The 115,343-nt window shown below is 55.9% G+C and carries 91 protein-coding genes, 3 tRNA genes and 1 pseudogene (1 of these 95 only partly in view); 71 read left to right on the forward strand and 24 right to left on the reverse strand.

What is annotated here, in order from left to right; translation table 11 throughout:
* Positions 1-68: 68 nt before the first annotated feature.
* Positions 69-692: a serine protease gene (locus tag ACMGGR_RS03220; RefSeq protein WP_246760079.1), complete on the reverse strand. Its 624-nt coding sequence runs from the start codon at positions 690-692 to the stop codon at positions 69-71.
* 468 nt (positions 693-1,160) lie between these two features.
* Here ACMGGR_RS03220 and ACMGGR_RS03225 point away from each other — a divergent pair, with 468 nt between their 5' ends.
* Positions 1,161-2,324 (forward strand): MFS transporter, encoded by a 1,164-nt coding sequence (locus ACMGGR_RS03225; protein WP_414148147.1) that lies wholly within the window; start codon positions 1,161-1,163, stop codon positions 2,322-2,324.
* A gap of 4 nt (positions 2,325-2,328) precedes the next feature.
* On the opposite strand, the gene ACMGGR_RS03230 is transcribed toward ACMGGR_RS03225, so the two are convergent.
* Positions 2,329-3,246 carry a LysR family transcriptional regulator gene (locus tag ACMGGR_RS03230; protein WP_246760081.1) on the reverse strand — a complete coding sequence of 306 codons (918 nt, stop codon included), beginning with the start codon at positions 3,244-3,246 and terminating at the stop codon, positions 2,329-2,331.
* 159 nt (positions 3,247-3,405) lie between these two features.
* Here ACMGGR_RS03230 and lysA point away from each other — a divergent pair, with 159 nt between their 5' ends.
* A complete protein-coding gene (gene lysA / locus ACMGGR_RS03235; RefSeq protein WP_414148148.1) occupies positions 3,406-4,656 on the forward strand; it encodes a diaminopimelate decarboxylase in 1,251 nt (416 codons plus the stop codon).
* Here the strand turns inward: lysA and galR are convergent.
* Positions 4,653-5,654, reverse strand: a complete 1,002-nt coding sequence (gene galR, locus ACMGGR_RS03240) for an HTH-type transcriptional regulator GalR (RefSeq protein WP_414148149.1) — start codon at positions 5,652-5,654, stop codon at positions 4,653-4,655. The genes lysA and galR overlap by 4 nt on opposite strands.
* 202 nt (positions 5,655-5,856) lie before the next feature.
* Between galR and ACMGGR_RS03245 the strand changes: the two genes are divergently transcribed.
* From ACMGGR_RS03245 to lplT, 14 genes are all read left to right on the forward strand, one after another.
* Complete coding sequence (locus ACMGGR_RS03245) at positions 5,857-8,139, forward strand: molybdopterin guanine dinucleotide-containing S/N-oxide reductase (protein WP_246760084.1); 2,283 nt, start codon at positions 5,857-5,859, stop codon at positions 8,137-8,139.
* 491 nt (positions 8,140-8,630) lie between these two features.
* Entirely contained in the window at positions 8,631-10,355 is a 1,725-nt protein-coding gene (locus tag ACMGGR_RS03250) for a penicillin-binding transpeptidase domain-containing protein (RefSeq protein ID WP_246760085.1), read from the forward strand.
* Between the two features lie 617 nt (positions 10,356-10,972).
* Complete coding sequence (locus tag ACMGGR_RS03255; protein WP_414148150.1) at positions 10,973-13,867, forward strand: autotransporter domain-containing protein; 2,895 nt, start codon at positions 10,973-10,975, stop codon at positions 13,865-13,867.
* A gap of 234 nt (positions 13,868-14,101) precedes the next feature.
* Complete coding sequence (locus tag ACMGGR_RS03260; RefSeq protein WP_246760087.1) at positions 14,102-14,290, forward strand: toxin-antitoxin system HicB family antitoxin; 189 nt, start codon at positions 14,102-14,104, stop codon at positions 14,288-14,290.
* Positions 14,291-14,506: 216 nt separating this feature from the next.
* A complete protein-coding gene (locus ACMGGR_RS03265; RefSeq protein ID WP_414148151.1) occupies positions 14,507-15,634 on the forward strand; it encodes an efflux RND transporter periplasmic adaptor subunit in 1,128 nt (375 codons plus the stop codon).
* 10 nt (positions 15,635-15,644) lie between these two features.
* Positions 15,645-18,764, forward strand: coding sequence for an efflux RND transporter permease subunit (locus ACMGGR_RS03270; protein WP_414148152.1), 3,120 nt, complete (start codon positions 15,645-15,647; stop codon positions 18,762-18,764).
* Positions 18,764-20,173, forward strand: a complete 1,410-nt coding sequence (locus tag ACMGGR_RS03275; RefSeq protein ID WP_246760090.1) for an efflux transporter outer membrane subunit — start codon at positions 18,764-18,766, stop codon at positions 20,171-20,173. The genes ACMGGR_RS03270 and ACMGGR_RS03275 overlap by 1 nt, the downstream gene beginning before the upstream one ends.
* Positions 20,174-20,339: 166 nt before the next feature.
* Positions 20,340-21,569 carry an MdtA/MuxA family multidrug efflux RND transporter periplasmic adaptor subunit gene (locus ACMGGR_RS03280; protein ID WP_246760091.1) on the forward strand — a complete coding sequence of 410 codons (1,230 nt, stop codon included), beginning with the start codon at positions 20,340-20,342 and terminating at the stop codon, positions 21,567-21,569.
* Positions 21,566-24,787: an efflux RND transporter permease subunit gene (locus ACMGGR_RS03285; RefSeq protein ID WP_414148153.1), complete on the forward strand. Its 3,222-nt coding sequence runs from the start codon at positions 21,566-21,568 to the stop codon at positions 24,785-24,787. Before ACMGGR_RS03280 ends, ACMGGR_RS03285 begins: the two co-directional genes overlap by 4 nt.
* Positions 24,784-27,876 (forward strand): multidrug efflux RND transporter permease subunit, encoded by a 3,093-nt coding sequence (locus ACMGGR_RS03290; protein ID WP_414148154.1) that lies wholly within the window; start codon positions 24,784-24,786, stop codon positions 27,874-27,876. The genes ACMGGR_RS03285 and ACMGGR_RS03290 overlap by 4 nt, the downstream gene beginning before the upstream one ends.
* Positions 27,877-27,900: 24 nt before the next feature.
* Positions 27,901-29,337: an efflux transporter outer membrane subunit gene (locus ACMGGR_RS03295; protein WP_246760130.1), complete on the forward strand. Its 1,437-nt coding sequence runs from the start codon at positions 27,901-27,903 to the stop codon at positions 29,335-29,337.
* A gap of 65 nt (positions 29,338-29,402) precedes the next feature.
* On the forward strand, positions 29,403-29,663 hold the full coding sequence (locus ACMGGR_RS03300) for a hypothetical protein (protein ID WP_414148155.1): 261 nt from the start codon (positions 29,403-29,405) through the stop codon (positions 29,661-29,663).
* A 76-nt stretch (positions 29,664-29,739) separates the two neighbouring features.
* Entirely contained in the window at positions 29,740-31,905 is a 2,166-nt protein-coding gene (gene aas / locus ACMGGR_RS03305; RefSeq protein ID WP_246760094.1) for a bifunctional acyl-ACP--phospholipid O-acyltransferase/long-chain-fatty-acid--ACP ligase, read from the forward strand.
* A complete protein-coding gene (gene lplT / locus ACMGGR_RS03310) occupies positions 31,898-33,109 on the forward strand; it encodes a lysophospholipid transporter LplT (RefSeq protein ID WP_414148156.1) in 1,212 nt (403 codons plus the stop codon). Before aas ends, lplT begins: the two co-directional genes overlap by 8 nt.
* A 130-nt stretch (positions 33,110-33,239) precedes the next feature.
* On the opposite strand, the gene ACMGGR_RS03315 is transcribed toward lplT, so the two are convergent.
* The 4 genes from ACMGGR_RS03315 to mutH form a co-directional block, all read right to left on the reverse strand.
* Positions 33,240-34,280: an NADP(H)-dependent aldo-keto reductase gene (locus ACMGGR_RS03315; RefSeq protein WP_246760096.1), complete on the reverse strand. Its 1,041-nt coding sequence runs from the start codon at positions 34,278-34,280 to the stop codon at positions 33,240-33,242.
* 171 nt (positions 34,281-34,451) lie between these two features.
* On the reverse strand, positions 34,452-34,667 hold the full coding sequence (locus ACMGGR_RS03320; RefSeq protein ID WP_281434582.1) for a YgdI/YgdR family lipoprotein: 216 nt from the start codon (positions 34,665-34,667) through the stop codon (positions 34,452-34,454).
* A gap of 164 nt (positions 34,668-34,831) precedes the next feature.
* Positions 34,832-35,542, reverse strand: coding sequence for a TerC family protein (locus ACMGGR_RS03325; RefSeq protein WP_246760097.1), 711 nt, complete (start codon positions 35,540-35,542; stop codon positions 34,832-34,834).
* A 69-nt stretch (positions 35,543-35,611) separates the two neighbouring features.
* Positions 35,612-36,298, reverse strand: coding sequence for a DNA mismatch repair endonuclease MutH (gene mutH, locus ACMGGR_RS03330; RefSeq protein WP_414148157.1), 687 nt, complete (start codon positions 36,296-36,298; stop codon positions 35,612-35,614).
* 684 nt (positions 36,299-36,982) lie between these two features.
* On the opposite strand from mutH, the gene rppH reads away from it, so the two are divergent.
* The 14 genes from rppH (at position 36,983) to ACMGGR_RS03400 (ending at position 56,662) form a co-directional block, all read left to right on the forward strand.
* Entirely contained in the window at positions 36,983-37,507 is a 525-nt protein-coding gene (gene rppH / locus ACMGGR_RS03335; RefSeq protein WP_246760099.1) for an RNA pyrophosphohydrolase, read from the forward strand.
* 12 nt (positions 37,508-37,519) lie between these two features.
* Positions 37,520-39,766, forward strand: coding sequence for a phosphoenolpyruvate--protein phosphotransferase (gene ptsP / locus ACMGGR_RS03340; RefSeq protein ID WP_246760100.1), 2,247 nt, complete (start codon positions 37,520-37,522; stop codon positions 39,764-39,766).
* Positions 39,767-39,901: 135 nt separating this feature from the next.
* Positions 39,902-40,783 carry a prolipoprotein diacylglyceryl transferase gene (gene lgt / locus ACMGGR_RS03345; RefSeq protein WP_246760101.1) on the forward strand — a complete coding sequence of 294 codons (882 nt, stop codon included), beginning with the start codon at positions 39,902-39,904 and terminating at the stop codon, positions 40,781-40,783.
* Positions 40,780-41,574, forward strand: coding sequence for a thymidylate synthase (gene thyA / locus ACMGGR_RS03350; protein WP_246760102.1), 795 nt, complete (start codon positions 40,780-40,782; stop codon positions 41,572-41,574). The genes lgt and thyA overlap by 4 nt, the downstream gene beginning before the upstream one ends.
* 358 nt (positions 41,575-41,932) lie before the next feature.
* On the forward strand, positions 41,933-42,508 hold the full coding sequence (locus tag ACMGGR_RS03355; RefSeq protein ID WP_414148158.1) for a prepilin-type N-terminal cleavage/methylation domain-containing protein: 576 nt from the start codon (positions 41,933-41,935) through the stop codon (positions 42,506-42,508).
* Positions 42,505-43,062, forward strand: coding sequence for a prepilin peptidase-dependent protein (locus ACMGGR_RS03360; RefSeq protein ID WP_414148159.1), 558 nt, complete (start codon positions 42,505-42,507; stop codon positions 43,060-43,062). The genes ACMGGR_RS03355 and ACMGGR_RS03360 overlap by 4 nt, the downstream gene beginning before the upstream one ends.
* Positions 43,059-43,496, forward strand: coding sequence for a DUF2509 family protein (locus ACMGGR_RS03365; protein ID WP_414148160.1), 438 nt, complete (start codon positions 43,059-43,061; stop codon positions 43,494-43,496). The genes ACMGGR_RS03360 and ACMGGR_RS03365 overlap by 4 nt, the downstream gene beginning before the upstream one ends.
* Positions 43,453-43,782: a prepilin-type N-terminal cleavage/methylation domain-containing protein gene (locus ACMGGR_RS03370; protein WP_414148161.1), complete on the forward strand. Its 330-nt coding sequence runs from the start codon at positions 43,453-43,455 to the stop codon at positions 43,780-43,782. Before ACMGGR_RS03365 ends, ACMGGR_RS03370 begins: the two co-directional genes overlap by 44 nt.
* A gap of 75 nt (positions 43,783-43,857) precedes the next feature.
* Positions 43,858-47,226, forward strand: coding sequence for an exodeoxyribonuclease V subunit gamma (gene recC / locus ACMGGR_RS03375; RefSeq protein WP_414148162.1), 3,369 nt, complete (start codon positions 43,858-43,860; stop codon positions 47,224-47,226).
* Positions 47,227-47,372: 146 nt separating this feature from the next.
* The gene (ptrA, locus tag ACMGGR_RS03380; RefSeq protein ID WP_414148163.1) at positions 47,373-50,258 is read left to right on the forward strand and encodes a pitrilysin; all 2,886 of its coding nucleotides are present in this window, start codon (positions 47,373-47,375) and stop codon (positions 50,256-50,258) included.
* On the forward strand, positions 50,255-53,791 hold the full coding sequence (gene recB, locus ACMGGR_RS03385) for an exodeoxyribonuclease V subunit beta (RefSeq protein WP_414148164.1): 3,537 nt from the start codon (positions 50,255-50,257) through the stop codon (positions 53,789-53,791). The genes ptrA and recB overlap by 4 nt, the downstream gene beginning before the upstream one ends.
* A complete protein-coding gene (gene recD / locus ACMGGR_RS03390) occupies positions 53,782-55,614 on the forward strand; it encodes an exodeoxyribonuclease V subunit alpha (RefSeq protein ID WP_414148165.1) in 1,833 nt (610 codons plus the stop codon). The genes recB and recD overlap by 10 nt, the downstream gene beginning before the upstream one ends.
* 210 nt (positions 55,615-55,824) lie before the next feature.
* Positions 55,825-56,157, forward strand: a complete 333-nt coding sequence (locus ACMGGR_RS03395) for a type II toxin-antitoxin system PrlF family antitoxin (RefSeq protein WP_414148166.1) — start codon at positions 55,825-55,827, stop codon at positions 56,155-56,157.
* Positions 56,158-56,170: 13 nt separating this feature from the next.
* Positions 56,171-56,662, forward strand: a complete 492-nt coding sequence (locus tag ACMGGR_RS03400; protein WP_414148167.1) for a type II toxin-antitoxin system YhaV family toxin — start codon at positions 56,171-56,173, stop codon at positions 56,660-56,662.
* Positions 56,663-56,753: 91 nt separating this feature from the next.
* Here the strand turns inward: ACMGGR_RS03400 and argA are convergent, their stop codons facing one another.
* Complete coding sequence (gene argA, locus ACMGGR_RS03405) at positions 56,754-58,097, reverse strand: amino-acid N-acetyltransferase (protein ID WP_246760113.1); 1,344 nt, start codon at positions 58,095-58,097, stop codon at positions 56,754-56,756.
* 331 nt (positions 58,098-58,428) lie between these two features.
* Between argA and amiC the strand changes: the two genes are divergently transcribed.
* Complete coding sequence (gene amiC, locus ACMGGR_RS03410) at positions 58,429-59,679, forward strand: N-acetylmuramoyl-L-alanine amidase AmiC (protein ID WP_414148168.1); 1,251 nt, start codon at positions 58,429-58,431, stop codon at positions 59,677-59,679.
* Between the two features lie 325 nt (positions 59,680-60,004).
* Here the strand turns inward: amiC and ACMGGR_RS03415 are convergent.
* The 3 genes from ACMGGR_RS03415 to ACMGGR_RS03425 all read right to left on the reverse strand — a co-directional run bounded on the left by ACMGGR_RS03415 (position 60,005) and on the right by ACMGGR_RS03425 (position 60,347).
* Positions 60,005-60,081 (reverse strand) — tRNA-Met (locus ACMGGR_RS03415).
* A 55-nt stretch (positions 60,082-60,136) separates the two neighbouring features.
* Positions 60,137-60,213: transfer RNA gene (locus ACMGGR_RS03420), tRNA-Met, on the reverse strand.
* 57 nt (positions 60,214-60,270) lie between these two features.
* A tRNA-Met gene (locus ACMGGR_RS03425) sits at positions 60,271-60,347 on the reverse strand.
* Between the two features lie 204 nt (positions 60,348-60,551).
* On the opposite strand from ACMGGR_RS03425, the gene mltA reads away from it, so the two are divergent.
* The gene (mltA, locus tag ACMGGR_RS03430; RefSeq protein ID WP_246761722.1) at positions 60,552-61,694 is read left to right on the forward strand and encodes a murein transglycosylase A; all 1,143 of its coding nucleotides are present in this window, start codon (positions 60,552-60,554) and stop codon (positions 61,692-61,694) included.
* A gap of 52 nt (positions 61,695-61,746) precedes the next feature.
* Complete coding sequence (tcdA, locus tag ACMGGR_RS03435) at positions 61,747-62,547, forward strand: tRNA cyclic N6-threonylcarbamoyladenosine(37) synthase TcdA (protein ID WP_414148169.1); 801 nt, start codon at positions 61,747-61,749, stop codon at positions 62,545-62,547.
* A gap of 74 nt (positions 62,548-62,621) precedes the next feature.
* On the opposite strand, the gene csdE is transcribed toward tcdA, so the two are convergent.
* Together csdE and csdA are read right to left on the reverse strand one after the other, a co-directional pair.
* On the reverse strand, positions 62,622-63,074 hold the full coding sequence (csdE, locus tag ACMGGR_RS03440) for a cysteine desulfurase sulfur acceptor subunit CsdE (protein WP_281434690.1): 453 nt from the start codon (positions 63,072-63,074) through the stop codon (positions 62,622-62,624).
* Between the two features lie 2 nt (positions 63,075-63,076).
* Positions 63,077-64,282, reverse strand: a complete 1,206-nt coding sequence (gene csdA, locus ACMGGR_RS03445; RefSeq protein ID WP_246761726.1) for a cysteine desulfurase CsdA — start codon at positions 64,280-64,282, stop codon at positions 63,077-63,079.
* Positions 64,283-64,508: 226 nt separating this feature from the next.
* On the opposite strand from csdA, the gene ACMGGR_RS03450 reads away from it, so the two are divergent.
* The 4 genes from ACMGGR_RS03450 (at position 64,509) to rlmM (ending at position 67,530) form a co-directional block, all read left to right on the forward strand.
* Positions 64,509-64,733 (forward strand): YgdI/YgdR family lipoprotein, encoded by a 225-nt coding sequence (locus ACMGGR_RS03450; RefSeq protein ID WP_246761727.1) that lies wholly within the window; start codon positions 64,509-64,511, stop codon positions 64,731-64,733.
* Positions 64,734-65,068: 335 nt separating this feature from the next.
* Positions 65,069-65,983 carry a transcriptional regulator GcvA gene (locus ACMGGR_RS03455; RefSeq protein WP_246761729.1) on the forward strand — a complete coding sequence of 305 codons (915 nt, stop codon included), beginning with the start codon at positions 65,069-65,071 and terminating at the stop codon, positions 65,981-65,983.
* A gap of 58 nt (positions 65,984-66,041) precedes the next feature.
* Positions 66,042-66,437, forward strand: a complete 396-nt coding sequence (locus tag ACMGGR_RS03460) for a DUF423 domain-containing protein (RefSeq protein ID WP_246761730.1) — start codon at positions 66,042-66,044, stop codon at positions 66,435-66,437.
* Positions 66,430-67,530: a 23S rRNA (cytidine(2498)-2'-O)-methyltransferase RlmM gene (gene rlmM, locus ACMGGR_RS03465; protein WP_246761732.1), complete on the forward strand. Its 1,101-nt coding sequence runs from the start codon at positions 66,430-66,432 to the stop codon at positions 67,528-67,530. The genes ACMGGR_RS03460 and rlmM overlap by 8 nt, the downstream gene beginning before the upstream one ends.
* 75 nt (positions 67,531-67,605) lie before the next feature.
* On the opposite strand, the gene xni is transcribed toward rlmM, so the two are convergent.
* The 3 genes from xni to queF all read right to left on the reverse strand — a co-directional run bounded on the left by xni (position 67,606) and on the right by queF (position 70,787).
* Positions 67,606-68,358, reverse strand: a complete 753-nt coding sequence (xni, locus tag ACMGGR_RS03470) for a flap endonuclease Xni (RefSeq protein ID WP_414148170.1) — start codon at positions 68,356-68,358, stop codon at positions 67,606-67,608.
* 41 nt (positions 68,359-68,399) lie between these two features.
* On the reverse strand, positions 68,400-69,764 hold the full coding sequence (gene ppnN / locus ACMGGR_RS03475) for a nucleotide 5'-monophosphate nucleosidase PpnN (RefSeq protein ID WP_246761736.1): 1,365 nt from the start codon (positions 69,762-69,764) through the stop codon (positions 68,400-68,402).
* 180 nt (positions 69,765-69,944) lie between these two features.
* Entirely contained in the window at positions 69,945-70,787 is an 843-nt protein-coding gene (queF, locus tag ACMGGR_RS03480) for an NADPH-dependent 7-cyano-7-deazaguanine reductase QueF (protein ID WP_414148171.1), read from the reverse strand.
* Between the two features lie 120 nt (positions 70,788-70,907).
* On the opposite strand from queF, the gene syd reads away from it, so the two are divergent.
* From syd to ACMGGR_RS03500, 4 genes are all read left to right on the forward strand, one after another.
* Positions 70,908-71,462 carry a SecY-interacting protein gene (gene syd, locus ACMGGR_RS03485; RefSeq protein WP_414148172.1) on the forward strand — a complete coding sequence of 185 codons (555 nt, stop codon included), beginning with the start codon at positions 70,908-70,910 and terminating at the stop codon, positions 71,460-71,462.
* Positions 71,463-72,021: 559 nt separating this feature from the next.
* Complete coding sequence (locus ACMGGR_RS03490; RefSeq protein ID WP_246761741.1) at positions 72,022-72,348, forward strand: YqcC family protein; 327 nt, start codon at positions 72,022-72,024, stop codon at positions 72,346-72,348.
* Entirely contained in the window at positions 72,348-73,127 is a 780-nt protein-coding gene (truC, locus tag ACMGGR_RS03495; RefSeq protein ID WP_414148173.1) for a tRNA pseudouridine(65) synthase TruC, read from the forward strand. Before ACMGGR_RS03490 ends, truC begins: the two co-directional genes overlap by 1 nt.
* A 17-nt stretch (positions 73,128-73,144) precedes the next feature.
* The gene (locus ACMGGR_RS03500) at positions 73,145-73,594 is read left to right on the forward strand and encodes a flavodoxin (protein WP_414148174.1); all 450 of its coding nucleotides are present in this window, start codon (positions 73,145-73,147) and stop codon (positions 73,592-73,594) included.
* 40 nt (positions 73,595-73,634) lie between these two features.
* Here ACMGGR_RS03500 and garD read toward each other — a convergent pair whose 3' ends face one another.
* The gene (gene garD, locus ACMGGR_RS03505) at positions 73,635-75,194 is read right to left on the reverse strand and encodes a galactarate dehydratase (protein WP_246761746.1); all 1,560 of its coding nucleotides are present in this window, start codon (positions 75,192-75,194) and stop codon (positions 73,635-73,637) included.
* 488 nt (positions 75,195-75,682) lie between these two features.
* Between garD and ACMGGR_RS03510 the strand changes: the two genes are divergently transcribed.
* From ACMGGR_RS03510 to ACMGGR_RS03535, 6 genes are all read left to right on the forward strand, one after another.
* A complete protein-coding gene (locus tag ACMGGR_RS03510; RefSeq protein WP_246761748.1) occupies positions 75,683-77,026 on the forward strand; it encodes an MFS transporter in 1,344 nt (447 codons plus the stop codon).
* A 9-nt stretch (positions 77,027-77,035) separates the two neighbouring features.
* Positions 77,036-78,373, forward strand: coding sequence for an enolase C-terminal domain-like protein (locus ACMGGR_RS03515; RefSeq protein WP_414148175.1), 1,338 nt, complete (start codon positions 77,036-77,038; stop codon positions 78,371-78,373).
* A gap of 24 nt (positions 78,374-78,397) precedes the next feature.
* Positions 78,398-79,732, forward strand: coding sequence for a glucarate dehydratase (gene gudD, locus ACMGGR_RS03520; RefSeq protein ID WP_414148176.1), 1,335 nt, complete (start codon positions 78,398-78,400; stop codon positions 79,730-79,732).
* 19 nt (positions 79,733-79,751) lie between these two features.
* On the forward strand, positions 79,752-80,522 hold the full coding sequence (gene garL, locus ACMGGR_RS03525) for a 2-dehydro-3-deoxyglucarate aldolase (RefSeq protein WP_246761752.1): 771 nt from the start codon (positions 79,752-79,754) through the stop codon (positions 80,520-80,522).
* 21 nt (positions 80,523-80,543) lie between these two features.
* Positions 80,544-81,425, forward strand: coding sequence for a 2-hydroxy-3-oxopropionate reductase (gene garR, locus ACMGGR_RS03530; RefSeq protein WP_414148177.1), 882 nt, complete (start codon positions 80,544-80,546; stop codon positions 81,423-81,425).
* Between the two features lie 65 nt (positions 81,426-81,490).
* On the forward strand, positions 81,491-82,636 hold the full coding sequence (locus ACMGGR_RS03535) for a glycerate kinase (protein WP_414148178.1): 1,146 nt from the start codon (positions 81,491-81,493) through the stop codon (positions 82,634-82,636).
* A 54-nt stretch (positions 82,637-82,690) separates the two neighbouring features.
* On the opposite strand, the gene barA is transcribed toward ACMGGR_RS03535, so the two are convergent.
* The gene (gene barA, locus ACMGGR_RS03540; RefSeq protein ID WP_414148179.1) at positions 82,691-85,423 is read right to left on the reverse strand and encodes a two-component sensor histidine kinase BarA; all 2,733 of its coding nucleotides are present in this window, start codon (positions 85,421-85,423) and stop codon (positions 82,691-82,693) included.
* A 90-nt stretch (positions 85,424-85,513) separates the two neighbouring features.
* Between barA and rlmD the strand changes: the two genes are divergently transcribed.
* The 3 genes from rlmD (at position 85,514) to mazG (ending at position 90,056) form a co-directional block, all read left to right on the forward strand.
* Positions 85,514-86,830: a 23S rRNA (uracil(1939)-C(5))-methyltransferase RlmD gene (gene rlmD, locus ACMGGR_RS03545; RefSeq protein WP_246761760.1), complete on the forward strand. Its 1,317-nt coding sequence runs from the start codon at positions 85,514-85,516 to the stop codon at positions 86,828-86,830.
* A 34-nt stretch (positions 86,831-86,864) separates the two neighbouring features.
* Positions 86,865-89,093, forward strand: coding sequence for a GTP diphosphokinase (relA, locus tag ACMGGR_RS03550; RefSeq protein ID WP_246761761.1), 2,229 nt, complete (start codon positions 86,865-86,867; stop codon positions 89,091-89,093).
* Between the two features lie 180 nt (positions 89,094-89,273).
* Entirely contained in the window at positions 89,274-90,056 is a 783-nt protein-coding gene (gene mazG / locus ACMGGR_RS03555; RefSeq protein ID WP_246761763.1) for a nucleoside triphosphate pyrophosphohydrolase, read from the forward strand.
* 53 nt (positions 90,057-90,109) lie between these two features.
* Here the strand turns inward: mazG and ACMGGR_RS03560 are convergent, their stop codons facing one another.
* A complete protein-coding gene (locus ACMGGR_RS03560; protein ID WP_414148180.1) occupies positions 90,110-90,769 on the reverse strand; it encodes an O-methyltransferase in 660 nt (219 codons plus the stop codon).
* Positions 90,770-90,895: 126 nt separating this feature from the next.
* On the opposite strand from ACMGGR_RS03560, the gene ACMGGR_RS03565 reads away from it, so the two are divergent.
* The 3 genes from ACMGGR_RS03565 (at position 90,896) to eno (ending at position 94,885) form a co-directional block, all read left to right on the forward strand.
* On the forward strand, positions 90,896-91,552 hold the full coding sequence (locus ACMGGR_RS03565) for a TetR/AcrR family transcriptional regulator (RefSeq protein WP_414148181.1): 657 nt from the start codon (positions 90,896-90,898) through the stop codon (positions 91,550-91,552).
* A 195-nt stretch (positions 91,553-91,747) separates the two neighbouring features.
* Positions 91,748-93,385, forward strand: a complete 1,638-nt coding sequence (gene pyrG, locus ACMGGR_RS03570) for a glutamine hydrolyzing CTP synthase (protein ID WP_246761769.1) — start codon at positions 91,748-91,750, stop codon at positions 93,383-93,385.
* Between the two features lie 204 nt (positions 93,386-93,589).
* Positions 93,590-94,885, forward strand: a complete 1,296-nt coding sequence (eno, locus tag ACMGGR_RS03575; RefSeq protein ID WP_414148182.1) for a phosphopyruvate hydratase — start codon at positions 93,590-93,592, stop codon at positions 94,883-94,885.
* A gap of 117 nt (positions 94,886-95,002) precedes the next feature.
* Here eno and ACMGGR_RS03580 read toward each other — a convergent pair whose 3' ends face one another.
* Positions 95,003-96,712, reverse strand: a complete 1,710-nt coding sequence (locus ACMGGR_RS03580; protein WP_414148183.1) for a metallophosphoesterase — start codon at positions 96,710-96,712, stop codon at positions 95,003-95,005.
* Positions 96,713-96,899: 187 nt separating this feature from the next.
* On the opposite strand from ACMGGR_RS03580, the gene ACMGGR_RS03585 reads away from it, so the two are divergent.
* Entirely contained in the window at positions 96,900-97,076 is a 177-nt protein-coding gene (locus ACMGGR_RS03585) for a hypothetical protein (protein WP_246761773.1), read from the forward strand.
* Between the two features lie 7 nt (positions 97,077-97,083).
* The gene (gene queE / locus ACMGGR_RS03590; RefSeq protein ID WP_246761775.1) at positions 97,084-97,755 is read left to right on the forward strand and encodes a 7-carboxy-7-deazaguanine synthase QueE; all 672 of its coding nucleotides are present in this window, start codon (positions 97,084-97,086) and stop codon (positions 97,753-97,755) included.
* 83 nt (positions 97,756-97,838) lie between these two features.
* On the opposite strand, the gene queD is transcribed toward queE, so the two are convergent.
* Positions 97,839-98,198 (reverse strand): 6-carboxytetrahydropterin synthase QueD, encoded by a 360-nt coding sequence (gene queD, locus ACMGGR_RS03595; RefSeq protein ID WP_246761777.1) that lies wholly within the window; start codon positions 98,196-98,198, stop codon positions 97,839-97,841.
* Between the two features lie 305 nt (positions 98,199-98,503).
* Here queD and cysJ point away from each other — a divergent pair, with 305 nt between their 5' ends.
* From cysJ to cysH, 3 genes are all read left to right on the forward strand, one after another.
* On the forward strand, positions 98,504-100,309 hold the full coding sequence (gene cysJ, locus ACMGGR_RS03600) for an NADPH-dependent assimilatory sulfite reductase flavoprotein subunit (RefSeq protein WP_414148184.1): 1,806 nt from the start codon (positions 98,504-98,506) through the stop codon (positions 100,307-100,309).
* An 82-nt stretch (positions 100,310-100,391) separates the two neighbouring features.
* Positions 100,392-102,107 (forward strand): assimilatory sulfite reductase (NADPH) hemoprotein subunit, encoded by a 1,716-nt coding sequence (gene cysI / locus ACMGGR_RS03605; RefSeq protein WP_246761781.1) that lies wholly within the window; start codon positions 100,392-100,394, stop codon positions 102,105-102,107.
* A 13-nt stretch (positions 102,108-102,120) separates the two neighbouring features.
* Positions 102,121-102,852, forward strand: coding sequence for a phosphoadenosine phosphosulfate reductase (cysH, locus tag ACMGGR_RS03610; protein WP_414148185.1), 732 nt, complete (start codon positions 102,121-102,123; stop codon positions 102,850-102,852).
* Between the two features lie 588 nt (positions 102,853-103,440).
* Here the strand turns inward: cysH and ACMGGR_RS03615 are convergent.
* Positions 103,441-103,902, reverse strand: coding sequence for a hypothetical protein (locus ACMGGR_RS03615; RefSeq protein WP_414148186.1), 462 nt, complete (start codon positions 103,900-103,902; stop codon positions 103,441-103,443).
* 619 nt (positions 103,903-104,521) lie between these two features.
* Here ACMGGR_RS03615 and ACMGGR_RS03620 point away from each other — a divergent pair.
* Both ACMGGR_RS03620 and ACMGGR_RS03625 read left to right on the forward strand, forming a co-directional pair.
* A complete protein-coding gene (locus tag ACMGGR_RS03620; RefSeq protein ID WP_414148187.1) occupies positions 104,522-104,842 on the forward strand; it encodes a hypothetical protein in 321 nt (106 codons plus the stop codon).
* Positions 104,843-104,998: 156 nt separating this feature from the next.
* The gene (locus tag ACMGGR_RS03625) at positions 104,999-105,361 is read left to right on the forward strand and encodes a hypothetical protein (protein WP_414148188.1); all 363 of its coding nucleotides are present in this window, start codon (positions 104,999-105,001) and stop codon (positions 105,359-105,361) included.
* 88 nt (positions 105,362-105,449) lie between these two features.
* On the opposite strand, the gene ACMGGR_RS03630 is transcribed toward ACMGGR_RS03625, so the two are convergent.
* Together ACMGGR_RS03630 and ACMGGR_RS03635 are read right to left on the reverse strand one after the other, a co-directional pair.
* Entirely contained in the window at positions 105,450-105,734 is a 285-nt protein-coding gene (locus ACMGGR_RS03630; protein WP_246761793.1) for a YciI family protein, read from the reverse strand.
* Positions 105,735-105,743: 9 nt separating this feature from the next.
* Positions 105,744-106,750: pseudogene (locus tag ACMGGR_RS03635) on the reverse strand (aminopeptidase).
* A 252-nt stretch (positions 106,751-107,002) separates the two neighbouring features.
* Here ACMGGR_RS03635 and cysG point away from each other — a divergent pair.
* The 11 genes from cysG to ACMGGR_RS03690 all read left to right on the forward strand — a co-directional run.
* Positions 107,003-108,418, forward strand: a complete 1,416-nt coding sequence (gene cysG / locus ACMGGR_RS03640; protein ID WP_414148189.1) for a siroheme synthase CysG — start codon at positions 107,003-107,005, stop codon at positions 108,416-108,418.
* A 9-nt stretch (positions 108,419-108,427) separates the two neighbouring features.
* Positions 108,428-109,336 (forward strand): sulfate adenylyltransferase subunit CysD, encoded by a 909-nt coding sequence (cysD, locus tag ACMGGR_RS03645; protein WP_246761798.1) that lies wholly within the window; start codon positions 108,428-108,430, stop codon positions 109,334-109,336.
* A gap of 9 nt (positions 109,337-109,345) precedes the next feature.
* Positions 109,346-110,773 carry a sulfate adenylyltransferase subunit CysN gene (gene cysN / locus ACMGGR_RS03650; RefSeq protein WP_414148190.1) on the forward strand — a complete coding sequence of 476 codons (1,428 nt, stop codon included), beginning with the start codon at positions 109,346-109,348 and terminating at the stop codon, positions 110,771-110,773.
* Positions 110,773-111,378 (forward strand): adenylyl-sulfate kinase, encoded by a 606-nt coding sequence (gene cysC / locus ACMGGR_RS03655; RefSeq protein ID WP_246761802.1) that lies wholly within the window; start codon positions 110,773-110,775, stop codon positions 111,376-111,378. Before cysN ends, cysC begins: the two co-directional genes overlap by 1 nt.
* A 55-nt stretch (positions 111,379-111,433) precedes the next feature.
* Complete coding sequence (locus ACMGGR_RS03660; RefSeq protein ID WP_246761804.1) at positions 111,434-111,751, forward strand: DUF3561 family protein; 318 nt, start codon at positions 111,434-111,436, stop codon at positions 111,749-111,751.
* Positions 111,752-111,954: 203 nt separating this feature from the next.
* Positions 111,955-112,260 carry a cell division protein FtsB gene (gene ftsB / locus ACMGGR_RS03665; protein WP_246761806.1) on the forward strand — a complete coding sequence of 102 codons (306 nt, stop codon included), beginning with the start codon at positions 111,955-111,957 and terminating at the stop codon, positions 112,258-112,260.
* A 3-nt stretch (positions 112,261-112,263) separates the two neighbouring features.
* Positions 112,264-112,974 carry a 2-C-methyl-D-erythritol 4-phosphate cytidylyltransferase gene (ispD, locus tag ACMGGR_RS03670; protein ID WP_246761807.1) on the forward strand — a complete coding sequence of 237 codons (711 nt, stop codon included), beginning with the start codon at positions 112,264-112,266 and terminating at the stop codon, positions 112,972-112,974.
* On the forward strand, positions 112,974-113,453 hold the full coding sequence (gene ispF, locus ACMGGR_RS03675) for a 2-C-methyl-D-erythritol 2,4-cyclodiphosphate synthase (RefSeq protein ID WP_246761913.1): 480 nt from the start codon (positions 112,974-112,976) through the stop codon (positions 113,451-113,453). The genes ispD and ispF overlap by 1 nt, the downstream gene beginning before the upstream one ends.
* Positions 113,450-114,487, forward strand: coding sequence for a tRNA pseudouridine(13) synthase TruD (gene truD / locus ACMGGR_RS03680; RefSeq protein ID WP_414148191.1), 1,038 nt, complete (start codon positions 113,450-113,452; stop codon positions 114,485-114,487). The genes ispF and truD overlap by 4 nt, the downstream gene beginning before the upstream one ends.
* An 86-nt stretch (positions 114,488-114,573) precedes the next feature.
* On the forward strand, positions 114,574-115,335 hold the full coding sequence (surE, locus tag ACMGGR_RS03685; RefSeq protein WP_246761811.1) for a 5'/3'-nucleotidase SurE: 762 nt from the start codon (positions 114,574-114,576) through the stop codon (positions 115,333-115,335).
* Positions 115,329-115,343, forward strand: partial view of a protein-L-isoaspartate(D-aspartate) O-methyltransferase gene (locus tag ACMGGR_RS03690; RefSeq protein ID WP_246761813.1) — the beginning only. Its footprint extends 612 nt past the window's final position; 15 of the gene's 627 nt are visible here — the first part of the coding sequence; its start codon is at positions 115,329-115,331; its stop codon lies beyond the right edge, outside the window. Before surE ends, ACMGGR_RS03690 begins: the two co-directional genes overlap by 7 nt.

A 115,343-nucleotide genomic window follows, 5' to 3' on the forward strand; every position in this document is an offset into this window, starting at 1 on the left:
CCGCGACGAACGATGCTGGCGCGACAACGAACAGTAACGTTGCGCTAAAGCTTCTCAGGCTGCCGTCATCAGGATTTAATGGCCTCATTTAGCCAGTCCTTAAAGCGGGCATAGGGCACATATAAAGAGACGTTTTTATAGAGCGTTTTACCCGTTTTCAGGTCGTTAATCCTGTCGGAATACCCCACGATCACGCCTGCAATAGAATCATCGGAAGCGTTATAAACCGCGCCGCCTGACATTCCCTGCACAACGCCGGCATTGGAGGCCACAACTACGCAGCTCAGCTTGTTCCAGTCATTTTTCAGCCCGGTATTAACCAGATTGGTGCCGGTAGAGGCCACCGGCATGGCTGAAATAAAGCTATAGCCGTAGAGATTGATTTTGTCGCCCATAAAGCCATTGCGGAAATGCGGGGCGGGAACATTGCCGTTTTTGTGGTAAACCACCGCCAGATCGCATTCTGGATGGCGCGACTTAACGCGATACAGTGAATATTTCGCCACGTGTGCCGCCGTCAGGCTGTAATCGGCCGTCAGGGGAATAGTGGTGCCCAGCGTGCCGACGCCGAGAATGGTGGGAATGCCGGTAACGGTCATGTCCACGCGTTTTTCCGCTTCGCTGCTGTACTCATACTTTCCTACCGAGCACCCGGTCATCAACAACACCAGCAGACAGATAGCCAGTCGCATCTTTACTCCCCGAGAATGAATCGATCAAGCACAGCTCAATAAACGCCCGTTGCATCCATCATCGAGGTATCGGCCAACACTCAGAAAACTTTACCTATTTAACCTCAGTTAGCGCCAAAAGATTATCAAATAATTGATAATTTTTCGTAATGGATAACCCCGTTGTTTCTCTGTTACCTGACCGTAATTAGTAAAAAAAGCGCAACATAACGAAAAGTATAGCCAGGCGTACGCACGAAAAATCGGCAGAAAAAGGGTAAAAAAGCGGCCGTATTGCAACGTTTGACGTTTATTATTGCCTTTCAGGCAACATATTGTTGCCTGAAAGAGGGTATAAGTCCCTGACAAGCTGTGCTTTACTTCTTTCTGTGACGTAAATCAAAATTCATGTTTTGTAATATTTTTTTTAACTGAATCTGACGGCCGCTGCTGTACAGGCAGTGAGTGTCCCGTTCTGGAGAGAATAAAATGCCCGTTTCATTACTGGCGCTGGCGCTCAGCGCTTTCGCTATCGGCACCACGGAGTTTGTCATTATGGGGCTGTTGCCGGAAGTGGCTGGTGATTTAAGCGTCACCATTCCTTCCGCAGGCTGGCTGATCAGCGGCTATGCACTTGGCGTGGCGATAGGTGCACCAATTATGGCGCTGCTGACCGCCAGCCTGCCGCGTAAGCGCACGTTAATTTTGCTAATGTCGATTTTTATCGTTGGCAACGTGCTCTGCGCGCTGGCTTATAGCTATAACCTGCTGATGGCAGCGCGCGTGATCACGGCGCTTTGTCACGGGGCTTTCTTTGGCATTGGCTCAGTAGTGGCTGCGAGTCTGGTTGCGCCAGGCAAACAGGCGTCTGCAGTAGCGCTGATGTTCACCGGACTGACGCTGGCTAACGTGCTGGGCGTGCCGTTGGGCACCTGGTTTGGGCAGCTGTTTGGCTGGCGCGCTACCTTTTGGGGCGTGGCGGTCATCGGTATCCTGGCCTTTATCGCGCTGATTGTCAGTTTGCCGACCAACCGCGATGAGAAACCTGTGCATCTGGCCAGCGAAATCGGCGCGTTAGCCAACGGCAAGCTGTGGCTGTCGCTGCTGATGACGGTTTGCTTTGCCGCCGCAATGTTTGCCCTGTTCAGCTATATTGCACCGCTGCTGCTCCAGGTGACCGGCCTGAGCAATAAGGGCGTTAGCTGGACGCTGTTCCTGATTGGCGGCGGGCTGACCGTCGGTAATATCCTGGGCGGTAAGCTGGCAGACTGGAAGGTCTCTTTCAGTTTGATCTTTAGCTTTTCGCTGATTGCGCTGTTCTCGCTGGCGTTCAGCTGGACCAGCCATGCTCCCTGGCTGGCGGAAGTCACGCTGTTCCTGTGGGCGATGGCGACCTTTGCAACCGTGCCTGGCCTGCAAATTAACGTCGTACGCCACGGTAAAGATGCGCCTAATTTGGTTTCTACGCTGAATATTTCGGCTTTTAACCTGGGGAACGCATTTGGTGCCTGGGCGGGCGGCGCGGTGATCGATGGCGGCTACGGCCTGACCTCTGTGCCGGTAGCGGCAGCCGTGCTGGCCGTGATTGGTCTGCTTATTTGTCTGCTGACTTTCCGCCGCAGCAAAGCACAGCGGCAGCCTGCCTGCGCCTGATTTTTTAATCCAGTCCCCGCGCGCGCTGGTTGAACAGGCCGATATGCTGCTGCAAATGCAGAATAAAAGCGTCAACCAGCGCCGAAGAAGGGCGGTGCCGTGGTCGGATCAGGCTGACGGTGAAAGGTACCTCAATGCTGAAGCGCCTGATTGCTACGCCGCTGTCGGCGTAATCCAGCGCGGTTAGCGGATTGACTATCGACACGCCGACGCCTGCTCTGACCATCGCGCAAACCGATGCCGCGCTATGCGTCTCCATCACCATCCTGCGCTGTACGTTCTGTTCATGAAACAGGTGATCCAACAGCTGGCGATAACTGTCGGTTTGCGACAGGCTGATGTAGTTCTGACCAGCAAAATCCTGCGGCGTCAAACAGGCTTTACTCGCAAGCGGATGCCCGACGGGCAAAACGCACACCTCATTACCGGTGAAAATTTCACAGCGTTCCGTTCCGGCAGGCGTCTGGCTGGTTTCGGTTAGGCCCAAATCATAGCGCTGCGCCGAGAGCCACTCCTCCAGCAGCGGTGACTCCTGCGGAATGATATTCATACTGACGTCGGGATAGCGCTGCAAAAACGGCTGGCAGAGCGTGGGCAGCAGCGACTGGGAAAAAACCGGCAGGCAGGCGATAGACAGCTCGCCCTGGCGAAACTGGCGTAGTCCCTCGGCGGCGTTAAGAATTCTGTCCAGACCGTACCAGGAGCGCTGCACCTCTTCAAACAGCCGCAGCCCCTGAGCGGTCGGCTGCAGGCGGCCCCGTATCCGGTCAAACAGCTGCAGTCCGATCAGCTTTTCCAGCCTTGCCAGTTCGCGGCTAACCGTCGGCTGTGAAGTGTGCAGCATTGCCGCGGCTTCGGTCAAATTGCCGCTGGTGATCACCGCATGAAAAATTTCGATATGCCGTAAGGTTACGCCAGCCATATAAACGTCCTGAAAAAGCAAAGCTATATCATGGATGAATAGAGTGCGCTAAAACAGATATTTTTCATTCAGCTCCTGCCGTGGCGTAATCATCTCAGCCAAACTTAAAGCGCTCTGCTGAGAGTTTTATTATAAGAACGCGTTCCAGGAGATAGCCCGATGCCACGCTTGCTTAACAACACCGAAACCGCATTGACTCAGGACAACCTGCTGCCGCTGGTACGTCAGTATGGCGGCCCCGTCTGGGCCTATGATGCTGCGGTGATCCAACAGCGCATCGCGCAGCTAAAGCAGTTTGACGTGGTGCGATTTGCGCAAAAAGCCTGCTCAAATATTCATATTTTGCGTCTGATGAAGGCGGCGGGCGTGCGCGTAGATTCTGTTTCGCTGGGTGAAATTGAGCGCGCGCTGGCGGCGGGTTTCCAGCCAGGCGGTGAAGATATCGTCTTTACCGCTGATGTTATTGATGAGCCGACGCTGGCTCGCCTCGCGGAACTACGTGTCCCGGTCAACGCCGGCTCTGTTGATATGCTGCACCAGCTGGGCGCGGTATCGCCGGGCCATCCGGTCTGGCTGCGCGTCAATCCCGGCTTTGGTCATGGTCACAGCCAGAAAACCAATACCGGCGGTGAAAACAGCAAGCACGGTATCTGGCACGGCGATCTGTCGCTGGCGCTGGCTGCGGTAGAGCAGCATCAATTGCAGCTGGTCGGCATTCACATGCATATTGGTTCCGGCGTTGATTATGGTCATCTGGAGCAGGTATGCGATGCGATGGTCAAGCTGGTTGTCGATTGTGGTCAGGATGTACAGGCTATTTCCGCAGGCGGCGGGCTTTCTATTCCCTACCGTTTTGGTGAAGAGGCGATCGATACCGCACACTATTTTGGCCTGTGGGATGCGGCTCGCCAGCGCGTAGCGCAACATCTGGGCCATGCGGTCAAGCTTGAAATCGAACCGGGCCGTTTTCTGGTTGCCGAGTCTGGCGTGCTGGTCTCCCAGGTTCGGGCCGTTAAGCAGATGGGTAGCCGCCATTTTGTGCTGGTAGATGCGGGCTTTAACGATCTGATGCGGCCCGCCATGTACGGTAGCTATCACCACATTTCCGCAATGGCCGGTGACGGACGTGAGCTGGGAGAGGAGACTATCGAAAGCGTGGTGGCCGGACCGCTGTGTGAATCGGGCGATGTCTTTACCCAGCTGGAAGGCGGCAACGTTGAGACCCGCGCCCTGCCGGCCGTGAAGCCCGGCGACTATCTGGTTTTCCACGATACCGGCGCTTACGGGGCTTCTATGTCGTCCAACTACAATAGCCGTCCGCTGCTGCCGGAAGTGCTGTTTGAAAACGGCCAGCCGCGTCAGATCCGTCGTGCGCAAACCGTGCAGGAACTGCTGGCGCTGGAAATTTAGTCCGGCGAGCCCACCGAATGACGGCGCACCAGCGTCGGGCTAAACATATTGGTCACCTCAGGCAGCGGCTGGTTATTCGCCAGCGCTAACGCCAGCTCCGCTGCCTGCTGCGCCATGGTGACGATAGGGTAACGCACCGTCGTCAGCCTTGGACGCACGTAGCGCGACACCAGCACATCATCAAAACCAATCAGCGACATCTCTTCCGGCACGCGCACGCCGTTATCGCTCAGCACCGCCAGCGATCCTGCCGCCATTGAGTCGTTATAGCAGGCTACGGCAGTGAAAGGCTTGCCGCGTCCCAGCAGTTCCGTCATCGCCTGTTCGCCGCCGGTTTCATCCGGTTCGCCAAAGGCCACCAGCCGATCGTTGCAGGGCAGGCCGTGCTCTCTCAGCGCATCGTAATAGCCTTGCAGACGATCTTCCGCGTCGGAAATGGAATGGGTTGAGCAGATAAAAGCGATATTGTGATGACCTTGCTGAATCAGATGACGGGTCGCCAGCCAGGCACCATAACGATCATCCAGCGCAATACAGCGTTTCCCAAAGCCGGGCAGCGTGCGGTTGATCAGCACCATACCGGGGATTTGCTCCATTAGCGGAATCAGATCGGCATCGGGAATTTTTTTAGTATGGACCACCAGCGCGCCGCAGCGATGGCGAATAAGCTGCTCAATGGCCTGACGTTCTTTTTGCTCGTTGTGATAACCGTTGCCGATCAGTAAAAAGTTGCCGGTGCGGTAGGCGACCTGCTCCACGGCTTTAACCAGCGCGCCAAAAAAGGGATCGGAAACGTCGCCCACCACCAGCCCCATGGTTTCCGTGGACTGCTGCGCCAGCGCGCGCGCATTGGCATTGGGATGATACTGCAGCTCAGCCATCGCGCTGTTGACGGCAAGTCGGGAAGCCTCGCTCGCCTTGGGCGAATGATTAATCACGCGGGAAACCGTGGCAACGGAAACGCCCGCAAGCCTGGCAACATCCTTAATGGTGGCCATAGTTCCAAAACCTTCCAGGGTAAACGTTTACATTGCGCTAAGTGTTGCGGAAATTTCCTGTTACTTCAAGCACACAGAATGTAGCCGCCGTCGCAAAGCCGTTAATTGATTGGCGATCCAGCCACCAGGACGGGGATTCAACGGCGCGCGAAAAAAATGGTAATCTGGTTGCCAGAAAAGATAACACCAGCCGGAATCATTCATGACCATTAAAAAAGTGCCGCACCTTGCCCACTGGGGCGCCTTCACCGCCGTGGTAGAAAACGGCAGGCTGCTGCGCTGCGAGCCTTTCTTTGCCGACCGCGATCCTTCACCCATGCTGAATACCATCCCGGAACTGGTTTATTCCGACAAGCGCATTCGCCAGCCGATGGTGCGCCGTTCCTGGCTTAAATCGCGTGAAAAAAGCGATCGCACGCTGCGCGGAAGAGAAGACTTTGTCGCCGTCGACTGGGAAACCGCGCTGGATCTGGTGGCGGAAGAGAACCGCCGCGTGCGCGATCGCTACGGCGCTTCCGGCATTTTTAATGGCTCTTATGGCTGGTCATCGGCAGGACGCGTCAACCATGCGCGAACGCTCGTCCGCCGTTTTTACTTCACCGGCGGCGGCGGCGTGGATCAGTTGGGTAACTACAGCTGGGGAGCGGCGCAGTTTTTTCTGCCTTATATCATCGGCACCTATATGCCGCTGACCGGACGCGTCACCGACTGGCCCGACGTGGTCAAACACTGCGAGATCTTCCTGGCCTTTGGCGGCCTGGCGCTAAAAAATGGTCAGGTAGCTTCCGGCGGCGCTGGCGAGCACAGCCTGAAACCCGCGCTGCTGGAGCTGGCAGCGAAGGGCACGCCGATCATCAATATCAGCCCGATGCGGGATGACTGTCCGGAGTTTGTTAACGCCGAGTGGATTCCGATTCGGCCCAACACCGACGTGGCGCTGATGCTGGCGCTGGGCTTCGAGACAGAGCGACTGGACGCAGCCGATCGGGATTTCCTTGCTTCACACTGCGTCGGCTATCCGCAGCTGCGCAGCTATCTGCTGGGTGAAAGCGACGGTATAGCGAAGACGCCGCGCTGGGCCAGCGATATCACCGGCATCCCGGCCCAGCGTATTGAGCAGCTGGCTAAACAGCTGATCGGCAAGCGGAGTTTTATCACCAGCTCCTATTCTGTTCAGCGCGCGCACCGTGGCGAGCAGCCTTACTGGATGATGATTGCACTTTCGTCCATGCTGGGGCAGCCGGGCCTGCCGGGCGCCGGTTTCTCTTTTGGACACGGTTCGATGAACAGCGTTGGCAATCCGCGTATTGAAGGGCCAGCGCCGCTAATGTCGACCGGGGTAAATCCGATTGCCGATCGCGCTATCCCGGTCGCGCGCATCAGCGATATGCTGTTGAATCCCGGCCAGCCTTACGCTTTCCAGGGCGAAACGCATACCTATCCCGATATCCATCTTATTCACTGGGCTGGCGGCAATCCTTTTCATCATCACCAGCAGCTTAATCGCCTGGTCGAAGGCTGGCAGAAGCCCGATACCGTTGTCGTACAGGACATCGTCTGGACGCCAGCCGCGCAGATGGCCGATATTGTGCTGCCGGTCACCACCACGCTGGAACGCAACGACATTGGCGGCTCTTCCCGTGACCGCTTTGTGCTGGCTATGCATCAGGCCATCAGGCCGCAGCATCAGGCCCGTAACGACTTTGATATTTTTGCCGATCTGGCCGATCGGCTGGGCTACCGCGAGGCCTTCACTGAAAATCGCAACGAGATGCAGTGGATCGAGCATCTTTATCAGCAGTGTGCGGTTGCGCATCAGCGTAAGGGCATTGACTGGCCAGAGTTCCAGACCTTCTGGGAACAAGGTTACGCAGAAGTACCGGAAGGCGGAAAACCGTTTATTTTTATGGAGGATTTTCGCCAGGATCCGCTGAAGAATCCGATCCAGACCGCCAGCGGCAAAATTGAACTGTTTAGCGAAACCATCGGCGGTTTTGGGCTGGAAGATTTTGCGCCGCATCCCGAGTGGCAGCCGCCGCAAGAGTGGCTGGGCGCGGAACTAAGCCAGCGCTTCCCGCTGCATATGATCTCTATTCAGCCTGGCGACAGGTTGCATAGCCAGATGGACGCTACGCCCTCCGTGCAGGCCAGCAAAACCGCCGGACGTGAAACCTTGTGGATGCATCCGGACGATGCTAGCCCGCGAGGCATTGCCGATGGCGATGTTATTGAGGTCAGCAACGAGCGTGGCCGCATGCTGGCGGGCGTTCGGCTTACGGACGGCGTTAGCCGCCGCGTGGTCCTGATTGCTACCGGAGCGTGGTTCGATCCGGGCTTCGGTAAGGCCTGGCAACCGTTCGATCGCGCGGGCAATCCTAACGTGCTGACGCTGGATATCGGCACCTCATCGCTGACGCAAGGACCAAACGCCATGAGCTGCCTGGTGGAAATCCATAAGGCCGCCGTTGATGACGCGAAAGCATAATATTGGTAACGCATGCTGAATGATATGCCGCGGGTAAAACCCAAAAACGGCGTGGAAAATCCGTTCTGAGCTCGCCGCAACAGCGCGGCACACGTCCTGTTTAAGCAGCGCTTGCCGTGGGTAAAACTTGCCGAGGCCTCTTAGCGGCGAGCTTTAAATGTGCAAAAGTGCATAAGAATCACATGGCTGGTTACATTTTGCGGGTAACTGTTGCGAATGCAGGCTGGCGGGTCGGCTGGTGCGGTTGCTACAGTTTACGTCCCAGAGGTATTGATGGGTGAACATCAAAAGCTTTTACTTTGTTTCACCGACCTGCGCAGATGCGCAGGTTTTTTTTACCTGAAGCCTGCCGCAGGCGGCACAACTCCACCTGTTTATACGCTAAACCCGGGCGCAACAATCACGATCTGAAACACAGTTTTCCTGTCATCATCCCCGCATTTTTTGTATAACTCCCGGTCAGTTATTCGCTATCCGCTAACAGAAGAGCTATGCCCCGCTTAAAGAAATTACTGGCTAAAGACCAGGCAAAAACGCCTTTTCATCCCTTTCGCTTTCGTCTGATTTGCCTTGGCGTGTTTGCCTCTATGCTTCTGCTGCTGGTATGGGTAGGGGATCTCCAGCTGATTAACCATCCTATGCTGGAAAAGCAGGCGGATGAGCGCTCGCTGCGTACGGTGACTATTCCAACCAATCGCGGCACGCTGCTGGACAGAAACGGCGAAGCGCTGGCGCTAAGCGTGCCGTCGCGCGATATCATTGCCGATCCGCAGCGCGTGCTGGAAGCAAATCCCGATTTTACCAGCGCGAAATGGGAATATCTGGCTAACGCGCTCGATCAGCGTCCCGAAGAAATTGCCCGGCAAATCAAGGCTAACCCCAACCGGCGCTTCTTGTACCTGGGGCATAAGATTGAGCTGGGTATTGCGAAAGACATCGCCAAACTGCATCTGACCGGGATCTCAACCGTTTATGATGACAGCCGTTTTTATCCGATGAGCGAAGCAACCGCGCCGCTAATCGGCATCGTTGGCGCTGACAATACCGGCCTGAACGGGCTGGAAAAAGGCTACGATAAGGTACTGCAAGGCACGCCGGGCGAGGAGAAGTATCGCCAGGATGCCCACGGCAATATCATTGCAATGATCAACTATGAGCCGCCAAAACAGCCGCCGACGGTGCAGCTCAGCATCGATAAGTTCGATCAGTACACTATGTACACCAAACTGCGCGACGGCGTGTTGGTGAATAAAGCGGACTCGGGCGCGGCGGTACTGGTGAAAATCGACACCGGCGAAATTTTGGGGATGGCTTCTTATCCTTCTTATAATCCCAATAATTTTGTTGATGTGTCACCAAACCAGATGCGTAACGCGGCAATTAACGACAGCTATGAGCCTGGTTCCACGGTAAAACCGCTGGTGGTTATGGAAGGCCTTGCGCGCAAGCTGGTGCGTCCGGACTCCGTGCTGGATACCACACCTTACCGCGTAAACGGCCACCTGATCCGCGATGTTGGCCACTGGCCTCGCCTGACTATGACCGGCATTTTGCAAAAATCGAGCGATATTGGCGTATCGCATATTGCGCTGGCGATGCCTGCCGAAGTCCTGGTCAATACCTATCACTCTTTTGGGCTGGGTAGACCAACCGGGCTGGGGTTGACTGGCGAAAGCGTGGGTTACTTTCCGCTGCATCGTGAACGCTGGGCGGATATCGAAAGGGCTACCTTCTCCTTTGGCTATGGCCTGCGCGTTACGCCGTTACAGATTGCACGTGAATATGCCACGTTAGGCTCTTTTGGCGTATATCGTCCGCTTTCAATCACTAAGGTTACGCCACCGGTTATCGGCACGCGCGTAGCCAATGAGGACATTGTGCGTTCGGTCGTGCATATGATGGAGAGCGATGCGTTGCCGGGCGGCAGTGGCGTGCGCGCAGCCGTGCCGGGCTATCGTCTGGCAATCAAGACCGGTACGGCAGAAAAGATGGGCGCGAGCGGTAAATACGATGGCGGTTATATCAACTATACCGCTGGCGTAGCGCCAGCCAGCAATCCGCAGGTGGCGCTGGTGGTGATGATTAACCATCCTACCGCTGGCGATCACTTTGGTGGCTCGGTTGCGGCACCGGTGTTCGGCAATATTATCGGGCCGGTACTGAAGCATCTGAACGTGGCACCGGACGCGCTTTACTCTACCCACAACGGCTCATAGCTCTTTTCGGGGATGGTTAGCCACCCAACCGCTTAGCGGCGGCAAGGGCTGGCCGGACAAGCAGATAGTTTACGCGCAGGGAAGCGCGAAACGAGCCGGGATGGCCGTATTAAAGAGGTTTCCCGTGCGGTCACCCCTTAATGCCTTATGCCCGATCCCATAGCGACTTCCAAAGTAACCTGCCTCTTAACGCCTTATTTTCGAGCCCGTGGCAGCTTTCCAGGCAATCTGATCCCTAACGCCTTATGCCCAATCCGGCAGCGACTTCCAAAGTAACCTGCCTCTTAACGCCTTATTTCCGGGCCCGTGGCAGCTTCTAAAGCAACCTGATCCTTAACGCATTACGTCGCCCCCTGGCTTTTTTCAAAATAATCCAGCCATTGCCGCATCAGGCCACTCCCTGGCAACCTCCACAATCCGCCTGTTTTTCCTCGCCTTTGTGTCACAGTTCAACTTTAACGACTAAATATCCTCGCAAACCGGCAGTTGTTCCAACGATTGAGAATGCTCCGATCTATTAAATTAAATTTATCTACTATTCCATGTATTGATCTCTAAACTTTATGTATTCCGGCATGGATAGCTCTGTCTCCGCGACGTGATTTAAGAGGATTTCCGTGCAAATTACCCGAACAGCATCTGTACTCCCGATTCCTTCCCCACTGTCATTACTGGCCGTTTTGATCGGCTCGCTTTTGCTCAGCGGCTGTGGTGGTGGTGGCGGCGGCGGTAGCAGCAACAATGAAACCGTAAACACTACGCCAACACCTACAACGCCAACGACGCCGACACCAACACCAACGACGCCGACGCCTACGCCGACAACGACGACTACAACCACTACTCCAACGCCGGTATCGACGACCCCGGTGACAACCTACGGCCCGGTGAAAGTAGGGATAGTGGACTCGGGGCTGGCGGCTGGCCGTTCAGACATCAACTACGCCAACGTCCATTTTACCTCTTATCTGTCCGGGGCCAGCCAAACCCTGAACGATAACAACGGCACGGCAGGGCACGGAACGGTAGTCGCATTGACCATTGCCGGTCTTGCCAGCGGCGCCTTTTCCGGCGGCGTGGCACCAGACAGCGATCTGTGGATAGCTCAGGCGTCCAGTAACAATCTTTTTTATTACAGCGACACTCAGCGAGCAATCAGCGGGCTGCTAAATAACGGCGTGAAAATTATCAACATGTCTTATGCTTCCGGCGAGCGTTTGACAACGACTGCTGAACTGGAAAGCGCGCGGGTCAGCGGCCGTTACGATCTGCTGCGTGACAGCCTGAGCAGCATTGTCAGCGCCAACGCGTTGGGCGTGGTGGTGACGGGTAATAACGGCACCTCAACGCCATCGCCTAATGCTCAGATCCCGCTGATTTATAACGACGCCAGCCTGGAGAAAGGGCTGATCGCCGTCACCGGTTACCTGCCGGGCTATACCGTGGCGCAGGGCAGTCGCCCACCTGAGCTATATGTATTTGACGCCTGTGGCGATGCAGCGGCCTGGTGTCTTGCCGCGCCAGGCTACGCCGATTATTTGCAGGATGACGGCACGCTTGCGCGTAAATATGGCACCTCTTTTGCGGCGCCTCGCGTTGCTGGCGCTGCCTCAAGAGTCTCGGCACAGTTTCCCTGGATGACGGGCTACAACCTTCAACAAACCTTGTTAACCACGGCGGACTATCATACCGATGCCGTCCAGGGCGTCAGTCAGGATACCGCCAATGGCCGTCCTTATAACGATACCTTTGGCTGGGGCAATGTCGATGTCGATAAGGCCCTGAAAGGGCCGGGCATGTTTTATAACGCGGACTTTACCGCCGCGCTGACCTACGGCAGCTACGTTTTTTCTAACGACATTAGCGGCAATGGCGGGTTAATTGTGACGGGAGCCAGCGACGCGGGTGGCATACTGACGCTGACCGGCAATAACACCTATACGGGCGCAACCCAGGTCGAAAGTAACACATTGTATATAGATGGCAGCGTCGCCAGCGACGTACGGGTAACCGGCAGCGGTTTGCTGGCTGGCTCGGGCAACATCAGCGGCAACCTGAGCAATCAGGGGACGGTTGTCACTACGTCTGGTGGAGCGCTACATGTTGCGGGTAGCTATCAACAGAGCGCCGACGGCACCTTGCGCATCACGCTTTCCGAACCGCTGACGGTGGCGGGGCCGGCAACGCTGAACGGCGCATTGCAGGTTACCTTGCCTTCCGACACCTATGTTGTGCAAACCAACGAATCGTTGTTGCAAAGCGGGCAGGGGATTAGCGGCCAGTTTTCCAGCGTCGATACCGGGGTATTCCTGCAGGGGACGGTTGCCTATAGCAGTAACAGCGTCGACGGGCATTTTCAGCGCGTCAATACCGTGCAGGCGGCGGAAGCGGCTGGGCTTACCGGTACGGCGACACTGAAAAGCGCCGCAAACGTAGAACAGGCGATGCAGGTTGCCGATAGCCTTTCCACACAGTCTGGCTTATCTGCGCAGCAAACCTCGCTGTTACAGGCCGCCGCCGCATTTGAGCAGATCGGCAGCAGTGCAGAGGCTGCGGCAGCGCTGGACTCGCTTTCCGGGCAGGCGCACGCCAGCGGCAACGCCATCCTTTTCAACAGCCTGGACTACCAGAACCAGCTGCTGAACAACCGTCTCGATCCTGAGCAACGCAAAAATAACGGGGTATGGGCGGAAACCGGTACGCTGCACGGCGATCTGCAACAGGATGGCTATCTGGGCAGCCACTATCGTACCAATACGACGGCAATCGGTATCGACAGCGATTTTGACGTTACGGGCCTGCGGCTGGGCGCGGCGGTGACCGACAGCGAGATCAAAGCCAGCTATGACGGCAGCGGCGGCAACAGCAGTAACAGCCTGCAGGGCGTCATGTTTTACGGGCAGTATGCCGTGACGCCGGAATGGATTTGGCAAGGAAACCTGAGCTATCAGCACGGCAATACCGAACTCGATCGGGCTGTGTTAATTGATGGCGTGCAGGCGACCTCATCAGATACGAGCAATGACAGCTGGCAAGCGTTGGTAAAAACGGGCTACCGCTGGTCGCTGGACGATTACCTGACGCTGCAACCTTATGTCGGAATGAAGCTAAGTCAGCTCTATACCGGCGACTTTAAAGATAAAGGCAGCGCGCTGGGTCTGCAGGGCGACAGCGCGCGCTACAGCCGCACCGTTGGGCTGACCGGGCTTAACCTGAGCGCACCGCTGTTTGACGTGGACGAATGGTGGTCGCTGCTGTCGGTTTACGGCGAATATCAGCATGCCTTTAGCAATCCGTCGCTGGACGTCAACGCCAGGTGGACAGGGGCTGGTTCAGAAGGTGAAAGCTTCCAGATCCCCGGCATGCGGCTCGATCAGGATTCTCAATGGTATGGCGTAAGGGTTGACGTGGCGAAAGCTAAAGATGCGCGGCTGTTCCTGCGAGCGGATAAGCATATTGCGGATAAAGGCGACGAGTCGGTATTCCGTGGCGGCGTCGATATCGCGTTTTAACCTTCCTCCACCTTTGCCTGACGGTTCGTGCCGTTGGGCAAAGGTTCCTCTGATTGCAGCAAAAGATCACACAACTCTTAACTGTTTTTTTGCATCAGCACTACAACTACTTTGCGCCATTCGGAGTAGGGTGGTGCCATCACGATTTAACACCGCATTCCGTTAGGTCGTGCAGCCCCTTGCCGTGTTGGTAGCGCTGTGAGGGGCGATTTTTTCTCACCGGACGGGAAGCCTATGGCCAAGATCAAAGACAGAACGCCGAAACGAGGGGGACGCTCGGCTGCTTTCCAACTGCGCATTCATCCTGAACTTCATAAGCAGCTAAAAACGCTGACCGATAACGAAAACGTTACGCTTTCCTGCTGGCTAAAAGAGCTGGCGCGGCGTGAACTACGTCGACGCGGCATTGAGCCGGAAGGGTAGATCGTCAGGGGAGAAGCCAGCTCGTCGGGTAACATCAGTTCAATAAGAAATACAATCAGGCACGATGGGTAGCACAAAATGCTTATTCGTAGCTTTTGAACATCTAATTTATCAGAAACTTAACACTGTCAGCCGACGTCCCCTTCTATAATCAACCTCTTTTATGAGAATAGTCACTCTCATTACTATTTTATTCTACTCTATTGAGAACAGACCATGCGCTTAAAGATCCTTTCAGCGAGCCTGATTTTTCTGCTGGCCGCCTGTGACCAGCAGACTTCTACTGAGGCCAGTAACCAGCCTGTATCCGTCGGCGTAGCCACACTGCATAGTGAACCGGTAACCCTGTTCACGCAGCTGCCAGGGCGTACTACTGCCGTGCGTACGGCCGAGGTGCGTCCGCAGGTTAGCGGCATCATCATGAAACGCCTGTTTACGGAAGGCGGTGAAGTGAAAGCAGGCGATCCGCTGTACCAGATCGATCCCGCCAGCTATCAGGCGGCCTACGATAAAGCCGAAGCGACGCTGCTGAACGCCAATAAGCTGGCGCAACGCTATAAGCCGCTGGCTGCCGCGCATGCCATTAGCGGGCAATCCTATGATGATGCCGTCGCTGCCGCCAGAGAAGCAACGGCAGATCTGGAAACCGCACGCGTCAATCTCAATTACACCAAAGTTCGTGCGCCAATCTCCGGCCATATCGGGCGCTCGCTTTCCACGGAAGGCGCGCTGGTTACCAACGGCCAGACCAGCTATCTCACCACCATCCAGCAGCTCGATCCTATCTATGTCGACGTCAGCGAATCGTCGCAGGATCTGCTGCGTCAGCGTCGCGCGCTGGCGGAAGGCAAGCTGAAAGCCGTGGGCGACAATGCCGCAGCGGTAAAGCTAACGCTGGAAGACGGCTCAACCTATCAGCAGGAAGGCAAGCTGGAGTTCTCTGAGGTGACGGTGGATCAGGGTACCGGCAGCGTCACCATGCGTGCTTCTTTCCCGAATCCGAAACGCATTCTGCTGCCGGGCATGTTTGTTCACGCCAGCTTCCCGGAAGGCGTTGCCGACCAGGGCATTCTGGCCCCGCAAGAAGCGATCATGCATGACACTAAAGGTAAGCCCTATGTCTTTATCGTGAAAGCGGACAACACCGTAGCGCAGCAAAGCATTACTACAGGCGAAATGATCGGCAACAAGTGGCTGGTAACGTCCGGTTTGCAGGCCAACGATCGCGTAGTGGTAGAAGGTCTGCAGGATGTGCGTTCGGGTAGCAAGGTACAGCCAAAGGAAGCACAGGCAAAAACCGCGCCGCAGGCCAACCTGACGACCACCGATCCTTCAGCGCAGTAGAGGAAAACTGATGTCTAAATTCTTTATTGAGCGTCCGATTTTCGCCTGGGTAGTGGCGATCATCGTGATGCTGGTAGGCGGTCTGTCGATCCTCAAATTGCCGATCAACCAGTACCCCAATATTGCGCCGCCAGCCATCTCTGTTCAGGTGACCTACCCGGGTGCCAGCGCCGAAACCACGCAGAACACCGTGGTACAGGTTATTGAACAGCAGCTGAACGGCATCGATAATCTGCGCTATATCGAATCGCAAAGTAACAGCGACGGTAGCGCCACCATTATCGTTACCTTTAACCAGGGCACCGATCCGGATACTGCCCAGGTTCAGGTACAGAACAAGGTTTCGCTGGCGGAGTCGCAGCTGCCGACGGAAGTAACCGAGCAGGGCATCAACGTTCGTAAATATCAGGCCAACTTTATGCTGGTGGTCAGCCTGATTTCGACCAACGGCAAAATGAGTAACGGTGACCTGGCCGATCTGCTGGTATCCAAACTGGAAGATCAGGTTGCGCGTACCAAAGGGGTGGGCGATTTCCTGGTGATGGGGTCCGAATACGGCATGCGTATCTGGCTCGATCCGGCCAGGCTCTACAAATATCAGCTGATCCCCAGTGACGTTTCTACCGCCATTACCCAGCAGAACGTGCAGATCTCCAGCGGTAAGCTGGCCGGCCTGCCAACCGTGCAGGGCGCGAAATTCAGCGCCACAATCGTGGGCAAAACGCGTCTGCAATCCGTTGCTCAGTTTGAAAATATTCTGCTGAAAGTCAACACGGACGGCTCGCAGGTTCGTCTTAAAGACGTGGCGAAAGTCGATCTTGGCCCGCAGGATTACAGTATTTCTGCGACCTACAACGGCAAACCTTCCGCCGGGATGGCGCTGCGTCTCGCCAGTGGCGCAAACGTGCTGGATGCGATTAACGCGGTGCGTACTACGGTAGATAACTTGAAATCTTCGCTGCCGGACGGCGTGGAAGTGAAGTTCCCTTACGACACTTCGCCTGTGGTCAGCGCGTCGATTGAGGAAGTTGTCAAAACGCTGTTTGAAGCGATTGGACTGGTGTTCCTGGTGATGCTGGTGTTCCTGCAAAACCTGCGCGCAACGCTGATCACTACCATGGTGGTGCCGGTCGTGCTGCTGGGCACTTTCGGCATTTTGTCCGCCTGTGGCTACACCATCAACACGCTAACGATGTTCGGTATGGTGCTGGCAATAGGGCTACTGGTGGATGATGCCATCGTGGTGGTGGAAAACGTCGAGCGTGTAATGCACGACGAAGGGCTGGATCCCAAAGCCGCCACGATCAAATCGATGGAGCAGATTCAGGGCGCGCTGTTTGGTATTGCGCTGGTGCTCTCCGCCGTGCTGCTGCCGATGGCGTTCTTTAGCGGGTCTACCGGCGTAATCTATCGCCAGTTCTCTATTACCATTGTTTCCGCAATGGCGCTTTCGGTGCTGATGGCGCTGATCTTCACGCCCGCACTCTGCGCCACGCTGCTTAAGCCAGGTTCGGCAGATCATAAAACCACCGGTATGGCAGGCTGGTTTAACCGCAAGTTTGACGCGGGCACGCTGCACTACACTAACAGCGTTGGTGCGGTGATCTCTAAACGTAATCTGTTTTTGGTTATCTATCTGCTGGTGGTGGTCGCGACCGGGTATCTGTTTACGCGGGTGCCAACCTCGTTCCTGCCGGATGAAGATCAGGGCGTGATGATGATGCAGACCACGCTGCCCGCCAACGCCTCGGCGGAACGCACCCAGCAGGTTCTGGACGAAATTCAGGCGTGGCTGCTGAAAAACGAGCCGGAAGTCAGCTCGGTGTTCTCGCCAAACGGCTTTAGCTTCTCCGGACGCGGCGAAAACACGGCGATGTCGTTTGTGCTGCTGAAACCCTGGGCTCAACGTAACAGCGATCAAACCGTGCAAAAGCTGGCAGCTCGCACGATGGCGCACTTTGCCACGCTAAAAGACGCGAAGGTGTTTGCGCTGGTGCCGCCTGCCGTGATGGAGCTGGGTAACGCCACCGGTTTTGACTTTTATTTGCAGGATACCAATAACCAGGGCCACGCGGCGCTGATGGCGGCGCGTAACCAGTTCCTTGGCATGGCCGCGCAGGACAAACGCCTGACCGCAACGCGACCAAACGGCATGGATGACGAGCCGCAGTATCATTTGATTATTGATGATGAACGCGCCCGCGCGCTGGGCCTGAGCCTGGAGGATATCAACGATACGCTTTCCACCGCCTGGGGTTCCAGCTATGTGAACCAGTTTATCTACAACGGTCGAGTGAAAAAGGTCTATCTGCAGGGCAACGCGGGTTCGCGCGTGACGCCATCTGACCTGAACAAATGGTACTTCCGCAACAGCAGCGGCAACATGGTGCCGTTTTCCGCCTTTGGCAGCGGCGAATGGCAGTATGGCTCGCCGCGCTATGAGCGTTTTAACGGCGTCTCGGCGGTCGAAATCATGGGTTCTCCGGCCAGCGGCTACAGCTCTGGCGACGCGGTAAAAGCGGTTAATGACATTGCGGCCAAACTGCCGAAAGGGTTCAAAGTGCAGTGGCACGGCCTGTCATACGAAGAGCAAACCTCCGGCTCGCAGACCACGGCGCTTTACGCCATCTCTCTTCTGGTGGTGTTCCTCTGCCTGGCCGCGCTGTATGAAAGCTGGTCGATTCCGTTCTCGGTGATCATGGTGGTGCCGCTGGGTATCCTCGGGACTATCCTGGCAGTGCTGATGCGCGGACTGGAAAACGACGTCTTCTTCCAGGTCGGGCTATTGACCACCGTCGGCCTGGCAGCGAAAAACGCCATCCTGATTGTCGAGTTCGCCAAAGACCTGCATGAAAAAGAGGGTAAAGGGCTGGTCGAAGCGGCAATGGAAGCGGCCAAACTGCGTATCCGTCCCATTATTATGACGTCAATGGCCTTCGTTCTGGGCGTGTTGCCGCTGACCATTTCCAGCGGCGCGGGCGCGGGCAGCCAGCACTCAATCGGTACAGCCGTAGTGGGCGGCATGATCACCGCCACTTTCCTGGCGATCTTCTTTGTGCCGATGTTTTATGTCGTGGTCGCACAGCGTTTCTCTGGCAAGAAAAAAACCAAAACTGAGGTAAAAGAATAATGCACTCCCGGACTTTTTCACTGGCAACGCTGCCGCTGGCAGTGGTGCTGGTACTGAGCGGCTGTACGATGGAACCGAAATATCAACGTCCTGCGCTGCCGGTAGCGGCGCACTACGACCAGCAGGGAAAGGCAACGGCTAACGGCGCGGATATCAGCTGGCAAAATTTCTTCACCGATCCGGTGATGCACAAGCTGATTGCCATGTCGCTGGCGAATAACCGTGACCTGCGCGTTGCGGCGCTAAACGTCGAAGTGGCGGGTTCGCAGGTGCAGATTGACAGGGCAGCGCTGCTGCCTTCCATCAGCGCCAGCGCTTCGCAAACCGCTGCGCATCTGCCCGGTAACCTTTATAACACCGCGTCAACCGGCCCGGTCACCTACCATGAGTTCAACACCAGCCTGGGCGTTAGCGCCTGGGAGCTGGACTTCTTTGGCCGTCTGCGCAGCCTGCGCGACGCCGCACTGGAAAGTTATCTGGCGACGGCGGCCACGCAGCGCGCCACGCAGATCAGCCTGATTTCACAGGTGGCGTCGGCTTATCTTTCACTCTGTGCCGATAACGAGCTGCTGAAGCTGGCGCAGGACACGGTGAAAAGCCAGCAGGATTCTTACAACCTGACCAAACGCAGCGTGGAAGGCGGCGTCAGCAGCGAGCAGGATCTGGTACAGGCGGAAACCTCCGTGCGTACCGCGCAGGCTGATGTAGCGACCTATACGCGCCAGGTACGTCAGGACGTTAATGCGTTGGCGCTGCTGGTTGGCACGGATCTCCCGCCGGATATGCTGCAAAATGCGCATCTGAATAAGAACTGGGATTTCCCGGCGACACCGGCAGGCCTGCCTTCCGATCTGTTAACGCGTCGTCCGGATATTATCTCGGCCGAACATACGCTGAAGGCGGCCAACGCCAATATCGGCGCGGCTCGTGCGGCGTTCTTCCCAAGCATCAGCCTGACGGCATCCGGCGGCTCCACCTCCAGCAGCCTGGGGCATCTGCTGGAAGGCGGCACGGCGGCCTGGTCGTTCGGGCCGAGCATCAATCTGCCTATTTTTGACGGCGGCGTAAACTCGGCTAATCTTGATATCGCCCATTTGCAGAAACGCATTGAAATTGCTGACTATGAGAAAGCGATCCAGACCGCGTTTAAAGAGGTGGGCGACGCGCTGGCAGGGCAGGACACCTATAAAGATGAACTGACCGCGCGCGAACAGGATGAGCAGGCCAACCAGCGCAACTATGATTTTGCCCATATCCGCTATCAGCAAGGCGTGGACAACTATCTGAACGTACTGGTGGCGCAGCGCTCGCTTTATGCGGCGCAGCAATCGCTGATAACCACGCGTTTAGGGCAGCTGAATCAGCAGATTACGCTGTATAAGGCGCTGGGCGGCGGCTGGAAATCATAACGGTTTTCAGCTGGCTTTACGTGATTACGTAATCCTTACGTAACAAGGATGGAATTTAATCAGCGCTCTCACCCATAATATTGCCGGGTCACAGACTGACCTGGCTTTTTTCAGGCGGTAGCGTCATGCTGCCGTTTCTTTGTTTTACTTGATCTTACAGAGCCTCATGACCCCAACGACTGCGAAAACCTCATCCTCACGCCGTAAAAAAATTATTTTACTGATCCTGGTCATCCTGCTTGCGCTGCTGGCGTGGCGCTTCTGGCCGAGTTCTGGCGCGCGCAATGCTGGCGGCCCTCCAGGCGCGGGCGGCCCACATGGCGGCCCCGGCATGATGATGTCCGGCCCCGTTGCGGTGCATGCGGGCAACGTGACCACGGCCGATGTGCCGGTCTATCTGACCGCGCTGGGCACGGTCATTCCCAACGCGACCGTTACCGTCACCAGCCGCGTTGATGGCCAGCTGATGAAGGTTTACTTCACCGAAGGGCAGAAGGTGAAAGCGGGCCAGCTGCTGGCGCAAATCGATCCACGTAGCTATGAGGCCACGCTGGCGCAGTACCAGGGCGAACTCAACCAGAATCAGGCGCTGCTGCAAAGTGCGGAACTGACGCTGGCACGCTACCGCAAGCTTTATGCGCAGGACTCGCTTGCCCGTCAGGATCTTGATACGCAGACCGCCACCGTTGGGCAGTACCGCGGTGCCGTTAAGGCCGACCAGGCGCAAATTGCCGCGGCGAAGCTGAATATCGAGTTTGCACGCATTACCGCGCCGGTTTCCGGCCGCGTTGGCCTGCGTCTGGTGGACGAAGGCAATATGGTGCAAACCAGCGACTCTACCGGCATTGTCACCATTACCCAAATGCAGCCCGCTGCCGTGACCTTCAGCGTGCCGCAAAGCAATATTCCCGTGCTGATTAAGGCCTTGCACAACGATCAAGCACTGCCTGCTACCGCCTTCGATCAGGAAGGCAAGACCGCGCTGGCTACCGGCAGCGTGAAGTTTATCAGTAACCAGATCGACACCAGCACCGGCACGGTAGAACTGAAAGCCCTGTTCGATAACAACGACGAAGCGCTCTTTCCTAACCAGTTCGTCAATATGCGGCTGCAAACCGGCACGCTGAAACAGGCGACGGTGATCCCTGCGCAGGCGCTTCAGTTAAGCAGCGACGGCAGTTTTGTTTACGTCATTAACAGCGACAAAACGGTAACGCGCCGCGCGGTGAAAACCGGGCCAGCGCTGGGCGACACGCAGCAGGCTATTTTGTCCGGCGTGAAGGCAGGCGAGCAGGTGGTGACCGTCGGCATCGACCGTCTCAGCAACGGCAGTAAAGTCTCTGTGGTTACTGCAGACGAAACCAAAGCTGCCAGCGGCAAAGCGAAAGCGCAATGAATCCGTCCCGTATCTTTATAGAGCGGCCGGTCGCCACCATTTTGCTGATGGTCGGCGTATTGATTTCCGGCATTTTCGCTTACAAATTCCTCTCTACCTCGGCGCTGCCGCAGGTGGATTATCCGACTATCCAGGTCACTACGCTCTATCCCGGTGCCAGCCCGGACGTGATCGCTTCTGGCGTTACCGCGCCGCTGGAGCGACAGCTTGGCCAGATGGCCGGTCTCAGCCAGATGGCTTCCAGCAGCTCGGGCGGCTCCTCGGTTATTACGCTGAAGTTCTCGCTGGATCTGTCACTGGACGTGGCCGAACAGGAAGTGCAGGCGGCCATCAACGCCGCCGACAGCCTGCTGCCGTCCGATCTGCCTAATCCGCCAACCTATAAAAAGGTTAACCCGGCAGATACGGCGGTGATTACGCTGGCGGCCAGTTCCGATACGCTACCGCTGATTAAGGTGCAGGATCTGGTTAATACGCGTATTGCGTTGAAGCTGTCGCAGATTTCCGGCGTCGGTATGGTGACGCTGGCGGGCGGTCATCAGCCAGCCATTCGCGTGCAGATGGATCCGAAAGCGCTGGCGGCGCACGGCCTGACGCTGGAAGACGTTAACACGCTTATCAGCAACAGCAACGTTAACGGCTCAAAGGGCGGCTTTGACGGCAAATATCACTCCATTACTATCGACGCCAACGATCAGCTGCGCACGGCCAAAGAGTACGGCAACCTGATCCTGACTTACCAGAACGGCGCGGCGCTGCGGCTGCACGATATTGCACACATTGAAGAGGCGTCGGAAAACACTTATCAGTCCGCGTGGGCCAATAACAGCCCGGCGATTATTATCAGCGTGCAGCGCCAGCCGGGCGCTAACGTTATTTCCGTGGTCGACAATATCAAGGCACAGCTGCCGACCCTGCAGGCCGCGCTGCCGGATGGCGTAAAAGTGCAGATCTTGTCTGACCGCACCCAGACCATTCGCTCCTCTATCAGCGACGTGCAGTTTGAACTGATGCTGTCGATTGCGCTGGTGGTGATGGTAACGTTCCTGTTCCTGCGCAACGTGGCGGCGACGCTGATCCCCAGCGTGGCGGTGCCGCTGTCGCTGGTGGGGACCTTTGGCGTGATGTATCTGGCGGGCTTCAGCCTTAACAACCTGTCGCTGATGGCACTGACTATCGCCACCGGGTTTGTTATCGACGACGCCATCGTGGTAGTGGAAAACATCTCAAGACGACTGGAGCAGGGCGAAACGCCGATGGAAGCGGCGCTGAAAGGCTCGGCGCAAATCGGCTTTACTATTATCTCGCTGACCTTCTCGCTGATTGCGGTTTTGATCCCGCTGCTGTTTATGGGCGACGTGGTCGGCAGGCTGTTCCGCGAGTTCGCCATCACGCTGGCGGTATCGATTCTGGTTTCCATGCTGGTCTCGCTCACGCTCACCCCCATGCTTTGCGCTTATCTGCTGCGCCACATTCCGGAAGAGAAGCAGAGCCGTTTTTATCGCAAGGGAGGTCAATTCTTTGACAAGCTGGTAGCCGGTTACGATCGCCTGCTGACCATTGTGCTGAACCATCAGCGGCTGACGCTGCTGGTCGCGCTGGCGACGCTGGTCTTTACCGCGCTGCTGTATGTGGTCATTCCCAAAGGCTTTTTCCCGTCGCAGGATACCGGGCTGATTCAGGGCGTGACCGTAGCATCACAGGACGTCTCCTTTAACGAGATGGCAAAGCGGCAGCAGCAGCTGGCGGAGATCGTACTGAAAAACCCGGCGGTAGAAAGCCTCTCTTCCACTATCGGTATTGACGGCACTAATACCAGCCTCAACAGCGGACGACTGCAAATTAACCTGAAGTCGTTCGACGAGCGCGACGAGCGCGCCGACAAGATCATCAGCGAGCTACAGCAGGCGACCAAAAACGTGCCGGGTATTCAGCTGTATCTACAGGCCTCGCAGGATTTAACGGTTAACGATCAGGTGACGCCAAACCAGTATCAGTTCTCGCTGGACGATGCGGACAGCGAAAACCTGGTCAGCTGGTCACCGAAGCTGGTCAGCGCGCTGGAGAAACGGCCTGAATTCCGTTCCGTGGTGAGCAATCTTCAGGATCAAGGGCAGGTTGCTTACGTCGAGCTGAATCGCGACGCCGCGGCCCGCTATGGCATTACCGCTTCTGACGTGGATACCGCGCTGTATAATGCGTTTGGTCAGCGGCTGGTTTCCACTATTTTTACCCAGTCAAACCAGTATCGCGTGGTGCTGGAAGTGGCGCCGCAGTACCAGCAGTCGCCCGCGTCGTTTAACGATATCTGGCTGGCGGCCTCGTCGTCGTCAACGTCAACGTCGGACAGCAGCGGCTCGTCATCTACTTCAACAACCGGCTCCTCCTCCAGCAGCAGCTCGTCCGGCAGCAGCTCGTCCGGCAGCAGCAGCTCGACCAGCAGCAGTTCGACCAGCACCACCAGCATGGTCAGGCTGACCTCGATTGCTACTATCCATCAGCGCATTGGTTCGCTGGTACATATGCGGCTGAACCAGTTCCCGGCGGTGACGCTCTCGTTCAATCTCAATGACGGCTACTCGCTGGAGGATGCGCAAAAGGCGATTGCCGAAACGCAGCAAAGCCTGCATATGCCGTCCAGTATTACGCTGCGCTACCAGGGCGAAACCGAGGCGTTTTTAAATGCCAACAGCAACACGCTATGGCTGATTCTGGCAGCGCTAATGACCATGTATGTGGTGTTGGGTATTCTGTACGAAAGCTTTATTCACCCTGTCACCATTCTTTCCACGCTGCCTTCGGCGGCGGTAGGCGCGCTGTTGACGCTGCTGCTGGCGAATACCGAATTCAGCCTGATTGCGCTGATAGGGGTGATCTTGCTGATCGGTATCGTGAAAAAGAATGCGATTATGATGATCGACTTTGCGCTGGACGCAGAGAAAAAACAGCACCTTAGCCCGCGTGACGCCATTCACCAGGCCTGTCTGCTACGTTTCAGGCCGATTTTGATGACCACGATGGCGGCGCTGTTGGGCGCTCTGCCGCTGATGCTGGCATCGGGTTCCGGTGCCGAACTGCGCCAGCCGCTGGGGATAGTGATTGTGGGCGGTTTGATCTTCAGCCAGGTACTGACGCTGTTTTCTACGCCGGTTATCTATCTGTGGTTCGATCGCCTGGCCGAGCGCCTGCGTCGTAGACTGCGCAGGGCGGAAAGATGAACATCACGCGCTTCTTTATTTTCCGGCCGGTAACCACGCTGCTGTTAATGCTGGCGCTGCTGCTGCTGGGCGCGTTGGGCTATCGCCTGCTGCCTGTGGCGCCGCTGCCGCAGGTCGATTTCCCGACCATTATGGTTTCCGCCAGCCTGCCGGGCGCCAGCCCGGAAACGATGGCGGCCACGGTGGCCACGCCGCTGGAGCGCGCGCTGGGGCAGATTGCCGGTATCACCGAGATGACCTCCAGCAGCTCGCAGGGATCGACCAACGTCATTTTGCAGTTTGAGCTGAGCCGCGATATCAACGGCGCGGCGCGTGACGTGCAGGCGGCGATCAACGCTTCGCGCAGTCTGTTGCCGAGCAGCATGCCTTCGCTGCCTACCTACCGCAAAGCTAACCCGTCAGATGCGCCCATTGTCATGCTGGCGCTAACCTCGACCACGCGTTCCAAAGGTGAGCTATACGATCTGGCCGACAGCGAAATCGACCAGAAAATTGCCCAGGTTAAGGGCGTGGGCGACGTTTCGCTGATGGGCAGCGCCTTGCCCGCCGTGCGCATTGATTTGCAGCCGCAGATGCTGACCCATTTCGGCGTGTCGCTGGATACGGTCAGCACGGCGATTGCCAACAGCACCACCAATTTGCCGAAAGGAATGCTGCAGGGCGAAAAACAGTCTTGGGTGATCGACAGCAACGGCCAGCTTGAACAGGCAAAGCAGTACCGTAATCTGATCGTCAGCTACCAGAATGGCCGCGCCATCCATCTTAGCGATGTCGCCACCGTTTACGATTCGGTAGAAGATCAGTACAACGTCGGCTACTACAACGGTTCGCCGTCGGTAATGATCGGCGTCACGCGGCAGGCCGGTGCCAACATGCTGGAAACCATTGATGCGATCAAAGCCCAGCTTCCGGCGTTAGAAAAAAACCTGCCGGCTGACGTGGCGTTGAAAATCGTCGTTGACCGTTCACCCAACGTTCGCGATTCGCTTTATGACACGGAAGAAACGCTGCTGATTGCCATGATGCTGGTTATCGGCGTGGTGTTTGTCTTTTTACGCAACTTACAGGCGGTGGCGATCCCCGCGCTGGCGCTGCCGGTTTCGCTTATCGGCACCTGTGCGGTGATGTATCTGCTGGGCTACAGCCTGGATAACCTGTCGCTGATGGCGCTGATTATCGCCACCGGATTTGTGGTGGACGACGCAATAGTCGTGCTGGAAAACATTACCCGCTATATCGAAGAGGGGCTAAGTCCGGTACGCGCGGCGCTCAAGGGGGCTAACGAAGTTAGCTTTACCGTGCTGTCGATGACGCTGTCGCTGGTAGCGGTGTTTATCCCCATCCTGTTGATGGGCAGCATTGTTGGCCGTCTGTTCCGCGAGTTTGCGGTTACGCTGACCGTTTCGCTGGTGATCTCCATGCTGGTATCGCTGAGCCTGACGCCGATGCTCTGTTCACGCCTGCTGAAGCGCAAGCCGAAGGTTACCGTACGGCCACATCCTGTTTATCAGTGGATTGAAAACGGCCTCAACCGGCTGCTGGCTGCCTATGCCAGCGCGCTGAACTGGGTAATGCGCCACCAGCGGCTGACGCTGTTTAGCCTGATACTCACCGTTATCCTTAACCTGTTCCTTTATTCCGTGGTGCAAAAAGGCTTCTTCCCCAATCAGGATACTGGCCTGCTGATGGGGATGCTGCGCGCCGATCAGAACATCTCTTTTCAGGCGATGAAGCCAAAAGTGGAAGCGTTCGCCAAAATGATTCAGCAGGACCCGGCAGTAGATGGCGTAATGTCATCAATGGGCAGCGGCGCGTTCGGCTCGCGCAATACCGCCAACTTCTTCGTCCATCTTAAGGACTTCAAAAAGCGCGACGCGACCGCGGCAGAAGTGGCTAACCGACTGAGCGGCAAAACGCGCAACGTGCCTGGCGTAGAGCTGTTTTTGATGGCCGCGCAGGATTTGCATATCGGCGGCCGTAGCGCCAACGCCAGCTATCAGTACAGCCTGCAGGCGGACGATCTGGATACATTGCGTATCTGGACGCCTAAGGTTAAGGCGGCGCTGGAAGCCATTCCGCAGCTGAACAGCGTGGACTCCGATTCCCAGACCGGCGGCCAGGAAGTGATGATCAATATCGATCGCGACCGCGCCAAAAGGCTGGGCGTCGACGTCAATATGATCGATACGATGCTGAACAACTCCTTTGCGCAGCGTCAGGTCGCCACGCTTTATAAGACGTTGAATCAATATCATATAGTGATGTCGCTACAGGACGCCTATACGCGCGATCCGGACATGCTGAACAAGCTTTACGTCGTTAACGATTCCGGCGCTCAGATCCCGCTTTCCGCTTTTGCCAGCTTCAGCGGAGCCAACGCGCCGCTGTCGGTAGCGCATCAGGGGCAGTCGGCGACCAGCACCATTGCCTTTAACCTGGCGGACGGCGTCTCGCTGGAGCAGGCGTCGGCGCTGATTAAAACCGCGATGGCAAAAATCGGGCTGCCGAGCGATGTTCAGGCCGGATTCCAGGGAACGGCGAAGGCTTTTGCCGATCTGTCGGCTTCAATGCCGTGGCTGATTCTGGCCGCGCTGGCCGCCGTTTATATCGTGCTGGGCATGCTGTACGAAAGCTATATCCATCCGCTGACCATTCTTTCCACGCTGCCGTCCGCGGGCGTCGGGGCGCTGCTCTTACTGCTGCTGACCAACACGCAGCTGACGGTTATTGCGCTAATCGGCATTTTGCTGTTGATCGGTATCGTGAAAAAGAACGCCATTATGATGATCGACTTTGCGCTGGCCGCCGAGCGTAACCAGGGCATGACGCCGCAGCAGGCGATTACCCAGGCCTGTCTGATGCGCTTTCGACCCATTATGATGACCACGCTGGCCGCCTTTTTTGGTGCGTTGCCGCTGGCGCTGGGCAGCGGCGGCGATGCCGATCTGCGCAGCCCGCTGGGCCTGGCGATTGCCGGTGGCCTGGCGCTGAGCCAGCTGTTAACGCTGTTTACCACGCCGGTGGTTTACCTCTATCTCGATCGCGCCAGTCGCGCTACCAAACGCCAGTGGGCACGCCTCAGAGCTTAAATGATGAAAATAATGACTTTACCCATGCTAAACGGACGCTGGCACCTGCCTGCGCCATCGACCCGTGCCTGCCGGAAACTTACGCCCGTTTTGCTGGCGCTGCTGCTGGGCGGCTGCGCCGTCGGCCCCGACTATCATCGCCCGACGGTAAACGTACCGACACACTATAAAGAAGCAAAAGGCTGGCGCGAAGCGACGCCGCAGGATGCGCAAAGCAAAGGCGAATGGTGGTCGGTCTACCATGACAACACGCTGAGCGGCCTGCTGCGTCAGGTTTCTATCTCCAACCAGAACGTAGCGCAGTATGAGGCACAGTATCGCCAGGCGAAGGCGCTGGTGGCCGAGTCCCGCTCCGACCTTTTTCCCAGCGCCACCTATACCGGCTCTTCAACGCGGAGCGGCAGCACCACATCCGGCCAGCGGACGACCAGTAACAGCCAGTCTTTACAGGCCAGCGCCAGCTGGGAACTGGATATCTGGGGCAAGCTGAGACGCACGCTGGAAGAGAATAAAGCGAGCGCGCAGGCAAGCGAAGCCGAGCTGGCGAATATCACGCTTAGCGCCCAGTCCGAGCTGGCGCAGGACTATTTTCAGCTGCGCATCATGGATCGGCAGATTGCGCTGTATCAGGAAAGCGTCGCGGCGTATCAGCGCTACCTGACCGTCATTAATAATAAATATCAGGCCGGCAGCGAGTCTCGCGGCACGCTGGCACAGGCTCAGGCGCAGCTGGAAAGCGCTCGCGCTTCCGCGCTGGATCTTAGCTGGCAGCGTGCGCAGACCGAACACGCCATTGCTCTTCTTATCGGTAAAACGCCAGCCGAATTCAGCCTGCCAGCCACGACAGAAATGACGGCAACGCTGCCGCCTCTTCCACAGGCAGTGCCGTCAACGCTGTTGCAGCGTCGTCCGGATATCGCCTATGCCGAACGCACCGTTGCCGCGGCCAATGCCGCCGTGGGCGTAGCCATTGCGGGTTACTATCCCGATCTGACGCTAAGTGCCAGCGGCGGTTTCAGCAGCTCTGCGCTGCATAACCTGCTGTCGTTGCCTAATCGCGTCTGGTCGCTGGGGCCATCGCTTAGCGGCACGCTACTGGACTTTGGCGCCACGTCTTCCAAAGTGGAACAGGCCCGCGCGGCCTATGATGCAGACGTCGCCAGCTATCGCCAGGCGGTGCTGACCGGTTTCCAGGAGGTAGAAAACTATCTGGTGGAGCTGAACACATTGCAGGATGAAATGGCCGCGCAGCAGCGCGCGACGCAGGCAGCGCAGGAGTCGGCTCGCGTGACCCGCAACCAGTATGAAGCCGGGATGATCGACTATCTTGACGTCGCCACCACGGAAAACACCAGCCTGAGCCAGCAGCAAAGCCTGCTGTCGCTGCAAAGCACGCAGTGGGTTGCCAGCGTGGAGCTGATTGCGGCGCTGGGCGGCGGCTGGACGGCACCCTCGCACTGATGCGCAGGGAAGAGTTCAAATCATTGATTTAATCCAATAAGATGCTCCCGTAGCCAGCAGCGGCTATGGGAGTATTATTAGAATTCACGCTTCACGACAACTTAACCGCTATATCTGATATTGCATACGTCATCATTCGCCATGGCGGATGCCAAAAAGACATTTTCCTTATTATCTTTGTTCCCGAACGTAAATTTAATGATGAGATTCCCGGGTGGTGGGCTGTTTCGCTGTCGGCCATCACCGGAACAACGTTTGTCGAGCCGCACCGCAAAACTTTCTGCAACACTGTAGATTTCGGTATTAATCGCCCTCAACGCTCGTAAATTTCACCGTTTACCATTGTCTTGCTCAGCCATATCCTGCATCGTTACAGGCAAATTTACTGGCTAAGGAGATGCCATGCTGCTTTCTTTTTTTCGTCTGCTTTTTCGTCTGCTGTATCGCACTCGTCTGGCTGGCGATATTTCCGCGCTGCATCAGCCAAAGGTGCTGATTGTTCCTAATCACATGTCGTTTCTGGACGGCATGCTGCTGGCGCTGTTTTTGCCGGTTAAACCCGTGTTCGCCGTCTACTCCTCCGTCAGCGAGCAGTGGTATATGCGTTGGGTGCGCTCGCTGGTCGATTTTGTGCCGCTCGATCCCACTAAACCGCTGTCGATCAAGCACCTGGTGAAAACGATCGGGCAAGGCCGCCCGGTGGTGATCTTTCCGGAAGGGCGGATTACCGTTACCGGCTCGCTGATGAAAATTTATGATGGTGCCGGTTTTGTGGCGGCAAAATCGCAGGCGGCCGTGGTGCCAATAAGAATTGAAGGCGCGGAATATACGCCGTTTGGCCGTCTGGCTGGCGTCTTCAAGCGTCGTCTTTTTCCACGTATCAGCCTGACCGTGCTGCCCGCCACCACCATCCCCATGCCGGAAGCAAAAACCGCGCGGGAACGCCGCAAGCTGGCGGGTGAACATCTGCATCATATTATGATGGAGGCGCGCATGGCGGTGCGTCCGCGCGAGACGCTTTATCAGGCTTTCCTGTCTGCCCGCACGCGCTACGGTTTTTTTAAGTCCTGCATTGAAGACGTTAATTTTACGCCTGACAGCTATACGGGGCTGTTGAAAAAATCGCTGGGCGTGGGTCGTATTCTGGAGCGCTATACGTCGCCAGGTGAATATATTGGTTTGCTGTTACCAAACGCAACGGTTACGGCAGCAGCCATCCTGGGGGCGTCAATGCGTGGCCGTATTCCGGCAATGCTTAACTACACCGCAGGGGTAAAAGGCGTAGGCAGCGCGCTGCAGGCGGCAGAAGTGAAAACGGTTTTTACCTCTCGCCAGTTCCTGGATAAGGGCAAGCTATGGCATCTTCCCGAGCAGCTTACCGGGGTGAAATGGGTTTTTCTGGAAGATTTAAAAGAGACCGTCACGGCTCAGGATAAACTCTGGATCCTTAGCCATCTTCTTTTTCCACGGCTTGCCGAGGTGTCGCAGCAGCCGGAAGACGCGGCGATGGTGCTGTTTACTTCAGGTTCCGAAGGCAATCCTAAAGGCGTAGTGCATTCGCATAAGAGCCTGCTGGCAAACGTTGAACAGATCCGGACCGTGGCCGATTTTACGCCGCGCGATCGCTTTATGTCGGCGCTGCCTTTGTTCCATGCCTTTGGCCTGACGGTGGGCTTGTTTACGCCACTGATGACCGGCGCAGAAGTCTTTCTTTATCCAAGCCCGTTACACTATCGCATCGTTCCCGAACTGGTCTATGACCGTAACTGTACCGTACTGTTCGGCACCTCTACCTTCCTGGGTAACTATGCGCGCTTTGCCAATCCTTACGACTTTGCCCGGTTGCGCTATGTGGTCGCCGGTGCGGAAAAACTACAGGAAAACACGCGTCAGGCGTGGATGGATAAATTCGGTATTCGCATTCTGGAAGGCTACGGCGTGACCGAATGCGCGCCGGTTGTCGCGATTAACGTGCCGATGGCCGCCAAAAATCACACCGTTGGGCGGATTTTACCCGCGATGGACTCGCGGCTTATTTCCGTTCCCGGCATTGAGCAGGGCGGTCTGCTACAGCTGCGCGGCCCGAACATCATGAAAGGCTACCTCAGAGTCGAAAAACCGGGCGTGCTGGAAGCGCCGCAGGCGGATAACGGCGAGGGGCAAATGGAAGCGGGCTGGTACGATACCGGCGACATTGTCAGCTTTGACGAGCACGGTTTCTGCCAGATTCAGGGCCGCGCCAAACGCTTTGCGAAAATCGCGGGTGAAATGGTCTCGCTGGAAACCGTAGAGCAGCTTGCGTTAAAAGCGTCGCCAGAAAAACAGCACGCTGCCTCAATCAAGCCGGACGGCAACCGTGGCGAAGCGCTGGTGCTGTTTACCACCGACGGCGAGCTTAACCGCGAGCAGCTACAGCGTGCGGCCCGTGAAATGGGCGCGCCGGAGCTGGCCGTGCCGCGCGATATTCGTTTCCTTAAGCAGCTGCCGCAGCTGGGCAGCGGTAAACCCGATTTCGTCACGCTGAAAAGCATGGCGGAACAGCCGGAAAACAGGACGGAAAATGCGTAACTCATCTGGCGGCGAAAAGCTGCTGTCGCGCGGTATGATAGCGGTTATTGTCGCGCAGTTTTTGTCCGCTTTTGGCGACAACGCGCTGTTATTCGCCACGCTGGCGGTGCTTAAGCAACAGCTCTGGCCGGACTGGAGCCAGCCGATACTGCAAATGGTTTTCGTCGCGACCTACATTATCCTGGCGCCTTTTGTCGGGCAGTTTGCCGACAGCTTTGCCAAAGGGCGCGTGATGATGTTTGCTAACGGCCTCAAGCTGCTGGGCGCGCTGGCGATCTGCTTTGGCCTGAATCCTTTTATCGGCTATGGCCTGGTCGGCATTGGCGCAGCGGCCTATTCCCCGGCTAAATACGGCATCCTTGGCGAAATCACTGACGGAGAAGCGTTGGTTAAGGCAAACGGCCTGATGGAGTCTTCTACCATTCTGGCAATCCTGCTGGGTTCGCTGGCGGGCGGTATGCTGGCCGACTGGAACCTGACCGGCGCACTGATTGCCTGCGTGCTGGCCTATGCGCTGGCCGTGGCGGCAAACACGCTTATTCCAAAACTGGTGGCCGCCCGCGTCGGGCAAAGCTGGCATCCGCTGCGCATGTCGGCCAGCTTTTTCCAGGCCTGTCGCATTTTATGGCGAGATGGCGAAACGCGCTTTTCACTGTTGGGCACCAGTCTGTTTTGGGGAGCAGGCGTAACGCTGCGCCTCCTGCTGGTATTGTGGGTACCGGTTGCGTTAGGCATTACGGATAACAAAACGCCGACGCTGCTAAACGCTATGGTTGCTATCGGCATTGTGTTTGGCGCAGGAGCCGCAGCGAAGCTGGTGACGTTGAAAACGGTTGGCAGATGTATGCCGGCAGGCGTGCTGATCGGCGTAGCGGTGACCTGTTTTGCTTTACAGCATACTGCAACAGGCGCTTATGGACTGCTGATAGTCATTGGCATGCTGGGCGGCTTTTTTGTGGTGCCGCTGAACGCGCTGCTGCAAATGCGCGGCAAGGCAAGCGTCGGTGCCGGTAACGCCATCGCCGTACAAAACCTGGGCGAAAACAGCGCGATGCTGCTGATGCTGGGGCTTTATACCGTGGCTATTAAGCTCGGTACGCCGCCAGTCGCCACTGGCGTAGGATTTGGTGCGCTGTTTGCTCTGGCTATTGCCGTACTGTGGGGATGGCAGCTGGCGCAAAAGCGGGGGCGCAGTGTGCAGTAAGGGCGATCTGAATGCGGCACCAGCTGTTACGGAGGGTGCCGGTGTCGTGCTTCGGACAGCCTATGCCGGACGTCAGTACGGTATAAACAACCTCAGGGGCGGATATTCTCCGCCCCCTGTGACGGAGGGTTTACGGCGCAGGGAAAGTATAACGGCGATGAATCGCCTCAAGACCCTGCATCACCTCTTCATCCAGCGTCAGATTGTAGCTGTCGATATTGGTTTTTAACTGCTCCAGCGTGGTAGCGCCCAGCAGCGTGCTGGCAACAAAAGGCTGCTGACGGACAAATGCCAGCGCCATCTGTGACGGATCGAGATGGTGCTTTTTCGCCAGCGCGACATACTCAGCTATTGCCAGCTCAGCCTGTTCGCCGCTGTAGCGCGTAAAGCGGCTAAACAGCGTGTTACGTGCGCCTGCAGGTTGCGCACCGTTCAGGTATTTTCCGCTCAGCGTACCAAAAGCCAGGCAGGAGTAGGCCAGCAGCTCCACGCCTTCGTGCTGGCTGATTTCCGCCAGGCCAACTTCAAAGCTACGATTCAGCAGGCTGTAAGGATTCTGGATAGAAACAATGCGCGGTAGCTCGTGCTTTTCGGCCAGCTGCAGATAGCGCATCACGCCCCAGGGGGTTTCATTGGAAACGCCGATATAACGGATTTTCCCGGCGCGCACCTGCTCGTTCAGCGCTTCCAGCGTTTCCAGCAGCGTTACCGTTGCGGTACTGTCTGCGTATTCGTAGTTCAGTCTTCCAAAATAGTTGGTTTGACGCTGCGGCCAGTGCAGCTGGTAAAGATCAATATAATCGGTATTAAGCCGTTTCAGGCTGGCATCCAGCGCGGCGCGAATATTTTTACGATCCAGCGCCTGACCCGGACGAATTGAGGCGTCGGCACCGCGTACCGGGCCAGCGACTTTTGACGCCAGAATAATTTTTTCGCGATTGCCGCGTGCTTTCAGCCAGCTGCCGATATAGGTTTCGGTTAATCCCTGCGTTTCCGGACGCGGCGGTACCGGATACATTTCGGCGGTATCAATCAGATTAATGCCGGAACGCAGCGCTAAATCGAGCTGGGCATGCGCATCGGCTTCGCTGTTCTGCTCGCCAAAGGTCATGGTGCCTAATCCCAGGCTGCTGACTTCCAGCGTACTGTGGGGAATACGATGATAATGCATTTGCCGGCTTCCTTTTTCATTATTAAGAACCGGCCCGGCGCCACAATGGCAGGTTACCAGCGCCAGATCCGGCTTTTGACTATAACCGTCGGGCACAGCAGGGGGAAGAGCAGATTTATCGGGAAGTGCGGTAAGCCACCTGGTTGACACGCTCAGGTGGCGAGATAGGGTTTAACGTTCGACAATCGAGGAAACCTCGTCGCCGTTAATCTGGAGTTCATGGCCGGAGCGGTCAGTATATTTAACCAGGCCGGTATCCGCGTCGATTTCCGGTTTACCCTGGGTCATAATCATTTTCCCATCTTTGGTCGCCATAACATAATCGCTGCTGCAACCGCCCAATAGCGTAGCCAGCATCAATACGGCTGCGCCTGACATCAACTTCATAATTCGCTCCCTTAGCCTGAAAATATCTCCCGATAGTAATAGCTTATTTTAGAGAAAGCGTTAACCGCAGAACTCCGAAAAGCGTGGTGTAGCACGACAAACTATTGACTTTGATCGTGAAATCGTCAGGAAAGAGACCGACCGGCGATGCCGGTCAGCTCAGATCAGGCGTGGTTTTTTTTGCTGCGCAGCAGATTGAGGCACTCTACGGCCATAGAGAAAAACATGGCGAAATAGATATAACCTTTTGGCACGTGGATATTGAAACTTTCCAGAATAAGGGTAAAACCTACCAGGATCAGAAAAGAGAGCGCCAGCATTTTGACCGAAGGATGACGCTCAACAAATTCGCCAATAACGCGGGCGGCAAACATCATCACGCCAACCGCAATCACTACGGCCGCCATCATAATAATCAAATGATCGGAAAGTCCTACAGCGGTGATAACGGAATCCAGGCTAAAAATAATGTCGAGCAGCATAATCTGCACGATGGCCCCGATAAAAGAGTGCACGTTAGTCTTGTGCTCCTCTTCGTTGCCTTCAATCGTTTCGTGGATCTCCTGACTTGATTTCCATAACAGGAAAAGCCCGCCAAACAGCAAAATCAAATCCCGTGCGGAAAAATCGTGATCCATCAGGGTAAACAGCGGGGTTGTCAGGCGAATAACCCAGGCGATAGAAGCCAGCAGGCCCAGACGCATCAGCATGGCGCCCGCAAGGCCCACACGGCGCGCGGCATTCTGTTGCTGCTTAGGGAGCTTAGCTACCACCAGAGAAAGAAAGATAATGTTATCAATACCCAGGACGATTTCCAGAATCGTCAGCGTACCCAGTGCCAGCCAGGCGTTGGGATCGGCAATCCAGTCAAACATACAAACGTCGCATCCTAAACGAAAGTTAAACGAAGAGTATACTCATCCGAATGCCAGTCAGCTAAAGCTTTACAGTAAAAAATGGCGGGCAAGAAGCGGGGCGGTAAAGGTCTTCTTCAGATAGAAGCCTCTCGGCAGCGTCATTATCGGCTGGCCATTTTCACCAATGCCTTCCGTCAGCGCTTTGCTGTTGGCCGCTTTAGGACGGATTTGCAGTACTTCACCGTGGCGCGCGGTGATACGCTCTACCTGACCCAGCACGATCATATCCATCAGCTCTTCCCAGTCACGCCGCAGCAAGGTTTCCTCTTCCTGATTCGGGCTCCAGAGAAGCGGCGCGCCGACGCGGCGTTCTGCCAGCGGGATCGCTCTGTCGCCTTCAACCGGCATCCATAATACTCTGGCCAGCTTATGGCGCACGTGGCTGGTTTCCCAGACCAGGCCGCTGTTGCCGGTCAATGGGGCAACACAGACAAAGGTTGTTTCCAGCGGGCGGCCCTGTACATCAATCGGGATGGTTTTCAGTTCCACGCCAATATCCGCAAAGTCCTGCTCGGGCTTGCTGCCTGCGCTTGCACCCAGATAGCGCTCCAGCAGCATGCCAACCCACCCTTTGTCCCGACGTAAATCAGCCGGAATAGCCAGGCCGGCATTCAGTGCCAGCTCACCCAGCGTAAAGCCTGCCAGCTGGCGTGCACGCGCAAGCAAAATGGCTTCACTTTCAGGCGGCGGCACGGAAAAAAACGTTGCTGACATAAAGGCTTCTCTGTTGCTCAAAAAATAGACAGTGTTTTTTCCCGCTAAAAAACGCTGAACGGGAAGTGGGGGAAAGCGGAATAATAGCATGATTAATCATGCCTTTTTATTTCCATCCGCCTCTGTTTTGTCCGCGTGCGAAAAGGTTATGCCTGACTGCGCACCGACAATGAACAGGATCTTACACGTAGTTATCCACAGAAAAATGGGATAAGTCGACTTTTATCACAGTACTGTTTCGATTTACAGGCTTGACTCGACCACTTTATCCATTTTTCCCCTTTTTTTGCTTATCATAGCGGCATAACCTGTGGATAAAAAAGGCGATGCTCGATCTTTCGCCAGTGCCTTAGCAGCCCGGTATGACACTAAGATTAAAGCGTTAAAACCCGCCGCCGACGTCAGGTAAATTCCAATGCTTATAATCAGTTAACCACTATACTGATAGCGCGTGTATCGGCCGTCTGGAAAGTTTTCCCCAAACGTTAAGAGAGTTCTGCACAAAGATATCCACAGAAAAGGTGAATAAAATCGGGTAAAAAAGGCGGATTCTGTTTATAACTCGGGAAATGTTCGTAAGTTATCCCGCGAATGCCGCCCCACAGGGGGAAAAAGCAGTGGTTTACCGCCTGTAAGGAGTATGAAACAATCAGAACATCCGAGTTTTAAGTTTGAGGTAGTCCAGTGATCGATGATGATGGCTACCGCCCGAATGTTGGTATCGTAATTTGTAACAGGCAGGGACAAGTGTTGTGGGCCAGACGCTATGGCCAACACTCCTGGCAGTTTCCCCAGGGAGGGATAAATCCTGGAGAAACGGCAGAACAGGCGATGTATCGAGAACTCTTTGAGGAAGTTGGTTTACACCGCAAAGATGTGCGCATCCTTGCCTCTACCCGAAACTGGTTACGCTATAAGTTGCCAAAACGTTTGGTGCGTTGGGACACAAAGCCGGTTTGTATCGGCCAGAAACAGAAGTGGTTTCTTCTGCAATTATTGTGCAATGACGCGGATATCAATATGCAAACCAGCAGCACGCCAGAGTTCGACGGCTGGCGCTGGGTAAGCTTCTGGTATCCTGTACGCCAGGTGGTCTCTTTTAAACGCGACGTCTATCGGCGAGTGATGAAAGAGTTTGCTGGCGTGGTAATGCCGCTGCAGGAGAACGCCGTACCGCGAACTACGCCTTATCGACGGAAGAGAGGGTAAGCCACTTAAAATATGCTTACACAGCTGCGCGAGATAGTTGAAAAAGTGGCAGGAGCGCCCCGGCTGACCGAGGCGCTCGATATTCTGGTCAGCGAAATTTGCCTGGCAATGGATACCGAAGTCTGTTCGGTTTATCTGGCCGACCACGACCGCCGCTGCTATTACCTGATGGCAACGCGTGGGCTAAAAAAACCGCGTGGCCGCACCGTTGCGCTGGCCTTTGACGAAGGGATCGTCGGGCTGGTCGGTCGGCTGGCCGAGCCTATCAACCTGGCGGATGCGCAGAGTCATCCCAGCTTTAAATATATTCCTTCCGTAAAAGAAGAGCGTTTCCGCTCTTTCCTCGGCGTGCCGATTATCAGCCGTCGCCAGCTGTTGGGCGTGCTGGTGGTGCAGCAGCGCGAACATCGCCAGTTCGATGAAAGCGAAGAGTCTTTCCTCGTTACGCTGGCTACGCAGATGGCCACCATTCTTTCCCAGTCGCAGCTGAATGCGCTGTTTGGACAATATCGACAGACCCGCGTGCGTGCGCTGGCTGCCGCGCCGGGCGTGGCGGTGGCAAAGGGCTGGGTAGAAAGCAATCAGCCTTCGCTGGAAAACGTCTCGGCGGCCTCCACGCTGGACGCGGTGCGCGAGCGGGAAAGGCTGTCGGTGGCAATGGATGAAGCCTCTGGCGAGTTTCGGCGCTACAGCAAACGCTTTACCTCCAGCGTGCATAAAGAAAGTGCGGCCATCTTCGACCTCTATTCGCACCTGCTGAGCGACAACCGCCTGAAGAAAGACCTTTATGCGGAGATCGATAATGGCTCGGTCGCAGAGTGGGCGGTTAAAAAGGTTATTGAGAAGTTCGCCGCGCAGTTCGCCAGCTTACAGGATAGCTATCTGCGCGAGCGGGCCGGTGATTTGCGCGCGCTGGGCCAGCGTCTGCTGTTCCATCTTGACGATACGATGCAGGGCACTAACACGTGGCCCGCGCGCTTTGTGCTGGTTGCCGATGAGCTAAGCGCGACCACGCTTGCCGAGCTGCCGCACGAGCGGCTAGCTGGCGTAGTGGTCAGAGACGGTGCGGCCAACTCGCACGCGGCCATTATGGTGCGCGCAATGGGCATCCCAACGGTGATGGGTGCCGATATCCAGCCGGAAGTGCTGAACGGTAGACTGCTGATTGTCGATGGCTATCGCGGCGAGCTGCTGGTCGATCCCGAACCGGTGCTGGTGCAGGAGTACCAGCGGCTTATCACCGAGGAAAATGAGCTAAGCAAGCTGGCGGAGGACGTGGTTGAGCGACCGGCGGCGCTGAAGTCTGGCGAGCCGATAAAGGTCATGCTCAACGCCGGTCTTAGCGCAGAGCACGAGCAGGCGCTGGGTAGCCGCGTGGATGGCGTCGGGCTTTACCGCACGGAAATTCCGTTTATGTTACAAAACGGTTTCCCCTCGGAAGAAGAGCAGGTGGCGCAATATCAGGGCATGCTACAGCTGTTTCTGGAAAAGCCGGTAACGCTGCGTACGCTGGATGTCGGTGCGGACAAGCAGCTGCCTTATATGCCCATCAGCGAAGAAAACCCTTGCCTGGGCTGGCGCGGGATCCGCCTGACGCTGGATCAGCCGGAAATTTTTCTGGTACAAGTTCGTGCAATGCTGCGCGCCAACGTCGCCAGCGATAACCTCAGCATCCTGCTGCCAATGATCACCAGCATCGATGAAATTGATGAAGCGCTCAAACTGATCGAGCGTGCCGGAAAAGAAGTAGAGGAGATGCTGGGTTACGGCATCCCGAAACCGCGTATCGGCGTCATGATTGAAGTGCCTTCAATGATTTTTATGATCGGCCATCTGGCGAAGCGGGTCGACTTTGTCTCGGTTGGCACCAACGATCTGACGCAGTATCTGCTGGCTGTCGATCGTAATAACACGCGTGTCGCTAACCTGTACGACAGTCTGCATCCCGCTATGCTGCGGGCGCTAAAAACCATTGCAGAAGAGGCGAAGCAGGCCGGAATTGAGCTGTGCCTGTGCGGCGAAATGGCAGGCGATTCCAGCTGCGTCGCGCTGTTGATAGGGCTTGGCTATCATCACCTGAGCATGAACGGCCGTAACGTCGCGCGGGTCAAGTATCTGCTGCACCACATTGATTACGAAGAAGCGCAAAAGCTGGCGGAAGCGGGCTTGCAGGCGCAGCAGGCAACCGAGGTGCGCCATCTGGTCGCCACGTTTATGGAAAGACGCGGCCTGGGCGGGCTGATCCGTGGCGGACGCTAGCCATTAAAGTTTACAGTTACCCGGGCCGCCTTTTATGCGGCCTGTGCTATGATGCGCGCCTCTGTACGGCGCCACGCGCGCTCTGGTTTATTCATTCCGTCACCTGAAATCAGGGACTTTACATAATGGTGAAAGATGACTAACGGCTATCTGGCTTTCCCCCAATTTGATCCGGTAATTTTCTCCGTCGGGCCGCTCGCTCTGCACTGGTATGGACTGATGTACCTCGTTGGTTTCATTTTCGCCATGTGGCTGGCAGTGCGTCGTGCCAACAAGCCCGGCAGCGGCTGGACAAAAGATGAGGTTGAAAACCTGCTGTACGCCGGTTTTCTGGGCGTCTTCCTCGGTGGCCGTATCGGCTATGTGCTGTTTTATAACCTGCCGCTGTTTCTGGATAATCCGCTTTATCTGTTTAAGGTCTGGGACGGCGGTATGTCGTTCCACGGTGGCCTGATTGGGGTTATCTGCGTGATGCTGTGGTTTGCGCATCGCACTAAACGCAACTTCTTCCAGGTTTCCGATTTTATTGCGCCGTTAATCCCGTTTGGGCTGGGCGCAGGCCGTCTGGGCAACTTTATCAATGGTGAACTGTGGGGACGCGTCGCGCCGGATTTGTCGTGGGCCATGCTGTTTCCTGGCTCCCGTAGCGAAGACGTTGCGCTGGTAGCAACCCATCCGGAATGGCAATCTTTGCTGGCTACCTACGGCGTGCTGCCGCGTCATCCTTCCCAGCTCTATGAGCTGCTGCTGGAAGGCGTAGTGCTGTTTATTATCTTAAATCTCTATATTCGTAAAAAACGCCCGATGGGCGCGGTCTCAGGGCTGTTCCTGCTTGGCTACGGCGCATTTCGCTTTATTGTCGAATACTTCCGTCAGCCGGACGCTCAGCTGGGCCTGTTTGACAACATTATCAGCATGGGACAAATCCTCTCGACGCCAATGATTATCGCTGGTGCCATTATGATGATTTGGGCCTATCGCCGCCGTGCTGCGCAGCAACTTCGTGAGGAAAAATGAAACAGTATCTGGAATTAATGCAAAAAGTGCTCGACGAGGGCACGCCGAAAAATGACCGTACCGGTACCGGGACACTGTCGATTTTTGGTCATCAGATGCGTTTCAACCTGCAGGAAGGTTTTCCGCTGGTCACCACGAAAAAATGCCATTTGCGTTCGATCATCCACGAGCTGCTGTGGTTTTTGAACGGCGATACCAACACGGCTTATCTGAAAGAAAACAAGGTTACTATCTGGGACGAGTGGGCCGATGAAAATGGCGACCTTGGCCCGGTTTACGGTAAGCAGTGGCGCAGCTGGGGCGCGGCTAACGGCCAGCAGATTGACCAGCTGGCGAAGGTGATGCAGCAGCTGAAAAGCGATCCCGATTCCCGCCGCATTATTGTTTCCGCCTGGAACGTGGGCGAACTTGATGAGATGGCGCTGGCGCCGTGTCACGCTTTCTTCCAGTTTTATGTGGCGAACGGCAAGCTTTCCTGCCAGCTTTACCAGCGTTCCTGCGATGTGTTCCTCGGCCTGCCGTTTAATATCGCCAGCTATGCGTTGCTGGTGCACATGGTGGCGCAGCAGTGCGATCTGGAACCGGGTGATTTTGTCTGGACGGGCGGCGATACGCACCTTTACAGCAATCATCTGGAACAGGCCAATTTGCAGTTGACGCGCGAGCCGCGTCCATTGCCGAAACTGGTGATCAAGCGTAAACCGGCTTCGCTGTTTGATTATCGTTTTGAAGATTTTGAGATTGAAGGTTACGATCCCCATCCCGCTATCAAAGCGCCGGTGGCTATCTGACGGATTAAGGGAGCGGGTTAACGCTCCCTTTGTTCTTCCCGCTTAGTGCATTTATTTTTCTCTACCAGCCTCTGTTTCGGCTCCCATCCCCTGGTCCCGGCTCCCGTTCTTCTGTTATTGCGGGCACATACCTGGCTTTTAATATCCCGGCTTCCGTTCTTCTGTCATTGCGGGCACATACCTGGCTTTTAATATCTCGGCTCCCGTTCCTCTGTTATTGCGGGTCTATACCCGGCTTTTAATATCCCGGCTCCCGTTCTTCTGTTATTGCGGGCACATACCTGGCTTTTAACATCCCGGCTCCCGTTCCCCTGTCATTGCGGGCCCATACCCGGCTTTTAACATCCCGAATATCGTGTTGTTTTGCGACACATCTTCTAAAAAAATGTTGCTGAAAGTGGGTGCAGATGAATGGCCGGAAGACGTCTCGCAATTCGCTACTTTCCCGCTGGTATCGCTAGCCGACACGGGCACAATAGCCGTTATGAACAGAAACGGTTTTACCTTGCTGGAGCTGCTGGTGGTGATGATTATCGCCAGTATATTGACGACGGCTGCCGCAGGCAGCTGGCAACAGTGGCGGCAGACGCAGCGGCTCAACGCCAGCGCACGACAAATTCAGCATTTCTTGCTGCGCTTACGCAATGATGCCAACTGGCACAATCGACAGGCGCTGTTATGGCGCACGAGCGGCGTTCCGTGGTGTCTGGGTAGCGGCCCGCGCCAGCAGCATTGTGCGGGCAGGCAGCGCTGGCTGCTGCTCGCGCCGTGGCGGGAGATCAAACTCTTATCGTTAACGGAGGGGATGGGATTTTATGGTCGCCGCAACGTCGCAAAACCTGGCCGGATCGTTATTGCCAGCGCGGCAGGCGAGCGGCATATCATCCTGTCCTCACGCGCCAGAGTGCGTATCTGCCGGGATGCCTGTCCATGAGATGCCTTTCCATAAAAAGCGCGGGCTTTACGCTGCTGGAAATGATGATTGCGCTGGCGATCGGTGGCGTACTCATGCTGGGTGCCGCAAGGTTTTTACCGCTGCTGCAAATGAATAATCTGCGCATGCTGATGACTTTTCAGCTGCGAGAAGAGCTACAGCTGATGATGGCCACGCTGGCGAAAAACGTCCGCCGGGCAGGTTACTGCCATGGAGAATGCCAGGGCAAGGCCCTGATAACCAGCAGTAACGGCCAGTGCCTGCTGCTGCGCTGGGATGAAAACAGCAACGGTAAATGGGAAAATGCCGACAGCGAAACCAGCGATTACTATGGTTTTCGGCTACGTAACGGCAGCCTGGAGGCGCAGCGTGGCGTAGATAGCTGTGAAAGCAGCGGCTGGGAAAAAATGAACGATCCGGCCAGCGTGATCATCAGTGACTTTCGCGTCGTCAGAAAAGCACAGCAGGTTCAGCTACGGCTAAGCGGCTATGCGCTCGGCTTCCCCCTGCAGGCACTTACCGTTGAACGCTGGGTAACGGGAGAAAACCTGTGACGGCGCAGCAGGGAAGCGGGGCGTTGATGATGGTTATCCTGCTGTTGCTGATGTCGGCGGCGCTGCTACAGGCTACGCGTCGTCAGATGGAGCAGTCGCTAAGCCTGGTCGCCGACGAAGGGGGTTATCTGCAGCAAACCAGCCTGGCCGTTTCCGCGCTACGCTGGGGCGAAACCGAGCGTTGGCCGTCCGTACAGCGATGGTCTTGCCGTACGGCAAATCAGTCGGCCTGGCGTGCCTGCTTTATTGTGTTGAAAACAGGTGAGGCGCTGCTGCGTGGCGACAGCGGAAGCGGAACCCTGGCTATTTACCGATGGGTAAAACGCAATGATGAAAATAGTGCGATATCTGCCTTACCGCATGGCTGGCTGGACTATTGCCCGCTGGCCAGTGAAGAAAGCTGCCTGCCGGAAGGTCAGGCAGCAGGGCTTTAGCCTGCCGGAAACGCTGATCGCGCTATTGCTGTTCAGTATCAGCTCGCTGGCGCTAACGCAGTATCAGCTGGCGCTGGGCAAGGCTTTTCAGCTACAGGCGCAGCAGCGGGAAGCAGTCAGGCTTGCCTGGCAACGGTTTGAGGGCTACGAAGCGCCAGGCTGGCGGACTACGCTGGAACAGCAAACGTTGACGGGCAGCTGCACATTATTTACGGCGCAGGCTATTAGCCCGGCCGGCGCTCGGGCCAGGCTATCGCAATTGCGTTGCGATAACGCCGAGCGGTGAAAGAGGATCGCATTTGCAACCGTCGCCGGACGGGGTAGAGTGTGCACGCAAAGCAATACCGGATCAGGAGCAGGCATGTTTACCGTTTATCACTCAAATCAGCTGGACCTGCTGAAAACGCTGGCGGCGTTTCATATCGAAAACCAGCCGCTGCGCGATCCCTTTCAGTCAGAAGTGGTACTGGTACAGAGTCCGGGCATGGCGCAGTGGCTACAAATGTCGCTGGCCAGCCAGTTCGGCATTGCCGCCAACATCGCTTTTCCGCTGCCTGCTTCTTTTATCTGGGATATGTTTATCCGCGTGCTGCCGGGCATTCCAAAAGAGAGCGCGTTTAACAAATCCAGTATGAGCTGGAAGCTGATGACGCTGCTGCCGAAAATGCTGCCGCGCCCGGAATTTGCCATGCTCAGCCACTATCTCTCCGACGACGAAGACCAGCGCAAGCTGTTTCAGCTTGCCTCACGCGTGGCCGATCTGTATGACCAGTATCTGGTGTACCGTTCTGAATGGCTTAACAGCTGGGAAAGAGGTCAGCACATTGATGGCCTGGGCGAAGCGCAGCTGTGGCAGGCACCGCTGTGGGCGGAGCTGGTGGCCTACAACCGTGAACTGGGCCAGTCGGAATGGCACCGCGCCAATCTTTATGCACGCTTTATTTCCACGCTGGAAAATAGCGCGACCCGACCGCCTGGCCTGCCGGATCGCGTGTTTATCTGTGGCATTTCCGCGCTGCCGCCGGTTTATCTACAGGCTTTACAGGCGCTGGGCAAGCATATCGATGTTCATCTGCTGTTCACCAACCCTTGCCGCCATTACTGGGGTGATATTCAGGACTACGCTTTTTTAGCTAAGCTGCAAAGCCGCCGCAGAGAACATTTTAAAGAGCAGCGACAAAGCACGCTGTTTCGCCAGGAAGATGCATCCAGCCTGTTTAACGAAGCGGGCGAACAGCAGCTGAGCAACCCGCTGCTGGCTTCCTGGGGCAAGCTCGGGCGCGACAACCTGTTTTTGCTGGCGCAGATGGAGTGCCGCGAAATCGACGCCTTTGTCGATATTGAGCCGGTTACGCTATTGCAAACGCTCCAGTACGATCTGCTGGAGCTGGAAGACAACGCGGTTATCGGGCTGAAACGCGAAGAGTGGGAAAACAGCCTGCGCAAGCGCGTGCTGGATCCTGCCGACCAGTCGTTAACCGTGCATCTTTGCCACAGTCCGCAGCGTGAAGTTGAGGTTTTACAGGATCGCCTGCTGGAGCTTATGGCTAACGATCCGCAGCTTTCGCCACGGGATATCATCGTGATGGTGGCGGATATCGACGCCTATACGCCTTTTATCCAGGCCGTGTTTGGTAACGCGCCAGGCGACCGCTATCTGCCGTTCGCCATTTCCGACCGTCGCGCCAGCCAGGCGCATCCCGCTTTGCAGGCGTTTATTTCGCTGCTGAGCCTGCCCGACAGCCGTTTTACGTCCGAAAGCGTTCTGGCGCTGCTGGAAGTTCCGGCGCTGGCCAACCGCTTTGCTATAGATGAAGAGGGACTGCGGCGTCTGCGCCACTGGGTAGGCGAGTGCGGCATCCGCTGGGGGCTGGACGACGATACGGTTCGCGAGCTGGATCTGCCGCCAACCGGACAGCACACCTGGCAGTTCGGTCTGACGAGGATGCTGCTGGGCTATGCGATGCACAGCGATATCGGGCACTGGCAGGGCGTACTGCCTTATGACGAATCCAGTGGCCTGATTGCTGAACTGGTAGGGCATCTGGCAGAACTGTTGATGCAGCTGCGCCGCTGGCGCGAGCGGCTAGGCACCGCCAGAGAGCTGGAAAGCTGGCTACCGCTGTGCCGGGAGCTGCTGGATGACTTTTTCGCCGGGGATGCCGATGCCGAAGCGGCGCTGGCGCTGATTGAAGAGCAGTGGCGAGCCGCTATCAGCTACGGTATTCAGGCGGAGTATCAGCAGGCTATCCCGCTGTCGCTGCTGCGCGACGAGCTGCGCGCCAGGCTGGATCAGGAGCGTATCAGCCAGCGCTTTCTGGCCGGACCCGTTAATTTCTGTACGCTGATGCCGATGCGTTCCATCCCCTTTAAGGTGGTATGCCTGCTGGGCATGAACGACGGCGTTTACCCGCGCACGCTGCCGCCACCGGGATTTGACCTGATGAGCCAGCAGCCGAAAAAAGGCGACCGTAGCCGCCGCGATGACGATCGCTACCTGTTTCTGGAAGCGATCAACTCAGCGCAGCAGCAGCTCTATATCAGCTATATCGGCCGGACCATACAGGACAACTCGGAACGTTTTCCCTCCGTGCTGGTCAGCGAACTGATGGAATATATCAGCCAGAGTTTTTGCCTGCCGGAAGACAGGGAAAAAGACGTGGACAGCAGCGCGGCGGCGGTTATCGCCCATCTGCATCATTTGCACAGCCGCATGCCGTTTGCCGCCGAAAACTTCCAGCCGCAGGCCCGCTATCAAAGTTATGCGGCGGAGTGGCTACCGGCGGCTAAGGCCAGCGGCGTACCGCATCCACCCTTTATGCAGCCGCTGCCGGAACTGACGATTGAGGAGCTCAATTTCGATCGGCTGCTGCAGTTCTGGCGTCATCCGGTGCGCGCTTTTTTCAGCCAGCGACTGGGCGTCAGCTTCAGCGCGGAAGATACCGAATTGCCGGATGCCGAACCCTTTACGCTGGACAACCTCAGCCGCTATCAGCTTAATACCCAGCTGCTGAACGCCCTGATTGAAGGCGAGTCGGGCGAACCGCTGTTCGACAGGCATCGCGCAGCGGGAAATCTGCCGTATGGCGCATGGGGCGAGCTCTTCTGGCAGGATCAGCTGGCGGATATGAGCGAGCTGGCTGGCATAGTGCGCGAGCAGCGTCAGGCATCCGGGAGTCAGGAAATCAATATCCAGGCTGGCGGCCTGCAGCTTAACGGCTGGCTGCCCGCCGTGCAGGACGATGGCCTGCTGCGCTGGCGGCCCGGCCACCTTAACTTTACCGACGGGCTTTCGCTATGGCTGGAGCACCTGGTTTACTGCGTACAGGGTGGTAGCGGTACCAGCCGCATGTATGGCCGTAAAGAGAGCCGCTGGCAGTTTCCTCCGCTTTCGGCCCCTGACGCCAGCGCCTGGCTTGAACGCTATATCAGCGGTTATAAAGAGGGCATGCGCTCGCCTTTGCTCTTGCTGCCCAAAACTGGCGGCGCGTGGCTGGAGGCCAGCTATGACGAGAAGACGGCGGCGCTCTCTTACGACGAGGCGACGCAGATAAAAGCGCGCAATAAGCTGTTGCAGGCGTGGCAGGGAAACATGCAGATAGAAGGTGAGGGCAGCGATCCTTATCTGGCGAGGCTGTTTCGCACGCTGGACGATACCACGCTACAACAGATCATCTACAACGCCGAAGTCTGGCTGCTGCCGCTGTTGCGGATGAATGACATTAACTGAGACATCCTGTAGTGTTACTTTATAACCAACTTTGGCTATTTTTCTGTCCGCTGATGCCCGTCAGCGGAATTTTTAGGGTAAACAGTTTACCTGTCGCCGTCTTAAGCCGCGCGACAGCAAGAACGTTAGCTTGTCGAGGAGTTTGAATGCGTCGTTATGCAGTCTGCTTTACCACCCTGTTTCTGCTTTTTACCTTCTGGAGCCCGCTGTCGCAGGCGCAATCAGGCTGGCAGGCCGTTCCTGAAGCGATCCGTAAAAGTGAAAAAGATCCGCGTCAGTATCAGGCGATCAGGCTGGATAACGGCATGACGGTACTGCTGGTTTCCGATCCGCAGGCGACCAAATCTCTTTCGGCGCTCACCTTGCCGGTCGGCTCGCTGGAAAGCCCACGCAACCAGCAGGGGCTGGCACACTATCTGGAGCATATGCTGCTAATGGGATCAAAGCGTTATCCGCAGCCGGATAACCTGGCCGAATTTCTGAAAAAGCATGGTGGCAGCCACAATGCCAGCACCGCATCCTACCGCACGGCTTTTTATCTGGAAGTGGAAAACGACGCGCTGGAACCGGCGGTAGACCGGCTGGCCGACGCCATTGCCGAGCCGCTGCTTGACCCCGTTAATGCCGATCGCGAGCGCCATGCGGTCAACGCCGAGCTGACTATGGCGCGCTCCCGTGATGGCCTGCGTATGGCGCAGGTTAGTGCGGAGACGCTTAATCCGGCGCACCCGGCTTCCCTGTTCGCTGGCGGGAATTTAGAAACGCTGAAAGACAAGCCGGACAGCAAGCTGCACGACGCGCTAACGGCGTTTTACCATCGCTACTACTCCGCCAACCTGATGAAAGCGGTGATTTACAGCAACAAGCCGCTGAGCGAACTGCAAAAAATTGCCGTGGAAACCTTTGGCCGGGTGGAAAACCACAACGCGACGGTGCCCGCCATTACCGTACCGGTGGTCACTGACCAGCAAAAAGGTATCATTATTCACTACGTGCCCGCGCAGCCGCGCAAGCAGGTAAGAATTGAATTCCGTATCGACAACAACAGCGACAAATTCCGCAGCAAGACCGATACGCTGGTGGCTTATCTGCTTGGCAACCGCAGTAAAAATACGCTTTCCGACTGGCTACAAAGCAACGGCCTGGCCGATTCGATCGATGCCGGTGCCGATCCGGTTATTGACCGCAACGGCGGGATTTTCTCTATTTCTATCTCGCTGACCGACAAAGGCCAGGCGAATCGCGACGAAGTGATTGCCGCCGTGTTTAGCTATCTTAACAAGCTGCGCAGCGAAGGCATCGACAAGCGCTATTTTGATGAGGTGGCGCACGTGCTGGATCTGGATTTCCGCTATCCCTCAATCACGCGCGATATGGACTACATCGAATGGCTGGTGGATACCATGCTGCGCGTGCCGGTCGCCGATACGCTGGTAGCGCCTTATATTGCCGACCAGTACGATCCGCAGGCTATCAGGGCGCGGCTGGACGGCATGACGCCTGAAAACGCCCGTATCTGGTTTATCAGCCCAACGGAACCACACAACAAAGTCGCTTACTTTGTCGATGCGCCTTACCAGGTTGACCACATTACGCCGCAGCGTTTTGCGCAGTGGCAGGCAGAAAGTGCGAAAATCTCGCTGTCGCTGCCCGTACTAAATCCTTATATTCCTGATGATTTTTCGCTGATTAAAGGGGCAAAGCAGTATGACCGTCCGCAGGCGCTGATTAACCAGCCGGATCTGCGTGCGTTTTATATGCCGAGCCGCTTTTACGCGGACGATCCTAAGGCCAACATCACGCTGGCGCTGCGCAACAAAAATGCCATGAGCACGGCCAAAAACCAGGTGTTGTTCGGCATGAACGACTATCTGGCGGGCCAGGCGCTGGATGAGCTGAATTCGCAGGCTTCCGTCGGCGGTATCAGCTTCTCTACCAGCGAAAATGACGGCGTGACCTTTAACGCCAGCGGCTTTACCCAGCACCTGCCGGAACTTATGCAGGCGCTGCTGAAAGAATACGTTAGCTATCAGCCTACGCAGCAGCAGCTGGATCAGGCGAAATCCTGGTACCTTGAACGCCTGGACGCGGCGGAAAAGGGCAAGGCGTTTGAGCTGGCAATTCAGCCTGCGCAGATGCTGTCGCAACTGCCCTATACCCAACGCAGCGAGCGCCGCAAGCTGGTGGCCGGCATTACGCTGGAAGATTTAAAAGCCTACCGCGAGATGCTGCTGAAAAACGCCACGCCGGAACTGCTGGTAGTCGGCAATATGACGCCGGAAAGCGTGAAGACGCTGGCCGCCTCGCTGAAAAAACAGCTGAACTGCGAAGGCCAGAGCGAGTGGCGCAGCCAGTATTTGCAGATTGATAAGCCAACCAACGCTAATCTGCAACAGGCTGGCAGCAGCACGGATTCCGCGCTGGCCGCGCTCTATGTGCCGCTGGGCTATGCCGAACACGACAGCATCGCCAGCAGCGCCATGCTCAGCCAGATCGTGCAGCCGTGGTTCTATAACCAGCTGCGCACCGAAGAACAGCTGGGCTATGCGGTCTTCGCTTTCCAGATGCCGGTTGGGCGTCAGTGGGGTATCGGCTTCCTGTTGCAGAGCAACGTTAAGCAGCCCGCTTATTTGCTGAAGCGTTTCCAGGCCTTCTATCCGACGGCGGAAAAGCGCCTGCGCGAGATAAGCAAAGAGGATTTTGCGCAGTATCAGACGGCGATGATCAACGAACTGAAGCAGCGTCCGCAGACGCTGGATGAGGAGGCGGGCCGCTACAGCAAGGATTTCAACCGTGAAAACTACAGCTTTGATACCCGTGAAAAAGTGATTGCCAGCATCCAGGCGCTGACGCCCGAAAAGCTGGCGACGTTTTTCCACGACGCGGTCATCAAGCCGCAGGGACTGACGCTGCTGTCGCAGATTTCCGGTAGTCAGCACGATAAGGCGGACTATGCCGCGCCTGAAGGCTTTAAAACCTGGCAGGAAGTGGCCAGGCTACAGCAATCTTTCCCGGTAAAAAGCGATAAATGAAGGTTCAGCGTCTCGACCCTTTAACGCTGCCGTTGCAGGGGGAAAGGCTGATAGAAGCCTCGGCGGGTACGGGGAAAACCTTTACCATCGGGCTGCTTTACCTGCGGCTACTGTTAGGCCTGGGCAAAGAGGCCGCGTTTGCGCGGCCGTTGTCCGTTGAAGAAATTCTGGTTGTAACCTTTACGGAAGCCGCCACGGCGGAACTGCGCGGTCGTATCCGTGAAAACATCCATAAGCTACGGATTGCCTGCGTACGCGGTCATACTTCCGACGGCGTGCTGGCGCAGCTGCTGGCGGAAATAGATGACTTGCCGCAGGCTGCCGCACAGCTGCTGGCGGCGGAAAGGCAGATGGATGACGCGGGTATCTTTACCATTCACGGTTTTTGCCAGCGCATGCTCAATATGAACGCTTTCGAATCAGGCATGCTGTTTGAGCAAAAGCTGATTGAGGATGAGTTTCCGCTACGCCGCCAGGCTGCCGCCGATTTCTGGCGACGCTACTGCTATCCGCTGCCGCTGCCGATAGCCAGAGTGATGACCCAAATGTGGCAGGGGCCGGAGCAGCTGCTGGCAACGCTATCGCCCTGGCTGAACGGTGAAGCGCCGCAGCTGAAGTATCCGCTCGACATGCAGGAAACCTTTGCCGAGCGCCACGACAAAATTATCGCGCAGATTGACCAGCTAAAAGCCGCGTGGCGGGCAGCCGATAATCTGCACGATCTGATCTCGCAGTCGGGCGTCGACAAGCGCAGCTACAGCAGCAAGCACTTACCTAACTGGCTGGATAAGCTGAACGAATGGGCGATGGCGGAAACGCTGGATTACCTTTTCCCGAAGGAGCTGGAGCGCTTTGGCCAGCGTGTGCTACATGAAAAAACCAAAAAAGGCGAAGCGCCGCAGCACAGCTTGTTTACGGAAATCGATCGTTTTCTGGCGGAGCCGCTTTCTCTGCGCGATTTGGTGATTGCCACCGCGCTACAGGAAATTCGTGACGCTACGCAGAAAGAGAAGCGCATCAACGCGCTGTTGGGCTTTGACGATCTGCTGGGCAGGCTCGATCATGCGCTGCAACAGCCCGGCGGCGAAGCGCTGGCGCAGGCAATCCGCAACCGCTATCCGGTGGCGCTAATCGATGAGTTTCAGGATACCGACCCGCAGCAGTACCGGATTTTCCGCGCGCTTTACGGCCAGCAGCCCGACAACGCGCTGCTGCTGATTGGCGATCCCAAACAGGCTATTTACGCCTTTCGCGGTGCGGATATTTTCACCTATATGAAAGCGCGTAGCGAAGTCAGTGCGCACTACACGCTGGAAACTAACTGGCGCTCTTCGCCATGGATGGTAAACGGCGTTAACCAACTCTTTTCCCGCGTGCAGAATCCTTTTCTGTTCAGCGAGATCCCTTTTCTTACCGTTGAGCCTGCCGCGCCCAATGCCGCGCTGCGGTTTACGATTGCGGGCAAACCACAGCCCGCGCTGCGCTTCTGGCTACAGCCAGGCGAAGGGGTTGGCGTGGCGGAATATCAGCAGTTTATGGCCCGGCAGTGTGCGGCGGATATCTGTCGCTGGCTGAGCGCCGGGCAGCAGGGCGCTGCGCTGATTGGCAAGGGCGAAGATTTACGTCCCGTGCAGGCGTCCGATATCACCGTGCTGGTACGTAGCCGCAACGAGGCGGCGATCGTCCGCGAGGCGCTCAACGGCCTGAATATTCCCTCCGTTTATCTCTCTAACCGCGACAGCGTCTTTGCAACTCAGGAAGCGCGGGAGATGCTGTGGCTGCTGCAGGCGGTGCTGGCACCGGAGCAGGAGCGTATTCTGCGTAGCGCGCTCGCCACCAGTATTTTTGGGCTGGACGCGCCAGGCCTGCAGGCGCTAAGCGAAGATGAACGCAAATGGGATGCGCTGGTTGATGAGTTTGACCGCTATCGCCAGCGCTGGCTGAAGCGCGGCGTCCTGCCAATGCTGCGCGAGCTGATGGTGAACCGGCAGATTGCAGAAAACCTGCTGGCTTCAGAAAGCGGCGAGCGCCGCCTTACCGATTTGCTCCATCTGGGCGAGCTGTTGCAGGAGGCTTCTGCCGCGCTCGACAGTGAACACGCGCTGGTTCGCTGGCTGGCGCAGGAGGTGGCGCAGCCTAACGGCCAGTCCGCCAGCCAGCAGCTGCGGCTGGAAAGCGATCGCCATCTGGTACAAATCGTCACTATCCATAAATCGAAAGGGCTACAGTATCCGCTGGTCTGGCTGCCGTTTATCGCCAACTATCGCGAGGCGGCGACGGGCATCTATCACGACAGGGAAAGCTACCAGGCGCTGCTGGATCTGCGCGAAGATGCACAAAGTATTGAGCTGGCCGAAGAGGAGCGTCTTGCGGAAGATTTACGCCTGCTGTATGTGGCGTTAACGCGATCGGTCTATCACTGTAGCGTAGGCATCGCCCCGCTGATCAAAGGCAACCGTAAAAAAGAAGGCAGCAGCGATCTGCATCGCAGTGCGGCTGGCTGGCTGTTGCAGCAGGGCGAACCGGCCGATGCCGCAGGCCTGCGCGAGCAGATGCTTGCGCTACAAAATGACGCGGTGGAAACGGTGCTGGCGGAGACGCCAGAAAGCGCGCCCTGGCAGCCGGAGCGGCACATTGCGGAGTCGCTTAGCAGTAAAGCCCTCTCGCGCCAGCTGCGGGACGAATGGCGGGTAACCAGCTATTCTGGCCTGCAGCAGCATGGGCCGTCCATGACGTTAGATCTGCTGCCGCGCCTGGACGTGGATGCGGCTGGCGAAGCGCAGGGCCAGCAGGCCGGACAGCTGACGCCGCACGCTTTTCCCCGTGGCGCTGCGCCAGGCACTTTTTTGCACGGTCTGTTTGAAGATCTCGACTTCACCCAGCCGATTGATGAAACCTGGCTCAGCGAGCAGCTGGCCGGGCAGGGCCTGAGCGAGGCATGGCTGCCGGTAATGAAACAGTGGCTGGAAAATGTGTTAGCCACGCCGCTCAATGAAACCGGCGTCAGTTTAAATCAGCTGCCGACAGAAAGCCGCCAGGTCGAGCTACAGTTCTATCTGCCTGTTCAGCAAATGCTCAGCGCGGAAAAGCTGGACAGGCTGGCACATCACTACGATCCGCTCTCCGCTGGCTGTCCTGCGCTTAACTTCCAGCAGGTGCAGGGAATGCTGAAGGGCTTTATCGATCTGGTGTTTCGCTGGCAGGGCAAATATTATCTGCTGGATTACAAATCCAACTGGCTGGGCGAATCCGGCGAGCACTACACGCCAGAAGCGATGGCGGAAGCGATGCGCGCGCACCGCTACGATCTGCAATATCAGCTTTATACGCTGGCGCTGCACCGTTATCTGCGCCATCGACTGGCTGACTACGACTATCAGGAACATTTTGGTGGCGTTATCTATCTGTTTCTGCGTGGCGTGGAAGGCACAGCAAGTGAAAACGGCATCTTTCGTACCTGTCCCGATGCGGCTTTTGTCCGCTCGCTCGACGCCCTGTTTGCCGGAGAGTTTCAGGAGGAACTATGGCCATAGCGCAACTACTGCTTAATGCCTGTGAGGCACGGCTACTGCGTCCGCTGGACGTGCAGTTTGCCCGCATGGTAGCAGGCGATGATCCTGCGTTGATGCTGGCTGCGGCCTGCGTCAGCGCCGAGGCGGGCGAAGGCCACGTCTGCCTGCCGCTGGCCCACCTTAGTGAATCGCTGCTGTTTGGCGGCCGTCATCCGGAACTGGCGGGCCAGCTCTGGCAGGCCGCTGGCGAACCCGACTGGCACCATTTACTTTCCACGGCGCAGGCTGTCGGCGATGGTTCGGCGGCAACGCCGCTGGTACTGCATCAGCAGCGGCTCTATCTGCATCGCATGTGGCAGTCTGAAGGCAAAGTCGCACAGTTTATCGTCCGTGAAGCGCATACGGAATTTGACGAGCGGCAGCTGCGCGCGGCGCTGGACAGACATTTTGGCGAACAGCCCGATAACTGGCAGAAAATTGCCGCCGCCGTGGCGATAACCAGACAAATTGCCGTCATTTCCGGCGGGCCGGGCACGGGCAAAACCACGACGGTAGCCAAACTGCTGGCAACGCTGCTGGAGCTTTCCGCAGGTTCGCTGCGTATACGTTTGGCTGCGCCGACGGGCAAAGCGGCGGCGCGGCTGACCGAATCTTTAGGTAAAGCTTTGCAGCAGCTGGACGTTAGCGACGCGGAAAAACAGCGCTTCCCAACGGAGGCCACCACGCTGCACCGCCTGCTTGGCGCGGTGCCCGGCAGCCAGCGGATGCGCTATCACGTGGGCAATCCGCTGCATCTGGATTTACTGGTGGTGGATGAAGCTTCCATGGTCGATCTGCCGATGATGGCTAACCTGATTGCCGCGCTACCGCCTCATGCCCGGGTAATTTTCCTGGGCGACCGCGATCAGCTCGCTTCGGTAGAGGCGGGAGCGGTGCTGGGCGATATCTGCCGCTGCGCGGAATCCGGCTACAGCAGTGAACGTGCGGCAATGCTGATGCGCCTGACCGGCTGCGATATCGAAAGCAAAGAAGATCAACTAGCCCCGGCGGTACGCGACAGCATTTGCCTGCTGCGCAAAAGCTACCGTTTTGATGCCTCTTCGGGCATTGGCCAGCTGGCACTGGCGGTAAACGCCGGGGAAGTACGCCTGGTTGAAAAGGTCTTCAGCGCTGATTTCTCCGATATCGTTCGTTATGCATTAAACAGCAGCGCCGAGTATCAGCATCTGCTGGATGCCAGCGTAGAAGGCTACCGGGACTACCTGGTCCAGCTGGCCCAAAAAGCCGAGCCGCGTCAGGTCATTGAGGCATTTGGCCGCTTTCAGCTGCTGTGTGCGTTACGTGAAGGGCCGTTTGGCGTGATTGGGCTGAATGAACGTATTGAGGCAGCGTTACAGAAAAAGCGGCTGGTCCAGCGCCAGCCTGGCAGCAAGTGGTATATCGGCAGGCCGGTGATGATTGCTCGTAACGACAGCGCGCTGGGGTTGTTTAACGGCGATATCGGCATTGCGATGAACGATGCGGAAGGGGCGCTAAAAGTCTTCTTCCCGCTGCCGGACGGCACCATCAGGGCCGTGCAGCCCAGCCGTTTGCCGCCGCACGAAACTGCTTATGCTATGACCGTGCATAAATCGCAGGGATCGGAGTTTGACCACACGCTGCTGGTACTGCCAAACCAGTTTGCACCGGTTTTAACCCGCGAGCTGGTTTATACCGCGATAACCCGCGCCAGGAAGCAGTTAACGCTTTATGCGGATAGTCAGGTGCTGAACAGCGCGATAAAAATGCGTACGCGCCGCCGTAGCGGGCTGGTGGAGAGACTGGCGGACAGGAAAACAGCGTAGCGTTGTGAGATATGTGTCGCTGGCTGTTTTACGCGCGTTTTATTGACGTAAACAGCAGCAATTGATGTCCATCTTGTGAGTATGGGTGGAACATTTTCTTGCAGCCCGGCGGTTCGCTGAGCAGGTAATGCAGTTGCATTGTACAATGCAACTGCATTACGATAGCGTAAGCCTGCTTATTTCTGACCGATAAAACAGAGGAGACAGAACATGCTCTTAAATATGGCGGAAGTCTCTCTGCGTGCCGAGTCCCGGCTTACCGAACGCAGCCAGACCACTATCCCCGCTGCCATTCGCGATGCCTTACGGCTAAAGCCGGGAGAAGTGATCGAGTATTCGCTGCTGCCTGGCGGCAAGGTGATTATGTCCCGGCGGCATCAGGGAGCCGATCCGGTTATCGATTCATTCCTGCATTTTCTTGAACAGGACATGGTACAAAACCCACAGCGCATTCAACCTGTCCCTGCTTCTGCCTGGGCCAATATTACAGCGCTTACCGCAGGAGTTGAGGTTGATTTAGACGCGCCGCTCACGGATGACTAGCAGGAGGCAGAGCGTGGAATATCTGGAAATTAACGGCTGGAAGATCTATTTTCACGCCTGCTTTACGGCTCAGCTAATGCAGCTGGTCGCGGAAGTAGCGGCATTAAAAGCCAGCCAGCCGGAGGAATACCGGAAGAAAAAGCCAACGAAATTGCTGGCTGCAATAACGCGAGTCGTCAGGGAGGTCATCGCGGCGGACCCTTTAGGGCCGCAGTTTCGTCATGGCGGCACGCTGGGCGATGAACATAAACACTGGTTCCGCGCCAAATTTTTACAGCAGTTTCGCCTGTTTTATCGCTGTAGCGAACAGCATAAAACGGTGATACTCGGCTGGGTTAATGACGAGCACTCGCTGCGTGCTTACGACAGCAAAACGGACGCATACAAAATTTTTGCGAAAATGCTCGCAGCAGGCCATCCGCCCGACGACTGGGACGCGCTTTTACAAGAGGCCCGCGCTCACATGCCATCCCTACAAATTGAGCTGCTGTCCGGGGTTCGCTGATTTTACTTCGCCTTTTAACCCGTATAGCCCTGAAAAATGCCCATGCCATAAACAGCATGGGGCTGGTTGTGCGTGGCTTTAGCTAAGGCAGCTAAGCCATTCTTGCATGACTCAAATCCGCCATCAGTACCTTTGAGCGGCGCTGATAGTTGTACATCTGCTTTTTACTTTCCGGCAGCTCTTCAATGTCCACCGGCGTAAAGCCGCGTTCCTGAAACCAGTGAATACTACGCGTGGTCAGCACAAACAGCTTTTTCAGTCCCATCTGGCGAGCCTGTAGCGCGACGCGTTCCAGCAGCGCTTCGCCGCGTGACGAACTGCGATAGTCGGGATGGACCGCGACGCAGGCCATTTCGCCAATTTTTTCTTCCGGGAAAGGGTAGAGGGCCGCGCAGCCGATGGTCAGATTGTCACGCTCGATAATCGTAAACTTATCGATTTCAATTTCCAGCTGCTCGCGCGAGCGGCGTACCAGAATACCCTGTTGTTCCAGCGGGCGAATCAGCTCCAGAATGCCGCCGATATCGTTGATGGTAGCGCGACGAATCTGCTCGGCGCTTTCCATGACAATTTGCGTGCCGATGCCGTCGCGCGAGAACAGTTCCTGAAGTAGCGTGCCGTCTTCCTGATAGCTAATCAGATGGCTACGACGCACGCCGCTGCGGCAGGCTTTGACCGCGCCGCGCAGAAAACGCACCGTGGAAGAGAGGTAATCGTTGCTCTCTTCCAGTTCCGCAATGCGCTGCTGCGCTTCGTTTGGAAACAGCTCGGAAATAATCGCGCCTTCGCTGTCAGTTACGCCCTGTTCTGCGCAGAAACCGATCATTTTTTCTGCTTTCAGTTTGATAGCCAGCTGCGTCGCCACTTCTTCCGACGTCAGGTTAAAGCTTTCGCCCGTCACGGAAACCGCCACTGGCCCAAGCAGCACGATAGCGCCGCTGTCCAGCTGGCGGTGAATGGCTTCCTCGTCGATACGGCGAATGCGGCCGCTATGGCAGTAGTCCACGCCGTCATCGACGCCCAGCGGCTGCGCGATAATAAAGTTGCCGCTTACCACATTAATATGCGCGCCCTGTAACGGCGTATTGTTCAGGCTCATTGAAAGGCGAGCGGTAATATCCAGCTGTAAACGGCCAGCGGCCTGCTTGACCAGTTCCAGCGACTGCGCGTCGGTTACGCGCGTATGCTTGTGGTAAATCGGCTCCAGCTGGTGCTCCGCCAGATTCGCGTCAATCTGTGGACGGGCGCCATACACCACGACCAGACGAATGCCCAGGCTATGCAGCAGGCCGATATCGTTAACGATGCTTGAGAAATTCTCGTGTTCGATGGCTTCGCCGCCCAGCATAATGACGAACGTCTTACCACGATGGGCATTGATATAGGGCACGGTATGGCGAAACCCCTGAACCAGCTCGGTACTCCGTTCCTTCACGGCAAATCCTCTATGAATTATTATTCGCTAAAACTGTATTTTTATTCTTTTATCGCGCAGGCGCAAGTAGCAATTTTCTCAGAGTGGTAACAAATTTAACCTGGAGGCCAGAGCGCGCAGGCAAATTTCACTCATGGCCTTCTGGCTGCTCGCTCTTGCCGGGCATAGCAGTACTTTGCCTGCTGTGGTCTTGACGCTTTGCTTTAACAGAGTATGCAGGCACGGCTTTTAAGGGGTGACACCGCCAGCAGGATTCGCTAAAGTTTTTGTCCCTTGTAGCTTTTTGATGTCCTTTTTATCGACAAAACAGCAATTTTATTACTGGAGTGGCATGTCTGATTTACCTTCGCCCGACCGACGCCGATGGTTACAGGGCGCTGGCGCAGCGCTGTTATTAAGCGTCACTAAAATGGGGCTGGCGGCGACCAGCCATATTGTCGCCGTGCGCATCTGGCCTTCATCTACCTATTCTCGCGTTACGCTGGAATCCAATACCCCGCTGAAGTATAAACAGTTTGCGCTAAGCCATCCCGAACGCGTGGTGGTGGATATCTCCGGCGTGCAGCTGAATCACGTCCTTAACCATGTTGGTCATCTGGTACGCAGCGACGATCCCTATATTAAAAACGCGCGCGTCGGCCAGTTCGATCCCAATACGGTACGGCTGGTGCTGGAACTCAAGCAAAGCGTGACGCCTAAGGTCTTCACGCTTGATCCGGTGGCGGGTATTAAAAACAGGCTGGTGCTGGATCTTTATCCCGGCGGCACCCGCAGCCATAACCATGAAGACGATCCGCTGCTGGCGCTTTTACAGGATTACAATAAAGGCGATCTGGAAAGCGGCCAGCCGGTTTCGGCACCGCTGCCCGGTAAGGCAGGCAGAGATCGACCAATTATCATCATGATCGATCCCGGTCACGGTGGCGAAGATACGGGCGCTATCGGTAAGCATAAAACCAAAGAAAAAGACGTGGTGCTGAAAATTGCCCGGCGTCTGAAACAGCTGATCGATAAGCAGCCCCACATGCGTGCGCACATGACGCGCAACGAAGACGTGTTTATTCCGCTAAAGGTAAGGGTGGCGAAAGCGCGCAGGCTACGCGCCGATCTGTTTGTCTCAATTCATGCCGATGCTTTTACCAGCAGGGCAGCAAGGGGCTCGTCCGTTTTTGCTCTGTCGACCAAAGGCGCGACCAGTACCGCAGCGCGCTATCTGGCGCAAACGCAAAACGAATCGGATCTGATTGGCGGCGTCAGCATGAGCGGCGATCGCTATCTTGACCATACCATGTTCGATATGGTGCAAAGCCTGACCGTCAACGACAGCCTGAAGTTTGGCAACGAAGTATTAAAGCACATGGGCAAAATTAACCATCTGCATAAAAAGAAGATGGAGCAGGCGGCCTTTGCCGTTCTGAAAGCGCCAGATATTCCTTCTATCCTGGTAGAAACGGCTTTTATCAGCAATCTGGAAGAGGAGCGCAAGCTGCGCACGGCAAAGTTTCAGCATCAGGTGGCCGAAGCCATTCTTGCCGGCATAAAAAATTACTTTGCCAAAGGCGCGCCGCTGGCGCCACGCTAGCTGCTGAGTGCTGAGTGCTGAGTGCTGAGTGCTGAGTGCTGAGTGCTGAGTGCTGAGTGCTGAGTGCTGAGTGCTGAGTGCTGAGTGCTGAGTGCTGAGTGCTGAGTGCTGAGTGCTGAGTGCTGAGTGCTGAGTGCTGAGTGCTGAGTGCTGAGTGCTGAGTGCTGAATGCTGAATGCTGAATGACAGGTGCTGAGTGCTGAGTGCTGAATACTGGCTGCCAGGTGCTGAATGCTGTGAGAGGCGGGCGGTAAAGACCGTCCGTGTTTTAACAGAAGAAATGGCGAACGCCAGAAACAAAAAAACACCCAAAAGGGTGCTTGATTGGTTGCGGGAGCCGGATTTGAACCGACGACCTTCGGGTTATGAGCCCGACGAGCTACCAGGCTGCTCCATCCCGCGTCCGAATTGCTGGCGCTTCCATCACGACAGACTTTTTTACTGCAACCACCTGAAGTGGTTGCGGGAGCCGGATTTGAACCGACGACCTTCGGGTTATGAGCCCGACGAGCTACCAGGCTGCTCCATCCCGCGTCCGAACTAACTGGCGCTTCCATCACGACAGCTTTACTGCTTTTCTCCGAAGAGAATTGGTTGCGGGAGCCGGATTTGAACCGACGACCTTCGGGTTATGAGCCCGACGAGCTACCAGGCTGCTCCATCCCGCGTCCGTGGATGCGCACTATACTCTCCGACGATTATGTTGCAACCCCTTTTTGCAATTTCGTGACCAAAAAGCGGTTTGTTGCTTACTTTCTCAACCATCTGGCGCATTGTTATCCGCTTCTACGGCTTCTTTACCTTCCGCCCGTTTTAATCTTAAGGGCGCTTTGCTATCTTCGGCCTGCAATTTACACAGAGGTAACAAAGCAATGAAAGGAAGTTGGGCCAAATATGTTGTTACTGGCGCGCTGATAGCGCTGCTTGCTGGATGTTCCTCTAAACCGACCGATCGCGGTCAGCAGTATAAAGACGGCAAGCTGGAGCAGCCGCTGGGCCTGGTTAATCAGCCCAATGCAAAAGGACGACCGGTGAACGGCAGAGACTTTGCCGACCAGGTAGCGGAAATTCAGGATGCGTCACCAGCGATGTTTTCACGCCAGACCAGCACCTATAACGCGATAAAAAGCTGGCTGATGGCGGGTGGCGATACAAGGCAGCTTCGCCAGTTTGGCGTCGATGCGTATCAGATGGAAGGCACAGATAACTACGGTAACGTGCAGTTTACCGGTTACTACACGCCGGTAATCCATGCTCGCTATACGCGCCAGGGCGAATTTCAGTATCCTTTATACCGTATGCCCGCGCACGGCAAACGCCGTCTGCCAAGCCGTGCGGAAATCTACAGCGGCGCGCTGGATGAGCGCTATATCGTTGGCTACAGCAATTCGCTGATGGACAACTTTATTATGGACGTGCAGGGCAGCGGCTACGTTGATTATGGTGATGGCCGACCGCTGATGTTCTTTGGCTACGGCGGTAAAAACGGGCATGCCTACCGCAGCATCGGTAAAGTGTTGATCGATCGCGGTGAAGTGAAGCGTGAAGATATGTCGATGCAGGCGATTCGCCAGTGGGGCGAAGAGCACAGCCCGGCGGAAGTGCGCGAGCTGCTTGAGCAGAATCCTTCCTTTGTCTTCTTTAAGCCAGAAGAGTTTGCGCCCGTGCGTGGCGCAAGCGCGGTGCCGCTGATCGCTAAAGCTTCCGTCGCCGCAGACCGTTCGCTGATCCCGCCGGGTACCGTATTGCTGGCAGAAGTGCCTTTGCTGGATAATAAAGGTAAATTTAGCGGCAAGTATGAGATGCGCATGATGGTGGCGCTTGACGTGGGCGGCGCGATCAAAGGACAGCATTTTGATATTTATCAGGGCATTGGTGAGCAAGCTGGTCATCTGGCCGGCTGGTATAATCACTATGGCCGCGTCTGGGTGCTGAAAGCGGCACCTGGCGCAGGCGCTTCTCCGTTCTCTATGGCACAAAATGGCACCACCGGTTCGACGCTGGTCAGCCGATAATTATTGCCAGCGGGCCGGAAAAGCCGGCCCGTTTTCTATTCTGAGGTAAATCATGACGGCTCTTTCCGACGCCTGGCTGCAACGCTTTGGCGGTACGGCACGTTTATATGGTCAGCCTGCGCTACAGCTGTTCGCCGATGCGCATATCTGCGTGGTCGGTATCGGCGGCGTGGGATCGTGGGCGGCCGAAGCGCTGGCGCGAACCGGTATCGGCGCCATTACGCTGATCGATATGGACGATGTCTGCGTTACCAACACCAATCGCCAGATCCATGCGCTGAAGGGCACCGTTGGGCAGGCGAAAACAGAGGTGATGGCTGAACGTATTCTGGCTATCAATCCAGAATGCAAAGTAACCTGCGTGGATGATTTTATCACGGCAGAAAACACGGCCGAGCTGATGAGCGCGGGCTTTGACTACGTGATTGACGCCATCGACAGCGTACGGCCGAAAGCAGCGCTGCTGGCGTGGTGCCGCCGCAATAAAATTCCGCTGGTAACGACGGGCGGGGCGGGTGGTCAAATCGACCCTACGCAGATCCAGGTCGCCGATCTGGCAAAAACGATTCAGGATCCGCTGGCGGCTAAGCTGCGCGAGCGGCTGAAAAGCGATTTTAAAATCGTCAAAAACAGCAAGGGCAAGCTTGGTATCGACTGCGTATTTTCCACCGAAGCGCTGATGTATCCGCAGCCTGACGGCTCGGTATGCGCTTCGCGCAGCACGGCGGAAGGGCCGAAGCGTATGGACTGCGCCTCTGGTTTTGGCGCAGCGACTATGGTTACCGCCACCTTTGGTTTTGTCGCCGTTTCCCACGTGTTAAAGAAAATGATGGCGAAAGCGGCGCGTGTCTGAGCAGCCGCTTACCTCTGCCGCGTCGGGTGCCTTAGCCCCACGACGCGTTTTTTTCTGTGGTTAAGCTGGTCCGGTCACGACTTCTCTTTAGCGCGGGTAGCGGCTTTGACTACCGCCTGCGCCAGCGCCGTCAGTCCGGCGCTGCGCGAAGCGCTAAGCTGATCGCGCAGGCCAAGCTCGGCAAACAGCGCCAGCGGATCGTGCCGCAAAATCTCATCCGCTGATTTCCCTTCAACGCTCAGCAGCAGCACCGCGAGCAGCCCTCGCACGATACGGCCTTCGCTGTCGCCATAAAAGTGCAGGCTGCCGTCAGGCATTTGCTGATTTCCCAGCCAGACGCGGTTTTCACAGCCGCTCAGTTCGATTTCCGCCGTTTTTAACGCGTCCGGCAGTGCAGGCAACTGTTTGCCCAGTAAAATCAGCTGTCGGTAGCGCTCTTCCCATTGGGTAAACGCAGAAAATTGCTGTTTCAGGCCGTCAGCGGTAATCAGAGTGCCAAACGGGTGTGGAGCCAGTAAAGTCGTCATTATTAATCTGCCAGAATTTCCAGGGCGCTGGACATTGCGTTCACCAGCGCTTCAACATCGTTGAGCGTATTATAGGGCGCAAACGAGGCGCGCAAAGTGCCGTTAACGCCAAGCGCCTGTAATAAAGGCTGGGCGCAGTGCTGTCCGGCACGCAGCGAAATACCGCTTTCTGCCAGCAGCGTGACGATATCGCTGTGGTGAACGCCTGCAATATCAAAGGCAAGCAGGCTGGAACCGCTGGCGCGCAGGCTGCGAAAACCCGGCAGCGTCGCCAGTCGCTCTTCCGCCACGTCGGCCAGCCCGCAGCTCCAGCTTTCCGCTCTGGCGATATCCAGCTTTTCCAGCCAGCTCAGCGCCGCGCTCAGGCCGATAACGCCCGCGACGTTTGGCGTGCCAGCCTCGAAACGCCACGGCACCGCCTGTGGGGTAAAGCCCTCAAAGCTTACCGATGTCAACATCTTGCCACCGCCTTGCCAGGGCTGCATCTCTGCCAGCAGCGCCGGTTTGCCGTACAGCACGCCCGTGCCCATCGGTCCATAAAGCTTATGCGCGGAAAAAGCGTAAAAATCGATATCCAGCGCCGTTACGTCAGGCGGCGCATGAACCACGCCCTGTGCGCCATCGATCATCACTTTTGCGCCAGCCCGGTGGGCCAGCTCAACCGCTTTGCTTAAATCCGGACAGCCGCCGGTAACGTTGGACATCTGACCAAGCGCTAAAACTTTGGTCTTTGCGCTAAGCAAGGTTTCCAGCACCAGCACATCCGGTAGCAGCCCTTTGCCAATGGGCCATTTCACTACCCGCGCGCCGGTCTGCTCGGCCACCATCAGCCACGGCACAAGATTGGCATGATGCTCGGCTTCGCTGACGATGATCTCATCGCCGGGCTGCAGGCGCGGTCGAAAGTAGCCCTGAGCGACAAGGTTGATGGCTTCCGTGGTGCCTTTGGTCCAGACGATAGTTTCTGGTGCGGCAGCGTTCAGCAGTCTGGCAACCTGGCCTCTGGCGCTTTCGTAGCGATCGGTCAGCTCACGCGCGGCCGCAAACTGGCTGCGATGCACGGTTCCGGCACCGAGGCTGTAAAACTGGCTGGTTGCCTCAATGACGACGGCCGGCTTCAGCGTGGTCGCGGCGCTATCAAGATAAACGCCGGTTTCGGCCAGGGCGGGGAACTGCTGGCGGAACCGGGCAGGGGAAAATGCGCTCATACTCTCCTCGACGCGGATGGGGAATTGGTGCTGTTTTAGCCTGAGCCAACTGAATTATCGGCCTTTTTCTGGCAATGTCTGAAAAGCAGGTTATTCTGATTTATGCAAGGTTTAAACTATTACCCGCAAATAGTCATCCTTAAGACAGGTAATTTACTCGCTTTCTGTCGTAAGGACGCACTCTTCGGGTGGTTTATCGCATTACTATCTGCAAGGAGATATAAAGATGAAAAAATTTGCTGCTATTATGGCCGCCTGCGCCATGACGTTTACCCTGGCTGCCTGCTCAAGCAATTATGTGATGCACACCAATGATGGCCGCACCATCGTTGCCGACGGCAAACCTGTTGTGGACAACGATACCGGTATGATCAGTTACAAAGATGCTAACGGTAACAAACAGCAGATCAACCGTTCTGACGTAAAAGAAATGGTTGAAATGGGCCAGTAAGTAACAGGCAAAAAAAAGCACCGCGTTAAGCGGTGCTACTAAATCTCTATGGACAGACAGGGTAAATCTAAAATAGTAGTCAGGCTACCCGACCTGCAAAAAGCAGATCAATTGCAAACACAACATCACGACCACAAGCCAAAAGCCCTCTAAAATCAGCGCAACCGCATCAATTTTAAACTGCTTTTCGTTCCGGCTCAGGAAGTGCGGCAACTATAGGTATTTGCTGGTGCATCCTCAACGGACAAATTATAATGGCTCGGATAACAAAAACTAATACGTAAAGCTACGTCAGTGGCCTTATGTCCGCTGCCACTATTAAGCCGTCGGTAATCATGTCGAAACGTCTTCCCCCTTTAAATGCGCTGCGCGTTTTTGACGCGGCCGCACGTCATCTCAGCTTTACGCGGGCTGCTGAAGAGCTTTTTGTTACTCAGGCCGCAGTCAGTCATCAGATAAAGTCGTTAGAGGATTTCCTTGGGCTTAAGCTGTTTCGGCGGCGTAACCGTTCTTTGCTGCTGACTGAAGAAGGGCAAAGCTACTATCTGGATATCAAAGAGATTTTTACCGCGCTGAACGATGCCACGCGCAAGCTTCAGGCGCGCAGCGCCAAGGGCGCGCTGACCGTCAGCCTGCTGCCCAGTTTTGCTATTCAATGGCTGGTGCCGCGGCTGTCCAGCTTTAACTCAGCTTATCCGGGGATCGACGTACGCATTCAGGCGGTAGACCGTGAAGAAGAGAAGCTGGCTGATGACGTGGACGTGGCTATTTTCTACGGTCGCGGCAACTGGCCGGGGCTGCGTGTAGAAAAACTCTATGCAGAATATCTGTTGCCCGTCTGTTCACCGCTGCTGCTTACCGGCGATAATCCATTAAAAACCCCGGCCGATCTGGCACGCTTTACGCTGCTGCATGACGCGTCCCGTCGTGACTGGCAATCCTACACGCGCCAGCTGGGCGTGAATATCAACGTGCAGCATGGCCCTATTTTTAGCCATAGCGCGATGGTGTTGCAGGCGGCTATTCACGGTCAGGGCGTGGCGCTGGCGAATAACGTGATGGCGCAAACGGAGATAGAAGCGGGCAGGCTGGCCTGTCCCTTCAACGACGTGCTGGTAAGTAAAAACGCTTTTTATCTGGTTTGTCATGACAGTCAGGCAGAACTGGGTAAAATAGCCGCCTTTCGCCAGTGGATCCTGGCGAAAGCAGCCAGCGAACAGGAAAAATTCCGCTTTCGCTACGAGAGCTGATACCCATTTATCATGCGTGGCCAGGGCGGCGGCGCATACCTACTCAGAGGATGATGTCATGTCGAGTCGTGCGATGCTGATTTTTACGGCGATCAGCGGGTTTATTTTTGTCATGCTGGGCGCGTTTGGCGCTCATGTTCTCAGCAAAACGCTTGGCGCGGGCGAGATGGCCTGGCTGAAAACGGGGCTGGAGTACCAGGGGTTTCATACGCTGGCTATCCTGGGACTGGCGGCGGCCATGCTGCGTCGCGCCAATATCTGGTTTTACTGGAGCAGCGCGCTGCTGGCGCTGGGAACGGTGTTGTTCAGCGGCAGCCTTTATTGCCTGGCGCTGTCCCATCTTAAGCTATGGGTTTACGTTACGCCGGTGGGCGGCTTTTGCTTCCTGATCGGTTGGGTTTTGATGTTGATTGGCGCGCTGCGTCTGAAAAAAAGGGCAGAACGCCATGAATAAAGTTTTACTCTATTGTCGTCAGGGTTTTGAAAAAGAGTGTGCGGCAGAAATTACGGCCAAAGCGGCGGCACGTGAAGTGTTCGGCTTTGCGCGCGTTAAAGAAGATTCCGGCTACGTACTGTTTGAATGCTATCAGCCTGAAGAGGCGGAGAAGCTGGTACGCGAGCTGCCGTTTAGCGAACTGATTTTCTCTCGCCAGATGATTGTGGTGGGTGAACTGCTGCGCGATCTGCCGCAGGAAGATCGCGTAACGCCGGTAACCGGTATGCTTACCGGCGTGGTCGAGAAGGGTGGCGAGCTGCGGGTCGAAGTGCCAGACACTAACGAAAGCAAAGAGCTGCTAAAGTTCTGCCGTAAGTTTACCGTACCGCTGCGTGCCAGTCTGCGCGCGGCGGGTGTGTTGTTGAACTATGAAAGCAATAAGCGCCCGGTGGTACACGTCTTTTTTATCGCGCCTGGCTACTGCTATGTGGGCTACTCTCTGCCGCAAAACAACTCGCCTTTCTTTATGGGCATTCCGCGCCTGAAGTTCCCCGCCGATGCGCCAAGCCGCTCGACGCTGAAGCTGGAAGAGGCGTTTCACGTCTTTATTCCCGCCGACGAATGGGATGAACGTCTGGGCAGCGGCCTGTATGCGGTAGATTTGGGCGCCTGTCCTGGCGGCTGGACCTATCAGCTGGTCAAGCGCAGCATGATGGTTCACGCCATCGATAACGGCCCGATGGCACCGAGCCTGATGGATACCGGACAGGTTTTCCACCATAGGGAAGACGGCTTTAAATACCGTCCCACGCGCAGCAACATTTACTGGCTGGTCTGCGATATGGTTGAGAAACCGGTGCGCGTAGCCAATCTGATGGCCGACTGGCTGGTTAACGGCTGGTGCCGCGAAACGATCTTCAACCTTAAGCTGCCGATGAAAAAGCGTTATGAAGAGGTCTCGCAGAATCTGGCGATGATTGATGAAAAGCTAAAGGCCAACGGGATCAACGCGCAGATCCAGGCGCGCCAGCTCTATCACGATCGTGAAGAGGTTACGGTACATATTCGCCGCGTCTGGGGCGCTACGCCGGGCCGCCGCGACGAACGCTAGGCAACAGCCACCGGCTAAGCTTTAGCCGGTGGTGAACGTAATGCAGGCGATAAAACCGCTGGCCGGGCGTGCGTCTTAGGGTAGCCGTAGATCCTTAAGATTGCCCGCCAGATGCAGATCCGTTTTCAGCGTGGCAACTTCGCGGCAGATAAGCGCCATCTCCTGCTGCTGCTCCAGCTTTTTACGCCACTTATCCGGTACGTCCTGCAAATTTTGATAGATTGCCGCCAGTGAGCCGAAGGTTTTCAGCAGTTCCGCCGCGCTTTTTGCGCCAATGCCCGCCACGCCAGGAATTTTACTGCTGCCGATGCCGGCCAGCCCCCAGTAGTCGGTCAGCTGCGCAGGCGTCACGCCAAACTCTTTTTCGATAAACGGCAGGTCCAGCCAGCGTTTTTGAAAGTAGTCGCGGATCTGGATACGGGGTGCCAGCAGCTGACAGTAACCTTTATCGGTGGAAACGATGGTGGCCTGATGGCCGCTGCCAGCTACCTTAGCGGCCAGCGTGGCGGCAAGATCGTCAGCCTCTTCTCCCTGGGCGTGCCAGCAAGCCACGCCTGCTGATTCGAACGCGGTGCGCAGCAGCGGCATCTCTGCTTTTAACGTCTCCGGCATGGGTGAACGACCGGCCTTATAGTCAGGCAAAATTCGATGACGCCAGCCTTCGTGGCGTTCATCATCGTCAAATACCGCTACGGCATGGGTTGGTTTGCTGTGCAGGATCAGCTGCTGTAACGCGTGCAGGCAGGTATCCTGACAGGGAGAATCCTGTACCGCGTGGATGCGGCGAATAAGGTTCAGCGCATCAATAATCAGTAGATGAATAGTCATAGGTGCTTAAAAGAGCGGCACGGCTGCCGCTCTGCTGGCGGTTATTTAATGATTTCGTAGCAGGGGATGTAGGCCGTTCCCGGCAGCTTCATACGGTGCTGGGCAACAAATCCCTGTAACAAATCGTCCATGCGGCGCATGATCCCGGCATCGCCATGGATCTTGTAAGGGCCTTTTTCCTTGATGGCTTTAATGCCCGGCTCCTTAACGTTACCCGCTACAATGCCGGAAAACGCCCGGCGCAGCGCGGCGGCCAGCTGTTCGGCCGGCTGGCCAGGATGCAGGTTAAGATTCGCCATATTTTCATGCGTAGGCATAAACGGCACCTGCAGATCCGGCGCAATCCGTATCGACCAGTTAAAGCTGTAGGCGTCGCCCGTTTCACGGCGGTGCTCTTTCACCTGCGGCATCGCTTTTTTCATTAAGCGAGCCACCTCCGGCGCGTCGTCGATAATAATGGTGTAGTGCTGACGTGCGGCTTCTCCCAGCGTGCTGACGATAAACTCGTCCAGCACGCGGAAATAGTCGGCGCTCTCTTTCGGACCGGTCAAAATCAGCGGCAGCACCTGATCGTGGTTGTGCGGATTCATCAGGATACCCAGCAGATAAAGCAGCTCTTCTGCTGTCCCCACGCCGCCAGGAAAGATAATGATGCCGTGGGCGATACGGACGAAAGCTTCCAGACGTTTTTCAATGTCCGGCATGATAATCAGCTCGTTAACCAGCGGGTTTGGCGGTTCGGCGGCAATAATAGAAGGCTCGGTCAGCCCGATAAAGCGGCTCTCTTTATACCGCTGTTGCGCATGGCCGACGGCCGCGCCTTTCATCGGCGCTTCCATTACGCCTGGCCCGCAGCCGGTACAGATATTCAGCTCACGCAGGCCCAGCTGCGAACCGACGTTTCGGCAGTACTGATACTCGACGGCGTTAATAGAGTGCCCGCCCCAGCAAACCACGGTATTGGGCAGTTCGCCAACGTGCAGCGCTCTGGCATTACGCAGGATAGAAAAAACCAGGTTGGTGATGCGCACGGAGTCATCCACGTCCTGCTGCTGAAAACGTTCCGCGCCGTCAAACTGACCGTTAACAAACAGGATGTCGCGCAATACGGCAAACAGGTTCGCCTGTAGCGAACGAATAATTCGCCCGTCGACGAAGGCTTCTTCTGGCGGATTGATCAGCTCCAGCTTGACGCCGCGCTCGCGGCGCAGCACGTTGATATCGAAGCTTTCAAAGCGTGACAGCAGTTCGTGGCTGCTGTCGGTCTGGCTACCTGAGTTCAGAACGGCAAGGGAGCAGTTACGAAAGAGTTGGTAAAGGTCGCTGCTGGCGGTACGCTTCAGCATATCGACTTCCAGCTGAGACAGCAGATCCATGGAGCCTAAGGGGCTGATATGTGTGATCAAGTTAACTCCTTTGCACCCATCCGGGCGGTGGTCACTCTCTGTCAAACTTGTGCTCAAACGATCGAACAACCATGACGAAGAAAAAATTTCCCTGGGCAGCCAGTGCCCAATTCAGATTACCCTTCTTCTCAAACAGCAGACAACTTTATAACGCGATTATGCGTAACGTTACGCAAATTCCTACTGACGAACCAGGCGCGACAGGCCAGGTTTGAATTCACCATTGCTACGCCAGGGATTGATATCCAGGCCGCCGCGACGGGTATACCGTGCATAAACGCTCAGGCTCTCCGGCTGGCAGAAGCGCAGAATATCGTTAAAAATCCGCTCAACGCACTGTTCGTGAAACTCATTATGATGGCGGAAGGAAACCAGATAGCGCAGCAGCGCTTCACGCTGAATACGCGGGCCACGGTAGCTAATTTGCACCGAGCCCCAGTCCGGCTGGTTGGTAATCAGGCAGTTTGATTTCAACAAATGGCTGACCAGCTGCTCTTCCACGATTTCCGACTGCGTTGCCTGCTGCAGGTAATCCGTGCTGAAAGTGTAGCTGTCGATCGCAATATCCTGCTCGTCGATGCAGTAACCGTTGAAATGACCGATTGGCTGCCCTTCAATTTCACTCAGGCGGAAAAGCGCCACGCTAACGTCGCCCTGCGCGCAGGCGCTGAGATCGCGTTCCAGCGTCGCGCGGACTTCACCCCAGTCGGCAAAACGGGTCTGATTAAAGCTGTTAAGGTAGAGCTTAAAGCTTTTCGATTCGATAAGGTTAACGCTGCGGGCATCCAGGCTAACTTCGCCAACCGCTACCTGCGGCAAGCCTTTGGCGTTGAGCCATGATAATTCATACAGCGTCCAGATATCGGCCCCGTGAAAAGGTAAACTGTCAGGAAAAAGGCCAAGAGGTTCGCGGTTCATGCTTCTTGGTACGGCCTGCAGTAAAGAGGGCTGGTACTGGTCGTGGTATTCTGTGGGTTTTCCCAACGTCAGGCCGCTTAGCGCCTGATGTGTGTCTGAAGACATTGCATTACCTTTATTGCCTGCCTGTGCAGGATGTGGCCTGAATCGTCCTGGCGTGACCGGACGACATCATCGAAAACAGATAGCCTTAGTGTAACCCAGGCATCCGAGAGTGAAAAAATAATGAATGACGAAACTTCCCGTGCGCTGGCCAATTTTACCCGCAACTATTGCGAGAGCTGGAGCCGTAAATATGGCCATCCTCCGACCAGTAGCGATCTGTATGGTTTAGCCTCGCCCTGCGTACAGCAAACCGTAGAAAATGAGGTTTACTGGTTACCGCAGCCTTTTACCCTGGCAAAAAATCTGGAAAACGTAGAGCGTGCGCTTGGGCTGCGTATTCAGCCTTCGGTCGTTGCCTGGTACACTACCCAGTTTGCGGGCGATATGACCACGCTGGTGAATGGCCAGCCCTGTACGCTGCTGCAAATCTGGAGTGAAGAAGATTTTGTGCGGATGCAGGAAAATTTAATTGGTCATCTGGTGATGAAGCAGCGCCTTAAACATTCGCCTACGCTCTTTATTGCCACGACGCCTTCCGAGCTGGAAGTCATTTCCGTTTGTAACCTGAGCGGCGAGGTCATTCTGGAAACGTTGGGAACAAAGAAGCGTACGGTACTGGCTGCGACGCTTGAACAATTCCTTATTTCTCTGCCTGTTAGTGAGCCATTAAGGTAAAACGGCGTTTACAATGTGAGACATCTCTTACATTGAGTGTAAGAGATCGCTTTTAAATCTTAAGAACATTGTCAGCAAAACGCATTAAAAGAGAATTAAATCAAAAAGTTGTTAGCATGAGTTTGGCGAAAAACCGGCTTCGGCGCAAAAAAGTTTTTTACGCTCTATTGTTTGTCTTCGGCAATAAGGCAAACTTAAGTTCGTCGCAAGGGATGATGTGACTTAGGGAACAAGTCAGCACAGAGGCTGAAGGCTTTACTTCAGAAGAACGTCAGATATCTCAGGATTGAGAACAGGGACACCTCCAGGACGGAGACAGGGAGCTGTCGGTACAGACAGCAGGCCAGGATGCTCAGGGACATCGCCAGTGACGGTGAATGTGTAGGGAAACGTCAGGACAAAGTTATCAGGGACGAGCAGGGAGCACTTATGTAGCCGGATAGCTGCAAACGAACCAGGAGCACTGTTTTTACAGTGCTCCTTTTTTTCGTCCATACTTATCCTGTCGACGGCGGTAGTGCTATGCTTGCGGCCCATTAATTTTACCAGGAGAGCACTGATGAGCCGGGAACTTGAGATCCGTGACCGCCTGCAGGCTATCGAACAGGCGCTGCACGACGGCGGCCTGTGGCAAGCCTGCGCGCCAAATGCAGAAGCCTTTGAAAGTAAAGAACCTTTTTGTGTCGATACCATGATGCCGGTGCAGTGGCTACAGTGGGTTTTCCTGCCGCGCATGACGGCGTTACTCGACGCGCAGGCCGACCTGCCGGTGAAGCTGGCGATTGCTCCGTATTATGAAGTAGCGCTGGAAGGCGCAATGCCTGGCCGGGCAAAGCTGCTGCACGTTTTGAATCAGCTTGATCAATTTTTTGAGCACGATAATTAATGCTGGAAATTCTTTATCAGGATGAGTGGCTGGTTGCGGTGAATAAACCCGCAGGCTGGCTGGTCCATCGCAGCTGGCTGGACAGGCACGAAAGCGTTTTTGTGATGCAAACCGTGCGCGATCAGATTGGTCAACACGTCTTTACCGTTCATCGCCTTGACCGACCCACTTCCGGTGTGCTTCTGATGGGCCTGTCCAGCGAGGTTGCGCGCCTGCTCTCCGGACAGTTTGAACAGCATCAGATGCAAAAAACCTATCATGCGGTGGTCAGAGGCTGGCTGGAAGGCGAAGAGACGCTGGATTATGCCTTGACCGAAGAGCTGGATAAAATCGCCGACAAGTTCAGCAATCCTGAAAAAGCGCCACAGCCTGCGGTAACCCACTGGCGCGCGCTGGCGAAGGCGGAGCTACCGGTGCCGGTCAGCCGTTACGATACTTCGCGTTACACCTTGATGGAGCTAAAGCCGCAGACGGGCCGTAAGCACCAGCTCAGGCGGCACATGACCCATTTACGTCATCCTATTATTGGCGACAGCGCCCACGGCGATCTGCGCCAGAACCGCAGCGCGGCGCAGCATTTCGGCATGAAGCGGCTCATGCTGCACGCCAGCGAGCTGCGGCTGGATCATCCGATAACGGGTGAGCCGCTGGTATTACGCGCCGGGCTGGATAGCGTCTGGCAGGAAATGATGACGACTTTTGGCTGGCAAGATGCTCTCCCCAATCTTCCCCGGGTTGAGTTTGCCGCCTCTTCCCTTCAGGATAGCGTGACAGAATAAGCAGTAAGGAAAAGAGCATGGCTCAGATAGGCATTTTTGTGGGCACCGTTTACGGTAACGCCCTGCTGGTGGCGGAAGAGGCGGAACCTTTGCTGATTGATGGTGGCCACCAGGTGAAGATTTTTGAAGATCCGACGCTGGCAGACTGGCAGTCTTATGCCGATGGCGTGGCGCTGGTGATCACCTCCACGACTGCGCAAGGCGACCTGCCGGACAGCATTGCTCCGCTGTTCCATGGCATTCACGACAAGCTGGGCCACCAGCCGACGCTGCGCTACGGCATTATCGCGCTGGGCGACAGCAACTACGATGATTTCTGCGGCGCAGGGAAGAAGTTTGATGCGCTGCTGCAGGAACATGCTGCCACGCGGGTTGGTGAGATGCTGATGATCGACGCCAACGAAAACCCGGAGCCGGAAGAGGTTTCCTCGCCCTGGGTCGAAGCCTGGATGAAACAGCTTAATTAAGCGAACGGGCCTGCGCTTAACGGCAGGGCCCGATCCCGCATCAGGTCACCGGCGCAGGGTTAAACACCGCCAGCGCGTTCCGAATTCCCCAGCGGTCAGACCACGTCTGCTTGCGCCCGCTTGCAATATCCAGAATCAGCTCAAACAGCCGCCAGCCAACCTGCTCAATGGTTTCTTCCCCCGTGGCGATGGTGCCCGCGTTAATATCCATCAGGTCGTGCCACCGGTCGGCCAGCGCGGTGCGCGTCGCCATTTTAATCACTGGAATAGCCGCCAGCCCGTAAGGCGTGCCGCGTCCGGTGGTAAACACTTGCAAAGTAATGCCCGAAGCCATCTGCTGCGTGCCGCAGACAAAATCGCTGGCTGGCGTGGCGGCGTAAATCAGGCCGCGTCTGGTGGGGCGCTGGCCTGGCGAAAGCACCTCCACAATAGCGCTACGGCCAGATTTAGCGATGGAGCCCAGCGCTTTCTCAACCACGTTTGCCAGCCCGCCTTTTTTATTGCCGGGCGAAGGATTGGCGCTGCGATCGGTCTTGCCCATATTCAGATAATCATCATACCAGGCCATCTCTTCCAGCAACCGCCTGCCGACCTCTTCATCGACCACGCGCGGCGTCAGCAAATGTACCGCATCGCGCACTTCGGTGACTTCCGAAAACATCACCGTTGCGCCACAGCGAACCAGCAAATCGGAAGCAAAGCCTACGGCGGGATTCGCGGTAACGCCGGAAAACGCGTCGCTGCCGCCGCACTGCATGCCGACTATCAGCTCGGCAGCCGGTACCGTTTCCCGCTGGCGTTGATTAAGCCGCCGTAAATGGCGCTCGGCCACCTGCAAAATATCTTCAACCATCGATTGAAAGCCGACGTGTTTCTCATCCTGCAGGCGCACCACGTCTTCTTCGCCAAGCGAAATAGTTTGCACGTCGGGTGTGCCTTCCAGCAGCCGCTCGGGCTGGAGCTTTTCACAGCCCAGGCTGACAATCATCACTTCGCCGCCAAAGTTGGCGTTAAGCGACAGGTTATGGATGGTGCGTATAGGCACTACGGCCGCCGGCGCGTTAATCGCCACGCCGCAGCCGTAAAGATGGTTGAGCGCCACCACGCCATCAACGTTGGGATAGTTAGGCAGCAGGTCGCGCTCAATGATTTGCACTACGTAATCCACGACGCCAGCCACGCAGTGAACGCTGGTGGTAATGCCCAGCAGGTTACGCGTTCCTACACTGCCATCGGCGTTGCGATAACCTTCAAACGTGTAGCCTTCCAGCGCGGGCAGGGCAGGTGGAACATTACTGGCCAGCGGCAGGCTTGCCAGCTCGGGTGCCTCCGGTAAAACCACCAGCGACTCGTCAATCCAGCCGCCGCGCTGAATATCGCGCACGGCATAGCCAATAATTTCGCCGTAGCGAATAATATTGCCGCCTTTGGCTATATCGGTTAAGGCAACCTTATGCCCTTGTGGAATATGTTCTTTTAGCGTTAGTCCGCATGAAAATGCAGTACCGGCCGTTAGCCCATTATTATTAACGACGATGGCGACGTTATCGTTCTCATGCACCTTTATATAAAGCGGCGGATCGTTTTTGGATGTATTCATTGCTCGACAAGCCCCGACATAAATAGAAAGTTTTAACCAAAAGCCAAAGCGTGTAGTGAGTGAAAATTATTCTGCTGCCGGACAGTATAGAGGGCGTCGTGCGCGAAAACATTATGCAGATGTCCGACATCGCGCCGTAACATCCCGCCTGTTTTCTGGCAAATTTACAGCAGCCAGTGAGAAGGCTCACAAACGGCCAGGCCGGGTGTGACCGCTGCCGCACATTGCTAATGTTCCGTGAGCCAGCCCGCAGGGGATTGTGCAAAAGCCATAACATCAGGCCAAAACGCCCGGTTTAATGGTGCGTTCCTACGATGCTTTCTCTTTTTTCCCTTCTTATACTTTTTAGCGAAACAGAACAAGTTATTAGCGCTGAGATTATTCTGCCCTTTAATCGCTGTGTTTAACCTGACTTCATTCTGATACCCAACGCGATGTGTATGCAGTCCAGAGTGAGTTTGCCTGACGCTATCTTTCAGGAGTGCATCATGGATTCAATCAGCAGTGCGGCGAGCACCGTGCAAAAAAGAACTAATGCTCGCTACTGGATAGTGGTGATGTTGTTTATCGTCACTTCGTTTAACTACGGTGACCGTGCGACTATCGCTATTGCGGGGTCGGCCATGTCGAAAGACATCGGGCTGGATCCGGTCGGTCTGGGCTATATCTTTTCCGCCTTCTCATGGGCTTATGTGATTGGGCAAATCCCCGGCGGCTGGCTGCTGGATCGCTTCGGTTCCAAACGCGTCTACTTCTGGAGCATCTTCCTGTGGTCGCTGTTTACCCTGCTGCAGGGCTTTGTCGATCTGCTGAGCGGTTTCAGCATCATCGTCACGCTGTTTATGCTCCGCTTTATGGTTGGCCTGGCGGAAGCGCCTTCTTTTCCCGGTAACAGCCGTATCGTCGCCGCCTGGTTTCCTGCCCAGGAGCGCGGCACCGCCGTCGCCATTTTTAACTCGGCACAATATTTTGCCACGGTGATCTTCGCGCCGATTATGGGCTGGCTGACCTCGGCAGTGGGCTGGGCGCACGTGTTCTGGTTTATGGGCGGGCTGGGCATCATCCTCAGCTTTATCTGGCTGAAGGTGATCCACGATCCCAACGATCATCCCGGCGTGAACAAAGCCGAGCTGGAATATATGGAGCAGGGCGGCGCGCTGATCAATATGGACGCCAAAAAGGCGGAGCGTAAGGTCAGCTGGGCAGAGAAAAAAAGCCAGATCAAACAGTTAATCACCTCAAAAATGATGATCGGCATTTATCTGGGGCAGTACTGCATCAACGCTTTAACCTACTTCTTTATTACCTGGTTCCCGGTTTACCTGGTGCAGGCGCGCGGTATGTCCATCCTGAAGGCCGGCATGGTCGCCTCTATCCCCGCCATTTGCGGTTTTCTGGGCGGCGTGCTGGGCGGCATTATCTCTGACTGGCTGATGCGTAAAACCGGCTCTTTAAATATTGCCCGTAAAACGCCAATCGTCCTCGGCATGCTGCTCTCTATCACGATGGTGGTCTGTAACTACGTCGATACCGAATGGGTGGTGGTGTTCTTTATGGCGCTGGCGTTCTTCGGCAAGGGAATTGGCGCGCTTGGCTGGGCGGTGATGGCGGATACCGCGCCAAAAGAGATCAGCGGGCTTAGCGGCGGCTTGTTCAACATGTTCGGCAATATTTCCGGCATCGTTACCCCTGTCGTTATCGGCTATATCATCGCGACCACCGGCTCTTATAACGGCGCGCTGATCTACGTTTGCATTCATGCCTTCGTGGCGGTGATGAGCTATCTGGTGCTGGTGCGCGATATCAAGCGTATTGAGCTGAAACCTTTGTAAGGACGAGTTATGACGACGCAAAGCAGCCCGGTTATCACAGAAATGAAGGTCATTCCGGTAGCGGGCCATGACAGCATGCTGCTGAATATCGGTGGCGCGCACGGCGCTTACTTTACCCGCAATATCGTCGTGCTCACCGACAGCGCCGGACACACCGGCGTGGGTGAAGCGCCGGGCGGTGAAACCATCTACCAGACGTTACTGGATGCCGTTCCGCAGGTGAAGGGCCGTGAGGTTGCCCGGATGAATCGTCTGGTGCAGGAAGTGCATAAAGGCAATCAAACCGCCGATTTCGATACCTTTGGCAAAGGTGCCTGGACTTTCGAACTGCGCGTTAACGCGGTAGCCGCGCTGGAGGCCGCGCTGCTGGACCTGCTGGGACAGTGCCTGAACGTGCCGGTGGCGGAACTGTTGGGGCCTGGCAAGCAGCGGGATGAGGTGACGGTACTTGGCTATCTGTTCTATATCGGCGATCGCGAGAAAACCGATCTGCCTTATCTTACCGGCGAAAATGCCACGCATGACTGGTATCGCCTGCGTCACCAACAGGCGATGGACAGTGCGGCCGTCGTGCAGCTGGCCGAGGCCGCGCAGGATAAATATGGCTTTAAAGATTTCAAGCTAAAAGGCGGCGTCTTGCCGGGCGAACAGGAAATCGAGGCGGTGAAAGCGATGAAAAAACGCTTTCCCGACGCGCGCATCACTGTCGATCCCAATGGGGCGTGGCTGCTGGACGAGGCCATCGCACTTTGCAAAGACATGCAGGGCATTTTGACCTATGCGGAAGATCCCTGCGGCGCGGAGCAGGGCTATTCAGGACGAGAAGTAATGGCAGAGTTCCGCCGCGCCACCGGTTTGCCCGTGGCGACCAATATGATCGCCACCAACTGGCGCGAAATGAACCATGCCGTCATGCTCAACGCCGTCGATATTCCTCTGGCCGATCCTCACTTCTGGACGTTAAGCGGCGCGGTACGCGTTGCCCAGCTCTGCGACGACTGGGGACTTACCTGGGGCTGTCACTCTAACAACCATTTCGATATTTCGCTGGCGATGTTTACGCACGTGGGGGCTGCCGCGCCGGGCAAGCCCACGGCTATTGATACGCACTGGATCTGGCAGGAAGGCGATCAGCGCCTGACGAAAAATCCGCTGCAAATCCGCAATGGCAAAATTGCCGTACCGGATGCGCCAGGTTTAGGCGTTGAGCTGGACTGGGCGCAGCTCGAAAAAGCCCATGCGCTTTACAAAACGCTGCCGGCGGGCGGGCGCAATGATGCCGCGGCCATGCAGTATCTGGTTCCCGACTGGACATTCGATCGCAAGCGCCCGGCTTTTGGGCGCTGAATCTTACCTCAGAAGGAAGACGTTATGAGTCAGGCTACTCCACTGATAACCGAAATGCAGACGATCCCGGTTGCCGGGCATGACAGCATGTTGCTCAACCTCAGCGGCGCGCACGCGCCATTTTTTACCCGCAACATTGTTATCATTAAAGATAATTCCGGGCATACGGGCGTGGGTGAAATTCCCGGTGGCGAAAAAATTCGGAAAACGCTGGAAGAGGCGGCCGCGCTGCTGGTGGGACACGGTATCGGCGAATATAAAAATTTACTGAGCCACGTACGCAATACCTTTGCCGATCGGGATGCTGGCGGTCGCGGCAATCAGACTTTCGATCTGCGCACCACTATCCACGTGGTAACGGGAATCGAAGCCGCACTGCTGGATCTGCTTGGTCAGCATCTGGACGTTAACGTCGCTTCGCTGCTTGGCGACGGACAGCAGCGCGACCGGGTCGAAATGCTGGGCTATCTCTTCTATGTCGGCGACCGCCGCAAAACCTCGCTGCCTTATCAAAGCCAGCCGGACGACAGCTGCGACTGGTATCGCCTGCGGCATGAAGAAGCGCTGACGCCGGAAGCCGTGGTGCGCCTGGCTGAAGCGGCCTATGAAAAATATGGCTTTAACGACTTTAAGCTGAAGGGCGGCGTGCTGGCGGGCAGCGAAGAGGCGGAAGCCGTGACCGCACTGGCGAAGCGCTTTCCGGAGGCCAGAATTACGCTCGATCCCAACGGCGCCTGGTCGTTGAATGAAGCGATTGAGCTTGGCAAACAGCTAAAAGACGTGCTGGCCTACGCGGAAGATCCCTGCGGCGCAGAGCAGGGCTACTCAGGACGGGAAGTGATGGCGGAGTTCCGTCGCGCCACGGGGATGCCGACCGCAACCAATATGATCGCCACCGACTGGCGGCAGATGGGCCATACTCTTTCTTTGCAATCGGTCGATATCCCGCTGGCCGATCCGCACTTCTGGACGATGCAGGGTTCCGTGCGCGTGGCGCAGATGTGTCACGACTTTGGCCTCACCTGGGGTTCTCACTCCAACAACCATTTCGATATTTCGCTGGCGATGTTCACCCACGTAGCCGCCGCCGCGCCTGGCAAAATCACCGCTATCGATACCCACTGGATCTGGCAGGAAGGCAATCAGCAGCTGACGCAGCAGCCTTTACAGATTAAAGGCGGTCAGGTTCAGGTTCCGCAAAAACCGGGGCTGGGCGTCGAGCTGGATATGGATCGCGTAATGAAAGCGCACGAGCTTTACCAAAAACACGGTCTGGGCGCGCGCAACGACGCGCAGGCCATGCAGTTCCTGGTGCCGGACTGGACGTTTGATAATAAACGCCCTTGCCTGGTGCGTTAAACCCTTTCAGGAGAAACCGATGAGCTATGTAAATACTCCCAACAGCTTCCGCCAGCGCCTGCTGGCAGGCGAAACCTTAATCGGCAGCTGGTGTGCGCTGGCGAACCCGTTGACGACGGAAGTGCTTGGGCTGGCGGGCTTTGACTGGCTGGTGCTGGACGGCGAGCATGCGCCCAACGACATCACCACTTTTATCCCGCAGCTGATGGCGCTGAAGGGCAGCGTTAGCGCGCCGGTGGTGCGTCCGCCGACCAACGAGCCGGTGATTATCAAACGTCTGCTCGATATCGGTTTTTCCAATTTTCTGATCCCATTTGTGGAAACGGAAGAGGAAGCGGTACGCGCGGTAGCGTCGACTCGCTATCCGCCGATGGGCATTCGGGGCGTGTCGGTTTCGCACCGCAGTAACATGTACGGCACCGTGCCGCAGTACAACAACATCATCAACGACAACATCACCGTGCTGGTACAAATCGAGACGCAGCAGGGGGTGGATAATATTGACGCTATCGCTGCCGTTGAAGGCGTGGACGGTATTTTTGTCGGGCCTGGCGACCTCTCTGCCGCGCTGGGCTATCTGGGGCAGCCAGCGCATCCGGAAGTGCTAAAGGTCATTAAATATATCTTTGAACGCGCGAAAGCGGCCGGTAAGCCGAGCGGCATTCTGGCCCCGGTAGAAGCCGATGCCCGCCGCTATCTGGAATGGGGCGCGGGTTTTGTTGCGGTAGGCAGCGATCTGGGCGTCTTCCGCGGCGCCACGCAGGCGCTGTGCGATCGCTTTAAAAAATAACCCACTGTTCAGGAGACAAAGATGAAAATCGGATTTATAGGTCTGGGTATCATGGGCAAGCCCATGAGCAAAAATCTTATCAAGGCTGGCTACACGCTGGTGGTGCGCGATCACAATGCTGAAAACGTGGCGGAAGTGGTTGCCCTGGGTGCCACCTCAGCGGATTCAGCCAAAGCGATAGCGGAGCAGAGCGATGTAATCATTACCATGCTGCCTAATTCGCCGCACGTGAAAGAAGCGCTGCTGGGCGAGGGCGGCGTGATTGAAGGCGCCAAAGCGGGCACCGTTGTGATTGATATGAGCTCCATCGCGCCGCTGGCAAGCCGTGAAATCCACGAGGCGCTGGCGAAGAAAGGCGTAGCGCTGCTGGATGCGCCGGTGAGCGGTGGCGAGCCTAAAGCTATCGACGGCACGCTCTCTGTCATGGTCGGTGGCGATAAAGAGCTGTTTGATCAATGCTACGACATCATGAAGGCGATGGCGGGCTCCGTGGTACATACTGGTGATATCGGTGCCGGCAACGTGACCAAGCTGGCAAATCAGGTGATTGTGGCGCTGAATATCGCCGCTATGTCGGAAGCGCTGACGCTGGCAACCAAGGCCGGTGTCGATCCCGAACTGGTCTTCCAGGCCATTCGCGGTGGCCTTGCCGGCAGCACGGTGCTGGATGCTAAAGCGCCGATGGTGCTCGGTCGTAACTTCAAGCCCGGCTTCCGCATCGACCTGCATATCAAAGATCTGGCTAACGCGCTGGATACTTCTCACGACGTAGGCGCCCAGCTACCGCTGACAGCCACGGTGATGGAGATGATGCAGGCGCTGCGGGCTGACGGCCTGGGCACGGCCGATCACAGCGCGCTGGCCTGTTATTATGAGAAGCTGGCGAAAGTAGAAATCAAATAGTGCCGAGGTCCGGCTGGCTCTTTAAGCCGGAACCTGAATCTCTGGAATCGCGCACGGACTAACGTATGAAAATAGTAATCGCACCGGATTCATATAAAGAAAGCCTGTCGGCTCAGCAGGTTGCTATGCAAATCGAGCAGGGATTCAGCGAAATTTTTCCGGAGGCTGAATATGTCCGGCTGCCCGTTGCCGACGGCGGAGAAGGCACCGTCGAGGCGATGGTCGCCGCGACAAAAGGTAAAATGGTACGCCTGAACGTCACAGGCCCGCTGGGCAAAGAGGTTGAGGCGTTTTATGGCCTTTCCGGCGACGACAGCTGCGCCTATATCGAAATGGCGGCGGCCAGCGGTCTGGAGCTGGTTCCCGTTGCACAGCGTAACCCGCTGATTACCACCTCTTACGGTACCGGCGAGCTTATTCGCAGCGCGCTGGATAAAGGCGTCGAGCATTTTATTATCGGCATCGGCGGCAGCGCGACTAACGACGGCGGTGCGGGGATGGTTCAGGCGCTGGGCGCAAAGCTGCTGGACAAAGAGGGCAGACAGATCGGTTTTGGCGGCGAGAAGCTGGCGGAACTGAGCAAGATTGAACTCGGCGAGCTCGATCCCCGTCTTAAAAACTGCCGTTTTGAAGTGGCCTGCGACGTAACCAATCCGCTATTGGGGGAGCAAGGCGCATCCGCCGTGTTCGGCCCGCAAAAGGGCGCCACGCCAGAGTTAGTTAACCAGCTGGATCGCGCGCTGGCGCACTATGCGGAAATCATCAGGCGCGATCTGGATATCGATGTATTGACCATTCCCGGCGGCGGTGCGGCAGGCGGGATGGGTGCGGCACTGCACGCTTTTTGCCAGGCAGAGCTGCGGCGCGGCATCGAAATCGTTACGGAAGCGCTGGGGCTGGACGAACTGGTCAAAGACGCCACGCTGGTGATCACCGGCGAAGGACGCATCGATAGCCAGACGATCCACGGCAAAGTGCCGATTGGCGTGGCAAAAGTAGCAAAACGCTACAACAAGCCGGTTATCGGCATTGCCGGCAGCCTGACCAAAGATGTGGCGGTGGTGCATCAGCACGGGCTGGATGCCGTCTTCAGCGTGATTTACAGCGTGTGTACGCTTGATGACGCACTGGCCAGCGCGGCGGACAACGTGCGTATGACCGCACGCAACATCGCCGCCACGCTGGCGATTGGGCAGGGCTTTGCAAAATAAAAGCCCGCTGGTTTTCGCCTGCTTGCGGATGACGATTGGCAGCGGACAAGGAAGCTACAGGTTTTCCGTAGCCGACAGCTTTTCCTGTGCCAGCCGCGCCACGTTTTGCATTTCGTCGAGCAGCTCAAACAGCTCTGGTTCGATATCACCCGGCGTCTGGCCCTTACGCAAGCTTTGCTCCAGCTGCTGGCACAGCTGCTTCATTCTGGGCACGCCGCTGTAGCTGGCGCTGCCGTGAAGCTTGTGAATGATATCGCGCAGGGCCTTAACGTTATTTTCGGCCATATAGCGTTCTACCTGCTGCTGTACGTCCGGCAAAAAATCCACCAGCATTTGCAGCAAATCACGCGCCAGATCGGGCTTATTCGCCGCCTGGCGCAGCGCCAGATCCCAGTCCAGCGATACCGACAGCGTCTTTACTGCGGGCAGCGGAGCAGGGTGCGGCGCATAGCGTGCCAGCAGCTGCGCCAGTTTCGCTTCATCTATGGGCTTAGCCAGATAGTCGTTCATACCGGCGCTGATCATGTGCTGCCGTTCGCCATCCAGCGCATGAGCGGTAACGGCGACGACGGGTGTTGAAGCGTGCGCCGGTAGCTCTCGAATCAGCTCGCTGGCGCGGATACCATCAATTTCCGGCATCTGGATATCCATCAGAATGACATCAAGCGGCTGCGTCTTCGCCTGCTGGATAGCCGTTACGGCGCTGTCACACAAAATAACGCGCTCTACCTGCTCATCCAGCAAAGCGCCGATCAGCTTCAGGTTCGCCGGGTTATCATCCACGGCCATCACTGTAAGCGGCAGTTTCTGCCTGCCGGGGACATATTCCACGCCGCGCGCATGCTGTTCAAGCAGCACGGGCAGCAGCCGCGCCAGCGAGATGGGCTTGGTCAGACAGGCGCTAACGCCGCGCGTTTTCAGCTCTTCCGCATAGGTCTGCAGCTGGCACGGCAGCGCCATTATGACGGTGTCGGCACGCTTAAGTACGGACAGCGCCTGCCAGGGAAGCTGACGGTTCGCCTCGCGGGTCACCGGCAGGCCAATCAACAGCGTATCGAAATGCTCGTCCGGCAGCTCCGGCAGCGTGGCGGCATAGGTCACGGTCATGGCGGTGGCCGCCAGCAGATCGAGCGTGGCCTGAGCCGCCGCCAGGTTGGCTTCAATATAAGCCAGCTTTTTGCCGCGTAAACACTCAACGGCGCGCAGGTCCTGAATCGCGTTAGGATTTAGCGCCAGGTTGATATGAAACCAGAAGGTAGAACCCTGATTCAGGCGGCTGTGAAAAGAGATTTCGCCGCCCATTTCATTAACCAGCTTGCGGGTGATCACCAGCCCAAGCCCGGTGCCGCCGTGGCGGCGGGAAATGCTGGCGTCGGCCTGGCGAAAAGCCTGGAAAAGCTGCGACTGCTGTTTTTCAGAAATACCGATGCCGGTATCGTGGATCTGTACTTCAAGATCGACACGGTTGTTGCTCAGCGAGCGCTTTTCGATACGAATATCAATATGGCCGCGCTCGGTAAATTTAATCGCGTTACCCAGCAGGTTGACCACAATTTGCTGTAGCCGCATCGGGTCGCCTATAGTGTTATCCGGCACGTCGTGCTGGATACTTAACGTCAGCTCCAGCCCTTTTTCATGGGCAGACTGTGCCAGCAAGACCACCACTTCATCCAGCGTCGCGCGTAGCGGAAAGGGAATGGTCTCCAGCACCAGCCTGCCCGCTTCCAGCTTGGAAAAATCCAGCACGTCATTGATGATACTCAGCAGGTTATTCGCCGAGCGTTCAATAGTATGCAGGTAGTCGCGCTGGGTAATATTCAGCGGCGTTTTCAGCGTCTGGCGGGTAAAGCCGATAACGCCGTTCAGCGGCGTGCGCAGCTCGTGGGACATGTTAGCCAGAAACTCTGACTTGATCCTGGCCGCTTCCTGAGCGCGTTTGCGCGCCAGATCCAGTTCAACGTTCTGGATCTCCATCTGCTCCAGCGTTTCGCGCAGATCGGACGTCGCCTGGTCAATGTTTTGCTGCATCTCTTCGTGGTAGGCGGTCAGCGACATCGCCATCGAATTGATGCCGTTTTTCAGCATATCCAGCTCGCCCAGCATGTGGCCCGTGACCCGGCTGTCGAGCTGGCCGCGACGGATGCGGTCAACGGTATTCACCATGTCCCGAATCGGGCCGGTCACATCGCGCATTAAGCGGTAGGCGAACAGCATGGCGAGACAGAGGCAGAGCAGCAGCAGCAGCGTGGAAACAAAAATTTCTTTATATTGTTGGAGCCTGACCGACTGTAGATCCAGTTCGATGGCCACATAGCCGAGCGGATTGCCTTCTGGCCTGGCATCTTCATCGGACGATTCATCCGGCCAGGAGCTTTCAGACAAGATTGGCGTGCGCAGGATCACCAGATTGCCCTGGCGCTCATAGCTAAAGGTGGCGGGCAGTTTCGCTTTCTGGGCGGTGCGCAGTCTGTCGACGTTGGCGTGATAGTTAGAGGTGACGAACAGCTCGTTCTGCGTGTCAAAAACGGTGATAGCCCGAACGATATCGGAATGGCGACGATGCAGCAGGCTAACCAGCTGGCGCACGGACTCTTTGTGGCGAAAGGTCATGCCATATTCGCTGGCGACGGCCAGCGGCTCGATGATATTGACGCCCGCGTCGACCAGCTGGCGCTGTAGCTCATTGTAGCGATGCACGATAAAAAAGGTGCTTAACAGCAGCCCGATCATCAGCGTGGGCGCCAGAATCAAGATCATCATTCGTGCCCGCAGGCTGTATTTGGTCATAATTATCCTGTACCGCGCCGCGCGGCATCAGTCGAATTAATCCGATCGCTGGTGTAGGCTACGCGGGTTTAACCACTTTCGAGACAAATAATGGCGCAATTCTACTCTGCAAAACGGCGCGTGACGACCCGCCAGATCATGACCGTGACAGTTACTGACCTGGATGGCGCAGGCCAGGGCGTCGCTCATCATAACGGCAAAGCGCTGTTTATCAGCGGCGCGTTGCCCGGCGAGCAGGCCGAAGTGGAAATCGTCGAAGAGAAACGCAGCTGGGCGCGCGCGAAAGCAAAACGGATTATCAACGCCAGCCCGGAAAGAGTGACGCCTGTCTGCCCTTACTTTGGCCGCTGCGGCGGCTGCCAGCAGCAGCACGCTTCGCCCGCGCTACAGCAGCGCAGCAAGGCTAAAGCGCTTTCGCGTCTGCTTAGCCAGCAGGCCGGTATCACTGCAGAGGTCGATTCGGTCATCGCGGGCAGCGCTTACGGCTATCGGCGTCGCGCTCGTCTTGGCCTTAACTATCATCTGCGCAGCCAGACGTTGCAGATGGGATTCCGCCAGGCTAACTCCAGCGAGCTGGTCGCTATTACGCAATGCCCCGTTTTGAGGCCCGAACTTGATGCACTGCTGCCGCCGCTGCACCATTTGCTAAACAGCTTACAGGCCGTGCGGCGTTTAGGACATGTGGAACTGGTACTTGCCGATAATGGCCCGCTGCTGGTTTTGCGTCATCTTGATCCGCTAAGCGCGGCGGATAAAAACAAACTGGAACAGTTTTCGCATAGCCATCGGGTCGCGCTGTTTCTGGCACCGGACAGCGAGACGCTGGAGCAGGTTAACGGCGAAATGCCGTTTTATAAAATTGATGATTTAACCCTGACGTTTAGCCCGCGCGACTTTATCCAGGTCAACGGCGAGCTGAATCTGCAAATGGTGGCGCTGGCGCTGGAGTGGCTGGATTTACAGCCGCAGGACAGGCTGCTGGATCTCTTTTGCGGGATGGGAAACTTTACGCTTCCTTCAGGAAAAAAGGTGGAAAATGTCACCGGTGTGGAGGGGGTTGCAGCATTAGTGGCAAAGGGCGCGTATAATGCGTCTCTGAATAATCTGAATAACATCGCATTCTGGCAGCACAACCTGGCAGAAGACGTGGCGGGGCAGCCGTGGGCAGCGCAGGGATTTAACAAGGTTTTACTGGATCCGGCCCGCGCTGGCGCAGCGGAGGTCATCCCTCACATTGTTAAACTTGCGCCGGAAAGCGTGGTCTATGTTTCCTGTAATCCGACTACACTTGCCCGTGACAGCCAGCTCCTGCTGGCCGCCGGTTACCGTGCGGAAAAGATTACCCTGCTTGATATGTTTCCACATACCGGGCACGTAGAATCGATGGTGTTATTTAGCCGACAATAGCTTCCCGTAAGGGAGAGTGAAGCCTGGAGAGGATATGGTTGCGGTAAGAAGTGCACATTTGAATACGGCTGGCGAGTTTGCGCTCGACCAGTGGATCACCAGTTTGGGGATCGCTAATCCGCAGTCATGTGAACGACTAGCCGAGACCTGGCGCTATTGCGAAGAGGCTACTCGCCATCATCCTGACGCCGCGCTGTTGCTCTGGCGCGGCGTGGAGATGGTGGAAATCCTCTCCATGCTCAGTATGGATAACGAAAGTCTGCGCGCCGCGCTGATTTTCCCGCTGGCCGACGCTAACGTCGTATCCGAAGCGGTGCTGGAAGAAAAATTTGGCAAAGCTATCGTTTCGCTGGTGCACGGCGTGCGCGATATGGACGCCATCCGCCAGCTGAAGGCGACCCATAATGACTCAATGGCGTCGGAACAGGTCGATAACGTCAGGCGCATGCTGCTGGCGATGGTGGAAGATTTCCGCTGCGTGGTCATCAAGCTGGCCGAGCGTATCGCGCATCTCAGGGAGGTGAAGGACGCGCCGGAAGACGAGCGCGTGCTGGCCGCCAAAGAGTGTACCAACATCTATGCGCCGCTGGCGAACCGCCTGGGCATCGGCCAGCTTAAATGGGAGCTGGAAGATTTTTGCTTCCGCTATCTGCATCCTGATGAGTACAAGCGCATTGCTAAACTGCTGCATGAACGCCGTATCGATCGCGAGCAGTATATCGATACTTTTGTGCAGTCGCTGCGCACGGAAATCGTTAAGGAAGGCGTCAAGGCAGAGGTCTACGGCCGCCCGAAACACATCTACAGCATCTGGCGCAAAATGCAGAAAAAGGCGTTGGCGTTTGACGAGCTGTTTGACGTCAGGGCCGTGCGTATCGTCGCCGAGCGCCTGCAGGACTGTTACGGTGCGTTAGGTATCGTGCACACGCTTTACCGCCATCTGCCCAGCGAGTTTGACGACTATGTCGCTAACCCCAAGCCTAACGGCTATCAGTCGATTCATACCGTGGTGCTGGGGCCGCAAGGCAAAACCGTCGAGATCCAGATCCGTACCCGCCAGATGCATGAAGATGCCGAGCTGGGCGTGGCCGCGCACTGGAAATATAAAGAGGGCGGCAACACCGGCAGCGCGCGCGGCGCATCGGGCCATGAAGAACGCATCGCGTGGCTGCGTAAGCTGATCGCGTGGCAGGAAGAAATGGCGGACTCTGGCGAAATGCTGGATGAGGTACGCAGCCAGGTCTTTGACGATCGCGTCTATGTCTTTACCCCAAAAGGGGACGTAGTGGATTTGCCTGCGGGTTCCACGCCGCTGGATTTTGCCTACCATATCCACAGCGATATCGGCCACCGCTGCATCGGCGCTAAAATCGGCGGCCGCATTGTGCCCTTTACCTATCAGCTGCAGATGGGCGATCAGATTGACATCATCACCCAAAAGCAGCCGAACCCCAGCCGCGACTGGCTGAACCCAAACCTCGGCTATGTCACCACCAGCCGTGGCCGCTCGAAGATCCACGCCTGGTTCCGCAAGCAGGATCGCGACAAGAATATCGCTGCCGGCAAGCAGATCCTCGATAACGAGCTGGATCACCTGGACATTAGCCTGAAAGAGGCCGAAAAGCTGCTGCTGCCGCGCTATAACGTCAATTCGCTGGATGAGCTGCTGGCGGCTATCGGCGGCGGTGATATCCGGCTGAACCAGATGAGCAACTTTCTGCAGTCGAAGCTGCATAAACCAAGCGCGGAAGAAGAAGATCTGGAAGCGCTGCGCCAGCTGAAGCAAAAATCTTCCGCGCCGCGCAGCAAAGAGAGCGGCCGCGTGGTGGTCGAAGGCGTTGGCAATCTGATGCACCACATTGCGCGCTGCTGTCAGCCGATCCCCGGCGACGATATCATCGGTTTTATCACGCAGGGACGCGGTATCTCTATCCATCGTGCCGACTGCGACCAGTTGACCGAACTGATTGCGCATGCGCCGGAACGTATTGTCGATGCCGTCTGGGGCGAAAGTTATTCCAGCGGCTATTCGCTGGTGGTGCGCGTTACCGCCAACGATCGTAGCGGACTGCTGCGCGATATCACCACCATCCTTGCCAATGAAAAGGTTAACGTGCTGGGCGTCGCCAGCAGGAGCGACACCAGAAAGCAGCTGGCGACGATCGATATGGATATCGAAATCTACAATCAGCAGGTGCTTGGCCGCGTGCTGGCAAGGCTAAACCAGATCCCCGATATCATCGACGCGAAGAGATTGCATTAACCTTTCAGAGCGCTACTTTGCGTTCTGGCCGTGCTCGCCATACCTGAGCTATACGGGGATGGCGCGCTGGCAGAACGCAAACTGCCTGCGCCAGTACCCTACATATTGTCGGCATGCATTTTTCTCGGTCATGTCGTAAAGTTATCCGATTATTTTCACCACACTGATATGGACGCTGTTATGACCTCACTCGATCGCCTGCTGGGCATCATGAAAACCCTGCGCGATCCGCAAAAAGGCTGTCCGTGGGATCGCGAACAAACCTTTGCCAGCATCGCACCCTACACGCTTGAGGAAACCTACGAAGTGCTGGACGCCATCAGCCGCGAAGATTTTGACGATCTTCAGGGCGAGCTGGGTGATTTGCTGTTTCAGGTAGTGTTCTATGCGCAAATGGCACAGGAAGAAGGGCGGTTTGATTTTAACGCCGTTTGCCAGACTATTTGCGACAAGCTGGAGCGTCGCCATCCCCACATTTTTGGCGATGCGCAGGTCAGCAACAGTCAGGAAGTGCTGGCAAACTGGGAGCAGATCAAAATTCAGGAGCGCGCGGAAAAAGCACAGCATTCGGCGCTGGACGATATTCCTCGTGCGCTGCCCGCGCTGATGCGCGCGCATAAAATCCAGAAGCGTTGCAGCAACGTCGGCTTTGACTGGCACACGCTGGGGCCGGTGCTGGACAAGGTCTACGAAGAAATCGACGAAGTGATGCATGAAGCGCAGCAGGCGGTGATCGACCAGCAAAAGCTGGAAGAGGAAATTGGCGATCTGCTGTTTGCCACCGTCAACCTGTCGCGTCATCTGGGCAGCAAGGCGGAAACGGCGCTACAAAAAGCCAATGACAAGTTTGAACGCCGCTTCCGTCAGGTTGAAGAGATTATCGCGTCGCAGGGCTTACAGATGCCGGATGCCACGCTGGAACAGATGGAAGCGGCCTGGCAGCAGGTTAAGGCCGGCGAGTAGCTTACCGCCAGGATAACGGCTAACGTCACCCGCCGCTATCTTGAACCCGCCGCTTAGCGGATTTTTAACGCCAGCTCCGTACCGCGCTTAATCGGTAGCGTGACGGAGATAAAGCCGTTTTGCGGGTCGCGGATGTAGTCCAGAAAGTCCGGCTCGGCGTTATCGTTCAGCACATAACCCCCAACCCGTAACTGCGGCGCAATCAGTTCAATAACCTGCCGCGCCAGCGTCGGGCCTTCTGCCAGCGGCCAGCCGTCAATCAGGGCGAAGTCTATCGGCCCGCCTGCGTCTTTTAACGTTTCACGGGCGTCGCCAACCCGGATATCAACAAATCCCGCCAGCCCCGCCTCGGTAAGATTCTTTTGCGCAACCGCCGCTTTGGACGCGAGCAGCTCAGAACCAATAACCTGGCCGCCGCCGTTGTCGCGCATCGCCGCAGCAAAATAGAGCGCGGACATGCCGACAGAAGTGGCAAAATCCACTACGCGGGTCGCTTTCATTCCCCGGCACAGTAGATAGATCAGATCGCCCTGCTCGGGATGAATAGAGAAACCGTAATCGGCAAAGTCTTCCGCATTAAAACCGGCCTCTTTGTTCATCGAGCCTGCGGGCGGCCTGGCGCGCGTGGCCTGAAGGCGATCGATAACAGCGCGAATACGCGGATCGGTAATCGGACTTTGAGCCACGGCTGGTGCGTTAAGATGTTCAGGCATGCTGTTCTCCCTGAAAATTAATGAAAAGGGTAAATCTGCTATGCTGTTAAGCATAACTCAATAAAGGTACTTTCAAGTACCAGTATTGTAAACGAGAACGATTTGTCAATTTTCTTTGGGGGCAGAATGGACAGCGCAGAAGAAAAATCCGTAGCGAAGCGGGGCAGGCCAGTGAGCATTACGCCAGAAGCGCGTCAGCAACGTATCCTGCAGGCCGCCTGTGAAATTTTTATCGAAGTCGGTTTTATTCCGGCGACCACGGCGGCCATCGCTGCCCGGGCCAAAGTATCAAAACGCGCTATCTATGAGGTTTTCCGCGATAAAACCGAGCTTTTTGCGGCAGTCGTGCATGCGCATCGCCATCTGATCCTCGATCTCCCCAGGCCGCAGGAGGAAGCTTTGCCGGTTATGGCGACGCTTTATCGCATTTTCCGGCTGGATAACGGCGAAGAAGAGGCGCGCCAGCGGGAAATTATTCTTAATTTAATTATTCGGGAATCGGTACTGATGCCCGCGTTATCGGACTACCTTTACGAAAATGAAGTGCTGAAATCACGCGAAAAGCTGGCGGAATGGCTGGCGAAAGAGCACGAGGCTGGCCGCGTTTTTATTGAGGATTCAATATCTTATGCAGGGATGCTGATGGACATCGTGTTTGGCGCATTGCTACCACGCCGCAGGCCACACGGTGCTGCGGAACGGGCACAAAATACGCAGGAGATTAAAAAGCGTCTGCATATTGCGATGTATTCGGCACTGATAAAGCCTCCTCTTCAGGAATAACTGGCTGACTCGATTCAACAAAAGTGTGATCCGAGTCAATTTTCACGCTCGCGGAATCGGGTACTCTCGGGGCGGTCAACACGATGGCTGGCAGATATCCAGAAACGATTAATTGTGGCTTGCAGGGGATTCCCGTATACTGTTTTCCCGTCCTGGTTATTCCATCGTCTTTAAACCTACTTTCTCAGGTTCAGCATGACAACGAACTATATTTTTGTGACCGGCGGGGTCGTATCCTCTCTGGGTAAAGGCATTGCCGCAGCCTCCCTGGCCGCCATTCTCGAAGCACGTGGTCTTAACGTGACCATCATGAAGCTGGACCCATATATCAACGTGGATCCGGGTACCATGAGCCCAACGCAGCACGGCGAAGTGTTCGTCACCGATGACGGCGCGGAAACCGATCTGGATTTGGGTCACTATGAGCGCTTCATCCGTACCAAAATGAGCCGCCGTAACAACTTCACCACTGGCCGTATCTACTCAGAAGTGCTGCGCAAAGAGCGTCGCGGCGACTATCTGGGCGCGACCATTCAGGTGATCCCACACATCACCAACGCTATCAAAGAGCGCATCATCGAAGGTGGCGAAGGCCATGATGTGGTGCTGGTGGAAATTGGCGGTACCGTCGGCGATATCGAATCGCTGCCGTTCCTCGAAGCCATTCGCCAGATGGCGGTTGACGTTGGCCGTGAGCACACCATGTATATGCACCTGACGCTGGTGCCTTATATGGCGGCGGCGGGTGAGGTGAAAACCAAGCCAACGCAGCACTCCGTTAAAGAACTGCTCTCCATCGGTATCCAGCCGGACGTGCTGATCTGCCGTTCCGACCGCGCGGTTCCTGCCAATGAGCGGGCGAAAATCGCGCTGTTCTGTAACGTGCCGGAAAAAGCGGTTATCTCGCTGAAAGATGTCGATTCAATCTACAAAATTCCCGGCATGCTGAAATCGCAGGGCCTGGATGACTATATCTGCAAGCGCTTCAACCTGAACGCGCCGGAAGCGAACCTGGCCGAATGGGAACAGGTAATTTACGAAGAAGCTAATCCGGGCGGCGAAGTGACCATTGGTATGGTCGGCAAATATGTCGAGCTGCCGGATGCGTATAAATCCGTGATTGAAGCGCTGAAGCACGGCGGCCTGAAAAACCGCGTAACGGTTAACATCAAGCTGATCGATTCGCAGGATGTTGAAAGCCGCGGCGTCGAAATTCTGAAAGATCTGGATGCTATCCTGATCCCGGGTGGCTTTGGCTATCGCGGCGTGGAAGGCAAGCTGATGACCGCTCGCTACGCCCGTGAAAACAACATTCCTTACCTTGGCATCTGCCTGGGTATGCAGGTTGCGCTGATGGAGTTCGCGCGCAACGTGGCCGGCATGACGGACGCGAATTCAACGGAATTTGTGCCAGACTGTAAATACCCGGTTGTTGCGCTGATCACCGAATGGCGCGACGAAGAAGGCAATGTTGAAGTGCGTACAGAGAAAAGCGATCTGGGCGGCACCATGCGCCTGGGTAGCCAGCAGTGTCAGCTGACGCCGGATAGCCTGGTACGCCAGCTGTACGGCTCTGATACTATCGTGGAGCGCCATCGTCACCGCTACGAAGTCAACAACATGCTGTTAAAGCAGATCGAAGCGGCGGGATTACGCGTTGCCGGTCGTTCTGGCGACGATCAGCTGGTTGAAATCGTTGAGATCCCGAACCATCCGTGGTTTGTGGCCTGTCAGTTCCATCCGGAATTCACCTCAACGCCGCGTGACGGCCATCCACTGTTTGCCGGCTTCGTTAAAGCGGCCAGCGAGCATCAGAAGCGTTTGGCGAAATAAGTAGTTTTCATGGCAGCGCGCGAATTTATACTTGCCAGACTCTGAGCTGAAGCAAGGCGGCCATCAAGTGAATCCCCGGGAGCTTACCTTAGTACGTGACCGGGGTGAGGAAGGCAGCCAACACGGCTACAGCTCGAAAGATAAGAAGTATTTTCGCGCGTTGTTTGTCTGAGTTTTAAGTTAACTTGTACTGAGGAAAAACTAATGTCCAAAATCGTTAAAGTCATCGGTCGCGAAATCATCGACTCTCGTGGCAACCCGACCGTTGAAGCAGAAGTGCATCTGGAAGGCGGTTTTGTCGGTATGGCAGCAGCCCCATCAGGCGCTTCTACCGGTTCCCGTGAAGCACTGGAACTGCGTGACGGTGACAAATCTCGTTTCCTGGGTAAAGGCGTAACCAAAGCGGTTGCGGCTGTTAACGGCCCAATTGCGGACGCGGTAACCGGCAAAGATGCCAAAGACCAGGCAAACATCGACAAGATCATGATCGATCTTGACGGCACCGAAAACAAATCCAAATTTGGCGCTAACGCCATTCTGGCCGTTTCTCTGGCTGCGGCTAAAGCTGCCGCTGCCGCTAAAGGCATGCCGCTGTACGAGCACATCGCCGAACTGAACGGTACCCCAGGCAAATTCTCTATGCCGCTGCCAATGATGAACATCATCAACGGTGGTGAGCACGCCGACAACAACGTCGACATCCAGGAATTCATGATCCAGCCTGTTGGCGCAAAAACGCTGAAAGAAGCGGTTCGTATGGGTTCTGAAGTTTTCCACAACCTGGCGAAAGTGCTGAAGTCTAAAGGCATGAGCACCGCTGTAGGCGACGAAGGCGGCTACGCGCCAAACCTGGGTTCTAACGCCGAAGCGCTGGCAGTTATCGCGGAAGCGGTAAAAGCGGCGGGCTACGAGCTGGGCAAAGACATCACGCTGGCGATGGACTGCGCGGCATCTGAATTCTACAAAGACGGCAAATATGTGCTGGCTGGCGAAGGCAACAAAGCCTTCACTTCCGAAGAGTTTACCCACTTCCTGGAAGATCTGACCAAACAGTACCCGATCGTCTCCATCGAAGATGGTCTGGACGAGTCCGACTGGAACGGTTTTGCTTACCAGACCAAAGTGCTGGGCGACAAAATCCAGCTGGTGGGCGACGACCTGTTCGTGACCAACACCAAAATCCTGAAAGAAGGTATCGATAAAGGCATCGCTAACTCCATTCTGATCAAGTTCAACCAGATCGGTTCTCTGACCGAAACCCTGGCTGCAATCAAAATGGCGAAAGACGCTGGCTATACGGCGGTTATCTCTCACCGTTCAGGCGAAACCGAAGACGCGACCATCGCCGACCTGGCGGTAGGTACGGCGGCAGGCCAGATCAAAACAGGTTCTATGAGCCGTTCTGACCGCGTTGCCAAGTACAACCAGCTGATCCGTATCGAAGAGTCACTGGGCAGCCGCGCGCCGTTCAATGGCCTGAAAGAAGTTAAAGGTCAGTAATAAAAAGAGCTTCCCGCAAGGGAAGCTCGCAGACCGCTGACCAGCGGGGGCTTTCTGAGCCTGCACGCTGGCCACGGTTTAAAACCCCCGTAATGGGGGTTTTTTACTTTTAGCGCATTACCATCCTATACAAGGTGAAGGCGACAGAAAGTCATGCTTGCCTGCGTAACTCCACCATGTATTACTCTGGGTACCTGAAGGAAACGGCTGCTTCCAAGCTCCGTTTTGATTAGCTTTAAAATAGCGGATTTCATCAGGTGTTTTGCGATTCCAGCCGTGGCTGACCTGCCAGACCTTGTACTGATTAAACGCTTCATAACCTGCATTTGTATACAGACTGGTGCCGTTACCATCCAGGAAGCGTTTAGTGGCGCGGTTAAGAAGCATTAATTCACCACGCTCTGTTTTAATTGGCCACCATTGCTGATAAGCATTACCTGGCGTAGCGTAATTGGTGTAAACCTTACCGGCTGCATTGCTGTCCAGAACTTTCCCGGTACCCAGCTGCTTTAACGTATACCAGGAATTAAATTCCGGCCAGCTATCCCCATAAGCTTTTTCAAACTTCCATATTTGATAAGGGTTACCTTCATTCCATGCCCGCATATAGGATGTTCCTGACTTACTGACATCGACATTATTACCGCTTCTTAAAATTTGCCGCAGGTTCCACTGGTGGGTGGCAGGAAGAAAAGTTGTTGAATAAATGTCACCCGCTTTTCCGCTTTGCCCGGAAAGTTTACAAATCGGATTTGGCGTGACTTTTACTTCCTGATATTTTGCCAGGGCAACAGGCTTTCCTGTTTTTCCGCTCATTTCGGTTACTGTTAAAGTGCCGTCTGCATGATATGTCGCGGCGTGAAATTTCCCGTCAAACGTCGCGCCTGTACGGTAGACGGTAGTGTCCCCATAAAAACTGTCGTTGTAATGCCTGTTTCTTAAAAGTTGATGGTTGTGCCCGGCAAAAACAGCCAGCGGTTTATAGGTGTTCATAATGGCGTTAAACTGGCGTCGGGCATAACTGCTTGCAGAGCTGGTAAAATCATCCCTGTATTCATGCAGATTTAAAATGATATTGTCGACGCCGCGAAGGCGCGCGAGCCTGAGATCTTCCGCGAGCCAGGTCAGAGATGGAATAATGTCATACTTTACCTGAGACCAGGTATTACGCAATTTCACCTGATAATTAGGATGGTTGTGCAGCTGCACAAAGTGCACCCCTTTATAATCCCAGGAATAGGATAAGCTGCCTCTGTTGTCATTCCAGTCTACTGAAAAGTTATCCAGCTTATTTTTATATAAATTGATATAGCTAAGCATGGTGTCTACCGAACGAATAGCGCAGCCGTCGATAGTCATATAGGTCGCATCCCAACAATCATGTGCATTATTCTGGTAGTCATGATTGCCCAGGCCGAAATAGTAAGGGAATTTTAGCTGGTTAAACATCTTTAGTGAGGCTTTCCAGGAGTTAGCCCTGCCAAACTCGGTCATATCGCCATTGATAATGCCAAAAGAGGCATTCATGGTATTAATAGCCTTGATAAGGTTGGTATGTATCGCTCTCCATTCTGTACCATTTGCGCTTTCGCTATTAGGGTCGCCGCCGTGCATCAGACGAAAGGATTGCGGATCGGCCATAACGATAAAATTAAAGTCTCCTTTCGAGGGCTGGGGCTGGGTTGCGCCTGGTATAAAGATCGAAGAATTATCAATCAGAGAAGCGGAAATACTATTGCTGGTCGTTATCTGTGCGTGGGCAAACTGTAGCGAGGCGGATAGCAACAGTACAGAGCTGCATAGTAATTTTTTATTTTTTAATTTCATAGGGCTTTTTCCTGGTTAAAAATTTAAAATCTTTAAAGCACTGTAGGGCCGTGGTTGTTATAAAGTCATTGCTATGGGTAGAGCCAGATTTGTAGTTATATATAGCTGTCTGGCGTTCTGAATAACCGTTTATATTTTCCCATAATAATTATTTATTAAAAATTATATCGCCTTAACTGACGCTTTTATGGAAATTACCGATTTTATTATTGGCTTATTGACTCTTAATCTGGCTGTTAAGAGGGAAGCAGGCGGCTGGCACAAGCAGCAAGGAAGAGAAGAATTGTCACCGACCGCACAATGCGAGTTGGTTAAAAAGCCGCTATCTGTCATACTTTGCGCCCCTATTTTCACAGTCAGTTGAGAGCGTGATGCAGTACCCGATTAATGAAATGTTCCAGACGTTGCAGGGCGAAGGGTTTTACACCGGCGTTCCGGCAATTTTTATCCGCCTGCAGGGATGCCCGGTGGGCTGCAGCTGGTGTGATACCAAACACACCTGGGATAAGCTGGCCGATCGGGAAACTTCGCTGGGCGATATCCTGCTGAAGACGGTAGAAACCGATGCCTGGGGCGCGGCGGATGCCGATGCGCTGCTGAACGTGATTAAAAATCATAGCTGGACGGCGCGACACGTGGTGATCACCGGCGGCGAGCCTTGCATCCACGACCTTACGCCGCTGACGCAGGCGCTGGAAGAAAACGGCTTTAGCTGCCAGATTGAAACCAGCGGCACTCATCAGGTTAAGTGCAGTGAGAAAACCTGGGTGACGGTTTCACCAAAGGTAAATATGCGCGGCGGCTATGACGTGCTGAATCAGGCGCTGGTACGCGCAGATGAGGTGAAGCATCCGGTGGCCCGACTGCGTGATGTAGAAGCGCTGGACGCGCTGCTGGCGACGCTGAACGACAGCAAGCCGCGTATCATTGCGTTGCAGCCCATCAGCCAGAAAGAAGATGCGACAAAGCTGTGCATTGAAACCTGTATCGCCCGCAACTGGCGTTTATCCATGCAGACGCATAAATATTTAAATATCGCCTGATAAAAAAGGCGGCCCTGCGGCCGCCTCTTCATTAATCCCTGTCATTTTATCCTGAAGGTTAATTAACGGCGTAAACCGTCCGCTTAACCTTTATAAACGCAGCCCGCCGTGCAGGTCTCTTTAATCATTACGGCACTGAGCAGAGGCAGCTGCGGCTTCATCCGATCCCAAATCCATTTTGCCAGCACTTCACTGGTAGGATTCTCCAGGCCTTCGATATCGTTCAGGTAATAGTGATCCAGACGATCGTAGAGCGGCCTGAAGGCGGCCTTCAGCTCGGCGAAATCCATGATCCAGCCGGTATGCGCATCTACTTCGCCGGTAATTTCGAGCCGCACCAGGAAAGAGTGCCCGTGCAGACGGCCGCATTTGTGGCCTTCCGGCACGTTAGGCAAGTGGTGAGCCGCCTCGAATTGGAAATCTTTAAACAGGGTGGTAGCCATGTGACAATCTCAGTAATTTCTCAAAAAAACGGGCGAAGTCTACCCGAAAACGCCTTTTTTCGCACCCGTTTCGCCGGTAATAAAGACAATCTCGATCGTAGAGAAAAGGTTACGTACGTAACTGGCTGATAAATAGTGATTTCGCTAACCTGTTTCGCCGCTATAGCTTACTTGTAAAACCGTTTAGTCATTTTGGTTATTTTATATTACCAACCCTTATTTAAGGGTTATTATGCCAGTCGTTACCCTAGCGTAATCTTGCTGTCTTTACGGCCCTGACCACCGATACTGGAACTTTCAACGCAATGACGACTCAGGCACCTCCAGCTTCTCTGCTTCCGCTTAATCCGGAACAGCTCTCCCGCCTTCAGGCGGCAACCGGCGATTTCTCTACCACACAGCTAGCCTGGCTCTCTGGCTATTTCTGGGGCATGGTTAACCAGGCACCGAACACGACCGTTGCCAGCGCACCTGCACCGGTGGATGTGCCAACCATCACGCTGCTTTCCGCTTCGCAAACCGGTAACGCGCGTCGCGTGGCTGAACAGCTGCGTGACGATTTGCTGGCGGCGAAGCTGAACGTAAACCTGGTCAACGCGGGCGATTATAAATTTAAGCAGATCGCGCAGGAAAAGCTGCTGGTGGTGATTACCTCTACCCAGGGCGAAGGCGAACCGCCGGAAGAAGCCGTGGCGCTGCACAAGTTCCTGATGTCGAAAAAAGCGCCGAAGATGGACAATACCGCTTTTGCGGTCTTCGGTCTTGGCGACACCTCGTACGAATTTTTCAGCCAGGCCGGAAAAGATTTTGACGGCAAGCTGGGCGAGCTGGGCGGCGAGCGTTTGCTGGATCGCGTGGACGCCGACGTGGAATACGCGGCAGAAGCCGAGCAGTGGCGTAAAAAAATTGTCGACGTGCTGAAAGCGCGGGTACCGACCGAAACGCCTGCTGCGGCTGCGGCAAATGCGACCGGCACGGTCAACGAAGTTTTCAGCAGTCCTTACACTAAAGAAGAGCCGCTGACCGCCAGCCTGGCCGTTAACCAGAAAATCACCGGACGTAACTCGGATAAAGACGTGCGCCACATCGAAATCGATCTGGGGGATTCCGGCCTGCGCTATCAGCCAGGCGACGCGCTTGGCATCTGGTATGAAAACGATCCGGCGCTGGTGCAGGAACTGGTCGCTCTTCTGTGGCTGAAAGGCGATGAAAGCGTGCAGGTTAACGGTAGCGAACTGCCGCTGGCCGAGGCGCTGCAAAAACATTTTGAGCTGACGGTCAACACCACGCAGATTGTTGAACAGTACGGCAAGCTCAGCCGCGACGAAAAGCTGCTGGAGCTGGTCAGCGACAAGAGCCGCCTGCAACAGTACGCGCAGTCAACGCCGATTGTAGACATGGTACGCCGGGCACCGACCGAGCTGCGTGCTGAACAGCTGATCGAGCTGCTGCGCCCGCTAACGCCGCGCCTCTATTCTATTGCGTCATCCCAGGCGGAGAGCGAAAGCGAAGTGCATATCACCGTGGGCGCGGTGCGTTACGAAATTGATGGTCGTGCCCGTGCGGGCGGCGCTTCCAGCTTCCTGGCCGATCGCCTGGAAGAAGACGGCGAAATCCGCGTATTTATCGAACATAACGATAATTTCCGTCTGCCAGCTAACCCGGAAACGCCGGTCATTATGATTGGGCCAGGCACCGGCATTGCGCCGTTCCGCGCCTTTATGCAGCAGCGCGACAACGACGGTGCAGAAGGTAAAAACTGGCTTTTCTTTGGTAATCCGCACTTCACGGAAGACTTCCTTTATCAGGTGGAATGGCAGCGTTATGTGAAAGACGGCCTGCTGACCAATATCGACCTGGCGTGGTCTCGCGATCAGCAGCAGAAAGTTTATGTTCAGGACAAGATCCGCGCGAAGGGCGCAGAAGTCTGGCGCTGGATTGAAGAAGGTGCGCATATCTACGTGTGCGGCGATGCTAACCGTATGGCAAAAGATGTTGAACAGGCTTTACTGGAAGTAGTAGCGGAACACGGCGGCATGGATACAGAGACCGCCGACGAATTCTTAAGCGAGCTGCGCATTGAGCGCCGTTATCAGCGCGACGTTTACTAACCGGCGTCCGGCCAGACAGCTCAGCCTTGCAGGTGGAAACTGAACCGCCTGCAGCATTAACAAATTTTAAAGAGACAGCCTTATGAGCAATGAAAAGCATCCCGGCCCGCTGGTGGTAGAAGGTAAACTGACCGACGCTGAACGCCTGAAGAAAGAGAGTAACTATCTGCGTGGCACCATTAGCGAAGATCTGCAAAATGGCCTGACCGGCGGTTTTACCGGCGACAACTTTTTGCTGATCCGCTTTCACGGCATGTACCAGCAGGACGATCGCGATATCCGTGCCGAACGTGCCGAGCAGAAGCTGGAGCCGCGTCACGCTATGATGTTGCGCTGCCGTCTGCCAGGCGGCATCATCACGCCAACGCAGTGGCTGGCCATCGATAAGTTTGCCGAAAATAATACTATTTACGGCAGTATCCGTCTGACCAACCGCCAGACTTTCCAGTTCCACGGTATTCTGAAAGGCAACGTTAAGCCTGCACACCAGATGCTGAGCGAAGTTGGTCTGGACGCGCTGGCAACGGCTAACGACGTGAACCGCAACGTGCTGTGCACCTCTAACCCGATAGAGTCTGAACTGCACCAGGAAGCGTACGAGTGGGCGAAAAAGCTGTCCGAACATCTGCTGCCGCAAACGCGTGCTTACGCAGAGATCTGGCTGGATCAGGAAAAGGTCGCTACCACCGATAAAGAGCCGATCCTGGGCGAAACCTATCTGCCGCGTAAGTTTAAAACGACCGTGGTGGTGCCGCCGCATAACGATGTCGATCTGCACGCTAACGATCTGAACTTTATCGCTATTGCAGAAAACGGCAGGCTGGTCGGCTTTAACCTGCTGGTGGGCGGCGGCCTTTCTATCGATCACGGCAACAAAGCAACCTACGCGCGTACCGCCAGCGAGTTTGGCTATCTGCCGGTCGAAAAAATTCTCGACGTGGCGGAAGCGGTAGTAACCACGCAGCGCGACTGGGGTAATCGTACCGATCGTAAAAATGCCAAAACCAAATACACGCTGGAGCGCGTGGGCGTGGAAACTTTCAAAGAGGAAGTGGAGCGTCGCGCTGGCCTGACCTTTGAGCCGATCCGTCCTTATGAATTTACCACTCGTGGCGATCGCTTTGGCTGGGTGAAAGGCATTGATAATAACTGGCACCTGACGCTGTTTATCGAAAACGGTCGCCTGCTGGATTATCCTGGCCGTCCGCTGAAAACCGGGCTGGCGGAGATTGCCAAAGTGCATAAGGGCGACTTCCGCCTGACCGCTAACCAGAACCTGATTGTGGCGGGCGTGCCGGAAACGGACAAACCGGCAATTGAAGCGCTGGCTCGTGAACACGGTCTGATGGAAAGCGTTACCGCACAGCGTGAGAACTCAATGGCGTGCGTGGCGTTTCCTACCTGTCCGCTGGCGATGGCCGAGGCGGAACGTTTCCTGCCGTCATTTGTTACCCGTGTGGAAGAGTTGATGACCGCGCACGGCGTTGGCGATGAGCACATCGTGCTGCGCGTGACGGGCTGTCCTAACGGCTGTGGCCGCGCGCTGCTGGCCGAGGTCGGGCTGGTAGGCAAGGCCCCAGGCCGCTATAACCTGCATCTTGGCGGTAACCGTATCGGCACGCGCATTCCGCGTATGTATCGTGAGAACATTACCGAAGATGAAATTTTAACTACCCTTGATCATTTGTTGGATCGCTGGTCAAAAGAACGCGAAGCGGAAGAAGGCTTTGGCGATTTCACTATCCGTGCTGGCATAGTGGCACCGGTTCTCGATCCGGCTCGTGATTTCTGGGCATAAGCGGAGGCGTGCAATGGCTGTACTCGATCTCTCGGCACTGAACGAATTACCTAAAGTTGAGCGCGTAATGGCGCTGGCGGAAATCAATACCCGGCTGGAAAAATTGTCGGCGCAGGATCGCGTGGTTTGGGCGCTGGAAAACCTGCCGGGTGAAGCTGTGCTCTCCTCCAGCTTTGGTATTCAGGCGGCGGTAAGCCTGCATCTGGTTTCTCAGGTGAAGCCGGGTATTCCGGTTATTCTGACCGATACCGGCTATCTGTTTCCGGAGACCTATCGGTTTATTGATGAACTGACCGACAAGCTGGGGCTGAATCTGCAGGTTTTCCGGGCAGAGCAGAGCGCGGCGTGGCAGGAAGCGCGCTACGGTAAGCTGTGGGAGCAGGGCGTGGAAGGCATTGAGCGCTATAACGACATTAACAAAGTCGAGCCGATGAACCGGGCGCTGAAAACGCTGAACGCGCAGACGTGGTTCGCCGGTCTGCGTCGCGATCAGTCCAGCAGCCGCGCTAATCTGCCGGTGCTGGCTATCCAGCGCGGCGTATTTAAGGTGCTGCCGATTATCGACTGGGACAACCGCCAGGTTTATCAGTATTTGCAGGAGCATGGCCTGGGTTACCATCCGCTGTGGGAGCAGGGTTATCTGTCGGTAGGGGATACGCATACCACGAAGAAGTGGGAGCCGGGCATGGCGGAAGAGGAAACGCGCTTCTTCGGTCTGAAGCGCGAGTGCGGGCTGCACGAGTAGCGGTAAGCGTTGCGGAAGGTCGCTGTGAGAGCAGTGCAAATCATTAGCGATTGAGCCGTTGCGGAAAGTCGCTGTGAGATCGGGGCAAATCATTAGCAATTGAGCCGCTGTGGAAGGACGCTGTGAGATTGGTGGCAGGCGGCATAAGCGGCTGAGTTGCTGTGTAATGTCGCTGCGGGATCGGGGTCAGGCTGCAAGGGCAGGTCGGAACGCGGACACGCCGTGAATACATCCCTGTAGGCTCGGTTGGCGCGTCCATGCGCCAAACGGTCCGCTTATCCGACCAGCCCTCGCTGCTGGTTAGGCGATTGAGTCGCTGTGAAAGGCGCTGCGAGAGCGGTGCAAATCATTAGCGATTGAGCCGCTGTAAAAGGTCGCTGTGAGATCGGGCTCAGGCTGCAAGGGCAGGTCGGAACGCGGACTCGCCGTGAATCCTTCCTAAAGGCTCGCCTGGCGCGTCCATGCGCCAGACGGTTCGCTTATCCGACCAGCCCTTGCTGCTGGTTAGCAATTATGTCGCTGTAAAAGCTGCCACAGGCTCGTAGCAGTGCATCAGCAATGAAATTGCTGCATTGAGTTCCCACAACCTTACCGGACCTGTACCAGGCCTCCATAGGTTTCTATATAGCGCGGTGCTTTCAGGTCATCGACCTGAAAGTTCACCAGCTCGAACAGCAGGCAGAGCAGTTCCCGTTGCGTTTCCCCACTGACGGAGCCGCTCATTAATACCTGCGTTAAAGCCTGGCAATAGTCGGTAAGGGTTTCAGGCTCTGTAATAAAAGGCGTATTACGGAGTGTAGTAACGTCACCTGTTGTTAATTGCATAATACGGTTATCGGGAACCGGCTCCTGATAAATTGACCGTAATTTCTCAAAGCTGGCGGTAAGCTTTTTAAAAAGCGCAAGGCGTTCCATGTCATTATCCGTCTCCATTAAGGCGGAAACGAGTCGCTCGTTATATTCCGCCAGGTCAATAAAGTCCATTCCCGCAGGAAGTGATGAAAAATTTGTAAACTCGGGGCGAGTCTGGGTAAACTGTTTCACAGCCATAGTGTTAGTCCTCATAACATTGTGGTCAGAGGCTCGTCAGTGCTTCAACACTGCCGAGTCTCGCTATTTAATGCCGCCGTTTTTATCCGACGCCTGCCTACTCTATTCTTTTTCTCTTTGTGGTCAATGCGAAGTTTCCCTTTTTCCTTTAAATAAATAAGTGGTTTTTAAATATGGAATGCTGCTCAATAAATAATGAGCAACTGTGAAATGAGAAGTTAATTATTTGCGAGGAGGCTCGCAGTGAAATAATTAATTTCTTTTAAAGGATGATGAAATCAATAATATAAAGGGACTTTTTCAGCTCAGTGTAAAATTCTACCGATCACGGGTTATCACTTCCCTGTGTTCTTATTTACCGGCCCAGGCCGGGAATGGAGGGGTTATGAGCGTTTCCGGTGGCCTGTGTAACCTGTAGAGAGCAAAAGTTTTTCAAGGCCTCTAAGGTGTACGATTACTTTAGAGCTAAAGGACGGTTATAAGTGCAGTCGATGCTTATTTTCCAGCCAGATAGGGTAAAGTTTAACCTTGTGCTCGGTTTAATGGTACTATGGAAAATGTTGATAGCGACACTCGGTATGTTGCTGAAAAGGAAGTCATTTCATTAGAGGAACGCGTTATGACAATTCAACCTGATAGTCCCCTGACCTTCAAAAATGCCCTGAAAATATCAGGCAGCGTGCTGCTGAGCACCGGGGCGATGATGTGGGCCGCATATACTCAGGTACAGGATCAGTTTACCCAGGTGCAGGACCAGTTTGCACAGGTACAGAGCCAGTTTACCCAGGTGCGTGATGAGATATCGTCACTGCGCTCGACCAGCCGTGACGATTTTAACCGTATAGCAGCCAAGCTGGACAGCATGAGTATTACGCTTACGGCCGTTCAGGTTGAGCAGGCGGTACAAAAAGCGATTAACGACAGTAAGCAAAGCCAGTAAGCCTGTGCGCTGTTGCAGAATTGGGAAGATCAGAATTAGCCAGGAGAAAACGGCCTGCCACGGAAAATATTGATGGCGACACGCGATATAACGTTGAAAAGGAAACCCCTTCATTATATCGCTGAAAAGGACATCATTTGATTAGAGGATCGCGTTATGACAATTCAACCTGATAGTCCCCTGACCTTCAAAAATGCCCTGAAAATATCAGGCAGCGTGTTGCTTACCAGTGGAGCGATGATGTGGGCCGCATATACTCAGGTACAGGATCAGTTTACCCAGGTACAGGACCAGTTTGCACAGGTACAGAACCAGTTTGCACAGGTGCAAAACCAGTTTGCACAGGCACAGAACCAGTTTACCCGGGTACGTGATGAGATATCGTCACTGCGCTCGACCAGCCGTGACGATTTTAACCGTATAGCAGCCAAGCTGGACAGCATGAGTATTACGCTTACGGCAGTTCAGGTTGAGCAGGCGGTACAGAAGGCGATTAATGACAGTAAGCAAAGCCAGTAAGTCTGTGACGAGTGCGCTGTTGCAGGGCTGAGAAGGGGGCCAGACAGGAAAAAAGGGCTTTGTAGTTTCTTCCCAACTGGCCTGAATTTCACATACCAACCAGTGCAGAAAAGTCCGCTGAGCCGCGCGTTACGTTAACCTTTGTAACTTCATAATCGGCTACTTTCTGGAAAGCATCCTCTGCCAGAATTTCCTCCAGGCGCGCCTGAGGGATATCTTTTATCAGGATGACGCCACCGGTCCGCGGATCTTTACGGCCTGCGGCAATAAAAGTGCCATCGGCAAAGTAGTCGTCCAGCCACGCGATATGCGCAGCCAGCGCGGCTTCTACTTCTTCCATCGGACGGTTGTAGGTCAGACTCACAATATACACGGGCGCTCCTTACGGCTCGGGTTGAGGGTTGGCTAATTCGCGAATCAAAGGCCGCAGGATTTTTACGCTGTCGTGCGTACGATGCGTAATGCGACCCGGCAGCCAGCGATCCAGATAAGCAAGGTTATCGCAGTCGGCACGTCGCTGGCAGCTACCTTCCGGGAAATGGGCGTTAGTGGTACGTAAGCGCTGGCCGTTTTTCCCCAGTTTGCGGCCCGGACGCTCAACAGCGGAATACCGGCCTTATCGAAGACGTCTACCGCAGGCTCTTTTTTCACTATCTTGCCCAGCGTGGCGGCAGTAATATTTGCGGCCCGGGCAATCGCCAGCGCGCGATCGCGGGTCTGACGCGCCACCGGTTCCGGCGTATTGGCGCCGCTGTTAAAAAAGAGTTTATCGCCGGTCAGCAGGCCATTGAGCTTAATGACCAGCAAGGTGTGCTTTTTCTCTTCCGGCGTCATGCGCGCCAGATAATCTTCTTCGCCGTGCAGCGATTCGCCGCTCAGCGCCACAAAACGCAGCCCGTAATGCAGCGGCACCGACTTCAGCTGTTCTGCCAGCTCCAGCATGACCGCCAGGCCTGAAGCGTCATCGTCTGCGCCCTGTAAGGTCAGGCCGCCAAGGTTTTTTTGTCGATCGCTGTCGCTTTGCGGCAGATAAGTGTCGGCCTGCGCCAGAATCACTATTTGTTGCGGGACGTCGCCAGCCCGGGCGGCAATAACCGACGTAGCCGTAACGTTGTGCTCGCTAACGTGGCCATCCTGTGATTTATACTGATAGCGTGTAGTAAAATCTCGTTTATTGCTCGCATAGCCCCACTGCTGGAACTGCTGCTGTAAATAGTCGGCGTTGAGCATCTCGGCAGGGCTTCCGGCCATGCGGCCTGGAAAATAGGTCGCAATGTGGCGCAACTGCTGCTCGGCGAACTGACCATCTTTGGTCGCCGCATGAAGAGGAAAAAATGCACCGCAGGCAAGCAACGCGCTCAGCATGCCCAGGCGGAGTCGGGAAAACATGTTATGTCCTTAGTCGTCATCCTGTGACGAAACGGCGAAAATATTTTGCGGCTTAAGTATGAAAGTGTGACCCGCAACGCACAATTACAATCTCTCTTAAAGCCGCTAAAATCCATCTGTTAAGCACATTTTGTGCGAAGCTTTGCCGTCACGTTATTCCATTCGGGAACTACTCATTCCAATTAGTAATTTCATAAGGCTCCTTCGCCGCCCTATAGTCGCGTTAACTTTTTGTTATTTAGCAAGGCTGACGTGGATTATCTTCCCCTTTTTGCAGACATCCGAAATAAACCGGTGCTGGTGGTCGGCGGCGGCGATGTTGCCGCGCGTAAAATTGAACTGCTGCGTCGTGCAGGCGCGCGCGTGCAGATTGCTGCCCGTGAGCTGTGCGAAGAGCTGCTGTCGCTGAAGCAGAGCGGCGAAGTAGAGTGGATCGCCAGCGAGTATCACAGCACGCAGCTCGACCTGGTTTATCTGGTGATTGCCGCCACCGACGACAGCGAGCTCAACAGCCGCGTTTTTGACGATGCCAGCGAGCGCAGGCTGTTGGCTAACGTGGTTGACGATCAGCCTAAATGCTCCTTTATTTTTCCCTCGATTGTCGACCGTTCGCCCTTAGTGGTCGCTATCTCATCCAGCGGCACCGCGCCCGTACTGGCCCGTCTGCTGCGTGAAAAGATAGAAGCTTTGCTGCCGCAAAATCTGGGCCAGATGGCCGCTATTGCCGGTAGCTGGCGTGACAGAGTTAAACAGCGGCTGGGCAAAATGTCGCAGCGCAGACGCTTTTGGGAAACGGCCTTCAGCGGTCTGTTTGCCAGCCAGGTCGCCTCCGGCAATCTGGAAGGAGCGGAACGTACGCTTGCCAGCCAGCTGGACAATCCGGAAGCAGGTCAGGGTGAGATCATCCTGGTAGGCGCAGGCCCCGGCGATGCCGGGCTTCTGACCCTGCGCGGCCTTCAGGTGATGCAGCAGGCGGACGTGGTGCTTTACGATCATCTGGTCAGCGATGAAATTCTCGATCTGGTGCGTCGCGACGCCGATCGCATTTGCGTGGGTAAACGCGCCAGCGCGCACAGCGTGCCGCAGGAAGAAACCAACCGCATGCTGGTTGAGCTGGCCAAAAAGGGCAAGCGCGTGGTGCGCCTGAAGGGCGGCGATCCCTTTATTTTCGGCCGTGGCGGCGAAGAGCTACAGGCCGCCGTGGAAGCGGGCATTCCTTTCCAGGTCGTGCCGGGGGTGACCGCAGCAGCAGGCGCAACGGCCTACGCCGGTATTCCGCTGACGCACCGCGACCATGCACAGAGCGTGCTGTTTATTACCGGACACTGCCGCGCCGATGGCGAAGAGATGGACTGGCCTTCGCTGGCCCGTGCGCGCCAGACGCTGGCTATCTACATGGGCACGGTAAAAGCCGCTGAAATCTCAGCGCAGCTTATCGCCCACGGCCGCGATGCGCAGACGCCTGTAGCGGTGATTGGCCGCGGCACGCGTCAGGACCAGCAGGTACTGATCGGCACGCTACAGGAATTAGAAGGACTCGCACAACGTGCGCCAACGCCAGCCCTGTTAGTGATTGGGGAAGTGGTTAATCTGCATCAGCAGCTGGCGTGGTTTCAACATTCAGCACAGCGGGACGGACGTGATTCCGCCGTTGTGAATTTGGCTTGAGGAAAAGTTATGGATCAAAAACGACTCACCCACCTGCGTCAACTGGAAGCGGAAAGTATCCATATCATCCGTGAAGTGGCGGCAGAATTTAGCAACCCGGTGATGATGTACTCTATCGGGAAAGATTCTTCGGTAATGCTGCATCTGGCGCGTAAAGCCTTCTATCCGGGCACACTACCTTTCCCGCTGCTGCATGTGGACACCGGCTGGAAGTTTCGCGAAATGTACGAGTTCCGCGACCGTACGGTGAAAGCGATTGGTGCCGAACTGCTGGTGCATAAAAACCCGGAAGGCGTGGCAATGGGCATTAACCCCTTTGTGCACGGTAGCGCCAAGCATACCGACATTATGAAAACCGAAGGGTTAAAGCAGGCGCTGAACAAGTACGGCTTTGATGCCGCGTTCGGCGGTGCTCGCCGTGATGAAGAAAAGTCCCGTGCGAAAGAGCGTATTTACTCTTTCCGCGACCGCTTTCACCGCTGGGATCCAAAAAACCAGCGCCCTGAGCTGTGGCACAACTACAACGGCCAGATCAATAAAGGCGAAAGCATTCGTGTGTTCCCGCTGTCCAACTGGACCGAGCTGGATATCTGGCAGTACATCTTTTTAGAAAATATCGAAATCGTTCCGCTGTACCTGGCCGCACCTCGTCCGGTTCTTGAGCGCGACGGCATGCTGATGATGATCGACGATGACCGTATCGATTTGCAGCCAGGCGAAACCATCGAGCAGCGCATGGTGCGTTTCCGTACGTTAGGCTGCTGGCCGCTGACCGGTGCGGTGGAATCCGAAGCGCAAACGCTGCCGGAAATCATCGAAGAGATGCTGGTATCGACCACCAGCGAACGTCAGGGGCGCGTCATTGACCGCGATCAGTCCGGCTCGATGGAGCTGAAGAAACGCCAGGGTTATTTCTAAGGAGCCGAGATGAACAACGTCATTGCACAACAAATTGCCGACCAGGGCGGCGTGGAAGCCTGGCTACACGCTCAGCAGCATAAAAGCCTGCTGCGTTTTCTGACCTGCGGCAGCGTCGACGATGGCAAGAGCACGCTGATTGGTCGTCTGCTGCACGATACGCGCCAGATTTATGAAGATCAGCTCTCTTCGCTGCATAACGACAGCAAGCGTCACGGCACCCAGGGCGAAAAGCTGGATCTGGCGCTGCTGGTGGATGGCCTGCAGGCCGAGCGCGAGCAGGGCATCACTATCGACGTGGCCTACCGCTATTTCTCAACCGAAAAGCGTAAGTTTATTATCGCCGATACGCCGGGACACGAGCAGTACACGCGTAATATGGCTACCGGCGCATCAACTTGCGACCTGGCTATTCTGCTGATCGACGCGCGTAAAGGCGTGCTGGACCAGACGCGTCGCCACAGCTTTATCTCTACGCTGTTGGGTATCAAGCACCTGATTGTTGCCGTTAACAAGATGGATTTGGTCGAGTACAGCGAAGCGACCTTTGAGCAGATCAAACAGGACTATCTGGATTTTGCCGCACAGCTGCCGAACGATCTGGATATCCGCTTTGTGCCACTGTCGGCGCTGGAAGGGGAAAACGTTGCCGCGCCCAGCCAGGCGATGAGCTGGTATAGCGGCCCAACGCTGCTGGACGTGCTGGAAACCGTTGAGGTGAAACGCATTGTCGAGCAGCAGCCGATGCGCTTCCCGGTACAGTACGTGAACCGTCCTAACCTGGACTTCCGTGGCTACGCCGGTACGCTGGCATCAGGTTTTGTGAAGGTCGGCCAGCGCGTGAAAGTGCTGCCTTCCGGCGTAGAATCTTCCGTTGCCCGCATTGTGACTTTTGATGGCGATCTTGAAGAAGCGCAGGCTGGCGAAGCGATCACGCTGGTACTGAAAGATGAGATTGATATCAGCCGTGGCGATCTGCTGGTGGACGCCAGCGCCGAGCTGAAACCCGTGCAGTCGGCCAGCGTAGACGTGGTCTGGATGGCCGAGCAGCCGCTGGTGCCGGGTCAAAGCTTCGATATTAAAATCGCCGGTAAGAAAACCCGCGCGCGCGTTGAAGGCATTCAGTATCAGGTTGAAATTAACAGTCTGGACCGTCGCGAAGTCGAAAGCCTGCCGCTGAACGGCATCGGCCTGGTGGATCTGACCTTTGATGAGCCGATGGTGCTGGATAACTATCAGCAGAATCCGGTGACCGGCGGCATGATCTTTATCGATCGGCTCAGCAACGTCACGGTCGGTGCAGGGATGATCCGCGAAGCGAAAGAAGATGCGATACAGGCAAGCGGCGAATTCAGCGCCTTTGAGCTGGAGTTTAACGCGCTGGTACGTCGTCATTTCCCACAATGGGGCGCACGCGATCTGTCAGGCGGTCAATAATGGCCGCTCATGACGAAAACGTCGTCTGGCATTCGCACGCGGTAACGCGTGCGGAGCGCGAACAGCTGCACGGTCATCAGGGCGCGGTACTGTGGTTTACCGGGCTTTCCGGCTCTGGTAAGTCTACCGTTGCCGGTGCACTGGAACAGGCGCTGCATCAGCTTGGCGTCAGTACCTATTTGCTGGACGGCGACAACGTGCGCCACGGCCTTTGCCGCGATTTGGGCTTTAGCGAGAGCGATCGTAAAGAGAACATTCGCCGCGTAGGCGAAGTGGCAAAGCTAATGGTCGATGCCGGCTTAATCGTGCTGAGCGCCTTTATCTCGCCGCACCGTGCAGAACGCCAGATGGTGCGTGATATGGTAGGGGAAGGGCGCTTTATTGAAGTTTTTGTCGATACGCCGCTGGCCATTTGCGAAGCGCGCGATCCCAAGGGACTTTATAAAAAAGCACGCGCGGGCGAACTGCGTAATTTCACCGGAATCGATGCCGTTTATGAGGCGCCAGAACGGCCGGAAATTCATCTGGATGGCGAACAATTGGTAACAAATTTGCGCCTTCAAGTGTTAGATCTGCTACGCCAGCACGATATCATCAAAGCCTGAGATAGCCACGGCAAAACGCCTCAGAGCGGCCGTATTACGCGTCAACAGGATACTTATGCATAACGTTACGCCAATGCTGGCCCGCAAAGATGACAACCAGGAAGAACCTTCCTGGTCTTTTCCCGGTGGAGTAGCAGGCTTTGCCTGCTACTGGTTCGCGCTCGCGATCCCTTTCATGCTCTACGGCTCTAACACCTTGTTCTTCTTCCTCTATACCTGGCCTTTCTTCCTGGCGCTGCTGCCGGTTTCGGTGCTGGTCGGTATCGTCGCCAGCGTACTGCTGCGCGGTCATCTGATCTGGACGCTGCTGCTCACCGTGGTGGTGGTCATCGGCCTCTTCTGGCTGCTGTTTACGCTTTTGAGCGGCTGGTGAGCCACGCCGTTGCCGAAAGGTTTGCCCTGAAGGCGGCAAAATCTGATTTCTGAATGCACCTGGTGGTAACAGAAGTTTGCCTGCAAAAGCCATTTTACAGGCAGGGAACGCTTACCGATTCGCCAAACGATCGCTATTTCGCGGGCGGAGTGGAGTCGGAAGAGAAGTTATGGGATGATTGAGCCGTTTTTCAGGGGGCGGAGATGGGAAAACTTACGCTGCTGTTACTTGTGCTACTCGGCTGGCTGCAATATTCGCTCTGGCTGGGCAAGAACGGCCTACATGATTATACGCGCGTTAACGATGACGTCGCGGTGCAGCAAAGCAGTAACGCCAAATTAAAAGCGCGCAACGATCGGCTGTTTGCGGAAATCGACGACCTAAACGGCGGTTCCGAAGCTATCGAGGAGCGCGCACGCAATGAGCTGGGCATGATCAGGCCCGGTGAGACCTTCTATCGCCTTGTGCCGGATCGCAGTAAAAACGCGCAGGCCAATCAACAACGATAAAACATGACTAGCGCAGGTTCTGACGTGATTGCCGTAGTACCGGCTGCCGGTATCGGCAGCCGTATGCAGGCGGTCTGTCCCAAGCAATACCTCACCATCAGTGGCAGGACGATTCTGGAACACTCCATCGCTGGCCTGCTTGCGCATCCCGCGGTGAAACGGATTATCGTTGCTATCAGTCCGGACGATCCTTATTTCTTTACGCTGCCGATAGCCAGCGATCCCCGCGTACAGTGGGTGGTCGGCGGCAAAGAGCGCGCCGATTCGGTGCTGGCCGGACTTAAAGCTGCCTCCACGGCGCATTGGGTGCTGGTACACGATGCCGCACGTCCTTGTTTACATCTTGACGACCTTACTCGCCTGCTGGCCATTACCGAAACCAGTTCTGTCGGCGGGATCCTGGCCGCGCCGGTGCGCGATACCATGAAGCGTGCAAAACCGGACGATCCGGCCATTGCGCACACGGTAGAGCGTGAAGCTTTGTGGCATGCGCTGACGCCGCAGCTGTTTCCGCTTGCGCTGCTGCATGACAGCCTGGCGCGAGCCCTGCAGGAAGGCGCTACCATTACCGATGAGGCCTCGGCGCTGGAGTATTGCGGCTATCATCCGCAGCTGGTGATGGGCCGTAGCGACAACATTAAGGTAACGCGGCCGGAAGATCTGGCGCTGGCCGCTTTTTATCTGACTCAATTACACAATAAGGAGAGCGCATGATGCGTATCGGCCACGGTTTTGATGTTCACGCGTTTGGCGGCGAAGGCCCGTTAATTATCGGCGGCGTGCGAATTCCTTATGAAAAAGGACTGCTGGCGCATTCCGACGGCGACGTGGCGCTGCATGCGCTGACCGACGCGCTGCTGGGCGCGGCGGCGCTGGGCGATATCGGCAAGCTGTTCCCGGACACTGACGCCGCTTATAAAGGTGCCGACAGCCGCGAGCTGCTGCGCGAAGCCTGGCGGCAGATTGCGAAAAAAGGCTACGCCGTGGGCAACGTTGACGTCACCATTATTGCTCAGGCACCAAAAATGCTGCCGCACGTACCGCAGATGCGCATTAATATCGCAGAAGATCTGGGTATCCACATGGATTGCGTCAACGTCAAAGCCACCACCACCGAAAAGCTGGGCTTTACCGGCCGTGGTGAAGGCATTGCCTGTGAAGCTGTTGCGTTGCTGACTAAGGCAAGCGCGTGACCGCCTGGCTTTATGGTCAACCCGCTGCCAGCGGTGTGGTAAAGGCGAACCCGGAAGATTTCCTGGTGGTAGAAGATCTCGGCTATCGGCCAGACGGCGACGGCGAGCAGGTGCTGGTTCGCATTCGCAAAAACGGCTGTAACACTCGTTTTGTCGCGGAAGCACTGGCCAAGTTTGCCGGTATTCATCCGCGCGACGTCAGCTTTGCCGGGATGAAAGACCGTCATGCGGTGACCGAACAGTGGTTCTGCCTGCGCATTCCCGGTAAAGAAACGCCAGACTTCAACAGCCTGCAACTGGAAGGTTGTGAAGTGCTGGAAAGCGCGCGCCATCGCCGCAAGCTGCGTACCGGCGCGCTGCAAGGCAACGCGTTTACGCTGATTTTACGCCAGGTTTCTGATAGAGCTGACGTGGAGAAACGTTTGCAGCAGGTCGCTGAAAGCGGCTTTCCCAACTATTTTGGCGAGCAGCGTTTCGGGCACGACAACAACAATCTGACGATGGCGAAGCGCTGGGCAGCAGATGAAATTCGCGTACGCGAACGTAACAAACGCAGCTTTTTGCTTTCCGCCGCCCGCAGCGCGTTGTTTAATCAGGTAGCCAGCGACAGGCTGACGAAACAGGGATCGCTCACCAAAGTGATGCCTGGCGATGCGCTACAGCTTACCGGTCGCGGCAGCTGGTTTGTGGCAGAGGAAGCCGAGCTGACGACGCTTCAGGTGCGCACGGACAATAATGAGCTGCGCATAACGGCACCGTTGCCGGGCAGCGGCGACTGGGGCAGCAAAGGCGAAGCCCTGGCTTTTGAACAGCAAAGCCTGGCGCATGAGGCTGCACTGATTGCGCTGCTGGAACGTGAAAAAGTCGAGGCGGCGCGCCGCGCGCTGCTGGTCGTGCCGCGCGATCTGCGCTGGAACTGGTGGGATGACGTTACCGTCGAGCTGGCTTTCTGGCTACCGGCGGGCAGCTTTGCCACCAGCCTGGTGCGTGAACTGCTTAACCAGCCGCACGGTGAAGCAGAGGTAGGCGAGTAGAGCCGTCACGAAAAAATGCGCAGCGGCGGCAGGATGCTTCCGGGAGTGATATGATAGCTCGCAGATTAGAATCAAGAGGTTATCAGATGCGAATTTTGCTGAGTAATGACGACGGTATTCATGCGCCGGGCATTCAAACGCTGGCCGCTGCGCTGCGTGAGTTTGCCGAGGTGCAGGTAGTCGCGCCCGATCGCAACCGCAGCGGCGCGTCTAACTCGCTGACGCTGGAAACGCCGCTGCGCACCTTCAGCTATCCCAACGGCGATATCGCCGTCCAGATGGGGACGCCGACCGACTGCGTCTATCTGGGCGTCAATGCGCTGATGCGTCCCAAACCTGATATCGTGGTCTCCGGCATTAACGCCGGGCCAAACCTGGGTGATGACGTCATCTATTCCGGCACCGTGGCGGCGGCGATGGAAGGCCGTCATCTGGGCCTGCCCGCAATAGCCGTCTCTCTTGACGGCCATCAGCATTACGATACTGCGGCAGCGGTAACCTGTTCTATTCTGCGTGCGCTACAGCGTGAACCGCTGCGCACCGGCCGTATCCTGAATATCAACGTGCCGGACTTACCGTTAAGCGAGATCAAAGGCATCCGCGTTACCCGCTGCGGTAGTCGCCATCCCAGCGATCAGGTCATTCCACAGCAGGATCCACGCGGCCATACGCTGTACTGGATCGGCCCGCCTGGTGAAAAGCTTGATGCCGGCCCGGATACGGATTTTGCTGCCGTCGATGAAGGCTACGTATCGGTTACCGCGCTCCATGTTGACCTGACTGCCCATGGCGCGCAGGAGGTCGTTGCTTCATGGTTAGCCAGTGCTGAGGTTGCAAGCGAATGGTGACTCGCCGC

The sequence above is a fragment of the Erwinia sp. BNK-24-b genome (genome assembly GCF_047456155.1).
Classification (GTDB): domain Bacteria; phylum Pseudomonadota; class Gammaproteobacteria; order Enterobacterales; family Enterobacteriaceae; genus Erwinia; species Erwinia phyllosphaerae.

Coding starts and splice junctions, on each gene's coding strand:
- ACMGGR_RS03220 (WP_246760079.1), bottom strand. CDS start 692: ATGCGACTGGCTATCTGTCTGCTGGTGTTGTTGATGACCGGGTGCTCG.
- ACMGGR_RS03225 (WP_414148147.1), top strand. CDS start 1,161: ATGCCCGTTTCATTACTGGCGCTGGCGCTCAGCGCTTTCGCTATCGGC.
- ACMGGR_RS03230 (WP_246760081.1), bottom strand. CDS start 3,246: ATGGCTGGCGTAACCTTACGGCATATCGAAATTTTTCATGCGGTGATC.
- lysA (WP_414148148.1), top strand. CDS start 3,406: ATGCCACGCTTGCTTAACAACACCGAAACCGCATTGACTCAGGACAAC.
- galR (WP_414148149.1), bottom strand. CDS start 5,654: ATGGCCACCATTAAGGATGTTGCCAGGCTTGCGGGCGTTTCCGTTGCC.
- ACMGGR_RS03245 (WP_246760084.1), top strand. CDS start 5,857: ATGACCATTAAAAAAGTGCCGCACCTTGCCCACTGGGGCGCCTTCACC.
- ACMGGR_RS03250 (WP_246760085.1), top strand. CDS start 8,631: ATGCCCCGCTTAAAGAAATTACTGGCTAAAGACCAGGCAAAAACGCCT.
- ACMGGR_RS03260 (WP_246760087.1), top strand. CDS start 14,102: ATGGCCAAGATCAAAGACAGAACGCCGAAACGAGGGGGACGCTCGGCT.
- ACMGGR_RS03265 (WP_414148151.1), top strand. CDS start 14,507: ATGCGCTTAAAGATCCTTTCAGCGAGCCTGATTTTTCTGCTGGCCGCC.
- ACMGGR_RS03270 (WP_414148152.1), top strand. CDS start 15,645: ATGTCTAAATTCTTTATTGAGCGTCCGATTTTCGCCTGGGTAGTGGCG.
- ACMGGR_RS03275 (WP_246760090.1), top strand. CDS start 18,764: ATGCACTCCCGGACTTTTTCACTGGCAACGCTGCCGCTGGCAGTGGTG.
- ACMGGR_RS03280 (WP_246760091.1), top strand. CDS start 20,340: ATGACCCCAACGACTGCGAAAACCTCATCCTCACGCCGTAAAAAAATT.
- ACMGGR_RS03285 (WP_414148153.1), top strand. CDS start 21,566: ATGAATCCGTCCCGTATCTTTATAGAGCGGCCGGTCGCCACCATTTTG.
- ACMGGR_RS03290 (WP_414148154.1), top strand. CDS start 24,784: ATGAACATCACGCGCTTCTTTATTTTCCGGCCGGTAACCACGCTGCTG.
- ACMGGR_RS03295 (WP_246760130.1), top strand. CDS start 27,901: ATGCTAAACGGACGCTGGCACCTGCCTGCGCCATCGACCCGTGCCTGC.
- ACMGGR_RS03300 (WP_414148155.1), top strand. CDS start 29,403: ATGGGAGTATTATTAGAATTCACGCTTCACGACAACTTAACCGCTATA.
- aas (WP_246760094.1), top strand. CDS start 29,740: ATGCTGCTTTCTTTTTTTCGTCTGCTTTTTCGTCTGCTGTATCGCACT.
- lplT (WP_414148156.1), top strand. CDS start 31,898: ATGCGTAACTCATCTGGCGGCGAAAAGCTGCTGTCGCGCGGTATGATA.
- ACMGGR_RS03315 (WP_246760096.1), bottom strand. CDS start 34,280: ATGCATTATCATCGTATTCCCCACAGTACGCTGGAAGTCAGCAGCCTG.
- ACMGGR_RS03320 (WP_281434582.1), bottom strand. CDS start 34,667: ATGAAGTTGATGTCAGGCGCAGCCGTATTGATGCTGGCTACGCTATTG.
- ACMGGR_RS03325 (WP_246760097.1), bottom strand. CDS start 35,542: ATGTTTGACTGGATTGCCGATCCCAACGCCTGGCTGGCACTGGGTACG.
- mutH (WP_414148157.1), bottom strand. CDS start 36,298: ATGTCAGCAACGTTTTTTTCCGTGCCGCCGCCTGAAAGTGAAGCCATT.
- ptsP (WP_246760100.1), top strand. CDS start 37,520: ATGCTTACACAGCTGCGCGAGATAGTTGAAAAAGTGGCAGGAGCGCCC.
- lgt (WP_246760101.1), top strand. CDS start 39,902: ATGACTAACGGCTATCTGGCTTTCCCCCAATTTGATCCGGTAATTTTC.
- thyA (WP_246760102.1), top strand. CDS start 40,780: ATGAAACAGTATCTGGAATTAATGCAAAAAGTGCTCGACGAGGGCACG.
- ACMGGR_RS03360 (WP_414148159.1), top strand. CDS start 42,505: ATGAGATGCCTTTCCATAAAAAGCGCGGGCTTTACGCTGCTGGAAATG.
- recC (WP_414148162.1), top strand. CDS start 43,858: ATGTTTACCGTTTATCACTCAAATCAGCTGGACCTGCTGAAAACGCTG.
- ptrA (WP_414148163.1), top strand. CDS start 47,373: ATGCGTCGTTATGCAGTCTGCTTTACCACCCTGTTTCTGCTTTTTACC.
- recB (WP_414148164.1), top strand. CDS start 50,255: ATGAAGGTTCAGCGTCTCGACCCTTTAACGCTGCCGTTGCAGGGGGAA.
- recD (WP_414148165.1), top strand. CDS start 53,782: ATGGCCATAGCGCAACTACTGCTTAATGCCTGTGAGGCACGGCTACTG.
- ACMGGR_RS03395 (WP_414148166.1), top strand. CDS start 55,825: ATGCTCTTAAATATGGCGGAAGTCTCTCTGCGTGCCGAGTCCCGGCTT.
- amiC (WP_414148168.1), top strand. CDS start 58,429: ATGTCTGATTTACCTTCGCCCGACCGACGCCGATGGTTACAGGGCGCT.
- mltA (WP_246761722.1), top strand. CDS start 60,552: ATGAAAGGAAGTTGGGCCAAATATGTTGTTACTGGCGCGCTGATAGCG.
- tcdA (WP_414148169.1), top strand. CDS start 61,747: ATGACGGCTCTTTCCGACGCCTGGCTGCAACGCTTTGGCGGTACGGCA.
- csdE (WP_281434690.1), bottom strand. CDS start 63,074: ATGACGACTTTACTGGCTCCACACCCGTTTGGCACTCTGATTACCGCT.
- csdA (WP_246761726.1), bottom strand. CDS start 64,282: ATGAGCGCATTTTCCCCTGCCCGGTTCCGCCAGCAGTTCCCCGCCCTG.
- ACMGGR_RS03450 (WP_246761727.1), top strand. CDS start 64,509: ATGAAAAAATTTGCTGCTATTATGGCCGCCTGCGCCATGACGTTTACC.
- ACMGGR_RS03455 (WP_246761729.1), top strand. CDS start 65,069: ATGTCGAAACGTCTTCCCCCTTTAAATGCGCTGCGCGTTTTTGACGCG.
- ACMGGR_RS03460 (WP_246761730.1), top strand. CDS start 66,042: ATGTCGAGTCGTGCGATGCTGATTTTTACGGCGATCAGCGGGTTTATT.
- rlmM (WP_246761732.1), top strand. CDS start 66,430: ATGAATAAAGTTTTACTCTATTGTCGTCAGGGTTTTGAAAAAGAGTGT.
- xni (WP_414148170.1), bottom strand. CDS start 68,358: ATGACTATTCATCTACTGATTATTGATGCGCTGAACCTTATTCGCCGC.
- queF (WP_414148171.1), bottom strand. CDS start 70,787: ATGTCTTCAGACACACATCAGGCGCTAAGCGGCCTGACGTTGGGAAAA.
- syd (WP_414148172.1), top strand. CDS start 70,908: ATGAATGACGAAACTTCCCGTGCGCTGGCCAATTTTACCCGCAACTAT.
- ACMGGR_RS03490 (WP_246761741.1), top strand. CDS start 72,022: ATGAGCCGGGAACTTGAGATCCGTGACCGCCTGCAGGCTATCGAACAG.
- truC (WP_414148173.1), top strand. CDS start 72,348: ATGCTGGAAATTCTTTATCAGGATGAGTGGCTGGTTGCGGTGAATAAA.
- ACMGGR_RS03500 (WP_414148174.1), top strand. CDS start 73,145: ATGGCTCAGATAGGCATTTTTGTGGGCACCGTTTACGGTAACGCCCTG.
- garD (WP_246761746.1), bottom strand. CDS start 75,194: ATGAATACATCCAAAAACGATCCGCCGCTTTATATAAAGGTGCATGAG.
- ACMGGR_RS03510 (WP_246761748.1), top strand. CDS start 75,683: ATGGATTCAATCAGCAGTGCGGCGAGCACCGTGCAAAAAAGAACTAAT.
- ACMGGR_RS03515 (WP_414148175.1), top strand. CDS start 77,036: ATGACGACGCAAAGCAGCCCGGTTATCACAGAAATGAAGGTCATTCCG.
- gudD (WP_414148176.1), top strand. CDS start 78,398: ATGAGTCAGGCTACTCCACTGATAACCGAAATGCAGACGATCCCGGTT.
- garL (WP_246761752.1), top strand. CDS start 79,752: ATGAGCTATGTAAATACTCCCAACAGCTTCCGCCAGCGCCTGCTGGCA.
- garR (WP_414148177.1), top strand. CDS start 80,544: ATGAAAATCGGATTTATAGGTCTGGGTATCATGGGCAAGCCCATGAGC.
- ACMGGR_RS03535 (WP_414148178.1), top strand. CDS start 81,491: ATGAAAATAGTAATCGCACCGGATTCATATAAAGAAAGCCTGTCGGCT.
- barA (WP_414148179.1), bottom strand. CDS start 85,423: ATGACCAAATACAGCCTGCGGGCACGAATGATGATCTTGATTCTGGCG.
- rlmD (WP_246761760.1), top strand. CDS start 85,514: ATGGCGCAATTCTACTCTGCAAAACGGCGCGTGACGACCCGCCAGATC.
- relA (WP_246761761.1), top strand. CDS start 86,865: ATGGTTGCGGTAAGAAGTGCACATTTGAATACGGCTGGCGAGTTTGCG.
- mazG (WP_246761763.1), top strand. CDS start 89,274: ATGACCTCACTCGATCGCCTGCTGGGCATCATGAAAACCCTGCGCGAT.
- ACMGGR_RS03560 (WP_414148180.1), bottom strand. CDS start 90,769: ATGCCTGAACATCTTAACGCACCAGCCGTGGCTCAAAGTCCGATTACC.
- ACMGGR_RS03565 (WP_414148181.1), top strand. CDS start 90,896: ATGGACAGCGCAGAAGAAAAATCCGTAGCGAAGCGGGGCAGGCCAGTG.
- pyrG (WP_246761769.1), top strand. CDS start 91,748: ATGACAACGAACTATATTTTTGTGACCGGCGGGGTCGTATCCTCTCTG.
- eno (WP_414148182.1), top strand. CDS start 93,590: ATGTCCAAAATCGTTAAAGTCATCGGTCGCGAAATCATCGACTCTCGT.
- ACMGGR_RS03580 (WP_414148183.1), bottom strand. CDS start 96,712: ATGAAATTAAAAAATAAAAAATTACTATGCAGCTCTGTACTGTTGCTA.
- ACMGGR_RS03585 (WP_246761773.1), top strand. CDS start 96,900: ATGGAAATTACCGATTTTATTATTGGCTTATTGACTCTTAATCTGGCT.
- queE (WP_246761775.1), top strand. CDS start 97,084: ATGCAGTACCCGATTAATGAAATGTTCCAGACGTTGCAGGGCGAAGGG.
- queD (WP_246761777.1), bottom strand. CDS start 98,198: ATGGCTACCACCCTGTTTAAAGATTTCCAATTCGAGGCGGCTCACCAC.
- cysJ (WP_414148184.1), top strand. CDS start 98,504: ATGACGACTCAGGCACCTCCAGCTTCTCTGCTTCCGCTTAATCCGGAA.
- cysI (WP_246761781.1), top strand. CDS start 100,392: ATGAGCAATGAAAAGCATCCCGGCCCGCTGGTGGTAGAAGGTAAACTG.
- cysH (WP_414148185.1), top strand. CDS start 102,121: ATGGCTGTACTCGATCTCTCGGCACTGAACGAATTACCTAAAGTTGAG.
- ACMGGR_RS03615 (WP_414148186.1), bottom strand. CDS start 103,902: ATGGCTGTGAAACAGTTTACCCAGACTCGCCCCGAGTTTACAAATTTT.
- ACMGGR_RS03620 (WP_414148187.1), top strand. CDS start 104,522: ATGACAATTCAACCTGATAGTCCCCTGACCTTCAAAAATGCCCTGAAA.
- ACMGGR_RS03625 (WP_414148188.1), top strand. CDS start 104,999: ATGACAATTCAACCTGATAGTCCCCTGACCTTCAAAAATGCCCTGAAA.
- cysD (WP_246761798.1), top strand. CDS start 108,428: ATGGATCAAAAACGACTCACCCACCTGCGTCAACTGGAAGCGGAAAGT.
- cysN (WP_414148190.1), top strand. CDS start 109,346: ATGAACAACGTCATTGCACAACAAATTGCCGACCAGGGCGGCGTGGAA.
- cysC (WP_246761802.1), top strand. CDS start 110,773: ATGGCCGCTCATGACGAAAACGTCGTCTGGCATTCGCACGCGGTAACG.
- ACMGGR_RS03660 (WP_246761804.1), top strand. CDS start 111,434: ATGCATAACGTTACGCCAATGCTGGCCCGCAAAGATGACAACCAGGAA.
- ftsB (WP_246761806.1), top strand. CDS start 111,955: ATGGGAAAACTTACGCTGCTGTTACTTGTGCTACTCGGCTGGCTGCAA.
- ispD (WP_246761807.1), top strand. CDS start 112,264: ATGACTAGCGCAGGTTCTGACGTGATTGCCGTAGTACCGGCTGCCGGT.
- ispF (WP_246761913.1), top strand. CDS start 112,974: ATGCGTATCGGCCACGGTTTTGATGTTCACGCGTTTGGCGGCGAAGGC.
- surE (WP_246761811.1), top strand. CDS start 114,574: ATGCGAATTTTGCTGAGTAATGACGACGGTATTCATGCGCCGGGCATT.